The sequence below is a fragment of the Actinomadura sp. NPDC048955 genome, assembly GCF_040649435.1.
In the GTDB taxonomy this organism is placed as follows: Bacteria; Actinomycetota; Actinomycetes; order Streptosporangiales; family Streptosporangiaceae; genus Spirillospora; species Spirillospora luteofluorescens.
In genome coordinates, this window is sequence record NZ_JBEZJI010000025.1 from 1 (window position 1) to 111,528 (window position 111,528).

Annotated in this window: 111 protein-coding genes and 1 tRNA gene (1 of these 112 only partly in view); 62 read left to right on the forward strand and 50 right to left on the reverse strand. The window is 73.8% G+C overall.

Going from position 1 to position 111,528, the window contains the following annotated elements; all coding sequences use genetic code 11:
• Window positions 1-85: 85 nt before the first annotated feature.
• The 3 genes from AB0C84_RS23260 to AB0C84_RS23270 all read right to left on the reverse strand — a co-directional run bounded on the left by AB0C84_RS23260 (window position 86) and on the right by AB0C84_RS23270 (window position 4,314).
• Window positions 86-2,656, reverse strand: coding sequence for an FtsX-like permease family protein (locus AB0C84_RS23260; RefSeq protein WP_361069830.1), 2,571 nt, complete (start codon window positions 2,654-2,656; stop codon window positions 86-88).
• 5 nt (window positions 2,657-2,661) lie between these two features.
• Window positions 2,662-3,426, reverse strand: a complete 765-nt coding sequence (locus AB0C84_RS23265; protein WP_361069833.1) for an ABC transporter ATP-binding protein — start codon at window positions 3,424-3,426, stop codon at window positions 2,662-2,664.
• 102 nt (window positions 3,427-3,528) lie between these two features.
• Complete coding sequence (locus AB0C84_RS23270) at window positions 3,529-4,314, reverse strand: enoyl-CoA hydratase-related protein (RefSeq protein ID WP_361069836.1); 786 nt, start codon at window positions 4,312-4,314, stop codon at window positions 3,529-3,531.
• A 315-nt stretch (window positions 4,315-4,629) separates the two neighbouring features.
• Here AB0C84_RS23270 and AB0C84_RS23275 point away from each other — a divergent pair, with 315 nt between their 5' ends.
• Window positions 4,630-4,797 carry a DUF3117 domain-containing protein gene (locus AB0C84_RS23275; RefSeq protein WP_083980698.1) on the forward strand — a complete coding sequence of 56 codons (168 nt, stop codon included), beginning with the start codon at window positions 4,630-4,632 and terminating at the stop codon, window positions 4,795-4,797.
• A gap of 99 nt (window positions 4,798-4,896) precedes the next feature.
• A complete protein-coding gene (locus AB0C84_RS23280) occupies window positions 4,897-6,366 on the forward strand; it encodes a leucyl aminopeptidase (RefSeq protein WP_361069839.1) in 1,470 nt (489 codons plus the stop codon).
• A gap of 15 nt (window positions 6,367-6,381) precedes the next feature.
• On the opposite strand, the gene AB0C84_RS23285 is transcribed toward AB0C84_RS23280, so the two are convergent.
• Window positions 6,382-7,002 (reverse strand): hypothetical protein, encoded by a 621-nt coding sequence (locus tag AB0C84_RS23285; RefSeq protein ID WP_361069842.1) that lies wholly within the window; start codon window positions 7,000-7,002, stop codon window positions 6,382-6,384.
• The gene (locus AB0C84_RS23290; RefSeq protein WP_179849325.1) at window positions 6,995-7,597 is read right to left on the reverse strand and encodes an O-methyltransferase; all 603 of its coding nucleotides are present in this window, start codon (window positions 7,595-7,597) and stop codon (window positions 6,995-6,997) included. Before AB0C84_RS23290 ends, AB0C84_RS23285 begins: the two co-directional genes overlap by 8 nt.
• Before the next feature lie 226 nt (window positions 7,598-7,823).
• Here AB0C84_RS23290 and sigE point away from each other — a divergent pair, with 226 nt between their 5' ends.
• From sigE to AB0C84_RS23315, 5 genes are all read left to right on the forward strand, one after another.
• Window positions 7,824-8,558 (forward strand): RNA polymerase sigma factor SigE, encoded by a 735-nt coding sequence (sigE, locus tag AB0C84_RS23295; protein ID WP_361069846.1) that lies wholly within the window; start codon window positions 7,824-7,826, stop codon window positions 8,556-8,558.
• A gap of 62 nt (window positions 8,559-8,620) precedes the next feature.
• Window positions 8,621-9,268: a zf-HC2 domain-containing protein gene (locus AB0C84_RS23300; RefSeq protein WP_361069849.1), complete on the forward strand. Its 648-nt coding sequence runs from the start codon at window positions 8,621-8,623 to the stop codon at window positions 9,266-9,268.
• Window positions 9,265-10,383, forward strand: coding sequence for a sigma-E factor regulatory protein RseB domain-containing protein (locus tag AB0C84_RS23305; protein ID WP_361069852.1), 1,119 nt, complete (start codon window positions 9,265-9,267; stop codon window positions 10,381-10,383). Before AB0C84_RS23300 ends, AB0C84_RS23305 begins: the two co-directional genes overlap by 4 nt.
• A gap of 102 nt (window positions 10,384-10,485) precedes the next feature.
• Window positions 10,486-12,294 carry a trypsin-like peptidase domain-containing protein gene (locus tag AB0C84_RS23310; protein WP_361069855.1) on the forward strand — a complete coding sequence of 603 codons (1,809 nt, stop codon included), beginning with the start codon at window positions 10,486-10,488 and terminating at the stop codon, window positions 12,292-12,294.
• Between the two features lie 131 nt (window positions 12,295-12,425).
• Window positions 12,426-12,776 (forward strand): sec-independent translocase, encoded by a 351-nt coding sequence (locus AB0C84_RS23315; protein WP_258941387.1) that lies wholly within the window; start codon window positions 12,426-12,428, stop codon window positions 12,774-12,776.
• A 98-nt stretch (window positions 12,777-12,874) separates the two neighbouring features.
• On the opposite strand, the gene AB0C84_RS23320 is transcribed toward AB0C84_RS23315, so the two are convergent.
• The gene (locus AB0C84_RS23320) at window positions 12,875-14,014 is read right to left on the reverse strand and encodes an Mrp/NBP35 family ATP-binding protein (protein WP_361069859.1); all 1,140 of its coding nucleotides are present in this window, start codon (window positions 14,012-14,014) and stop codon (window positions 12,875-12,877) included.
• 133 nt (window positions 14,015-14,147) lie between these two features.
• On the opposite strand from AB0C84_RS23320, the gene AB0C84_RS23325 reads away from it, so the two are divergent.
• Entirely contained in the window at window positions 14,148-14,600 is a 453-nt protein-coding gene (locus AB0C84_RS23325; RefSeq protein WP_258941389.1) for a MarR family transcriptional regulator, read from the forward strand.
• On the opposite strand, the gene AB0C84_RS23330 is transcribed toward AB0C84_RS23325, so the two are convergent.
• Window positions 14,597-15,100, reverse strand: coding sequence for a DUF1003 domain-containing protein (locus tag AB0C84_RS23330; protein WP_179843723.1), 504 nt, complete (start codon window positions 15,098-15,100; stop codon window positions 14,597-14,599). The genes AB0C84_RS23325 and AB0C84_RS23330 overlap by 4 nt on opposite strands.
• Window positions 15,097-16,395, reverse strand: a complete 1,299-nt coding sequence (locus tag AB0C84_RS23335; RefSeq protein WP_361069863.1) for a CBS domain-containing protein — start codon at window positions 16,393-16,395, stop codon at window positions 15,097-15,099. Before AB0C84_RS23335 ends, AB0C84_RS23330 begins: the two co-directional genes overlap by 4 nt.
• A 106-nt stretch (window positions 16,396-16,501) precedes the next feature.
• On the opposite strand from AB0C84_RS23335, the gene AB0C84_RS23340 reads away from it, so the two are divergent.
• Entirely contained in the window at window positions 16,502-17,401 is a 900-nt protein-coding gene (locus AB0C84_RS23340; RefSeq protein WP_258941391.1) for an RNA polymerase sigma-70 factor, read from the forward strand.
• Between the two features lie 19 nt (window positions 17,402-17,420).
• Here AB0C84_RS23340 and AB0C84_RS23345 read toward each other — a convergent pair whose 3' ends face one another.
• On the reverse strand, window positions 17,421-17,921 hold the full coding sequence (locus AB0C84_RS23345; protein ID WP_179843720.1) for a hypothetical protein: 501 nt from the start codon (window positions 17,919-17,921) through the stop codon (window positions 17,421-17,423).
• Window positions 17,922-17,960: 39 nt separating this feature from the next.
• Between AB0C84_RS23345 and AB0C84_RS23350 the strand changes: the two genes are divergently transcribed.
• Together AB0C84_RS23350 and AB0C84_RS23355 are read left to right on the forward strand one after the other, a co-directional pair.
• On the forward strand, window positions 17,961-18,899 hold the full coding sequence (locus AB0C84_RS23350) for a CoA ester lyase (protein ID WP_361069868.1): 939 nt from the start codon (window positions 17,961-17,963) through the stop codon (window positions 18,897-18,899).
• 359 nt (window positions 18,900-19,258) lie between these two features.
• A complete protein-coding gene (locus AB0C84_RS23355) occupies window positions 19,259-20,368 on the forward strand; it encodes a CPBP family intramembrane glutamic endopeptidase (RefSeq protein ID WP_361069871.1) in 1,110 nt (369 codons plus the stop codon).
• Here the strand turns inward: AB0C84_RS23355 and AB0C84_RS23360 are convergent.
• The gene (locus AB0C84_RS23360) at window positions 20,363-20,749 is read right to left on the reverse strand and encodes an NUDIX domain-containing protein (RefSeq protein ID WP_361069874.1); all 387 of its coding nucleotides are present in this window, start codon (window positions 20,747-20,749) and stop codon (window positions 20,363-20,365) included. The two genes, AB0C84_RS23355 and AB0C84_RS23360, sit on opposite strands and share 6 nt — an antisense overlap.
• A gap of 85 nt (window positions 20,750-20,834) precedes the next feature.
• Here AB0C84_RS23360 and AB0C84_RS23365 point away from each other — a divergent pair, with 85 nt between their 5' ends.
• The 4 genes from AB0C84_RS23365 (at window position 20,835) to AB0C84_RS23380 (ending at window position 24,073) form a co-directional block, all read left to right on the forward strand.
• Window positions 20,835-21,482 (forward strand): DUF6758 family protein, encoded by a 648-nt coding sequence (locus tag AB0C84_RS23365; protein ID WP_258941395.1) that lies wholly within the window; start codon window positions 20,835-20,837, stop codon window positions 21,480-21,482.
• A 27-nt stretch (window positions 21,483-21,509) separates the two neighbouring features.
• Entirely contained in the window at window positions 21,510-22,376 is an 867-nt protein-coding gene (locus tag AB0C84_RS23370; protein ID WP_361069877.1) for a PHP domain-containing protein, read from the forward strand.
• A 10-nt stretch (window positions 22,377-22,386) separates the two neighbouring features.
• Window positions 22,387-23,094, forward strand: coding sequence for an MBL fold metallo-hydrolase (locus tag AB0C84_RS23375; protein WP_179843713.1), 708 nt, complete (start codon window positions 22,387-22,389; stop codon window positions 23,092-23,094).
• Window positions 23,095-23,179: 85 nt separating this feature from the next.
• The gene (locus tag AB0C84_RS23380; protein WP_361069881.1) at window positions 23,180-24,073 is read left to right on the forward strand and encodes a PD-(D/E)XK nuclease family protein; all 894 of its coding nucleotides are present in this window, start codon (window positions 23,180-23,182) and stop codon (window positions 24,071-24,073) included.
• 58 nt (window positions 24,074-24,131) lie between these two features.
• Here AB0C84_RS23380 and AB0C84_RS23385 read toward each other — a convergent pair whose 3' ends face one another.
• From AB0C84_RS23385 to AB0C84_RS23395, 3 genes are all read right to left on the reverse strand, one after another.
• Window positions 24,132-25,040, reverse strand: coding sequence for an oxygenase MpaB family protein (locus AB0C84_RS23385; RefSeq protein ID WP_361069884.1), 909 nt, complete (start codon window positions 25,038-25,040; stop codon window positions 24,132-24,134).
• A 118-nt stretch (window positions 25,041-25,158) separates the two neighbouring features.
• A complete protein-coding gene (locus AB0C84_RS23390) occupies window positions 25,159-25,455 on the reverse strand; it encodes a hypothetical protein (protein WP_179843710.1) in 297 nt (98 codons plus the stop codon).
• A 5-nt stretch (window positions 25,456-25,460) separates the two neighbouring features.
• The gene (locus AB0C84_RS23395) at window positions 25,461-25,655 is read right to left on the reverse strand and encodes a DUF1059 domain-containing protein (RefSeq protein WP_179843709.1); all 195 of its coding nucleotides are present in this window, start codon (window positions 25,653-25,655) and stop codon (window positions 25,461-25,463) included.
• A 184-nt stretch (window positions 25,656-25,839) separates the two neighbouring features.
• Here AB0C84_RS23395 and AB0C84_RS23400 point away from each other — a divergent pair, with 184 nt between their 5' ends.
• Window positions 25,840-26,343 carry an Imm21 family immunity protein gene (locus AB0C84_RS23400; protein WP_361069888.1) on the forward strand — a complete coding sequence of 168 codons (504 nt, stop codon included), beginning with the start codon at window positions 25,840-25,842 and terminating at the stop codon, window positions 26,341-26,343.
• A gap of 173 nt (window positions 26,344-26,516) precedes the next feature.
• Here AB0C84_RS23400 and AB0C84_RS23405 read toward each other — a convergent pair whose 3' ends face one another.
• Window positions 26,517-27,470: a YafY family protein gene (locus AB0C84_RS23405; RefSeq protein WP_361069891.1), complete on the reverse strand. Its 954-nt coding sequence runs from the start codon at window positions 27,468-27,470 to the stop codon at window positions 26,517-26,519.
• 61 nt (window positions 27,471-27,531) lie between these two features.
• Here AB0C84_RS23405 and AB0C84_RS23410 point away from each other — a divergent pair, with 61 nt between their 5' ends.
• Both AB0C84_RS23410 and AB0C84_RS23415 read left to right on the forward strand, forming a co-directional pair.
• Entirely contained in the window at window positions 27,532-28,080 is a 549-nt protein-coding gene (locus AB0C84_RS23410; RefSeq protein WP_361069894.1) for a DinB family protein, read from the forward strand.
• A gap of 1 nt (window position 28,081) precedes the next feature.
• Window positions 28,082-28,519 (forward strand): VOC family protein, encoded by a 438-nt coding sequence (locus AB0C84_RS23415; RefSeq protein WP_179843705.1) that lies wholly within the window; start codon window positions 28,082-28,084, stop codon window positions 28,517-28,519.
• Between the two features lie 9 nt (window positions 28,520-28,528).
• Here the strand turns inward: AB0C84_RS23415 and AB0C84_RS23420 are convergent, their stop codons facing one another.
• Window positions 28,529-29,092, reverse strand: a complete 564-nt coding sequence (locus AB0C84_RS23420; RefSeq protein WP_361069899.1) for a helix-turn-helix domain-containing protein — start codon at window positions 29,090-29,092, stop codon at window positions 28,529-28,531.
• A gap of 119 nt (window positions 29,093-29,211) precedes the next feature.
• Between AB0C84_RS23420 and AB0C84_RS23425 the strand changes: the two genes are divergently transcribed.
• Window positions 29,212-30,132 carry an SDR family oxidoreductase gene (locus AB0C84_RS23425; RefSeq protein WP_361069902.1) on the forward strand — a complete coding sequence of 307 codons (921 nt, stop codon included), beginning with the start codon at window positions 29,212-29,214 and terminating at the stop codon, window positions 30,130-30,132.
• Between the two features lie 28 nt (window positions 30,133-30,160).
• On the opposite strand, the gene AB0C84_RS23430 is transcribed toward AB0C84_RS23425, so the two are convergent.
• Entirely contained in the window at window positions 30,161-31,036 is an 876-nt protein-coding gene (locus AB0C84_RS23430) for an alpha/beta hydrolase (protein WP_361069905.1), read from the reverse strand.
• Between the two features lie 68 nt (window positions 31,037-31,104).
• Here AB0C84_RS23430 and AB0C84_RS23435 point away from each other — a divergent pair, with 68 nt between their 5' ends.
• Window positions 31,105-31,815: a glycerophosphodiester phosphodiesterase family protein gene (locus AB0C84_RS23435; protein WP_361069908.1), complete on the forward strand. Its 711-nt coding sequence runs from the start codon at window positions 31,105-31,107 to the stop codon at window positions 31,813-31,815.
• A gap of 33 nt (window positions 31,816-31,848) precedes the next feature.
• Here the strand turns inward: AB0C84_RS23435 and AB0C84_RS23440 are convergent, their stop codons facing one another.
• The 8 genes from AB0C84_RS23440 to ligD (AB0C84_RS23475) form a co-directional block, all read right to left on the reverse strand.
• Window positions 31,849-33,303, reverse strand: coding sequence for a DEAD/DEAH box helicase (locus AB0C84_RS23440; protein ID WP_361069911.1), 1,455 nt, complete (start codon window positions 33,301-33,303; stop codon window positions 31,849-31,851).
• 498 nt (window positions 33,304-33,801) lie between these two features.
• Complete coding sequence (locus AB0C84_RS23445; protein ID WP_179843700.1) at window positions 33,802-34,089, reverse strand: GlsB/YeaQ/YmgE family stress response membrane protein; 288 nt, start codon at window positions 34,087-34,089, stop codon at window positions 33,802-33,804.
• Between the two features lie 169 nt (window positions 34,090-34,258).
• Window positions 34,259-34,492, reverse strand: a complete 234-nt coding sequence (locus AB0C84_RS23450) for a DUF3107 domain-containing protein (protein ID WP_361069914.1) — start codon at window positions 34,490-34,492, stop codon at window positions 34,259-34,261.
• Window positions 34,493-34,685: 193 nt separating this feature from the next.
• Entirely contained in the window at window positions 34,686-35,315 is a 630-nt protein-coding gene (locus AB0C84_RS23455; RefSeq protein ID WP_179843698.1) for a TetR/AcrR family transcriptional regulator, read from the reverse strand.
• 212 nt (window positions 35,316-35,527) lie between these two features.
• Window positions 35,528-35,716, reverse strand: coding sequence for a hypothetical protein (locus AB0C84_RS23460; RefSeq protein WP_179843697.1), 189 nt, complete (start codon window positions 35,714-35,716; stop codon window positions 35,528-35,530).
• 54 nt (window positions 35,717-35,770) lie between these two features.
• On the reverse strand, window positions 35,771-37,096 hold the full coding sequence (locus tag AB0C84_RS23465; protein ID WP_246395884.1) for an NAD(P)/FAD-dependent oxidoreductase: 1,326 nt from the start codon (window positions 37,094-37,096) through the stop codon (window positions 35,771-35,773).
• A gap of 107 nt (window positions 37,097-37,203) precedes the next feature.
• The gene (gene ligD / locus AB0C84_RS23470) at window positions 37,204-38,112 is read right to left on the reverse strand and encodes a non-homologous end-joining DNA ligase (RefSeq protein ID WP_361069918.1); all 909 of its coding nucleotides are present in this window, start codon (window positions 38,110-38,112) and stop codon (window positions 37,204-37,206) included.
• Window positions 38,102-39,076 (reverse strand): non-homologous end-joining DNA ligase, encoded by a 975-nt coding sequence (ligD, locus tag AB0C84_RS23475; RefSeq protein ID WP_361069921.1) that lies wholly within the window; start codon window positions 39,074-39,076, stop codon window positions 38,102-38,104. Before ligD (AB0C84_RS23475) ends, ligD (AB0C84_RS23470) begins: the two co-directional genes overlap by 11 nt.
• Window positions 39,077-39,189: 113 nt before the next feature.
• Here ligD (AB0C84_RS23475) and AB0C84_RS23480 point away from each other — a divergent pair, with 113 nt between their 5' ends.
• Window positions 39,190-40,095 carry a Ku protein gene (locus tag AB0C84_RS23480; protein WP_179843694.1) on the forward strand — a complete coding sequence of 302 codons (906 nt, stop codon included), beginning with the start codon at window positions 39,190-39,192 and terminating at the stop codon, window positions 40,093-40,095.
• A gap of 69 nt (window positions 40,096-40,164) precedes the next feature.
• On the opposite strand, the gene AB0C84_RS23485 is transcribed toward AB0C84_RS23480, so the two are convergent.
• From AB0C84_RS23485 to AB0C84_RS23495, 3 genes are all read right to left on the reverse strand, one after another.
• Window positions 40,165-40,698 carry a hypothetical protein gene (locus tag AB0C84_RS23485; protein ID WP_361069925.1) on the reverse strand — a complete coding sequence of 178 codons (534 nt, stop codon included), beginning with the start codon at window positions 40,696-40,698 and terminating at the stop codon, window positions 40,165-40,167.
• Window positions 40,699-40,841: 143 nt separating this feature from the next.
• Window positions 40,842-41,144: a hypothetical protein gene (locus AB0C84_RS23490; protein WP_179843692.1), complete on the reverse strand. Its 303-nt coding sequence runs from the start codon at window positions 41,142-41,144 to the stop codon at window positions 40,842-40,844.
• Between the two features lie 191 nt (window positions 41,145-41,335).
• Window positions 41,336-43,495: an MMPL family transporter gene (locus tag AB0C84_RS23495; protein ID WP_361069928.1), complete on the reverse strand. Its 2,160-nt coding sequence runs from the start codon at window positions 43,493-43,495 to the stop codon at window positions 41,336-41,338.
• 167 nt (window positions 43,496-43,662) lie between these two features.
• Between AB0C84_RS23495 and AB0C84_RS23500 the strand changes: the two genes are divergently transcribed.
• Window positions 43,663-44,379: a TetR/AcrR family transcriptional regulator gene (locus tag AB0C84_RS23500; protein WP_258941415.1), complete on the forward strand. Its 717-nt coding sequence runs from the start codon at window positions 43,663-43,665 to the stop codon at window positions 44,377-44,379.
• Between the two features lie 7 nt (window positions 44,380-44,386).
• Here AB0C84_RS23500 and AB0C84_RS23505 read toward each other — a convergent pair whose 3' ends face one another.
• The 3 genes from AB0C84_RS23505 to moeZ all read right to left on the reverse strand — a co-directional run bounded on the left by AB0C84_RS23505 (window position 44,387) and on the right by moeZ (window position 50,057).
• A complete protein-coding gene (locus AB0C84_RS23505; RefSeq protein WP_361069932.1) occupies window positions 44,387-45,556 on the reverse strand; it encodes an ROK family transcriptional regulator in 1,170 nt (389 codons plus the stop codon).
• Window positions 45,557-45,680: 124 nt separating this feature from the next.
• Entirely contained in the window at window positions 45,681-48,662 is a 2,982-nt protein-coding gene (locus AB0C84_RS23510; protein ID WP_361070092.1) for an alpha-N-acetylglucosaminidase TIM-barrel domain-containing protein, read from the reverse strand.
• A gap of 213 nt (window positions 48,663-48,875) precedes the next feature.
• Entirely contained in the window at window positions 48,876-50,057 is a 1,182-nt protein-coding gene (gene moeZ / locus AB0C84_RS23515) for an adenylyltransferase/sulfurtransferase MoeZ (protein WP_179843687.1), read from the reverse strand.
• Between the two features lie 219 nt (window positions 50,058-50,276).
• Between moeZ and AB0C84_RS23520 the strand changes: the two genes are divergently transcribed.
• The 7 genes from AB0C84_RS23520 to AB0C84_RS23550 all read left to right on the forward strand — a co-directional run bounded on the left by AB0C84_RS23520 (window position 50,277) and on the right by AB0C84_RS23550 (window position 55,368).
• Window positions 50,277-50,468: a hypothetical protein gene (locus tag AB0C84_RS23520; RefSeq protein ID WP_179843686.1), complete on the forward strand. Its 192-nt coding sequence runs from the start codon at window positions 50,277-50,279 to the stop codon at window positions 50,466-50,468.
• A 56-nt stretch (window positions 50,469-50,524) separates the two neighbouring features.
• On the forward strand, window positions 50,525-50,716 hold the full coding sequence (locus AB0C84_RS23525) for a CsbD family protein (protein WP_179843685.1): 192 nt from the start codon (window positions 50,525-50,527) through the stop codon (window positions 50,714-50,716).
• Between the two features lie 147 nt (window positions 50,717-50,863).
• Window positions 50,864-51,760: a hypothetical protein gene (locus AB0C84_RS23530; protein ID WP_361069937.1), complete on the forward strand. Its 897-nt coding sequence runs from the start codon at window positions 50,864-50,866 to the stop codon at window positions 51,758-51,760.
• A gap of 65 nt (window positions 51,761-51,825) precedes the next feature.
• Complete coding sequence (locus AB0C84_RS23535) at window positions 51,826-53,007, forward strand: S8 family serine peptidase (RefSeq protein WP_361069940.1); 1,182 nt, start codon at window positions 51,826-51,828, stop codon at window positions 53,005-53,007.
• A gap of 24 nt (window positions 53,008-53,031) precedes the next feature.
• Window positions 53,032-53,781, forward strand: coding sequence for a hypothetical protein (locus tag AB0C84_RS23540; RefSeq protein WP_361069943.1), 750 nt, complete (start codon window positions 53,032-53,034; stop codon window positions 53,779-53,781).
• Complete coding sequence (locus AB0C84_RS23545) at window positions 53,775-55,058, forward strand: S8 family serine peptidase (protein ID WP_361069946.1); 1,284 nt, start codon at window positions 53,775-53,777, stop codon at window positions 55,056-55,058. The genes AB0C84_RS23540 and AB0C84_RS23545 overlap by 7 nt, the downstream gene beginning before the upstream one ends.
• Window positions 55,059-55,062: 4 nt before the next feature.
• Complete coding sequence (locus AB0C84_RS23550) at window positions 55,063-55,368, forward strand: MGMT family protein (RefSeq protein ID WP_361069949.1); 306 nt, start codon at window positions 55,063-55,065, stop codon at window positions 55,366-55,368.
• 174 nt (window positions 55,369-55,542) lie between these two features.
• On the opposite strand, the gene AB0C84_RS23555 is transcribed toward AB0C84_RS23550, so the two are convergent.
• Both AB0C84_RS23555 and AB0C84_RS23560 read right to left on the reverse strand, forming a co-directional pair.
• Complete coding sequence (locus AB0C84_RS23555) at window positions 55,543-56,289, reverse strand: YoaK family protein (RefSeq protein WP_361069952.1); 747 nt, start codon at window positions 56,287-56,289, stop codon at window positions 55,543-55,545.
• A 5-nt stretch (window positions 56,290-56,294) separates the two neighbouring features.
• Window positions 56,295-57,941, reverse strand: coding sequence for a hypothetical protein (locus tag AB0C84_RS23560; protein ID WP_361069955.1), 1,647 nt, complete (start codon window positions 57,939-57,941; stop codon window positions 56,295-56,297).
• A 255-nt stretch (window positions 57,942-58,196) separates the two neighbouring features.
• Here AB0C84_RS23560 and AB0C84_RS23565 point away from each other — a divergent pair, with 255 nt between their 5' ends.
• The 8 genes from AB0C84_RS23565 to AB0C84_RS23600 all read left to right on the forward strand — a co-directional run bounded on the left by AB0C84_RS23565 (window position 58,197) and on the right by AB0C84_RS23600 (window position 65,788).
• Window positions 58,197-59,813 (forward strand): gamma-glutamyltransferase, encoded by a 1,617-nt coding sequence (locus tag AB0C84_RS23565; protein WP_361069958.1) that lies wholly within the window; start codon window positions 58,197-58,199, stop codon window positions 59,811-59,813.
• Window positions 59,806-60,273 carry a RidA family protein gene (locus AB0C84_RS23570; protein ID WP_361069961.1) on the forward strand — a complete coding sequence of 156 codons (468 nt, stop codon included), beginning with the start codon at window positions 59,806-59,808 and terminating at the stop codon, window positions 60,271-60,273. The genes AB0C84_RS23565 and AB0C84_RS23570 overlap by 8 nt, the downstream gene beginning before the upstream one ends.
• The gene (locus AB0C84_RS23575; protein WP_361069964.1) at window positions 60,266-61,702 is read left to right on the forward strand and encodes an aldehyde dehydrogenase family protein; all 1,437 of its coding nucleotides are present in this window, start codon (window positions 60,266-60,268) and stop codon (window positions 61,700-61,702) included. Before AB0C84_RS23570 ends, AB0C84_RS23575 begins: the two co-directional genes overlap by 8 nt.
• A 23-nt stretch (window positions 61,703-61,725) precedes the next feature.
• Window positions 61,726-62,439: an iron-containing redox enzyme family protein gene (locus tag AB0C84_RS23580; protein WP_361069967.1), complete on the forward strand. Its 714-nt coding sequence runs from the start codon at window positions 61,726-61,728 to the stop codon at window positions 62,437-62,439.
• 70 nt (window positions 62,440-62,509) lie between these two features.
• The gene (locus AB0C84_RS23585) at window positions 62,510-62,857 is read left to right on the forward strand and encodes a Rieske 2Fe-2S domain-containing protein (protein WP_361069969.1); all 348 of its coding nucleotides are present in this window, start codon (window positions 62,510-62,512) and stop codon (window positions 62,855-62,857) included.
• Window positions 62,854-64,071, forward strand: a complete 1,218-nt coding sequence (locus AB0C84_RS23590) for an FAD-dependent oxidoreductase (protein ID WP_361069972.1) — start codon at window positions 62,854-62,856, stop codon at window positions 64,069-64,071. Before AB0C84_RS23585 ends, AB0C84_RS23590 begins: the two co-directional genes overlap by 4 nt.
• 9 nt (window positions 64,072-64,080) lie before the next feature.
• Window positions 64,081-64,443: a non-heme iron oxygenase ferredoxin subunit gene (locus AB0C84_RS23595; RefSeq protein WP_361069975.1), complete on the forward strand. Its 363-nt coding sequence runs from the start codon at window positions 64,081-64,083 to the stop codon at window positions 64,441-64,443.
• The gene (locus tag AB0C84_RS23600; RefSeq protein WP_361069978.1) at window positions 64,430-65,788 is read left to right on the forward strand and encodes an MFS transporter; all 1,359 of its coding nucleotides are present in this window, start codon (window positions 64,430-64,432) and stop codon (window positions 65,786-65,788) included. Before AB0C84_RS23595 ends, AB0C84_RS23600 begins: the two co-directional genes overlap by 14 nt.
• On the opposite strand, the gene AB0C84_RS23605 is transcribed toward AB0C84_RS23600, so the two are convergent.
• On the reverse strand, window positions 65,789-67,519 hold the full coding sequence (locus tag AB0C84_RS23605; RefSeq protein ID WP_361069981.1) for a helix-turn-helix domain-containing protein: 1,731 nt from the start codon (window positions 67,517-67,519) through the stop codon (window positions 65,789-65,791).
• 173 nt (window positions 67,520-67,692) lie between these two features.
• Here AB0C84_RS23605 and AB0C84_RS23610 point away from each other — a divergent pair, with 173 nt between their 5' ends.
• The 5 genes from AB0C84_RS23610 to AB0C84_RS23630 all read left to right on the forward strand — a co-directional run bounded on the left by AB0C84_RS23610 (window position 67,693) and on the right by AB0C84_RS23630 (window position 76,095).
• Window positions 67,693-68,133, forward strand: coding sequence for a heme-binding protein (locus tag AB0C84_RS23610; RefSeq protein ID WP_361069984.1), 441 nt, complete (start codon window positions 67,693-67,695; stop codon window positions 68,131-68,133).
• Between the two features lie 156 nt (window positions 68,134-68,289).
• Window positions 68,290-71,415: an ATP-dependent DNA helicase gene (locus tag AB0C84_RS23615; protein WP_179843681.1), complete on the forward strand. Its 3,126-nt coding sequence runs from the start codon at window positions 68,290-68,292 to the stop codon at window positions 71,413-71,415.
• A gap of 19 nt (window positions 71,416-71,434) precedes the next feature.
• Window positions 71,435-74,878, forward strand: coding sequence for an ATP-dependent DNA helicase (locus AB0C84_RS23620; protein WP_361069988.1), 3,444 nt, complete (start codon window positions 71,435-71,437; stop codon window positions 74,876-74,878).
• 74 nt (window positions 74,879-74,952) lie between these two features.
• Entirely contained in the window at window positions 74,953-75,732 is a 780-nt protein-coding gene (locus tag AB0C84_RS23625; RefSeq protein WP_361069991.1) for a methyltransferase domain-containing protein, read from the forward strand.
• Window positions 75,733-75,786: 54 nt separating this feature from the next.
• Complete coding sequence (locus AB0C84_RS23630) at window positions 75,787-76,095, forward strand: hypothetical protein (RefSeq protein WP_179843679.1); 309 nt, start codon at window positions 75,787-75,789, stop codon at window positions 76,093-76,095.
• Between the two features lie 53 nt (window positions 76,096-76,148).
• Here the strand turns inward: AB0C84_RS23630 and AB0C84_RS23635 are convergent, their stop codons facing one another.
• The 4 genes from AB0C84_RS23635 to AB0C84_RS23650 form a co-directional block, all read right to left on the reverse strand.
• Window positions 76,149-77,741 carry an AMP-binding protein gene (locus AB0C84_RS23635; protein ID WP_361070095.1) on the reverse strand — a complete coding sequence of 531 codons (1,593 nt, stop codon included), beginning with the start codon at window positions 77,739-77,741 and terminating at the stop codon, window positions 76,149-76,151.
• A gap of 135 nt (window positions 77,742-77,876) precedes the next feature.
• Entirely contained in the window at window positions 77,877-78,803 is a 927-nt protein-coding gene (locus AB0C84_RS23640; RefSeq protein ID WP_361069995.1) for a MerR family transcriptional regulator, read from the reverse strand.
• A 33-nt stretch (window positions 78,804-78,836) separates the two neighbouring features.
• Window positions 78,837-79,745 (reverse strand): pyridoxamine 5'-phosphate oxidase family protein, encoded by a 909-nt coding sequence (locus AB0C84_RS23645; protein ID WP_361069998.1) that lies wholly within the window; start codon window positions 79,743-79,745, stop codon window positions 78,837-78,839.
• Window positions 79,746-79,774: 29 nt separating this feature from the next.
• A complete protein-coding gene (locus AB0C84_RS23650; RefSeq protein ID WP_361070001.1) occupies window positions 79,775-80,236 on the reverse strand; it encodes a VOC family protein in 462 nt (153 codons plus the stop codon).
• Between the two features lie 121 nt (window positions 80,237-80,357).
• Here AB0C84_RS23650 and AB0C84_RS23655 point away from each other — a divergent pair, with 121 nt between their 5' ends.
• Complete coding sequence (locus AB0C84_RS23655) at window positions 80,358-80,930, forward strand: CGNR zinc finger domain-containing protein (protein WP_361070004.1); 573 nt, start codon at window positions 80,358-80,360, stop codon at window positions 80,928-80,930.
• Here AB0C84_RS23655 and AB0C84_RS23660 read toward each other — a convergent pair.
• A complete protein-coding gene (locus tag AB0C84_RS23660; RefSeq protein WP_361070007.1) occupies window positions 80,927-81,853 on the reverse strand; it encodes a LysR family transcriptional regulator in 927 nt (308 codons plus the stop codon). The two genes, AB0C84_RS23655 and AB0C84_RS23660, sit on opposite strands and share 4 nt — an antisense overlap.
• Before the next feature lie 71 nt (window positions 81,854-81,924).
• Here AB0C84_RS23660 and AB0C84_RS23665 point away from each other — a divergent pair, with 71 nt between their 5' ends.
• Both AB0C84_RS23665 and AB0C84_RS23670 read left to right on the forward strand, forming a co-directional pair.
• On the forward strand, window positions 81,925-82,776 hold the full coding sequence (locus tag AB0C84_RS23665; RefSeq protein WP_361070010.1) for a PhzF family phenazine biosynthesis isomerase: 852 nt from the start codon (window positions 81,925-81,927) through the stop codon (window positions 82,774-82,776).
• A 34-nt stretch (window positions 82,777-82,810) separates the two neighbouring features.
• Window positions 82,811-83,449: a maleylpyruvate isomerase N-terminal domain-containing protein gene (locus AB0C84_RS23670; protein WP_361070013.1), complete on the forward strand. Its 639-nt coding sequence runs from the start codon at window positions 82,811-82,813 to the stop codon at window positions 83,447-83,449.
• Between the two features lie 14 nt (window positions 83,450-83,463).
• On the opposite strand, the gene AB0C84_RS23675 is transcribed toward AB0C84_RS23670, so the two are convergent.
• The 4 genes from AB0C84_RS23675 to AB0C84_RS23690 are packed head-to-tail and all read right to left on the reverse strand — an operon-like array spanning window position 83,464 to window position 88,875.
• Entirely contained in the window at window positions 83,464-84,546 is a 1,083-nt protein-coding gene (locus tag AB0C84_RS23675; protein ID WP_361070016.1) for an alanine racemase, read from the reverse strand.
• Window positions 84,543-86,144, reverse strand: a complete 1,602-nt coding sequence (locus AB0C84_RS23680; RefSeq protein WP_361070019.1) for an IucA/IucC family protein — start codon at window positions 86,142-86,144, stop codon at window positions 84,543-84,545. The genes AB0C84_RS23675 and AB0C84_RS23680 overlap by 4 nt, the downstream gene beginning before the upstream one ends.
• On the reverse strand, window positions 86,135-87,718 hold the full coding sequence (locus AB0C84_RS23685) for an IucA/IucC family protein (RefSeq protein ID WP_361070022.1): 1,584 nt from the start codon (window positions 87,716-87,718) through the stop codon (window positions 86,135-86,137). The genes AB0C84_RS23680 and AB0C84_RS23685 overlap by 10 nt, the downstream gene beginning before the upstream one ends.
• Window positions 87,715-88,875 (reverse strand): ATP-grasp domain-containing protein, encoded by a 1,161-nt coding sequence (locus AB0C84_RS23690; RefSeq protein WP_361070024.1) that lies wholly within the window; start codon window positions 88,873-88,875, stop codon window positions 87,715-87,717. Before AB0C84_RS23690 ends, AB0C84_RS23685 begins: the two co-directional genes overlap by 4 nt.
• Before the next feature lie 137 nt (window positions 88,876-89,012).
• Here AB0C84_RS23690 and AB0C84_RS23695 point away from each other — a divergent pair, with 137 nt between their 5' ends.
• Window positions 89,013-89,621 (forward strand): metal-dependent phosphohydrolase, encoded by a 609-nt coding sequence (locus tag AB0C84_RS23695; protein ID WP_361070027.1) that lies wholly within the window; start codon window positions 89,013-89,015, stop codon window positions 89,619-89,621.
• Here AB0C84_RS23695 and AB0C84_RS23700 read toward each other — a convergent pair.
• A complete protein-coding gene (locus tag AB0C84_RS23700) occupies window positions 89,618-89,902 on the reverse strand; it encodes a DUF4031 domain-containing protein (protein ID WP_361070030.1) in 285 nt (94 codons plus the stop codon). The genes AB0C84_RS23695 and AB0C84_RS23700 overlap by 4 nt on opposite strands.
• A gap of 136 nt (window positions 89,903-90,038) precedes the next feature.
• Between AB0C84_RS23700 and AB0C84_RS23705 the strand changes: the two genes are divergently transcribed.
• Both AB0C84_RS23705 and nudC read left to right on the forward strand, forming a co-directional pair.
• On the forward strand, window positions 90,039-91,424 hold the full coding sequence (locus AB0C84_RS23705) for a dipeptidase (RefSeq protein ID WP_258941436.1): 1,386 nt from the start codon (window positions 90,039-90,041) through the stop codon (window positions 91,422-91,424).
• A 20-nt stretch (window positions 91,425-91,444) separates the two neighbouring features.
• Complete coding sequence (nudC, locus tag AB0C84_RS23710; RefSeq protein ID WP_361070034.1) at window positions 91,445-92,374, forward strand: NAD(+) diphosphatase; 930 nt, start codon at window positions 91,445-91,447, stop codon at window positions 92,372-92,374.
• A gap of 61 nt (window positions 92,375-92,435) precedes the next feature.
• On the opposite strand, the gene AB0C84_RS23715 is transcribed toward nudC, so the two are convergent.
• Window positions 92,436-92,726: a mycoredoxin gene (locus tag AB0C84_RS23715; RefSeq protein WP_179843664.1), complete on the reverse strand. Its 291-nt coding sequence runs from the start codon at window positions 92,724-92,726 to the stop codon at window positions 92,436-92,438.
• A gap of 128 nt (window positions 92,727-92,854) precedes the next feature.
• Here AB0C84_RS23715 and AB0C84_RS23720 point away from each other — a divergent pair, with 128 nt between their 5' ends.
• From AB0C84_RS23720 to AB0C84_RS23740, 5 genes are all read left to right on the forward strand, one after another.
• Window positions 92,855-94,921, forward strand: coding sequence for an ATP-dependent DNA helicase UvrD2 (locus AB0C84_RS23720; RefSeq protein WP_361070038.1), 2,067 nt, complete (start codon window positions 92,855-92,857; stop codon window positions 94,919-94,921).
• Between the two features lie 53 nt (window positions 94,922-94,974).
• A complete protein-coding gene (tesB, locus tag AB0C84_RS23725) occupies window positions 94,975-95,865 on the forward strand; it encodes an acyl-CoA thioesterase II (RefSeq protein ID WP_179843662.1) in 891 nt (296 codons plus the stop codon).
• Window positions 95,866-96,089: 224 nt separating this feature from the next.
• Window positions 96,090-96,476: a hypothetical protein gene (locus AB0C84_RS23730; RefSeq protein WP_361070041.1), complete on the forward strand. Its 387-nt coding sequence runs from the start codon at window positions 96,090-96,092 to the stop codon at window positions 96,474-96,476.
• 119 nt (window positions 96,477-96,595) lie between these two features.
• Window positions 96,596-96,874 (forward strand): WhiB family transcriptional regulator, encoded by a 279-nt coding sequence (locus AB0C84_RS23735; RefSeq protein ID WP_131877072.1) that lies wholly within the window; start codon window positions 96,596-96,598, stop codon window positions 96,872-96,874.
• On the forward strand, window positions 96,871-97,191 hold the full coding sequence (locus AB0C84_RS23740) for a hypothetical protein (RefSeq protein ID WP_361070044.1): 321 nt from the start codon (window positions 96,871-96,873) through the stop codon (window positions 97,189-97,191). The genes AB0C84_RS23735 and AB0C84_RS23740 overlap by 4 nt, the downstream gene beginning before the upstream one ends.
• A gap of 212 nt (window positions 97,192-97,403) precedes the next feature.
• Here the strand turns inward: AB0C84_RS23740 and AB0C84_RS23745 are convergent, their stop codons facing one another.
• Complete coding sequence (locus tag AB0C84_RS23745; RefSeq protein ID WP_361070047.1) at window positions 97,404-98,735, reverse strand: AarF/ABC1/UbiB kinase family protein; 1,332 nt, start codon at window positions 98,733-98,735, stop codon at window positions 97,404-97,406.
• 173 nt (window positions 98,736-98,908) lie between these two features.
• On the opposite strand from AB0C84_RS23745, the gene AB0C84_RS23750 reads away from it, so the two are divergent.
• The 3 genes from AB0C84_RS23750 to AB0C84_RS23760 all read left to right on the forward strand — a co-directional run bounded on the left by AB0C84_RS23750 (window position 98,909) and on the right by AB0C84_RS23760 (window position 101,105).
• Window positions 98,909-99,709, forward strand: coding sequence for an enoyl-CoA hydratase/isomerase family protein (locus AB0C84_RS23750; RefSeq protein ID WP_361070051.1), 801 nt, complete (start codon window positions 98,909-98,911; stop codon window positions 99,707-99,709).
• 137 nt (window positions 99,710-99,846) lie between these two features.
• Complete coding sequence (locus AB0C84_RS23755; RefSeq protein ID WP_258941441.1) at window positions 99,847-100,437, forward strand: M48 family metallopeptidase; 591 nt, start codon at window positions 99,847-99,849, stop codon at window positions 100,435-100,437.
• Window positions 100,434-101,105 (forward strand): hypothetical protein, encoded by a 672-nt coding sequence (locus AB0C84_RS23760; RefSeq protein ID WP_361070055.1) that lies wholly within the window; start codon window positions 100,434-100,436, stop codon window positions 101,103-101,105. The genes AB0C84_RS23755 and AB0C84_RS23760 overlap by 4 nt, the downstream gene beginning before the upstream one ends.
• A 28-nt stretch (window positions 101,106-101,133) precedes the next feature.
• Here the strand turns inward: AB0C84_RS23760 and AB0C84_RS23765 are convergent, their stop codons facing one another.
• From AB0C84_RS23765 to AB0C84_RS23775, 3 genes are read right to left on the reverse strand one after another with little or no spacing between them, the layout of a single operon-like run.
• Complete coding sequence (locus tag AB0C84_RS23765) at window positions 101,134-101,655, reverse strand: NUDIX hydrolase (protein WP_361070058.1); 522 nt, start codon at window positions 101,653-101,655, stop codon at window positions 101,134-101,136.
• 52 nt (window positions 101,656-101,707) lie between these two features.
• On the reverse strand, window positions 101,708-101,884 hold the full coding sequence (locus tag AB0C84_RS23770; protein WP_179843656.1) for a hypothetical protein: 177 nt from the start codon (window positions 101,882-101,884) through the stop codon (window positions 101,708-101,710).
• Window positions 101,881-103,299: a zinc-dependent metalloprotease gene (locus AB0C84_RS23775; RefSeq protein ID WP_179843655.1), complete on the reverse strand. Its 1,419-nt coding sequence runs from the start codon at window positions 103,297-103,299 to the stop codon at window positions 101,881-101,883. The genes AB0C84_RS23770 and AB0C84_RS23775 overlap by 4 nt, the downstream gene beginning before the upstream one ends.
• Window positions 103,300-103,388: 89 nt before the next feature.
• Here AB0C84_RS23775 and AB0C84_RS23780 point away from each other — a divergent pair, with 89 nt between their 5' ends.
• Entirely contained in the window at window positions 103,389-104,471 is a 1,083-nt protein-coding gene (locus tag AB0C84_RS23780; RefSeq protein ID WP_361070063.1) for an NAD-dependent epimerase/dehydratase family protein, read from the forward strand.
• 46 nt (window positions 104,472-104,517) lie between these two features.
• Here AB0C84_RS23780 and AB0C84_RS23785 read toward each other — a convergent pair whose 3' ends face one another.
• Window positions 104,518-107,439 (reverse strand): UPF0182 family protein, encoded by a 2,922-nt coding sequence (locus tag AB0C84_RS23785; RefSeq protein ID WP_361070066.1) that lies wholly within the window; start codon window positions 107,437-107,439, stop codon window positions 104,518-104,520.
• Window positions 107,440-107,558: 119 nt separating this feature from the next.
• Between AB0C84_RS23785 and AB0C84_RS23790 the strand changes: the two genes are divergently transcribed.
• From AB0C84_RS23790 to AB0C84_RS23805, 4 genes are all read left to right on the forward strand, one after another.
• Window positions 107,559-108,089, forward strand: a complete 531-nt coding sequence (locus AB0C84_RS23790; RefSeq protein ID WP_179843652.1) for a PPA1309 family protein — start codon at window positions 107,559-107,561, stop codon at window positions 108,087-108,089.
• Between the two features lie 33 nt (window positions 108,090-108,122).
• Entirely contained in the window at window positions 108,123-108,566 is a 444-nt protein-coding gene (locus AB0C84_RS23795) for a molybdenum cofactor biosynthesis protein MoaE (RefSeq protein ID WP_361070069.1), read from the forward strand.
• A gap of 27 nt (window positions 108,567-108,593) precedes the next feature.
• Window positions 108,594-109,643 carry a PDZ domain-containing protein gene (locus tag AB0C84_RS23800; RefSeq protein WP_361070072.1) on the forward strand — a complete coding sequence of 350 codons (1,050 nt, stop codon included), beginning with the start codon at window positions 108,594-108,596 and terminating at the stop codon, window positions 109,641-109,643.
• 50 nt (window positions 109,644-109,693) lie between these two features.
• Window positions 109,694-109,767: transfer RNA gene (locus AB0C84_RS23805), tRNA-Met, on the forward strand.
• 226 nt (window positions 109,768-109,993) lie between these two features.
• Here AB0C84_RS23805 and AB0C84_RS23810 read toward each other — a convergent pair.
• Entirely contained in the window at window positions 109,994-110,950 is a 957-nt protein-coding gene (locus AB0C84_RS23810) for an aldo/keto reductase (RefSeq protein WP_361070075.1), read from the reverse strand.
• 144 nt (window positions 110,951-111,094) lie between these two features.
• Between AB0C84_RS23810 and AB0C84_RS23815 the strand changes: the two genes are divergently transcribed.
• On the forward strand, window positions 111,095-111,528 hold the 5' portion of the coding sequence (locus AB0C84_RS23815) for a TetR/AcrR family transcriptional regulator (RefSeq protein ID WP_361070078.1). 169 nt of this gene lie beyond the right edge of the window; 434 of the gene's 603 nt are visible here — the first part of the coding sequence; the start codon lies at window positions 111,095-111,097; its stop codon lies beyond the right edge, outside the window.

Below are 111,528 nucleotides of genomic sequence, written 5' to 3' on the forward strand. Positions count from 1 at the left end.
AACTGATCGCGCAGCGAGCCGCAAGGCGAGCCGGAGCGATGCCAGCGATCGCAGCGTCTCCTGCGGGGTGAGGGCCCCCGGGCCCTCACCCCGCAGGAGACGCAATAGACACAGCCCTTCGGGCGGGGAGGGCCGAGACGGCGAAGGTGACGGCGGCGGCGCCGGTGATCACTGCGGGGAACAGCCACCAGGGGGCGTTGGGGGCGAGGTACGAGCTGCCTGTGGCGACGTGCAGGAGGAACGCGGTGCCCAGGGCCGTGCCGAGGCCGAGGAGGGTGCCGAGCAGGACGACCGTCGCGGCCTCCCAGCGGACGATCGAGCGGATCTGGGCGGTCGTGGCGCCGACGGCGCCGAGCAGGCCGAACTCGCGGGTCCGTTCGGCGACGCTCATCGACACGGTGGTCGCCATGCCGAAGAGGGCGAGGACGAGCGCCATGCCGATGAACCCGTAGATGACGCTCATGCCCTTGGTCATCGCGTCGGCGGCCGCCTTGACGTAGCCGGCCCTGTCGAGGACCTTCAGGCCCGGCGCGTCCGCGAACGCGCGGGACAGGGCCTGCTCGGTGCCGCCGCGGACGAGCACCACCTGGGCGGCCGCGGTGGGGTCGAGCCGGTCCATCGTCGCGTCCGAGACCAGGGCCTGGTCGGCGAACAGGTGGGACGGGTCATGGTAGGCGGCGGCGACGGTGAGCGCGATCCTGCCGCGGGCGCCGCGCACCACGATCCGCTGCCCCTTCTTGATCCGCTGGCCTTTCATGACCGTGGACGTGAGGGCGATCTGGCCGTCACCGAGGCGCGGGAGGCGGCCGCCGAGCTTCAGCACCGACGGCAGCGCGTTCTGGTCGGCGCCCGTGACGGCGAGGTAGAAGGGCTCGGGGGCCTCCTCGGGCGAGGGCCGCCTGGGCGGGGGAGAGACGAGCTTGACCTCCGACATCGTGAGCGCCGCCGCGGCGGACACGCCGGGCACGGCGGCGGCCTTCCGCGCCGCGTCGCGGGGGAGGGGCGCCTGCCCGTCCGAGGTCATCCCGGTCGCCGTGACCGCGTGGTCGGCCCGCATCACCTCACGGCCGGCCTCGTTGAACCGCGCGCCCACCGACAGGACGATCAGCGCCGTGGAGGCGACCAGCGCGACGCCGAGCATGAGGGACGAGGCCGCCGACGACACGCGGCGGGGGCTGCGGGTGATGGTGGCGCGGGCGAGGCGTCCGGCCTCGCCGCTGACGGCCATGCCGGCGCGGCCGACGAGGCCGCCGAGGGGGCCGACGAAGAACGGGGCGAGGACGTCGAGCGCCGCCACGGTGGTCATGCAGCCCATGAGGGTCATCACGCTGGTGCCGGCGGTGCGTTCGGGGCCGGGCGGCTCCTCGTAGCGGATCCCGAAGACGCCCCCGAAGAAGATCCAGGCGCAGGCGAACACCGCCAGGGCGCCGAGGAGGCGCGGCCAGCGGCGGCCCGCCGTCTCGGTGCTCGCGTCCCGCAGCGCCTGCATCGGGGAGATCTTCGCGGCGCGCTTGGCGGCGCGCCGGGCCGCGAGCTGGGTGACGAGCACGCCGGCCGCGGCGGGCACCGCGAGCGCGATCCAGCCGTACTGCGCGTCGGCGGCGGAGATGTCGAAGCCGTCGTTGGCGAACAGGTGGGTGAGCAGGGCCGACACCGGGTAGCCGAGCGCCACGCCGCCGGCGGAGGCGACGGCGCCGAGGGCGAGGGCCTCGAACCGGATCAGCCGCCTGATCTGCCGGGGGGTCGCGCCGATGGCGCTGAGCAGCGCCAGCCGCCGGGTCCGCTGCCGCACGAGGGTGCCGAAGGTGTTGGCGACGACGAACAGCCCCACGAACACCGCGACGGACGAGAGCATGCCGATGGCGCCGCCAATCGACGCCCCGGCGCCCTGGAGGTCGGCGGACTGCGCGCGGCGCACCTGCGCCGCCGTCCGGACGGTGACGTCCTTCCCGAGGTCGCGCGCCAGTGCGGCGCGGAGCGCCGACGCCGATCCGCCCGACGCCTTGACCCAGACGCTCTGCCACGTCCCCGCCGGGAGGCCCGCCGCCTGCGCGACGGTGCCGGGGGGCGCCAGCAGCAGGTCGCCGCTCGCGACGGCGCTGTGCCCCTGCACGGTGACGACGCCGACGATCCTCATGTCGCGGCTCTGCCGTGGCAGCAGCACCTTCAGCGTGTCGCCGACGCCGAGCCCGCCCGCGCGGGCGACGTGCCGGGTGACGGCGACCTCGCCGTCGGCGGCGGGCGCGCGGCCCGACTCCAGGCGGTAGGGGTTGAGGCGGCCGTCGGACGTCCACGGCCGCAGGGACGTGCCCGCCCCGGCGGGCGGCAGGATCGGCTTGCCGTCGGCGCCGCTCGCGGTCACCGGGACCGTCGCGTCGCCCGCGACCGCCGCGACGCCGGGACGTCCGGCCACGGCGGCCGCCGCGACCCGGCCGTCCGGCGGCGAGTACGGGTCGTCGGGGTCGGCCGAGCCGCCCTGGACGAGCACGTCGGCGCGGGAGTACTCGCTGGCGTCGCTGCCCGACACCGCCTCCTGCGCCCGCAGCGTGAACTGCAGGGCGCCCGCGATCAGTCCGATGGAGAACACCGCCGCCAGCAGCGTGGCGGCCAGCCGCGTCCAGCTTTCGGCGAAGGAGCGGCGCGCGATCAGCCACATGCCGGTCAGCCCTCCATCCGGCGCATCACGGCGTGGACGCCGTCGATCGTCGGCGCGGGCAGCTCGTGCACGATCATCCCGTCGGCGAGGAAGAGCACCCGGTCGGAGTGCGCGGCGGCCGCCGGATCGTGCGTCACCATGATCACCGTCTGCCGGTAGGCGTCCACCGCGGTGCGCAGGAAGCCCAGCACCTCGGCGCCCGACCGGGAGTCGAGGTTGCCGGTGGGCTCGTCGGCGAACAGCACCTCCGGCCGGGTCAGCAGCGCCCGCGCCACCGCGACCCGCTGCTGCTGCCCGCCCGACAGCTCGCCCGGCCGGTGCGTCAGCCGCTCCCGCAGCCCGAGCGCGTCCACGATCGTGTCGAACCACTCCCGGTCGGCGCGCCGGTTCCCGAGGCGCCCGGTCAGCCGGATGTTCTCCTCCGCCGTCAGCATCGGCAGGAGGTTGAACGACTGGAACACGAACCCGAGCCGGTCGCGGCGCAGCTTCGTCAGCCGGGTCCGCGAGAGCCGGGTGATGTCCACGTCCCCGATCGTGATCGAGCCGGACGTCACGGTGTCGAGCCCCGCCATGCAGTGCAGGAACGTCGACTTGCCCGAGCCGGACGGCCCCATGATCGCGGTGAACCGGCCCCGGGGGAAGGCCGCCGAGACGCCGCGCAGGGCGGTCACCTCGTTCTCACCCGCCCCGTAGGACCTGACGACGTCGCGGGCGACGGCGACATGGTCGTGGACCTGCCCGGCGAAGAATGCGGCGGCTGTCTGCGTCATGCCGTCCAGCAAACCGCCGGGCGCCCACCTCCCGCATTGGCGCGGCCTCCCCGGTTCATGCGGGGGAAGCCCCCACCCCCACCCCAGGGAGAGCCCGAGGGACTACCGGCCTTCGAACGTCGGCTGCTGCTTCTTGAGGAACGCCTCGGTCGCGTTGCGGTGGTCGCTCGTCTTCTCGCACTCGTCCTGGAGTTCCGCCTCGCGTTCGAGCGCGGACGCCAGGTCGTGCGTCGACGCGTGGTCGAGCGCCGCCTTGACCGCGCCGTAGGAGACCGTGGGGCCGGACGCGAGGCGGCGTGCCAGCTCCACCGACGCCGGGGCCAGCTCGTCGGCCGGGACGACCCGCGTCACCAGCCCCATCTCCAGGGCCTCCGGGGCCTTCACCGGCTCGCCCAGCAGCAGCAGTTCGGCGGCCTTGGCGCGGCCGACGAGGCGCTGCAGCGTCCACGACATGCCGCTGTCGGGGGCGAGGCCGATCCCGGTGAACGCGGTCGCGAACCGGGCCTTGTCGGACGCGACGATCAGGTCGCACGCGAACGCCAGGGACGCGCCCGCGCCCGCCGCCACGCCGTTCACGGCCGCCACGACCGGCTTCCGCATGCCCGCGATCGCCAGGACGATCGGGTTGTAGTGCTTGCGGACGGTGTCGTCCAGGCCGCGGCCCGCGGCGAGGTTGTCGCCGTGCTCGCGCAGGTCCTGGCCCGCGCAGAACGCCCGTCCCGCGCCCGTCAGGATCACCGCGCGGACGGCCGGGTCGGCGGCGGCCCGCACCACCGTCGCGCGCAGCGCCTCCTTCATCTCGACGGTCAGCGAGTTCATCCCGTCGGGACGGTTGAGTGTGATCGTGGCCACTGCGTCGGTCACGTCGTAAAGCACGGTTTCCGGCATCGTCGTCCTCTCGGTCCTGGGTAGATCTTCCCAGGCCACCTTCGACGAACACCCGCGCCCCGGCAAGGGCGGTCCCGCCCGCCGCGGCGGTCCGCGGCCGTGCGGAGCGGGCGGCGCGCCCCCGCCGATCGGGACGCCCGGCACGGCCCGCGACCTGCGTCCCGGGGCCCCGGCTGCCGATCTGGAGGCTGATCGTTACCACTTCGCGCCCGGAAGACGAGATAATGGACCACTACAGATGACGCGGATGCGACACGCGGCCACGCGGCCAGAGGTGTGCGAGGCCGCGGCCCTACTTAGGAAGGGGATGCACGCATGGCGGCGATGAAGCCGCGGACGGGAGACGGTCCGCTCGAAGTGACCAAGGAGGGACGCGGAATCGTCATGCGGGTCCCCCTCGAAGGCGGCGGCCGCCTCGTGGTCGAGCTCTCCGCCGACGAGGCCAAGGAGCTCGGCGAGGCCCTCAAGGACGTCGTGGGCTGACGGCCCCGGCGAACTCGGCCTACTGGTGACGGTCCCGGCGACGACGCCGGGGCCCTTGCCATTTCCGTGACCATCCAGCGATCAGGGGGAACCACCGCCATGCCCATCGAGACCCGCATCCACGGCGCCGGCGGCACCGTGTCGCAGACCGCGGTCGACCTCGGGGCCGAGGTGGTGGCCGTGCCCGTCCGGTCGGGGCCCGCCGCCCCGGCGGCGGAGGTGGCGGCCTCCCTCCCCTTCACGCTGGACGAGCTGCTCGCGCTTCACCAGGCCAAGGGCGAGCCCGGCGAGATCGTTGCCACGCAGGTCCGCGTCGGCGACCGGGTGCGGGAACTCCTGCTCTACGGCGTGGGCGAGGCGGCCCCCGGCGACCTGCGCAGGGCCGGCGCCGCGCTGGCCCGCCGCGGCAGGGGGCGCACGGCGCTCGTCGCGGGCGTCCCGGGCGGCGACCTCGCCGCCTTCGTCGAGGGCGCGCTGCTGGCCTCCTACGAGTTCAGGATCGGCGCCGCCCCGCCGAAGAAGGCGCTCGGCACCCTCGCCGTGCTGACCGAGGCCGGCCCCGAGTCCGACGCCCCCGCGATCGAGCTCGGCACCGCGCGGGCCCGGGCCACCGCCCTCGCCCGCGACCTCGCCAACACCCCGTCCGGCGAGAAGGACCCGTCCTGGCTCGCCGCGCAGGCCGAGCGCGTCGCCGGCGAGTCCGGCCTCGGCGTCCGCGTGTGGGGCGAGAAGGAGCTGGTGGAGGAGGGGTTCGGCGGCCTGCTCGCCGTCGGCGGCGGTTCGGCCCGCCCGCCCCGGCTGATCGAGCTCTCCTATGACCCGGGGGACGCCGGGGGGTCCTCCCCGCGCCATGTCGTCCTGGTCGGCAAGGGCATCACGTTCGACAGCGGCGGCCTGTCGCTGAAGCCCAACGAGGGCATGAAGGCGATGAAGACCGACATGGCGGGCGGCGGCGTCGTCATCGCCGTGATGAGCGCGCTGCGGGCCCTCGGCGTCCGCGCCCGCGTCACCGGCCTGGTCGCCGCGGCGGAGAACATGCCGTCCGGGTCGTCGATGCGTCCCGGCGACGTGATCACCCACTACGGCGGGACGACGTCGGAGGTGCTGAACACCGACGCCGAGGGGCGGCTCGTCCTCGCCGACGCGCTCGCCTACGCCGACGCCCGGCTCGACCCCGACGCGGTGGTCGACGTCGCCACGCTGACCGGCGCCGCCAAGGTCGCGCTCGGCCTGAAGCACGCGGCCCTGTTCGCGAGCGACGACGCCCTCGCCGGGGAGCTCACCCGGGCCGGGACGGCCGCCGGCGAGCCCGTGTGGCGGCTCCCGCTCGTGGAGGACTACCGCGCCGCGATCGACTCCGACGTCGCCGACATCAACAACATCGGGCGCGGCGGCTACGGCGGCGGCTCGATCACGGCGGCGCTGTTCCTGCGCGAGTTCACGGGCGACCGGCCCTGGGCGCACCTCGACATCGCCGGGCCCGGCCGCTCCACCTCCGAGGACGGCGAGATCACCCGCGGCGCCACCGGTTACGGCGCCCGCCTCCTGCTGGACTGGCTGACGGCCTGACCGGGCCCCGGCCGGTCACTTGTTCCGGCGGTCGATCACCGGGACGCGGCGGCGGCGCCTGGCCTGCTTGACGATCTCCGGGAGCGTCGCGTCCCAGCCCGGCTCGACCGCGAAGCACCACGGGACGGCCGCCGCCGTGGCGGGCACGTCCCGCATCGTGAGCGCCACCAGCGGCGCCCGCTCGGAGGTGCGGGCCATCTCCGCCAGCTCCGGGGTCGGCAGGAAGACCAGGTAGTCCTGCTCGCCGCGGCGGGTGCCGCCGACGCCGCGCCGCAGCGCCGTGATCGCGGCGACCTCGTCCCAGGGCAGCGTCCGCCCGGAGCGGCGCGGCAGCGGCCAGCGCGCGGGGCGCCGCACGCCGCCGCCGTCGAACTCCAGGACGGGGCGCCGCGACAGCATCGGCCCGGCCGACACCAGCAGGCCCGCCCCGAAGAGGCCGAGCCCGGCGACCCCGAGCACCATGACCGCGACGCTGCCGGCGCCCGCGCCGCGCATCACCCCGCCCGCGACGAACGCCGTCGACGCCAGGAAGAGGATCACGAACGCGGCCAGCCGCCACACCCCGCGCCACGTGACCCGCACCCGGACCGCGAAGGCCTCCCCGGCGGCCCGGTCGCGGAGGGCGTCCTCAGTCACGCCTGACGGCGCAGAGCAGGCCGTCGCCCACCGGGATCAGCAGCGGGACGAGCCGGTCGTCCTCGCGGATCATGCGGTGCACCTCGCGGATCGCCTCGGTGTCGGGGTCGCGCCGGTCGGGGTCGGCGACCCGGTCGTGCCAGAGGGCGTTGTCGAACGCGACGACGCCGCCCGGCCGCAGCAGGCGCAGCGCGTCCACCAGGTACTCGGGGTACTCCCGCTTCGCCGCGTCGCAGAACACCATGTCGTAGGCGCCGTCGGTGAGGCGCGGCAGCACCTCCAGCGCCGGGCCGATGATCATCCGGGTGCGGAAGCCGGACAGGCCCGCCTCCCGGTAGGCCTGCTTGGCCAGCCGCTGGTGCTCCGGCTCGATGTCGACGCTGGTCAGCACCGCGTCCTTCGGCATGCCGCGCATCAGGTAGACGCCGGACACGCCGCAGCCCGAGCCGACCTCCACGACCGTCCGCGCGCCGATCAGGGTGGCGACGAAGCGCAGCGCCGCGCCCCCGGCGGGGCCGATCGGCACCGCGCCGACCTCCTGGCCGCGGCGCCGGGCGTTCTGGAGCGGCTCGTCCTCGGGGAGGAAATCCTCCACATAGGCCCGGGTGGCCTCAATGGCGTCGATGGCTGCCTCCTCTTGGGACCCCCGCACGGCTCATGCTGGAAAGACCATATCGCTGCAGGGGAACCAACTGGCGTTTCAGTGCGTTGTTACCAACACAGGCAAGCACCGAGTCGGTATCAGAACCGCCCCAGCCCAGGCGAGACCGTGCCGTTCCAAGGCGAGACCTTGGCTCACGAGAGAGGAACAGCCCGGCACCATGGGAGTAGCAGCACTCAGTTTCAGAAGCGCTGTTGGGGTCGGCGCCAGGCAGGGTCTGGGAAACGCCGCTCGAACCCGGGAGAACGCACCCGAGGCAGAATGGGCGCCGCCGTCCTGGGACGAGGTCGTCCGCGAGCACTCCGCCCGCGTCTACCGGCTGGCCTACCGCCTGACCGGCAACCAGCACGACGCCGAGGACCTCACGCAGGAGGTCTTCGTCCGCGTGTTCCGTTCGCTGTCGAACTACACGCCCGGCACGTTCGAGGGCTGGCTGCACCGGATCACCACGAACCTGTTCCTCGACATGGCCCGGCGCCGTCAGCGCATCCGCTTCGAGGGACTCGCCGACGACGCCGCGGAACGCCTCCAGGGCCGCGAGCCGACCCCGGCGCAGGCGTTCGACGACAACAACTTCGACGCCGACGTCCAGGCCGCGCTCGACGCGCTGGCCCCCGACTACCGCGCCGCCGTCGTGCTGTGCGACATCGAGGGGCTGTCCTACGAGGAGATCTCCGCGACCCTCGGCGTCAAGCTCGGCACCGTCCGCAGCCGCATCCACCGGGGGCGGGCACAGCTGCGTTCGGCGCTGGAGCACCGTGCGCCCACCCGGCGCCGGCCGGGGACGCGAAACGACTACCAGGTCGCCGTCGCCGGCGGTGAGGCCGCCTTCGAGGGCGAGCCCGGAGGCGCGCACGCGGCGGGCGGTATCCGGCCGCTGCCGGAGGGCGTGTAAAGCTGTGCACCGCGCGCGGGGCGGGACCGCGCGCCTGACCGAACGGAATCGACGGAGGCGGCGTGAGTTGTCTGGGGGAGCGTCTGACCGCGCTGGTCGACGGTGAGCTGGGGGACGAGGAGCGCGAGCGCGCCCTCGCCCATCTCGCGGGATGCGCCGGCTGCCGGGAAGAGGCCGACCAGCTGCGCAAGCTCAAGGGACGGCTGCGGGGCCTGTCGGAGCTGCCGGCGACCGACGGCACCGACGACCTTCCGTCCCCCGACTTCCTGAGCCGGCTGCGCACCCTGCCCGACCTGTCCGGCCGTCCCGACGCGGCCGAGGCCCCCGGCGCGCCCGTTCCCGGCGCCTCGCCGAAGACGGTGGTTCCGCACGCGGGTCACCGCTCACACCGGCCGCACCGGCCGCTTCGATCATCGGCCCGTCCCGTCAGGCCGCCGCACGCCGTCCGCCCGCGCGACAACCGCCCGGCCGGGCACGCCGCCGCGATGCGCGTCCAGCCCCGGCGCCGCTACCTCGTGGTCGGCGCCGCCACCCTGTTCCTCAGCCTCGGCACCGCCTCCTACGTGGCGGGCGGACGCCAGGACACCCCCGCCGTGACGCCCGCCTTCGACCGGTTCGCCGTCGAGCACGCGCTCACGTCCGGCGACGCGCCGATGACCGATCCGCTCACCGACCCGGTCAACCAGGTCCAGGTCTCTCCAGGGCCGTGAGGCGGCCGGCCCCGGCGGGGCGGTGCCGGCGCAGCGCCGTCCTGGCCGGCGGGCTCGCGGGCGCCCTCGCGCTCGCCGGGACGCTCACCGGCGACCCCGCCCCCGTGCGCCGCGCCCGCACCGACCCGGGCGCCCTCGGCCTGCTGCGCGCCGCCGCCGACGCCGCCCGCCGCGTCCCCTACGAGGGCCGCCGGTTCCTCACCACCGGGGGCGGCGGCCGTGCCGCCACCGCGCGCGTCCTCGTGTCGCACACGCCGGGCGCGGGCGTCCGGTACCGGTCCGGGCTCACCGGTGAGGGGTACCGGCCCGAGTCGTCCGCCGGGGACACCACCGGCTTCACGCCCGCGACGCTGGCGCTGCTGACCCGCAACTACGCGGTGGTGCGCGCCGCGGACGCGTCGATCTGCGGCCGCGCCGCACGCGTCGTCGAGGCGCGCCGCGCCGACGGCAGCCCCGCCGGGCGCTTCTGGATCGACCGGGACACCGGGCTGATGCTGCACCGCGAGCTGATCGACGCCACCGGCCGTCCCGTGATCACCACCGGTTTCACCGAGATCAGCTTCACCGTCTCGCCGGTCGAGCCGTCCCCCCTCGCCCGCCCGCTCGGCGGGCCGTCCCGCTTCCCCGGGGCGAGCGCGGGCAGCCCCGTCGAGAACAGCGGGGCCCGTGCCGCCGCGAGCGCGTGGGGCGAGAAGCTGGACCGCGCCGCCCTCGCCGGGCTGCGCGGCGGCGGCTGGCCCGTCCCGAAGGACCTGCCGGGCCGGCTCACCCTCTACGAGGCCCGCCGCGAGAACGGCGGCGGCGCCCTGCATCTCAGCTACTCCGACGGCCTCGCCGCCGTCTCGGTGTTCGTGCAGCGCGGCGACCTCGACGCGCGCGGCATGGCGGGCTGGCAGAAGACCGCCCGCCGGGGCAGGACGGTGTACCGCCGCGAGTCCCTGAGGCGCTGGGCGGTGTCCGGGGGGAACGGCTACGTCTACACCGTCGTGACGGACGCCCCGCAGAGCACGGCCACGGCGGTGGCGCTGAACATGCCGCGCGACTCCGCGCCGTTCTGGGCGCGGCTCTCCCGCGGTGCCCGCCGCCTGGTCTCGGCGGTGAATCCGTTCGATTAACCCGAGATATGGGTATTGGCGGCGAGTCTTATGCTCGCCACATGCCCCGCGGGGCAGCATGAGCACCGATAACGAGGACCATGCTCGGTAGGAGAGATGGGGATGACGGAAGACAACCGCGGCCCGGTGAGGGCGCCGTCGGAGGACGACGACGTCGTCCCCGGGCAGGAGCCTGAGCGGCAGGAGGCGGCGGCTCCTCCCGAGACGGTGACCGACCAGGGGATCCCCGTGGAGCAGCCGGCGGACGAGGCCGACGACCCCGAGCCCGGATCCGCCCGCGCCGAGGACGGCGCCGGGACCGGCCCCGCGAGCGGCGACGGGCGCGACGCCGGCGAGGAGGGCGACCGCCTGGTCGCCGGGGGGTTCGCGCCGCCGGACTCGCTCGGCGGACCGCCCGACACCAGCGAGGACGTGCTCTCCCAGGCCGCCGCGGACATGCCGCAGGAGGTGCCGCTGCAGGACGTGCCGCCGCGCGACATGCCGCAGCCGCCGCCGCCCGTCCCGCTCGACAAGGCGCCCGTGGAGGCGCCCGACGACCGGATGCGGCCCGGGTTCGTCCCGCACAACCAGGACCCGAGGGCAGCGCAGGGCGGCCCGTACGGAGGCTGGCCGCAGCAGTCCCACCAGGGGCCGCCGCCGCCCGCCCACGGCCGCCCGCCGATGGGCCCGCCGCCCGCGCCGCCCGGCCCGCCGCCGCCCGGCGGCCCGGGCCCCCGCCCGATGGCGGGCTACGGGATGCCGCCCGGCGGCACCGGGCCGAACTGGGCGCCGGTGCCGGCGCCCCCGTCCTCCTCGCGCGGCGGGCCGGGCCTCGGGCTCCTCGCCGTCGTCGCGCTGATCGTCGCGCTGGTGGCCGGTGCCGTCGGCGCCGGGATCGGTGTGATCGCGACGGGCGGGGACGACGACAACGGCCCGGTGAGCCTCGGCGGCAGCAACAGCAACGACACCAAGGTGCAGAGCCGTCCCCCGGACTCGGTCGCGGGCGTCGCGCAGCGGGTGCTCCCGAGCGTCGTGATGATCCGGGTGCAGTCGTCGCAGGGCGAGATCGGCGGCACCGGTTTCATCGTCAACGGCGGCTACGTCATCACCAACAACCACGTCGCCTCCGGCGGCGGCGGTGGCGGCGGCCAGATCCAGATCGTCTTCAACGACAAGAAGACGCTGCCCGCCACGATCAAGGGCGCCGACCCGAGCTCGGACGTCGCCGTGCTGAAGCCCGAGGGCCAGCACTCGCTGCCCCCGCTGCCGGTCGGCGACTCCAGCGCCATCGCCGTCGGCGACCCGGTGATCGCGATCGGCTCGCCGCTCGGCCTGCAGGGCTCGGTCACCACCGGCATCGTCAGCTCGCTGAACCGGGCCGTGCCCACGCGGGGCGAGGGCGGCGGCGGCGACGCGTCCTACCTCAACGCCATCCAGACCGACGCCGCGATCAACCCGGGCAACTCGGGCGGACCGCTGGTGGACGCGAAGGGCCGCGTGATCGGCATCAACACCGCGATCGCGACGCTCGGCGGCCAGTCGCTCGGCGGGGAGCAGCAGAGCGGCAGCATCGGCCTCGGCTTCGCGATCCCGATCAACCAGGGCAAGCGGATCGCCGAGGAGATCATCCGGACCGGCACCGTCAAGCAGGCCAAGCTCGGCGTGCTGCCCGACCCCCGCTACCAGGAGGGCGGCGCCCGGATCATGCCGCAGCCGGTCAACGGGCAGGACCCGGTGACCAAGGGCGGCCCGGCCGACAAGGCTGGCCTCAAGCCCGGCGACGTGATCACCAAAGTCGACGACAAGCCGATCGAGGACGCCACCGACCTGATCGCCCAGATCCGCAGCCGGGCGCCGGGCGACCGCGTCACCCTCACCTACCAGCGCGGCGGCAAGGAGGCCACCGCCCAGGTGACCCTGAGCTCCGACTAGGGCGCTGATGTTCAAGTCCGGTTCATCCGGGCTGGGGATACGCTGGGGGGACCGGCCCGTCTCTGGGCCGGTCCCCTTCGGGATGTGTGGGGTCGGCCGCGCGAGCGGCCGGCCGTGTGTTGGAGGACGGGTTGTTCGACGTCGGACTCGGTGAGATGGCGGTGCTCGTCGTCCTCGCCCTGGTCATCTTCGGCGACAAGCTGCCGCAGGTCGCCGGGCAGGCCGGCCGGATGCTGCGGCAGTTCCGCGAGATGGCCAACAGCGCCAAGGCCGACCTCCAGGAAGGTCTCGGCCCCGAGTTCAAGGACTTCGACCTCAACGACCTCAACCCGAAGACGTTCGTCCGCAAGCACCTGTTCGAGGACGACGAGACCTACCTGAAGAACGACTCGGGCATCTTCGACGACGAGCCCTCGTACGCGACGTCGTCCGCGGGTCTCGACCCGAGCGAGAAGCCGCCCTTCGACAACGAGGCGACCTGACCCCTCGCCCTGTGCCGCGGCGCCCGTCAAAGCCGCGGCGCGCCCACGGGCCCGAGCCGGCGTGACACCCGCCCGGGGAGGCCCCGGGCGGGCGGTGGTCAGCGGCCCTTGGGGCTGATGCCGAGGGACATCCCGGCGAGGCCGCGGCTGCGGCCGGCGAGCTTGTCGGCGATCGTGCGCAGTTCCTTGGCGGCCCCGGCGTCGGGGTCGGAGAGCACCAGCGGGACGCCGTTGTCGCCGCCCTCGCGCAGGCGCGGGTCGATCTGCACCTGGCCGAGCATCGGGACACGCGTCCCGAGCGTCTTCGTCAGCGCGTCCGCGACCGTCTGGCCGCCGCCCTCGCCGAAGATGTGCTGCTGCTCACCGCAGTGCGCGCAGGCCAGGTAGGACATGTTCTCGATCACGCCGACGACCTGCTGGTGGGTCTGCGCGGCGATCGCGCCCGCCCGCTCGGCCACCTCGGCGGCGGCCTGCTGCGGGGTGGTGACGACGAGGATCTCCGCGGACGGCAGCAGCTGCGCGACGGAGATCGCGATGTCGCCGGTGCCGGGCGGCAGGTCCATCAGCAGGATGTCGAGGTCGCCCCAGTACACGTCCGCGAGGAACTGCTGGAGCGCGCGGTGCAGCATCGGCCCCCGCCACACGACCGGCTGGTTCCCGGCGGTGAACATGCCGACCGAGATCACCTTCACGTCGTGCGCGGTCGGCGGCATGATCATGTCTTCGACCTTGGTGGGCGGGGTGTCCACGCCCAGCATCCGCGGCACCGAGTGGCCGTAGATGTCGGCGTCCACGACCCCGACCTTGCGGCCCTGGGCGGCCAGCGCGGCGGCGAGGTTCACCGTCACCGACGACTTGCCGACGCCGCCCTTGCCGCTCGCCACCGCGTACACCTTGGTCAGCGAGTTCGGCTGGGCGAACGGGATCTCCTTGGCGGGCTGCCCGCCGCGCAGCTTGGTCTGCAGGTCCTTGCGCTGCTCCTCGCTCATCACGTCGAGGTCGACGCGCACCGAGGACACGCCGTCAAGCTCGGACACGGCCTCCGTGACGTTCCTGGTGATGGTGTCCTTCATCGGACACCCGGCCACGGTCAGGTAGACGCCGACGCGGACGGCGCCGTCCGCGTCGATGTCGATGCTCTTGACCATGTCGAGCTCGGTGATGGGCTTGCGGATCTCGGGATCGAGCACCGTGGCGAGAGCCGCGTTCACCCGCTCGGTCGTCAGAAGGGAGGCCATGCGTCCATGGTATGAACCCGACGCGCCAACCTGCTAATCAGGGTGTCCGTCCTCACACGCGGCGTACACGCGGACGTGCACGCGAACGCGCGCGTCCATCGCACGGGCGGCCCGCCCGGCCTACCATCGGTCCGTGACCACCGACCTCGCCTCGGCCTCCGCCGAGCTGATCGTGTGGCGGACGATGCTGCGCGCCCAGGCGCAGATCTCCCGCCGGCTGCAGGCCGACCTGCTGGCCCGCCACGACCTCGCGCTCGGCTCCTACGAGGTGCTCGTGCACCTCGGCGAGGCGCCGCACGGGCGGCTGCGGATGAACGACCTGGCCGACCGCGTGCTGCTGTCGCGCAGCGGCCTGACGCGGCTGGTCGACCGGCTGGAGCGCGACGGGCTGGTGGCCAGGCAGTCCTGCCCGAGCGACGCGCGCGGGCTGTTCGCCGTCCTGACCGCGCGGGGCCGGGCCCGGCTCACCGAGGCCGCCCCCACCTACCGGCAGGGCGTCCGCGACCACATCCTCAGCCGGCTGGACGAGCCCGACCTGCGCGCCCTCGGCCACATCCTGGACAAGCTCGCCGACGAGGGGGCCTAAGGGACGGGCTTCTTGGCGTCCATCTCCCTGAGCATCTGCTGGAGCTCCGAGCGCACGAAGTCGCGGGTGGCGACCTCGCTCAGCGCGACCCGCAGCCCCGCGATCTCGCGGGTGAGGTACTCGGTGTCGGCCATGCTGCGCTCGTTGCGCGACCGGTCCTGCTCGTACTGGACGCGGTCCCGGTCGTCCTGCCGGTTCTGGGCCAGCAGGATCAGCGGCGCCGCGTACGACGCCTGCAGCGACAGCATCAGCGTCAGGAAGATGAACGGGTACGGGTCGAACCGGAGCGACACCGGAGCCGTCACGTTCCACACGAGCCACACCGAGACGAACACGGTCATGTAGACGATGAAGCGGGCCGTCCCCAGGAAGCGCGCGATCTGCTCCGACACCCGCCCGAACGACTCTGGGTCGTAGTAGAGGCGGCGCGGCAGAAGCGTCCGGCGCAGCTCCCTCGGCTGGTCCAGGCGCGCGGTGATCTCGCGTGTCGTGGTCGTCATGTCGTCCCCCGCAGAGCCTCTTCCTCGGGATCGGCGGGTTCCTCGGCGACCGCGTCCATCGCGGCCTCCCGCCAGTCCTCGGGCAGCAGATGGTCGAGGACGTCGTCGATCGTCACCGAGCCCAGCAAGTGCCCGTTCTCGTCCACGACCGCGCCCGCGACCAGGTTGTAGGTGGCCAGGAACATCGCGACCGCCTCCAGCGACATGGTGGGGCGCAGCGGGTCCAGTTCGGCGTCGACGATCCCGCTGACCAGTGTGGGCGGCGGTTCGCGCAGCAGCTTCTGGAAGTGCACCGTGCCGAGGTAGCGGCCGGTCGGCGTCATCGCCGGCGGCCGGCACACGTAGACCTGCGCGGCCAGCGCCGGGTTCAGGTCGGGGCGGCGGATCAGCGCGAGCGCCTCGGCCACCGTCGCGTCCGGCGGGACGATCACCGGGTCGGTCGTCATCAGCCCGCCCGCCGAGTGGTCGGGGTAGGTGAGCAGCCGCCGGACGGGGGCCGCGTCGCGCGGCTCCATCAGCGTCAGCAGCTGCTCGCGCTGCTCGGTCGGCAGCTCGCCGAGCAGGTCCGCGGCGTCGTCGGGGCCCATCGCCTCCAGGACGTCGGCGGCGCGGTCCACGCCGAGCTTGCCGAGGATCTCGATCTGGTCGTCCTCGGGCAGCTCCTCCAGGACGTCGGCGAGGCGCTCGTCGTCCAGCGCGACCGCGACCTCGGTGCGCCGCTTCTCCGGCAGCTCGTGCACGATGTTGGCGAGGTCGGCGGGCTTCATCCGCTCGAACGCGGCGATCAGCCCGGCCGCACCCTGCCCGAGCTCGACGGCGGAGAACCCCTCCACGGCGTCCCAGTCCACGATCCGGCTCTCGCCGCGCTTGCGCAGGCCCCGGCCCGTGGTGCGGCGGACGGCGACCTTGGTGACGAGCCAGTCGCGGGTGCGGGTCGGCTCCATCGCCACGTCCACGACGGAGACGGCGTCGCCGGTGTCGCGGAACCGGACGGTCCGGTCCAGCAGCTCGGCGATCACCAGCGTCTCGGACTCGCGCTTCTGGAAGCGGCGCACGTTCAGCCGCCCGTCGAAGACGACCGCGTCCGCCTCGATCACCGTGACGCGGGTGATCGGCAGGAACACCGTGTGGCGCGAGGCGACCTCCACGACCAGCCCGAGCACCCGCGGGGCGCGCGGCGCGAGGCGCAGCGCGACCACGACGTCGCGGACCCGGCCGACCTGGTCTCCGACCGGGTCGAACACCGCGACGCCCGCGAGCCGGGCCAGGAACACCCGTGACGGAGCACCGCTCATGGCCTGGACACTACCCGTGATCTCCCGGCTGATCCGGACGGGTATGTCACATCCGGCCGTCACCCGGAGTCTGGGGGGCGAAAGGGACGTGAAAGGGTGAGGGACCGTGAGCGACGCCTTCGCAGAGCCTTTCGAGCAGCACCGCAACCTGCTGTTCGCGGTGGCCTACCGGATGCTCGGCACGGCGGCCGACGCCGAGGACGCCGTCCAGGACGCCTGGCTGCGCTGGTCGGCCGGAGACCGGTCCGGCGTGGCCGACCCCAAGGCCTACCTCGTCCGGATCACTACCAACGTCGCGCTCGACCGGCTGCGCTCGGCGCAGGCCCGGCGCGAGACCTACGTCGGGCCGTGGCTGCCCGAACCGATGCTGACCTCCCCGGACGTCGCCGAGGACGCCGAGATGTCGGAGTCGGTGTCGATGGCGATGCTCGTCGTCCTGGAGACGCTGAGCCCCCTCGAACGGGCCGTGTTCGTGCTGAAGGAGGTCTTCGGCTACCCCTTCGCCGAGATCGCCGACGCGCTGGACCGCTCCGAGGCGTCGGTCCGCCAGCTCGGCACCCGCGCCCGCAAGCACGTGCAGGCGCGGCGGCCACGCTTCGAGGCGGGCGGCGCCGAGCGGCGCGCCGCCACCGAGCGGTTCTTCGAGGCGGTTCTCGGCGGCGACCTCAACCGGCTCCTGGAGGTCCTCGCGCCCGACGTCGCGCTGTGGTCCGACGGCGGCGGCAAGGTCCGGGCGCCGCGCCGGGCGGTCTTCGGCGCGGAGAAGATCGCGCGCTTCCTCGCCGCCATCGAGGGCCAGCCCTACGAGGGCGTCGATCCGGCCGACATGCGCTTCCGGCGCGTCGACCTCAACGGCGTTCCGGCCCTGGTCGTGGACGGCCCGAACGGGCCGATCAGCACGGTCAGCGCCGACGTGGACGCGGACGGCCGGGTCACGGCCATCCACCTGGTGGCCAACCCGGACAAGCTGCGCGCCCTCGCGGAGGGGCGCCGCCTGACGCCGTGAGGCCCCGCCGGAAGGCGGGCTAGCGGTCGGCGTGGCGGCGCTTGCCGCCGTACAGGCGCGGGGGCGCGCCGGCGGTCGTCGCGGGCGTCGGCACCGGCCGGACGGTCGCGTACTCCCCGCTCGCCTCGACGACCTCGTCGGCCGGGGTGAGCCGGACGATCCACGACTCCTCGGCCCACGTCTCCACCTGGCCCTCGTGGGTCCGGGCGTTCAGGCGCTCCTTGGCGAGGACGGGCGCCACCTCGTCCCACAGCGGCGAGCCCGGCTCGACCCGCTCGACCTCGGCGCCGAAGGTCAGGAGCCGCCCGCCCTTGTCCTTGCTGCGCAGGATCACCGTCACCCGCGCGGCCTCCGGCAGGCCCGGGAGCGGCTGCTCGCCCTCCCCGCCGGTCAGCACGTACGCCGACCCGTCGTGCCACACGTGCCAGGCGGCGCGCGGCTGGGGCAGGCCGGGCAGGTCCAGCCACAGCAGCCCCGACTTCTTGGCCGCCTCCTCCAGCAGTGCCCTGTTCAGACCCATGCCACGAGGGTCTCACACCGCTGGATAGCATCCGGGGCCATGCGCTCACGACGTACCACCCTCGCGGTTCCGGGCAGCAATCCCCGCTTCATCGAGAAGGCGCAGGGGCTGCCCGCCGACGAGATCTTCCTCGACCTGGAGGACGCCGTCGCGCCGTCGGCGAAGGAGGGCGCCCGCGCGACCGTGGTCGCCGCGCTCAACGACGGCGACTGGACCGGCAGGACGCGGGTGGTGCGCGTCAACGACCTGGACACCCACTGGGCCTACCGGGACGTGATCGAGGTCGTCGAGGGCGCGGGCGCCAACCTCGACGCGGTCATGCTGCCGAAGGTGTCGGACGCCTCCCACGTCCAGTGGCTCGACCGGCTGCTCACCCAGATCGAGCGGGCGACGGGCCTGCCCGCCGGCCGCATCGGCATCGAGGCGCAGATCGAGGACGCCCGCGGCATGGTCAACGTCGACGCGATCGCCGCGTCCTCGCCCCGGCTGGAGGCCCTCGTCCTCGGGCCCGGCGACCTCATGGCGTCGATCAACATGAAGACCCTCGTCGTCGGCGAGCAGCCGCCCGGCTACACCGAGGGCGACGCCTACCACTACATCCTCATGCGGATCCTGATGGCCGCCCGCGCCCACGACCTCCAGGCGATCGACGGTCCCTACTTCAACGTCCGCGACGTGGAGGCCTTCACCCGGGTCGCCGAGCGCTCCGCCGCCCTCGGCTTCGACGGCAAGTGGGTGCTGCACCCGTCCCAGATCGAGGCGGGCAACGCCGTGTTCTCGCCGTCCCAGGACGACTACGACCACGCCGAGCTGATCCTGGACGCCTACGAGCACTCGCTCGGCGAGGGCCGCGGCGCCGCCCGCCTGGGCGACGAGATGATCGACGAGGCGTCCCGCAAGATGGCGCTCGTGATCGCCGCCAAGGGCCGCGCCGCGGGGATGGCCCGGACGAAGCGCTTCGATCCGTCCGGGAACTGAACGCCCCGTACGATTCGTCCCACGTAAACGAGATCGACCAGGAGGGCCCACACGTGGCAGGACCAGGGGACGGCGACGGCTGGGCGCCCCTAGACCCCGAGCTGGGACGCGAGCCGCAGCGCGAGTCGCAGCCGTCCGGTCCTCGGCCGATGCCGGAGGGCGAGCCTCCGGCGCCCGCCGCCTGGCCCCCGGAACCGGCCCGGCCGCCCCATGACACCGGGCGGCCTCACGGCGCCCAGCAGCCCTTTGGCGCCCAGCAGCCTTACGGGCCTCAACAGCCTTACGGCGCTCAACTCCCTTACGGTCCGGGTCAGCCGTACGGTCCCGGCCAGCCGTACGGGCAGGGGTACACGCCCGGGATGCCGTACTGGGACGGGGCGCCGGCGCAGCCGCCGGGCGCGCACCACCCGGGCCCCTACGGCCCCGGGTACGGGATCCAGGCGGTGAAGCGGCCCTGGACCGTGGCGACGCCCAAGGCGGCCCCGTTCCACCGGCTGGCGCGCAACGAGGTGCACCGGTGGTGGCGCCCGCTGGCGGGGACCTTCGGGATCGCCGCCGTCGGGTTGGGGCTGGCCATCGGGCTGATGATCGTGGGCGTCATCGTCCGGGTGGTGGTCACGGGCGAGGCCCCCGACACCTCCGGGACGGACACCGACGCGATCTTCGGCGACCAGACGGCCGACCTGGCGTACAACCTCGGGGCCCTGGCGCTGTTCCTGCCGGTCGTGCTGGCCGCGGCGTGGGTCGTCCAGCGGCGGCGGCCGGGCACGCTGTCCTCGGTCGCGGGGCGGCTGCGCTGGCGCTGGCTCCTCGCCTGCTCGGGCCTGGCGATCCTGTTCTGCGCCGTGTCCTTCGGGACGTCGCTGGCCGCCTCGGCCGCGATCGACGACCAGTCGGGCGGCGACGAGCACTGGGTCGGGTGGGGACGGTTCATCGCCCCGGCCATCGTCATCATCCTGCTGGTGCCGCTCCAGTCGGCGGCGGAGGAGTACGCGTTCCGCGGCTGGATGCTCCAGGCCGTGGGCGCGTGCACCCTGGAGAACGTCAGGAACCGCGTCGGGCGCGTCCTCAGCGCCGTGTTCCGCACGCCGTGGCCGGGGATCGTCGTGGGCTCGGCGCTGTTCACCGCCGGGCACGGCTACACGGGCTGGGGGATCCTCGACATCTTCGCGTTCGGCGCGATCGCGGCATGGCTCGCGGTGCGGACGGGCGGGCTGGAGTCCGGCATCGCCCTGCACGTGTTCAACAACCTGACGGCGTTCCTCGGGCCCGCGGCGATCGGCGAGCTCGACATCGAGCAGGGGAGCGTCCCCTGGCAGGTCGTCGCGGCGGACGTCGTCCCGATGCTGCTGTACGCGGCCGCCGTCGTGTGGCTGGCCCGGCGGATGCGGGTCCGGACCGTCACGGCGGGCCCCGGCGACGGCGACACGCCGGTCACGGCGGCCACGGAGCCGGTGCACGCCTCATAGGAGGCCCCAGTCGGTGAGAGCGTCGAGGAGGCCGGGCGTGATCGGGAGGGCGCCGAGATCGCCGGGGGCCGCCCAGCGGACGTCGGAGGCGTCGTCGCCCGCGCGGAGCGTCCCGCCGGCCACGGTCGCCGTGTAGTCGTGGATCTCGTAGACGACGCCGGGGCCGGGGCGCTCCACCGTCCCGGCCAGGGCGCCGACGAGGACGTCCAGACCGGTCTCCTCCCTCAGTTCCCGGGCGACCGCCGCCCGGTCGTCCTCGCCGGGCTCGACCCGTCCGCCCGGGATCGACCACAGGCCCTCGCCCGGCGGGTGTCCGCGCCTGACCAGCAGGAACCGCCCCTCGCCGTCCCGCACGATCCCGCCCACGCAGCGCACTCGCATGACCCCATTGTGTCGCCACTTTCCTGGGCGGCGACCCCCGCGGCCCCTTGACGGGGCGGGACGTCGCCGCGCAGGGTGGTTAAGCATGAGGGCGGAGCCCACATGCCCGCGCTGCGCGGGCCCTCTGAGCGCGCCGAGCCTCTGGTCGAGCGACTGGAGCTGCGGCGTGCACGGCGCCGTACTGCCGAGGCAGCCGTCGAACCGTCCCGGTCCCGAGGGCCTGGCCGTCGCTCTGCGGGACGCGAGGGTCCCCCTCTGGACGCCCTGGCCGCTTCCGGCGGCCTGGCTCCTCACGGGCTTCGCCACCGTCGGGGACGAGCGCTCGGGCGCCCGCGCGACCGCCGCCGCGGTGTCCGGGCCGGGGCTGCTGCACGGCCCCGCCGACATGGTCCTGATCGCCGAGGAGCCGGGCATCGGCTTCGGCGCCCACTTCGCGGGGCTCGCGGGCCCCGACCCCGGCACCGCCTTCAACGGCGGCCCGCCGCACGTGCGGCTGGACGTCGGAGGCCCCGCCGCGACCTGCGGGCAGACGGTCCCGATGTGGGCGGTCGGCGACCGCCCCGACCGTGCCGCCTACGTCGGCGAGGCGATGGGGAACTGGCTGTGGGCGGTGCTGTGGCCCGCCGACGCCGGGGTGCTCATGGTGGAGCGCCTCACCCTGCTCGACCTCCGCGAGCCGGGCATGGACCTCGACCTCCCCTACGGCGCCCACAGCCCCCGTCTCGACGACTGAGCGGCGTCCCGCTGGTATGAAGGGCCCATGCGGATCGATCTGCACTGCCACAGCGACGCCTCCGACGGGACCCGGCCGCCGGCGGAGGTCGTCCGGCGGGCGCGCGAGAACGGCGTGGACGTCGTCGCGCTGACCGACCACGACACCGTCGCCGGCTGGGACGAGGCCGCCGCGTCCCTCCCGGACGGCCTGGCGCTCGTCCCCGGCATCGAGCTGTCGTGCAAGGAGGACGGCCGGAGCCTGCACATGCTCGGCTACCTGTTCGACCCGGCGGAGCCGGTGCTGGCCGCCGAGCTGGCCAGGATCCGCGACGACCGGGTGGTCCGGGCGCGCGGCATGGTGGAGCGGCTCCGCGAGCTCGGCGCCGGCGTCACCTGGGACATGGTCGGCGCGCTGGCCAGGGGAGAGGCGGTCGGGCGGCCGCACATCGCGCGCGCGATGGTGGAGGCGGGCGTGATCGAGACGGCGGACGAGGCGTTCACGTCGCGGTGGATCGCGCAGGGCGGCCGCGCCTACGTCGAGCGGTACGCGCTCGACCCGGAGCGGGCGATCGCGCTCGTCCGCGCGGCCGGGGGAGTGTGCGTCCTGGCGCACCCGCGGGCGCGCCGCCGCGGCTACGTGTTCGGCGACGAGGTGATCGAGAGGCTCGCCGCCGCCGGGCTCGCCGGGGTCGAGACCGACCACCCCGACCACGCCGCCGAGGACCGCGCCCGCCTGCGCGGCCTGGCCGCCTCGCTGGGCCTCGCCGTGACCGGTTCCAGCGACGACCACGGGGCGTTCACCGGCGACCGGATCGGCGTCGAGACCACCGCGCCGGACGCCCTCGAGGCGCTCCGCGCGGCCGCCACCGGCGGCGATCTCCGTCTGCCCGACCGGCGCGGCGAATCGCGGTAGGGTGCGAAGCGTGGACGCGCGCATCGAACAGGTGGTGACGTCAGGGAAGCTCACCCTGGACGACACCGAGTACGACGTCGAGAACAACACCTACATCGTCGGCGACGACGACGAGGTCATCGTGATCGACCCGGCCAACGACGCCGAGGCCATCCTCAAGGAGGTCGGTGACCGCGAGGTCATGGCCGTCCTGCTGACCGACGGCAACGAGCACCGCCTCAGCGTGGTCCTCGAAGTGGCCGCGGCCGGCGAGGAGGACGAGGACGACTGGGCGCCGATCGCGCTCCACCGCGCCGACCGGCTGCTGTGGCGCGACTACTTCGGCCGCCTCGCCAAGGAGGAGGACGACGAGGACGACGCCAAGGCGCTGCGCTCCCTCGAACCCGACATCTGGCTGGAGGACGGCGGCGTCTTCGAGATCGGCGAGGCGCAGCTGGAGGTCGTGCACACCCCGGGCCACACGCCCGGCAGCGTCTGCGTGATCAGCGAGCAGCTCGGCCTGCTGTTCTCCGGCGACACCCTGCACCGCGGCCGTCCCGGCTCGGTCGGCGGCGTCTACGAGGACCTGCGCAAGCAGCTCAACTCGATCGGCGCGCTGCTGACCCCGCTGCCGAAGGACCTGCGGGTCCTGCCCGCGCAGGGCGAGGAGACCACCGTCGGCGACGAGGACGCCCGCTGGGAGAGCTGGGGCTCCATGGCGCGGGAGTCTGACGACTGACCGATGCCCGGAGCGAAGCGGAGGGCAGCGGTCAGTCCCGCTTTCGGGGGGTCTGGGGGGTCGTCCCCCCAGAGAGGACGGAGTGGTGGCTGAGCAGCTGGGCTTTGAGGGGATGCCTCAGCGGCTTTACACGTGCACGCCTTCGCGGCTGAACACGTGGCTGGACTGCCCGCGCCGGTACCGGATGACGTACCTCGACCGTCCGATGCCGCCCAAGGGGCCGCCGTGGGCGCACAACAGCGTCGGGGCGAGCGTGCACAACGCGCTGGCCGGCTGGTGGCGGCTGCCCGTCCGCGAGCGCAGCCCCGAGGCGGCCGGGAGGCTGCTGCTCCGCGGCTGGCTGACCGACGGGTTCCGGGACGAGGCGCAGTCCGCGCAGTGGCGCGAGCGGGCCCGGGAGATGACGGAGCGGTACGTCGCCGGGCTGGATCCGTCCGACGAGCCGCTCGGCGTCGAGCGCACTGTGGCGACCCGCACCGACCGGATAGCGGTGTCCGGCCGCATCGACCGGCTGGACGCGCGCGGCTCCGAGCTGGTCGTCGTGGACTACAAGACCGGGCGGCACGTGCTGACCGCCGACGACGCCCGCGGCTCGCTGGCGATGGCGATCTACGCGGTGGCGGCGTCGCGCGTCCTGCGGCGCCCGTGCCGCCGGGTCGAGCTGCACCATCTGCCGTCGGGCGAGGTCGCGGTGTGGGAGCACACCGAGGAGTCGCTGGCCCGGCACATCCGGCGCGCCGAGCAGATCGCCGCCGAGGCCGCGGCCGCCGACCAGGCCTACCGTGCGGGCGCGGGGAAGCGCGCCGGGGTGCCGAAGCCCCGTGAGGGGGAGGTCGAGCACGCCCCGTACGACGAGATGTTCCCGCCGCGTCCGGGGAACCTGTGCTCGTGGTGCGACTTCGCCCGCCATTGCCCGGAGGGCCGGGAGGCCGCACCGCGCAAGGAGCCGTGGGCGGCGCTCCCCGTCGACGCCGTCTAGGAGCCCTTGGCCGGCTCGCTTTCGAGCCTCGCCCCGCGAGCCCGACGCCGAAGCCTCCTCAAGCGGGGGTGAGAGCGCGGCGGTCGGGCCAGCGGCGCGGGTCGCGCAGGCCGTACAGGCCCTTGCTCAGGTCGTAGCCGTCGTCCGCGAGCCGCTGCCGGGAGCGGTCCAGCATGTCGCGGGTGTTCTTCGCGAACGCGTAGTCGTGGACGCGCTCGGGCACCGAGTTCATCGCGAGCCGGAACGACTTCAGCGCCGCCGTCACCGCGGGCTGCGGCACCTCCGGCAGGGCCCCGTACATCTGGCGGGCCCAGTCAGGCAGCGAGTAGTAGCAGAGCGCCCCGAACGGGAAGTAGCCGGGCTTGCCGGGGGAGAGGAACTTCAGGTTGTCCGGCAGCGTCGGCCACATGAGGAACCGGACGGTCTCCGCCGCCTCCTCGGTGACCCGCAACCGCGGCCGCATCTCGGCGAAGAACGCCTCCATCTCGGCCACGCCGCCGGGGACGTCGTCGGCGTGCAGCCCGACGAGCGTCGCCGACTTGCGCTGCTCGTACAGGTACCTGTCGGCCATCGCGTCCGTGAGCGGCAGCCCGGCCCGCCGCGCCACCTCCAGGTAGGAGTACACCTCGGCGCAGTGCACCCACAGCAGCAGTTCGGGCTGGTCGAGCCGCTCCTTCCTGCCGGTGTCGTGGTTGAGGATGCGCAGGCTCCGATGGATCTCCCGCACCCGGTAGGCGGCCTCCTCGACCTCCTCCGGGCTGCCGAAGGTGCCGAGCCCGACGAAGTCGGACGTGCGCTGGAGCCGCCCGAACGGGTCCTCGCGGAAGTTGGAGTTCTGCCAGACGCCCCACATCGCCATGGGGTGCAGCGCCTGGAGCATCAGGCTGCGCACCCCGCCGATCCACATGGACCGGTCGATGTGGACGCGCCAGGTGACGCTCTCGGGTGGCTGGACGGTCGCCGGCATGTACACCTCCATGAGACAAACTGAGGTAAGTGTGTCATTACCTCAGCCCGCCTACGACACCGCCCCCTCCCTGAAAGGTGAGAAGTCCTCGTCGGCCGCGGTCCGGTGGGCTACCGGGTCACAGCTGGTCGTCGCGCACGACCTCCAGGTTCAGGAAGCGCGGGCCGTCGGTGCACAGCGCCTCCATCTCCCCGGCGATGCGCCGGGTCTCGGGCAGGTCGCTGTTGCGCATCGCCTCCTCGTAGGAGGGGAACTCGACGATGTCGACGTAGTGGGACGCGTCCTGGCGGTCCTTGGTGTGCAGCTCGTGGGTCGCCGTGCGCTTGCCCTCGCTGGCCTTCGCCCACTCGTCGAACAGGCCCTCCAGCTCGTTCTGGCGGTCGGTGCGGTAGTCGATGATCTGTACGAAGCCCATCCGGCTCAGCCTCCGACCGTCGCGTGCTCGTCCTTCAGGTGGGTGCGGATCTCCTCCCGCAGCTCCGGGGTGTCCTCGTGCCCGTGCACCGAGGCCGCGTGCTCGGCGGCGGCGCGGACGACCTCGTCCGGCTCACCGCTGATGGTGAGCGTGCAGTTCATCTCGCTCGGCATGTCCCTGCAGTCGGCCACCTTGCGCATGATGCCCCCTCGCCGGCCCGGCGCCCGCGCGCGAGGTTCGGCGGCGGCGCCCCGTCCGGCCGTTCTTCCCGCCACACCGTCACATCGTGACAATTCACTTCAATCGTCGCATATGCCCACGTCAGAGGGAAGGTGTCCGACGCGCGATGTAAGGTGACGCCTCCACCGACGAGAGGGTGTGCCGATGGACTGGGTCGAGTCCGGTGGGGGCCCGCTGCTGGCCGCGCCCGCGTCCCAGCTGGCCCGTTGGGAGGGCGCCACCGACGGCGAGGACGACGAGGCCCCCGTGGAGGCCTGGGGCGACTACGGGCGCGCCTGCGCGGTCGAGGGCTACATCGGGCTGGTCGGCATCGGCGGCGGGCAGGGCCTCGTCCTCGGCGACGAACCCGCCACGACGACCTACCTGCCGGACGAGCGCCTCTTCCTGCGCTGGGCGGCGGCCGACTCCGAGGCCGAACTCCTCCAGGCGGCCCGCAGCGCCGTCCGCGGCGTCGAGTGGGAGGAGGAGCTCAGCTGGGACGTGGACGGCGCCGTCGTCCTCTTCGACTCCGCCTGGCCCGGCGCGACCCCCGAACCCGGCAACCACCTGAACATCGACCTGGCCCCCGGCCGCTACCGCGTGCGCGCCGCCTACACGCGCGACGACCGCACCTGGATGATCCTCGTCCATCTCCAACCGGTGCCTTAGCCGGCAAGGGCCGCCAGGCTGTGTTCCCAGGGCCCGGCCCACTTCGCTCGCCTGGCGGCTCGCTACGTGACCGGGCCCTGGCGAAAGCGGCATCGCTTCGTGATCTGGCCGGTTCCGCTCGCCTCCGGCTTCGCTCCACCGGCCAGGTCACCCGTTCGCGCGCTGGGCCGACCTCACTTCGAGATACGCCCCAGGCGGCGGGCGAGGCTGGCGGCGGCCTCTCGTAGTTCGGCGGGCTCCAGTACCTCCACGTCGAAGCCCAGCCGGGCCGTGTGCAGGGCGAGCACGTCCAGGTCGGCCCCGCCGACGACGAGCACGCACCAGCCGTCGCGATCGTCCTCGACCCGTCCCACCTGGGGCGGGATCAGCTCGCGCACCTCGTCGGGCGTGGCGTGCACCCGGATGCGCGCGAGATGCCGGTACGGCGCCCCGGTCACGGCGTGCTGCACGTAGGCGACCGGGTCCGGGTGCTCCCTCGGCCGGAACCGCCAGGTCGTCGCCACCGCCCCGCGCATCCGGTCCAGCCGGAACGTGCGCCAGCCGTCGCGGTCGGCGTCCCACGCCATCAGGTACCAGCGGCGTCCCGTGGCGACCATCCGCACCGGCTCGACCGTGCGCTCGCGCTCCGCGCCGTCCCGCCCGGGGTAGCGGAACCGGACGCGCACCGCGTCGCGGCAGGCCCGCGCGAGCGTCACCAGCAGCTCCGCGTCGATCTGGACGCCCGGGCCGACGAGGGTCTCGGTGGCGCCGTGCACCGCCCGGACCTCGGCGCGCAGCCGGGGCGGCATCACCTGGTCGAGCTTCGCCAGCGCCCGCAGCGCCGCCTCGCCCGCCCCGGCGACCGTCCCGCCGGACGCCATCCGCAGGGACACCGCCGTCGCGATCGCCTCCTCGTCGTCCAGGAGCAGCGGCGGCAGCCGGGTGCCCGCGCCCAGCCGGTAGCCGCCGCCCACGCCCGCAGTCGCGTGCACCGGGTACCCGAGCGCGCGCAGCCGTTCCACGTCGCGCCGCACCGAGCGGTCGGTGACGCCCAGTTCGGCGGCGAGGGCGGAGGCCGTCCAGGACGGCCGCCGTTGCAGCAGCCCCAGAAGCCGCAGCACCCGCTCGGTCGTCGCCTCGACACTCACGCGTCCATCGTCGCACGAAACGCGGACCGTACCTGTCCGCTATTGCGGCGACAGTGGGTTCATGACCGAGACCTGGAATCCGCTGCTCCGGGACCAGATCGCCTGGCACTGGGACAACCAGCTGCGTCCTCGCATCAGCGGACTCACCGACGACGAGTACTTCTGGGAGCCGGTGCCCGGCTCCTGGAGCGTGCGCCCGCCCGGGCGAGCCGGCTCTGCGATGACCATCGACTTCGCGATGCCGGCCCCGGACCCGGCCCCCTTCACGACGATCGCGTGGCGGCTCGCGCACGTGATCGTCGGCGTGCTGGCGGTGCGCAGCGCCGCGCACTTCGGGCGCCCGCCCACCGACTACCAGGCGTTCGGGTACGCCGCGACGGCGGGCGAGGCGCTGGCCCAGCTCGACGCCGAGTACGCGACGTGGCTGGCCGGGGTCGAATCGCTCGGCGAGACCGGCCTCGCCCGCCCGTGCGGGGAGGCCGAGGGACCGTACGCCGAGCGTCCCCTGGCAGCGTTGGTCCTGCACATCAACCGGGAGCTGGTCCACCACCTGTCCGAGGTGTGCCTGCTCCGCGATCTCCATAAGCACACTCACCGGGAGGCGAGCTGACATGGCCCGCGACGTCCAGATCACTTTCGACTGCGCCGACCCCGCCGCGCTGGCGGCCTTCTGGGCCGAGGCCCTCGGCTACCGGCTGCAGGACCCGCCCGGCGGCTTCGCGTCATGGGACGAGGCCCTGGAGGCGATGGGGGTGCCGCAGGAGAACCGCAACGACGCCTCGGCGGTGGTCGACCCCGGCGGCTCCGGCCCCCGGCTGTTCTTCCAGCGCGTCCCGGAGGGCAAGCAGGCCAAGAACCGCGTGCACCTCGACGTGCGGGCCGCGCCGGGCCTCGGCGGCGACGAGCGGATGGCGGCCCTGGAGGCCGAGGCCGACCGCCTCGCCTCCCACGGCGCCGCCCGCCTCCGGCGCCACGACCCGAAGCCGCCGCTCGAAGCGGGCCACATCGTGATGGCCGACCCCGAGGGCAACGAGTTCTGCCTCGACTGACCGGGCCGGTCACCCGGCGGCGGTGAGGGACCTCAGCTCGTCGAGCGACTCGCGGATGTGGTGGGGGAGGTCGCGGCCGCCGTCGCCGAGCCAGCGTTCGAAGGCGACCTTGAAGACGGCGATCCCGGCCTCGGCGGCGAGGGCCGCGGCCGGGTCGGGGACGCCGCGGCGGCGCAGCGCCGCGGCGAGCGCCCCGGCCAGGGTGGCGAGTTTGATCAGCTCGCGTTCGCGCAGTTCCGCGTTGGCGTCGATGACGGCCTGGCGGCGGCGGGAGTGGTCGTGGCGTCCCGCGAAGACGGCGCCGGCGGCCTCCAGCGCCGCGGCCGTCGCCTCCAGCGGCGCCGCGGTCGCCGGGGCTTCGGCGACGGCGGTGGTCAGCAGGTCGTGGAGCATCGCCGAGCCCGCGAACAGGACCTCGCGCTTGTCGGCGAAGTGCCGGAAGAACGTGCGCTCGGTGAGGCCGGCCCGGCCGGCGATCTCCGCGACGGTGGTGCCGTCGAAGCCGCGCTCGCCGTAGAGCTCCAGTGCCGCCTGCTCGAGCCGGCCGCACGCGTTCGGCTCCCATCGCCCCATGGCCGGAATCCTAGTCGATGACAGCCACTGACATCGCGCGTGTATGGTGATGACAGTGACTGACATCGGTCGCGTTCTCCGGGCACGACCGTGCCCGGCGGATCAACGGGAGGTCTCCCATGCACGTCTTCGTCACCGGGGCGTCCGGCTGGATCGGCTCGGCGCTCGTTCCCGAACTCCTCGCGGCGGGGCACCGCGTCACCGGGCTCGCCCGCTCGGACGCCTCCGCCGCCGTCCTCACCGCGGCCGGCGCCGGGGTGCGCCGCGGCACCCTGGACGACCTCGACGTCCTGCGCGACGCCGCCGCGGCCTCGGACGGCGTCGTTCACCTGGCGTTCAAGCACGACATCGCGTTCTCGGGCGGGTTCCAGGACGCCGCCGACGCGGACCGGCGCGCCGTCGAGGCGTTCGGCGACGCGCTCGCGGGCTCCGACCGGCCGTTCGTCCTCGCCTCCGGACTGCTCGGCCTCGCGCCGGGGCGGGTGGCGACCGAACGGGACGGGGCCGGCGGCGACCCGTCCGAGCCGGGGCCCGGGGCGGAGACGCGGCACGGCACCGCCCGGCTGGCACTCTCGCTCGCCTCGCGCGGGGTGCGGTCGTCCGTCGTCCGGCTGCCCCCGACCGTGCACGGCGAAGGGGACAGGGGCTTCATCGCGAGCGTGGTCGGCATCGCCCGGGACAAGGGCGTCTCCGGCTACATCGGGGACGGGGCCAACCGCTGGCCCGCCGGGCACGTGCTCGACGCCGCGCACCTTTTCCGGCTCGCGCTGGAGAAGGCGCCGGCGGGATCGGTGCTGCACGCGAACGCCGACGAGGGCGTGCCGCTGCGCGCCGTCGCCGAGGCGGTCGGGCGCGGTCTCGGCGTCCCGGCGGAGTCCGTCGCCGCCGGGGACGCGGCCGGGCACTTCGGCTGGCTGGCGGGCCCGCTCGGCGCCGACGCACCGGCGTCGAGCGCGCTGACCCGGGAGCTGCTGGGATGGCGCCCGACCCGCCCCGGGCTCATCGAGGACCTGGAGGCGGGCCACTACTTCAAGGCCTGACCGCGGGCCGGGCGCCCGCGGGCCGCGGCTACTTGAGGGTGCGTTCGGTGTCGGACCAGAGGGCGAGGAGGGCGGCGGCGGTGGTCTCGGGGGCGTCCCACGCGGGGGAGTGGGCGGCGCCGGGGATGACGACCTTGGGCGCGTTGAGGCGTTCGGCCATGGCGGCCTGGGCGCGGGGATCCCAGGCGTCGTCGTCCTCGCCGTAGATGACCAGGACGCGCAGGGTGGTGTCGGCGCAGTGCTTGGCCAGCTCGTCGACGCGGTCGGGGGCGGTGAGGATCTCGTCGGCCATGCGGGTCAGCCCCTTCTCGGAGTTGCCGAGCGTGCGGGCCTTGAGGAAGGCGACGATCTCGCGCTGGACGCCCCGGCCGAGGTAGTCGGGTTCGAGGCTGAGCTCCCAGATCTGCGCCATGCCGAGTTCGGGGATGGCGTCGCGCAGGGCGCGGGCCCTCGCGGCGGCCTGGCCGCCGATGGCGGCCGGACCCGAGCTCATCAGCGTGAAGGACGCGGGACGGGCCCCGCCGAGGACGGCCTCGCGGCACACCAGGCCGCCGAACGAGTGGCCGACCAGGTGGACGGGGTCCGGGCCCAGCGCCGACAGCAGGGCCGCGACGTCGGCGCCCAGGGCCGCGCGGGTGTAGGCGCTCTCGTCGTCGGGGCCGAGCGACTCGTACTGGCCGCGCATGTCGATCGCGACGACGCGGCGCCCGGACGCGGCCAGGGTCTCCAGGACGGCGAGGAAGTCCTCCTTGCTGCCGGTGAGGCCGGGGACGAGGAGGGCGGGACAGCGGTCGGGCACGCCCGATCCGGGGAGGGCCTCCAGCGCGGCGAACGGGCCGCGGGAGGTCTCGACGGTCGTCCGGCGAACACCGGGGGGCAGACTCACGAACCGGGGCGTACTCACGGTGGAAACCTTAGTCAATGGGGGCCTGCGGGCTTCGGTAAGAAATCTTCGGTGGTAGCGTCGCCAGCGTGGTCGCGCTGCCTGCCATCTCCGCCCACCGCCGTGACGAAGCGGGCCTCACGGGCCTCGGCGACGCCGTCGCGTCCGGCGCCGAGTACGTGGAGATCGACGTCAGGCGGACCGGTGACGGCCGGCTCGTCGTCCACCACGACCCCGAGATCGCCGGACTCCGGCTGAACCGGCTCCCCTACGAGCGGATCCAGGAGCTCGCGGTGCGGACCGTCCCGCTCGCCGGCGACGCCATGAAGATCATCGCGGGCCGGGCGCAGGGGCATCTGGACCTCAAGGAGCGCGGCTGCGAGCACGAGACCGTGGCGCTGGCGGTGGAGGCGTTCGGCACCGGGAACTTCGTGGTGACGACCCGCGAGATCACGTCCCTCGTGGAGATCAAGAAGAGCTTCCCCGGGGTGCGGACGGCCCTGTCGGTCGGCCGCAACCTGTGGGAGCGGGGCGCCGCGCACGACTTCGCGCCGCTGCGGCTGATCCGGCGGGCGGGCGCCGACATGGTCGCCCTCAACCACCGGCTCGCCCGCGTCGGCGTGCTGCGCCAGTGCGGGCGCGCCGGGATCCCCGCCATGATCTGGACGGTCAACGCCGAGCCCGTGATGCGCCGCTTCCTGCGCGACCCGCGCGTCGCCGTCCTCGTCACCGACCATCCGGGCCTCGCCCTCAGGCTGCGCGAGGGGAGAGGCCCGGACGGAACGCGACCGCGGGACTGACACGAGTCTCGCGGTCGGGTGTTCCGCCGCCGATCAGGCGGTCTGCGACGCCTCCGCGGTGCCGCCCGCGGTCGCGGCCGGCTTGCCGGCGCGGGTGCGGCGGCGGTTCCGGCTGCGCTTGCGCTCGGTGGCGACCGCGTCCACGACGTTGTCGTCCGCCGTGGTCTCGGCCTCCCCCGCCGCGGCCTCGACCGGCTTGCCCGCACGCGTGCGGGCACGGTCGCGCTTGCGGCGGCGCGGCCGGGGACGCTCCCGCTCCCGGTCCTGGTCGCGGCCGCGGTCCTGGCCGCGGTCGTGGCTGCGGACCTTGCCCGTCTCGCCGATGTCCTCCAGCTTCTCGGCGTCCAGCCCGGCGCGGCCGTTGCGCTGGTCGGTGGGCAGCGTCCCCTTCGTGCCCGCGGGGATGCCGAGGGTCTCGAAGAAGTGCGGGGACGTGGAGTAGGTCTCCTCCGGGGCGGCGAACGGCAGGTCGAGCGTGCCGTTGATCAGCTTCCACCGGCTGAGGTCGGACCAGTCGACGAGCGTGACGGCGACGCCCTCCTTGCCCGCGCGGCCGGTCCGGCCGATGCGGTGCACGTAGGTGTCGGCGCTGTCGGGGCACTCGTAGTTCACGACGTGGGTGACGTCGTCGACGTCGAGGCCGCGGGCCGCCACGTCGGTGGCCACCAGCACGCCGATCTTGCCGTTGCGGAACGCGCGCAGCGCCCGCTCGCGCTGGCTCTGCCCGAGGTCGCCGTGCACGGCGGCGGCGTCGAAGCCGCGCTGCGCGAGGTCGGCGGCCACCCGGTCGCACGCCCGCTTCGTCTGGCAGAAGACCATGGTCAGCCCACGGCCCTCGGCCTGCAGCAGGCGGGCCAGCATCTCCGGCTTGTCCATCTGGTGGGCCTGGAAGACGTGCTGGACGACCTGCGGAGTCGCGTCGGACTCGGTGTGCGACTCGGCCCGGACGTTGGTCGGGCGGGTCAGGTACCGGCGCGACAGCGCGGCGATCTCGCCCGGCATCGTCGCCGAGAACAGCATGGTCTGCCGCCGCGCCGGGATCCGGTCGATGATCCGCTCGATGTCGGGCAGGAAGCCGAGGTCGAGCATGCGGTCGGCCTCGTCCAGCACCAGCACGCCGACCTTGGACAGGTCGAGGTACTTCTGCTTGACCAGGTCGAGGAGCCTGCCCGGGGTGCCGACGACGACGTCGACGCCCTCGCGCAGCGCCTCGATCTGGGGCTCGTAGGCGCGCCCGCCGTACACCGACAGGACGCGGGTGCCGAGCTTGCCGCCGGCGACCAGCAGGTCGTCGGTGACCTGAAGGGCCAGTTCGCGGGTCGGCGCGACGACGAGCGCGCGCGGCTCACGGCCGCCGTGCTCGATGCGCTGCAGCAGCGCGGCGCCGAACGCGAGGGTCTTGCCGGTGCCCGTGCGGGCCTGGCCGATGATGTCATGGCCGCCCAGCGCGATCGGCAGGGCGAGCTCCTGGATGGGGAACGCCTCCACGATGCCTTCGGCTTCGAGGGCGTCTGCTATCTCGGGTACGACCCCGAGTTCACGAAAGGTAGTCAGGGCTTTCAGCCTCCAATATGCGGGGTCTCCGACTCCCGGGTGCGGCGCGGCTCGTCGGCGTGAACCGCCGAACCGGCGTCTCCGCCGTTCCTGTGGCCGCGCGCTCGCGCGGGAGGGACCAGCCGTTGCTCAAAATCTTCCGGCGACCGCAGTCAGGGGTTGAAAGCAGTCACTCACTGTGGCTGCGTGCGGTCACACTCCGCGACGCAGTGTACCGACCGTTGATTGCCTACACCAATAGCCGGTCACTCGACCCAACGTTTCCATGGTTTCATCTATTCCGTCCCCGGCCCGCCAGGCGTTACGCACCCGGCGCGGCGGGGCCTCCGGACCGGTCGGAGCCGGGGCGAGGACGGCCACATCCGGACATCTCACGACGGCGCAGGCCCCCGCCGTGGAGGGCGGGGGCCTGCGCCGGGGTGGTGCCGGGGGTCAGTAGCTCCGGCGGCGGGTCCGCCAGCCGTGGCCGCGGCCGCGGCCGCGGGTGTTCATCGTGGTGAGCGCCGCCACGCCCAGCGCGGCGATCACCACCGCGAAGACGAAGGCGACGAGCATCCCCGCCCCCAGCGCGTCCGCGACGACGCCGCCGAGGATCGCGCCGGCGATGCCGACGAGGATCGTGAGCAGGATGCCGATCGGGTTGCGGCCCGGCACGACCAGCCGCGCGAGTGCACCGATGACGGCACCGACGACGATGAACCAGAGGATCGTCGTGAGCATGTCGATCAACCATCCTTTCCGTGGGCCGGTCGCCCGAGGTCGGTGATCGGTATGCCCCTCCTGCAAGGTTGAAACAAAAATCACGTCAAGACGCGCGGGGAGCGAGGTAAAGCCGCAGGTGGACGGCCTGTCCCAGGCGTGCGGGGGCGCGTGGCGCGCCGCGCGCGGCTCAGGTGTACTGCGTGCCGAAGCCCACGCTGCGCTGCTCGTCCTCGGCGATCTCCAGGTAACCGACGCGGGCCCCGGGGACGACGACCCGGCCGGCGCGGCGGTCCTTCAGCACCAGCACGCCGTGCGGGTCGGCGAGCGCCGCCCCGAGCGCGTTCTGGACCTCGTCGGCCGTCTGGTCGGTGTCGACCACCAGTTCCTTGGCCACGTTCTGGACCCCGATGCGAACCTGCACGCGATGCCTCCCGTCGTCGGTCCCGCCGACCGCCGGCGGGCCCGCCTCCGATGGTCGCACGGAGATCACCGCGCGGTGCCGCCGCACGGTTGTGCCGAGGGTGAACGTGCCCCTGCCGCGGGGGGACGGCGCAGATTCGGGCCCGCGGCGCCGGTCCGGGCCCTCAGACGCCGGTCGCGCCGCGCCCGCGGCGTCAGCTCTGGTCGGTGGTGCGAGGGAAGCCGGAGATGCCGCGCCACGCCAGCCGGGCGATGATCTTCTCCGCGGTGTCCTTGGGGATCGCCCGGTGCTGGGAGAGCCAGAAGCGGGCGCTGACCTCGGCCATGCCGACCAGGCCCATGCCGAGCAGGTGCGCCTCCTCGGCGGGGGCGTTGGTGTCCTCGGCGATGACCTGGGCGATCATCTCGGCGCACTGCTGGTTGGCGCGGTCGACGCGGGCCCGGACGGGCGCGACGTTGCGCAGGTCGGACTCGAAGACGAGCCGGTAGGCCTCGCCGTCGCCCGCCACGAAGTCGTAGAAGGCCTGCATGCTCGCCTGCACGCGCAGCTTGTTGTCCGTGGTGGACTCCAGCGCCTCACGGACGATCTTCACCAGGGCCTCGGCGTGCTCGTCCAGCAGCGCCAGGTACAGCTCCAGCTTGCCCGGGAAGTGCTGGTACAGCACGGGCTTGCTGACGCCCGCGCGCTCGGCGATCTCGTCCATCGCCGCGGCGTGGTACCCCTGCGCGACGAACACCTCCTGGGCCGCGCCGAGCAGCTGCTTGCGGCGCGCCAGTCGCGGCAGCCTCGTGCCACGGGGGCGGGCGTCCGGGGTCGCGGTCACCACACTCTCCGATCACCGAATCGTGGGGACGGATGGGGGTCGTCCGTCACCGGGAAACAATCTCATCATCCTACGCGCGAGTAACTCCGTTGGTCACGGGCACCGCCCGCCGTCGTCGCATCGCGCAGGTCAGTGTATTCCCGCCGGAACCGGGAGCGGTCCCGCCCCGATCTTCTGGCAACCTTCCTTCCTGTGCCGGGGGCCAAGGCGGGTCACCGGTAGTCGTCCTCGTCCAGCCGGACCTCCCGCCGCTGCTCGGCGGCGTCGGCCTCGTTCGCGTCGTCCGGGATGGGACCGCGCTCCACGCGCTCCTCGTCGCCGAGGGCGGTGCGCTGCTCGGCCGCGTCGGCCTCGTTGGCGTCGTCGGGCGCGGGCTGTTCCAGGTCGTCGGTCTCGCTCATCCGGGGTCCTCCTCCAGGTTCACGGCCGCCTCAGGGATGCGGCCGTCTCGGGGTTCACAGCCGTCCGGCCAGTTCCCGCAGCGGCGCCTCGACGGACTCGCCGTGGGTCGGGAACGCGTGGACGACGTCGGCCAGCAGGCTCAGCGGCGTCTCCGCGCGGATGGCCAGGGCGATCTCGCTCATCCACTCCTCGGCGTGGAGTCCGGCGGCGGCGGCGCCGACCAGCAGTCCGCGGGTGGGGTCGGCGTACAGCTCCACCCGGCCGCGCTCGTCGGCCTCGACCGCCGCCCGGGCCGTCGCGGCGAGGTCGTACCCGGCGGTGAGGATGTCTATGCCGAGTTCCTCCGCCTGCCTGGGGGAGATACCCACCGAGTAGACGGTGGGCGTCGTGTAGACGACCCGGGGGATGGCGCGGTAGTCGGCCTCGCGCCGGTGCCCGAGCAGGTTCGACAGCGCCACCTGCGCCTGGTAGCGGGCGGCGTGCGTGGTGCGGGCGACGCCGGTGACGTCGCCGGCCGCCCACACGCCGCCCGCGCCGGCCGGCACCCGGCACGTCTCGTCCACGGGTATCCCCTGGCCGGGGGTGACATCGATGCCGAGGTTCTCCAGCCCGAGGCCCTCCACGCGGGGGCGGCGCCCGGCGGCGACGAGGACGCGGTCGGCGTCGAGGGTCCCGCCGTCGGTCAGCCAGAGCCGCAGCCCGACGTCCTTGCGCTCGGCGTCGGCGACGGCGGCGCCGAGCCGCAGGTCGACGCCCATCCGGCGCAGGGCGTCCGCGAGCACCTCCCCGGCGAAGGGCGCCTCGGCGGTCAGCAGCCGCCCGGACGCCTCGACGACCGCGACCTGCGAGCCGAACGCCGCGTACACCTGCGCCAGCTCGCAGCCGACCGGGCCGCCGCCGAGGATCACCAGCCGGCGCGGCAGGTCGGGGACCGACAGCGCCTCGGCGCTCGTCCACAGCGGCACGTCGGCCAGCCCCTCGACGGGCGGGATGACCGGCTCGCTGCCGGTGCACACGACGAGGTCGCCGAAGCCGTGGACGGCGCCGTCAACCTCGATCCGGCCGCGGTCGAGGACCTGCCCCCTGCCGCGCAGGACGGTCACGCCGTCCTCGGCCATCCGCGCGACGGCGGGGTCGTCGCCCCGGTTGCCGGCCAGGCCGTCCCGGCGGGCGAGGGCCATCTCCCAGGTCTCGCCGCGGCGCGCCGACAGCAGCAGCGACTTGGACGGGACGCACGCGAAGTACGGCGACTCCCCGCCGACGAGGCGGTTCTCGACGAGCGCCACGTCCCTTCCCGCGCGGGCGAGGCCGGTCGCGACCAGCTCCCCCGCGGTCCCCCCGCCCAGCACCACGGCATCGTAGTGATGGTTGTGCGACAACGGTTTCTTCCTTCCACCCGTGGTGTCCCCACGCACCATGGTGACGGAACGCGGTCCCGGAGAGTGCCGATTCGAACACATAGGGCACGCGAGATCGCCGAAGTCGCTCAGGGCAGCGGCCGGTGGTCCTTCAGAAGCGGTTCCAGGAGGTCGCCGTGCTCGTCCACCCGGGCGAGGACGTCCTCCGGGCCGAAGACGAGATCGGCGGGGTCCCCGCACGACTCCAGTTCGTCCCAGGTGATGGGCGTCGAGACCGAGGGGCGGTCCCCGGCGCGCAGCGAGTAGGGCGCGACGGTCGTCTTGGCCGGGTTGTTCTGGCTCCAGTCGACGAAGACCTTGCCCTTGCGCAGCCGCCGCTCCATCTTCGCGACGACCAGCTTCGGGTTCTCGTCGGCCAGGCGCTGCGCGGCGGTCTTGGCGTACTCGGACGTCCGCTCGGCCTCTTTCGGCTCCTCGATGGGGACGTAGAGGTGCAGGCCCTTCTTGCCGCTCGTCTTCGGGTAGGACTCCAGGCCGTCCTCGGCGAGGACGTCGCGGAGCAGGGCGGCGACCTCGCACGCTTCCACGATCGTGGCGGGCGGCCCCGGGTCGAGGTCGAAGACCACCAGGTCTGGGGTGTGCACCTTGCCGCGCGGCCCGACCTTCCACTGCGGGACGTGCAGTTCCAGCGCGGCGAGGTTCGCGCACCACACGAGCGTGGGCAGGTCGTCGACGACGACGAAGTCGAGGGTGTCGCGGCCCTTGGAGCTGCCGGGGGTGGGGATCGTCGCCGTGCGGACCCAGCCGGGGGTGTGGGAGGGCGCGTTCTTCTCGAAGAACTTGCCGCCGTCGACGCCGTCCGGCCAGCGGATGCGGGTCGCGGCGCGGTCCCGCAGGTGGGGGAGCATGACCGGGGCGACGCGGGCGTAGTAGTCGATGACCTCGCCCTTGGTGAACTCCGGGTACATGTTCTTGTCGAGGTTGGAGAGGGAGAGCTGACGGCCGTCCACGTCGACGGCGGTCTTCTTACTGCTCACTCGTGACCTCCAGGGGGTCCTTGTCGTCACGCAGGCCCCGCCAGGACGGGAAGCGGAGGCGGCCGTCCCTGGTCCGGGCGCTGTAGGCGACCTCCCCGACGAGCCGGGGCTCAACCCATTGGGCGTCGCGGGCGAACTCGCGCGGAACGGGCTCGTCGTAGGGGCTCGTCGGACGGCGCAGCGGCCACAGCGTCTCGTACAGCTCGTCCAGTACGCGGTCGCTGAAACCGGTGCCGACGTGCCCGACGAAACCCAGCAGCCCCTTCACGTCGTACTCGCCTAGCAGTAGCGAACCCACGCCGCCTTCGCGCCGGCCCTTTCCGGGCTTCCATCCGCAGATGACGACCTCGCGCGTCATGAAGTTCTTCACCTTGCGCCAGAAGTCGACGCGTCGCCCGGGGCGGTACGGCGAGTCGAGGCGTTTGGCGAGCAGTCCCTCCATCTGCTGCTCTCGGGTGAAGGCGAGCAGTTCCTCCACTTGGAGCCGGTCACCGCCGTGCAGGTACGGGGGCACCTCCACGGGGCCGGTGCCGGCGAGGTCCAGCTCCGCCAGCAGCGAGCGCCGGTCGGCGTAGGGGACGTCGTACAGCACGTGCCCGTCCAGGAAGAGGACGTCGAAGACCACGTAGCGGACGGGCACCTCGCGGATCAGTCGGGGGTCGGGGCGCTGGACGTGCATCCGGCGCTGGAGGCGTTCGAAGCTGGGGCGTCCCTCCTGGAAGGCGACGACCTCGCCGTCCAGGACGACGTCGTGGTCGGGGAGTAGGTCGGCGAGTGCGGACAGCTCGGGGTAGCGGCTCGTCACCTCGCCGCCCCGCCGCCCGGCGGCGCGGACGCCGTCGGCGGAGACGTGCGACAGGACGCGCACGCCGTCCCATTTCAGCTCCAGGCCCCACTTCCCGCCGTCGGTGGGGAGGTCTCCGGTGGAGGCCATCATCGGCTCGACGGGCCACGGCATGGTCATACCGCCGTCTTACCCCGTCCCGCCGCACGGGGAAAGGATCACGACGCCCTTCTGGCGCAAATCGAACGACGTTGCGACGCTAGGGGCAGGAACGTGCTGGGTAAGGACGGATCATGCGCAGTATCTGGAAGGGCGCGATCTCCTTCGGGCTGGTGACCATACCGGTGAAGCTCTACTCGGCGACCGAGCAGCGGGACGTCGCCTTCCACCAGGTGCACCGGGAGGACGGGGGGCGCATCAAGTACAAGCGGGTGTGCACGGTCGACGGCGAGGAGGTGCCCTACTCCGACATCGCCAAGGGCTACGAGCTGCCGAGCGGCGAGATGGTCATCCTCACCGACGAGGACTTCGCCGACCTGCCGCTGTCGTCCAGCCGCCGGATCGACGTCCTGCAGTTCGTGGAGCGCGAGGAGGTCGACCCGATCTTCTTCGCGAAGTCCTACTACCTTGAGCCCGACGCGCAGGGCGCCAAGCCGTACGTGCTGCTGCGGGACGCGCTGGAGACCTCCGGCCAGGTCGCGATCGTCAAGGTGGCGCTGCGGCAGCGCGAGTCGCTCGCGACGCTGCGGGTCCGCGAGGGCGTGTTCGTCCTGGAGACCATGCTGTGGCCGGACGAGGTCCGCGCGCCCGAGTTCCCCTTCCTGGAGGAGGACATCGAGGTCCGCAAGCAGGAGCTGTCGATGGCGACGTCGCTGATCGAGTCGATGGAGGGCGACTTCGACCCGGGCGAGTACAAGGACGCCTACCGGGAGGCGCTCCAGGCGGTGATCGACGCCAAGGTCGAGGGGCGGGAGGTGGCGCGGCCCGCCGAGGAGGGCGAGGAGGAGCCCGCCGCGGACCTGCTCAGCGCGCTGCGCGCCAGCGTCGAGGCGGCGAAGAAGGGCCGCGGAGAGAAGGCGGGGAAGGCGGCGTCCGGCAAGGGGGCGCCGGCGAAGAAGCCCGCCGCGCGCAAGTCCGCGCCGTCGAAGTCGGGCGCGAAGAAGGAGCCGGCCAAGAGCCGCGGCCGCAAGTCGGCGTGACCCTGCCGCCGGACCGGCCGGCGGCAGGGTCGGGACGGCTCGCGGACGGGACGGCTGAGAACGGACGGCTCAGAACGGGACGGTGGTGCAGATCAGCCGTGCGCCCGCGTCGCCGGTCTTCGGGTCGGTGGGCTTGGCGTGCACGACGAGCGATCCCGCGGCCTTCTCCGCGACCCGCCACGGCACGGAGGCGCGGGAGTGGCCGCGCCCGTCGGGCCGGACGGTGACGTCGAGCCAGACCTCCATCTCGGGCATCGGCGTCCCGGGCGCCGCGTCGGGTTTGTGGTGGTGCGGACCGGCGTCCCCGGGCTTCGGCCCGCACCTGTTCACGTGGACGTGGGCGCCGAACGTCCGTCCGGCCGCCTCGCGCGGCATTCCCCACACCCGCAGTGAGACCCAGGTCCGGTGGCGGTCACGGACGACGGCGACCTTGGTCTTCGCGTTCCGGAAGGCCTGGTCGTGGACGGCGTCCGGCCCGCGCACGACGATCGCGTGCGGCCTCGGGCGGGCGAGGGCCGGGGTGGCGAGCGGTACCAGTGCGGCACCGGACGCCGCGAGCGCGGACGCGGCGAACAGGACGGGGGCGCGGACGGGCGTTCGCATGGCGCTTCCTCTCCGTGGTGCGGGGCGCCGGACGCCGCGTGCGTGGCGGCGGCGTCCGGGCTCGGTGGCTCATGAGCATGCCCCCGGAGCGGAGAACGGCATCCCCCCGATCGGTGGGAGGACGGCCGCGTGCGCCGGGCGGTTCAGTTGTCGCGACGGGCGGCGAGGACCCGGCCGACGGCGGCGGCAGCGGCGGACGGGTCGGCGCACGGCGCGATCCGCTCGCCCCAGCCGTAGCAGTAGGACCAGCCGTCGCCGGAACGTTCCCGCACCGCGATGACGCTCTCGTTCACCCGCGGGAGGCGGGGGTCGGCGATGTGCGCGGTCGGGCGGCGGTCGGCGGGCGCGGAGACCTCGACGGCCCAGCCGGCGGAGCGCAGGGCGTCGGTGAGCCGCTCCAGGTGCGCGAGCGCGGTGTCGGCCTCGGTGGCCATCAGCACGGACATGGTGCCTCCAAAGGAACATCCCGGCACGGGAAGGGTTCGGGGATCCGCCGGGCGTGGCCGTCGCGGAATGCGTCACGCGAGGGTGCGGCCGGTGGAATGGCGTTCAGTCTTGCGCCGGGTGAAGGAGACCACAAGCGGTTCGGGACGATTGGTGGCCGGCACTTCGGGGTGCCGGCCACCGGGGCGGGTCGTCAGCCCACGGGCTCCAGCCGCGAGGGGGGCGCGGCCGGGGCGTCGCCCTCCCGGATCCCGTACCGGCCGTAGAGCCTGGCGAGCGGGCCGGGCGCCCACCAGTTCGCGCGGCCGAGCAGCCGCATCGTGGCGGGCACGAGCAGCGCCCGGACGACCGTCGCGTCCAGCAGGATCGCCACGGCCATCCCGACGCCGGTCATCTTGATGAACGTGATGCCGGACGTCGCGAACGCGCCGATCACGACGATGAACAGCACCGCCGCGCTGGTGATGATGGCGCCGGTGCGCTGCACCCCGGCGGCGACGGCCGCGGTGTTGGAGCCGGTCAGGTCGTACTGCTCGCGGACCCGCGACAGCAGGAACACCTCGTAGTCCATCGAGATCCCGAACAGCATCGCCAGCATGAGGATCGGCATCGCGGGGGAGATGGCGCCGGTCGCGGTGAAGCCGAGCGGCCCGGACAGGTGGCCGTCCTGGAAGACCAGCACGACCGCGCCGAAGGTGGCCGACAGCGACAGCATGTTCATGACGATCGCCTTCAGCGGCAGCAGCACCGACCCGAACGCCAGGAACAGCAGGAGGAACGTGGCGCCGCCGACGAGCACGGCAAGCCAGGGCAGGGTCGAGCCGATGCTGTCGACCTGGTCGACCACGTCGGCCGTCTCGCCGCCGACGTAGGCGCGCGCGCCGGGCGGGGGCGGGACGTCGCGGACCCGCTGGACGAGGTCGCGGGCGGCGCCGGAGTTCGGGTCGGCGTCGTAGCGCAGCGCGATCCGGGTCGTCGTCCCGCCGGCGCCGGTCACGGTCGCGTCCGTGACGCCGGGCAGCGCGTCCAGGCGGGCCCCGTACGCCTGGACGGCGGCCCGGTCGGACGTCCCGGTCACGACGGCCTCGATCGGGCTGGTGGCGTTGCGGGGGAAGCGGGACTCCAGCGTCTCGGAGACGACCCGCGCGTCCGCGCCGTCCGGCAGCACCTTGGCGTCCACCCCGCCCCAGTTGATGCGCAGGAACGGCGCGCCGAGCGCGAGGAGCAGCGCCACGGTCGCGACCATGTAGACGACCGGGCGGCGCATCACGCTGCGCGCGACCCGTCCCCACCAGCCGTCGGACCGGGCGGCGGGCGCCCGGCGCCGCCGGATCGGCAGCGCGTTCACCTTCGGGCCGAGGACGGCCATCAGCGCGGGCAGCACGGTCAGCGCCCCGGCCATGCACACCAGCACGGTCGCGATGCCGCCGTAGCCCATCGAGACGAGGAAGTTCTGGTCGAACAGCAGCAGCCCGGACAGCGACACGGCGACCGTGACGCCGGAGACCGCCACGGTGCGCCCGGCCGTGGCCATCGTGGCGGCCAGCGCGTCCTCGGCGGAGGCGCCGTCCCGGCCGATCTCCTCGCGGAACCGGCTGACCATGAACAGGCCGTAGTCGATCGCGAGGCCGAGCCCGAGGAAGGTGGTGATGTTGACCGCGAAGATCGACACGTCGGTGACGTAGGCCAGCGCGTGCAGGGCGGTGAACGAGCCGAGGATGGCCAGGCCGCCGACCAGCAGCGGCAGGCTCGCCGAGACCAGCCCGCCGAAGATCAGCACCAGCAGCACCAGCAGCACCGGCATCGCCATGCCCTCGGCCCGGCCGATGTCGGACGAGACGCGCTCGTTGATCGCGACCTCGGTGCCGACCGCCCCGCCGACCTTCGCGGTGAGCCCGCCGCCGACCTCGGTGAGGTCGTCCCGGATCGCCTTGTAGGCGTCCTCCCTGGCGGCCTCGTCGGAGCCGGCGAGCTGCAGGACGGCGTAGGTCGCCTTGCGGTCGCCGCTGACGAACTGCGGCGCGTGGGTCGTCCAGTACGTGCTGGTCTTGGCGACCTTGCCCGGCGGCAGCGCGGCCAGCGCGCGTTCCACCGACGCCCGGTAGGACGGGTCGTCGACCGTCGTCCCGCCCTGGTAGAGGACCACGACGTCGGCCGCGCCCCGGCCGAGGTCGCGTTCGGCGATCCGCTCCGCCGTCGCGCTCTGGCTGCCCGGCGTGTCGAAGCCGCCGGCGGAGGTCAGCGCGCCGAAGACGCCCGTGCCCCACACCGCGGCGAACACCAGGAACGCGCCGGCGGCGGCGAGGACCCACCTCCTGCGCCGGTGGACCCACCTGCCCCATCGATCGAACATGACGCTTCTCCCCCAACTCCGTAACCTTGAGTAATTTCAGTGAACGCCGTAAACTGAGAACAGCGTTAACTTCGCATACGGTGTTAGCTGTCGTCAAGGGTGTTTTTGCGGAATCATGCGAGGGCGGCCGGAGAGGCGGCCGGGCACCCGGCAGAGAGGGGGGCGAGGTGGCATCGCGTCGCGACCGTCAGCGGGCGGCGACGGTCAAAGAGATCACCGAAACCGCCCGGCGGATCCTCGTGGAGGAGGGCCCCGACGCGGTGACGCTGCGCGCCATCGCCCGCGAGATGGGCATGACCGCCCCCGCGCTCTACCGCTACTTCGGCAGCCACGGCGAGCTGCTGCGGCACCTGGTCGGCGACCTGTTCACCGAGCTGACCGGCGACCTGCACGCGGCCATGGAGGACGTGCCGAGCGGCGACATGAGCGGCAAGTTCATGACGGTGGCCCGCCAGTTCCGCCTCTGGGCGCTGGCGCATCCCCGCGAGTACTCGCTGCTGTTCGGCACGCCCGTGCGCGGCGCCGCGCACCAGGAGGAGGTCGACTTCGCCGAGGAGTGCGCCCGCCAGTTCGGCTGGACGTTCATGTCCCTGTTCCTGGAGCTGTGGAGGAAGCAGCCGTTCCCGGTGATGGCCGAGGAGGAGATCGACCCCGGCCTGCGCGAGGAGCTGCGCCGCTACCGCGACGACGTGCTCGGCATCGGCCTGCCGCTCGGGGTGATCCAGCAGTTCCTCAAGTGCTGGATCAGGCTCCAGGGCGGCGTCAGCCTGGAGGTCTTCGGCCACCTGGAGTTCGCGCTGAGCGACGCCGCGCCGATGTTCGAGCTGATGCTGCGCGAGGTGACCGTCGAGCTCGGCCTGACCTACGCGCCGGTCAGGGGATGACCCCGGTTCAGGCGCTGTGCCAGATGACGCCGAGCCGGTGGTGCATGGCGGTCGCGGCGGCGCCGTGCATGATGCTGTGCTCCGCCATCGTGGAGAAGCGCGGACGGCGGACGTCGCTCGGCGGCAGCCGCACGGCCAGTTCCCGCTCGATGGCGTCGAGCAGGCGCTCGCCCGCCCGGCGGATCGGTCCGTCGATCACGACGTCCCCGATGTCGAGGATCGCGGCCTGGACGCAGAGCAGGGCGGCGAGGCTCTTCCCCGCGTAGTCGACCCGTGCCGCGAGCGCGTCGAGCTCCGGTGTCGCGGGCGCGTCACCCGGCGAGGAGACGGCGTCCAACTGCTCGACGCGGGCTCCGTCGAGGACGGCCGGCAGGCTCGCCACCGTCTCCAGGCACCCTCGCCTGCCGCACTCGCACCGGCGGTCGCTGACGCCGACGTCGATGTGGCCGACCTCGCCCGCGCGCTGCCGCTCGCCGAGGTGGACGCGGCCGTCGAGCAGGACCGCCGACCCGATGCCGCCGGCGACGTGCAGCACGATCACGCTGTCACCGGCCCGGCTCTGCACCGACAGTTCGGACATCCCCACGGCGGTCGCGTCGTTGACGAGCACGACCTCGTGCCCGAGCGCGCCGGCCAGCGGACCGGCCAGGTCGACGTCCTTCCAGCGCAGCTGCAGCGCCTCGATGACGCGCTGCCCGGGGGAGACGATGCCGGGGACGGCGACCCCGGCGGACAGCACCGCGCGCCCGTCGTCGCGGGCCAGGGTCATGAGCATCGGGACGAGGGCGGCCACCACGTCCGCGCCGCCCGGCCGGGCGGGCAGTGCCGTGCGCGCCGTCGCGCCGATCGCGCCGTCCAGCCCGACGACGCCGCCCAGCACCTCGGTGGGGCGGACGTCGGCCATGAGCAGGCAGTGCCGGCCGGTGTCGATCCGCAGCAGCGTGGCCGGCTTGCCGCGCCCGTTCGGCCTGGCGGCCTCCTCGACCACCAGCCGCCGCGAGACCAGGCTCTCCATGATCTGCGAAACGACCGCGCGGGCCAGGCCCGTGGACCGGGCGATGTCGGCGCGGGACACGGTGCCGCCGCCCGCCAGCACGCTCTGCAGGACGAGCTCGGTGTTGCGCTCGCGCAGGACGGCGGGAGTCGCCTTCTCGGTGATCCGGACGGGCCTGCTCATCCTCGCCTTCCCCGCGCGCCGCGGCGCCGCCGCGCCGTGCCGCCCCCTGTTGGTTGGAGGGTATAGGGATCGGCGAAGTCCCCGGGCCCGCCCGTCCGCCTGCGGACACGGGCCCGGGGACGGCTCACCGGGCCGGCGGCGGCGAGGTGCAGGCGAGGGTCGGCACGCCGAACGAGACGGCGTCGAACCAGCGGTTCGCGTCGTACTGGTCGACCTGGAGACGCAGCTGCTGGACGCCCGTCACGTCGACGTCGAGCCGGACCGCCTCCGCTCCGGAGGTCGCGAGCCCGCTGCGCAGCACGCCGGACTCGTGCAGCAGCCGGCCGTCGCCGAAGACCCGGACGACCACGTCGCCGTCGGCCGCGTGGTTCATCGCGTCGTCGATCCCGACGACGGTCGTGAACCTCTGGCAGCCGCGGTTCAGTTCCACGCGCACGTCGGCGTTCGCGTTCGTCCCGAGGCCCTTGCTGTAGGCGGTCCCGTCCAGGCGGATGGGCTTGCCGTCGCCCTCGGGGGTGGCGGGCGTCACGGTGTCGCGGGCCACCGGGTAGATGCCGTCGTGGTTGCGCGCGTAGGAGAACGGCAGGTCGCTGAGCTGGACGCGGCCGTCCGCGGCCACCGGCAGCACGGCGGCCGCCTTGCGGACCACGTGCCGGCCGGCCTGGTCGAACCCGACCGTGACCTGCACCGTGACCTGCGTCGTCCCGTCCGGGAGGTCGCCGGTGCGGTGCAGCGTCCACGACCGCTCCAGCGTGGCGCCGGGATCGATCTCCCCCTGCTCGGGACCGGCGGGACGGGCTTGCACGCCCGCGGGCGCGGCGACGTCGAAGGTCAGCCCGCTCATCGGCGCGAAGAGGTTGGTGTTGGTCACCGAGGCGGCTACCACGGCGGAGCCGGAGACGGACCCCTGCGGGCGCAGCGACAGCCGCAGGTCGTAGACGTCGCCGCTGAGCCGCTGGAGCATCCGGGACGCCTCGGTGTGGGTGTCGCCGACCGGCCTCGTCCGGTACTCGCCGCGGTCCTTCGCCCACGCGTCGGCCATGGCGTACCAGTCGACCGGCGGCGCGGTCGTGCCGGTGCGCAGCTCGGTCTTCAGCCCGTCGAACAGCCGCTCCCATCGCGGCGCGTAGTAGTCGCGCAGCACGCCGGACCACTCGCGGTAGGCGTAGTCGTGCAGGTCGGAGTCGCGGTCGCCCCACGACGTGATCAGCTTGCGCGCCTCGTACTCCAGCTGCGCGGCCTCCCGGGGGTTCGCGGCCGCCTGCCGCGCACGCTGGAGCCACGGCCCGACCATGTGGAACCGGTCGGTGCCGGTGAGGTCGTCGAGGGCCCTGACGTAACCGGTCCAGACGCCGGCCAGCCGGGAGAACTCGGCGAGGTCGCGGGCCTGGTAGGCGGCGTTGATCTGCGGCAGCAGGGTCCGGGACCGGTCGTCGGCCGCCGCGCGGGCCACCTCCACCAGGTCGTAGCGGTAGGCGTCGCCGCGCCGCAGCGACGGGCGGACGGCCAGCAGCGCGGGCAGGGCCCGGGCGAACGCGGCGGGGTCGTAGGCGAACGCGGCCTGCGCCCACCGGTGCGGCCTGGTCGTCGCCAGGTTCGGTTCCGCGGCGAAGAGCCCGCCGTGCCCGGACGAGCGGCCGCCGGTCGGGGGGATCGCGTACGCGGTGCCGGCCAGCACCCGCCAGGCGGCGCGGGCCTGCGGGTCGACGCCCCCGTAGCGGGCGTCGGCGTACTCGTCGAACCACCGGTGGAGGTCGACGGGGCCGTCATGCCAGGGCAGCTCGGCGAGGAACTCGACCGCGACCGGGTTGTTGTAGCTCGCCTCCGGCATGATCGCGATGCCGTCCAGGGCGCCTCCCGGCCGTGCCCGCCAGTCCCAGAACCGCTCGTTCCATGCCTTGATCGGCGCGCCGACGGTGGAGTTGCCGCCGAAGTTCCAGATCGATCCGAAGGCGTACGGCGCGCCCTTCCAGTCGGCGTCGCGGTCGACCTTGAGCGCCCGGTCGGACAGGCCGTCCACCACGAGCATCCTGCTCCGGTCGACGGCGGCCATGGTCTCGGGGCGCGGGTTGCTCTGCCAGCCGAGGATCACCCAGGTCGCTCCCGGGTGCGCCTTCTCCAGCGCGGCCTGGACGGCGACCGAAGCCTGGCCCACGGGGATGGAGCCGGCCTTCCCGCCCTCGTGCAGCAGGTCCATCTTGTACATCGTCGATCGGCCGAGCAGCCGGTCCTGGACCCCGTAGAACCGCTCGGCGACCTGGGCGAACACCGGGTTCGTCGGCGCCAGCCAGTCGGGCCGGGCGATGCCCTCCCAGGTGCCCTGCGGCACGGTCACCGCGCCGGGGTTGCGGGTGGCGAAACCGGCCGGGACGGTGCCGAAGTAGCCCGGGAGCACCGGCGTGATGCCCAGCCGCCGCATCCGGTCGGCGATCCTGCGGCCGAGCTCCGCGCGGGCGCGGATCTGGTCCTCGCTGACCGGCGAGGTGAAGTTGGACATGTTCTGGAGCAGCCACCACGGCTGGTAGCCGGCGCCCGGGATCCACCCGCGCAGCTCGTCCGCCGAGTAGCCGTACGACTTCAGCGTCTCGTAGTACACGGCCTCGGTGCCGACTGGCATGAACATCTCGTTGACGCCGTGAAGGGCGTAGACGTCGATGAGCCGTTCCCAGTCCTCGAACGTCCGGTACGGCCCGGAGTACCCGTCCTCGGTGTCGTTCCCGGCGAACCGGTGCTTGACGGCGGACGACCTCTCGATCGGCTGCGCCGGCAGGGGGAGCCGCCTCGGAAGGTCGAGCTGGTCGCCGGTCCACGAGATGTCGGCCTTGGCCGTGTGCTTGAGGTACCAGTTGAAGCCCATCAGCAGCGCCGGCGTGCTGCTGCCCGCGATGACCAGCCGGCGCTGCCGGGCGGAGACCCGGAAGGTGTCCTTGCCGCCGGTGCCGGGCATGGTCGCCAGGCTCACCTGGGCCGCGTACCGCGCCCCCACCAGCCGGCCGATCGCGTCGCGGGCCGGCCGGACGTCGAAGGCCGGACGGCCGAGGGGCGCCGCCTCCGCCGACGCGATGCCCCCCGGCAGCACGCCGAGGGTGAGCAGTACGCCCACCACCCCGGCCAACGCGGCCCGCCGTCTCCGTTGGTTCCTGCGCCGTCGTATCACGGTCGCGTCCCTTCGCCGGGTTTTGATCGTGATCCAAACTAAATACCGGCGATCACGCGGTCAAGATCTGGACCGCGGCTTTTCCGGCGGCGGTGCCGGACGGGGCCCGGACAGCGGAAGGCCCCCGGACCCGGGACGGGTTCGGGGGCCTTCCGGCGGGCGTCAGTAGGACGGGAGGCTGGGGTCGATCTGGTTGACCCAGGCCAGGACGCCGCCGCCGACGTGGACGGCGTCGCCGAAGCCGGCGTTCTTCACGACGGCGAGGGCCTCGGCGGAGCGGACGCCCGACTTGCAGTGCAGGACGATCTTCTTGTCCTGCGGCAGGCGCTCCAGGGCGGAGCCGTTCAGGAACTCGCCCTTGGGGATGAGCGTGGCGCCCGGGATCGCGACGATCTCGTACTCGTTGGGCTCGCGGACGTCCACCAGGAAGATGTCATCGGCGCGGTCCTGCATGGCCTTGAGGTCGTGCACGGAGATCGTGGAGTCCCGGACCGCCTCGGCGGCCTCGTCGGAGACCGCGCCGCAGAACGCCTCGTAGTCCTCCAGCAGCTCGGTCTGCGTCGGGTTCTTGCCGCACAGCGGGCACTCGGGGTCCTTGCGGACCTTGACCGAGCGGTAGGTCATCTCCAGGGCGTCGTAGACCATCAGCCGGCCGACGAGCGGCTCGCCGATGCCGGTCAGCAGCTTGATGGCCTCGTTCACCTGGATGGAGCCGATCGACGCGCACAGCACGCCGAGCACCCCGCCCTCGGCGCAGGAGGGCACCATGCCGGGCGGCGGCGGCTCGGGGTAGAGGCAGCGGTAGCAGGGGCCGTGCTCGGCCCAGAACACCGACGCCTGGCCGTCGAACCGGTAGATCGAGCCCCACACGTACGGCTTGCCCAGCAGAACGGCGGCGTCGTTCACCATGTAGCGGGTGGCGAAGTTGTCGGTGCCGTCCACGATCAGGTCGTAGCCGGAGAAGATGTCCATGATGTTGTCGCGGTCGAGCGCGGTGTCGTGCACCACCACGTCGATCAGCGGGTTGATCTCACGGACGGTCTCGGCGGCCGACTCGACCTTGGGCTTGCCGAGCGAGGACTGCCGGTGGATGATCTGCCGCTGCAGGTTGGACTCGTCCACGACGTCGAAGTCGATGACGCCGAGGGTGCCCACCCCGGCGGCGGCCAGGTAGAGCAGGGCGGGGGAGCCGAGGCCGCCCGCGCCGACGACCAGGACCTTGGCGTTCTTGAGGCGCTTCTGCCCGGCCATGCCCACGTCGGGAATGATCAGGTGCCGCGAGTAGCGGTTGACCTCGTCGCGGGTGAGCTCCGGGGCGGGCTCGACCAGAGGTGGCAACGACACGGTGAATGCTCCTGTGCTGGCGCTCGACGTTGAAGGACGGCGGGACGTCATCGTCCTCCCAGGGCACAACCTTGCCATGTGCTGCGGCATTCCCGGCAGGCGCCCGCCGGACGGTTGCCCGTGTCTCACCCGGTACCGGAATGGATCGCCATAAAAGGGGCACCGTACGGGCGCGAGGCCGGCGACCGGACCGGCCGCGGGTGAGGAGAGGTGACGGGCATGGGTTTCATGAAGAGGCTCAAGGGGGAGCGGGCCGGGCGCCGGACGGCGGGGAGGCGGCGCAAGCCGAGCCCGCGCGAGCAGCGGGCGGCGATGCGCACGGAGCAGGCCGAGGCGAAGCTCCTGGAGACCGAGGCCCTCATCCACGAGGAGGCGGAGCGGCTGCGCCGCGGCACCCGGACGACCGCATAATCCGGGCTATCGGGGGCATAGCCGGTTGTACGACTCTCCGTACAGGAGGAGGAACCATGGGTTTCCTCGACAAGTTGAAGAACAAGGCGCAGCAGGCCAAGGGCCGGGGCAAGGAGGAGGCCGGGCGGCAGTCCGGCGACCCCTACCTGGAGGCCGAGGGCAAGAGCGACCGCGCGTCCGGCGGCGCCAAGCAGGCCGGCGAGAAGGTCAAGGACGCCGCCAAGGAGGCGAAGCGCTCCGTCGAGTGAGCCGCGGACCCGACCTCTGACCGCGGTACCGTGCGGACCGGGGCCCCTCCGAGGAGGGGCCTCCTCCGTTGCTCCGGCGGAGGAGTGCAGGCCGCCTTCGCGGGATGACAGGCGGAATGTCGTGAAGCGCCGTTAATCTTGGCTGTTGTGGCATTCCTGCCCCCCTCCCAGCAGCCGCCCCCGCCGCGGTCCCCGCACCCGCCCGGCATGCCCGGCGGCCTCCGCCCGCCCGGACCACCCGGTCCGCCCGCGCGCCCGTTCGGCGCGCCGCCGCGACCGGCGGGCACGGGCGGGCCGCCGACGGTCCTCGGGCTGACCGGCCGGCAGTGGATGGTCGCGGCGCTGGTCGTCGGCTGCTGCTACCTCGTCGCCACGGGGATCTCCTTCCTCGGGACGTGGACGACCCTCAAACGTGAGCCCACGAACGCCGAACTCCAGATCGCCGCCAACAAGGAGGTCGCGCGGCGCTGGGAGGCGTGGCCCGCGAGGCGCGTGTTCCCCGACCGGCTCAGCTACCGTCCGACGGGCAACCACACCGAGTACGCGTCCCGGACGGGGATCGTCCCGGACGCCGGCTGCGTCCAGGGCGTGGACGAGGAGATCGCGACGACGATCACCAGGCACGGCTGCCTGGCCGTCCTGCGCGCGACCTACGTCGACCAGTTGCAGGGCGTCGCCGTCACCGTCGGCGTGGTGGCGTTCCCCGACCCGTGGAAGGCCGACCGGGCCTTCAAGGAGCTCCCCGGATCGAAGGGCCCGGACGGGACGGGCTCCGTCCGCCCCGCCCTGCGCGCCGCCGCGTTCCCGGGCACGGCGTCCGCCCGCTTCACCGACGAGGCCCGGCAGGACCGGACGATCGACCGCGGCGGCCCCTACGTCGTGCTGACCGCCTCCGGCCAGGCCGACGGGCGCCCCGCCTCCGTGATCAAGAAGGAGCGTCCGGGCGAGCCGTTCGCGGTGTCCCCGCAGATCGCCCACACGATCGCGCGGGCGCTGTCGGCCAAGGCGCTGCCCGACTGCGACCTGCCCGAGTGGCGATGCTGAGGCGGGCCCGGGGGAGGGGAGAGCGGACGAGGCGACGGAGCCTGCCCGCGGCGGTGGGAGCGGCGGTGCTGGCCGGGAGCTGGCTGATGCCCGTCCACGCGCACGCGGACGTGGTCAGGGACGCCCAGCGTCCCATCCTCGCGCTGCTCGGCATGGAGACCGCCTGGAAGGTGACCAGGGGCGCCGGGGTGACGGTCGGGGTCGTCGACTCGGGCGTCGACCCCACGCAGCCGGACCTGCGCGGCAAGGTCACCGTCGGCCCCAACATGCTCGCCGCGATCGACGCCGGGACGACGCCCGCGCGGCTCCACGGCACCGGGATGTCGACGCTGATCGCCGGGCGGGGGCACGGCCCCGGCGGCCGCTCCGGGGTCATCGGCATGGCCCCGCAGGCGCGCATCCTCGCCGTCCGGACCATCGGCGAGCCGGAGGACGCCAGCTACCGCCGCTTCCGGGCTGCGGGCAGCGCGAACGGCGCGGTGGCGCGCGGCATCCGCTACGCCGCCGACCACGGCGCCGACGTCATCAACCTGTCGCTCGGCAGCGGGGACGACGACCCCGCCGAGCGCGAGGCCGTCTCCTACGCCATCGGCAAGGGCGTCGTGGTGGTCTCGGCCGTCGGCAACGACGGCGACGAGGACCGGCTGCTGGACGGCGACGGGTTCGCGCCGTACTTCTACCCGGCGTCCTTCCCGGGCGTGATCGCGGTCGCGGCGACCGAGCCCGGCCACACCCGCGCGCCGTTCTCCAACCGCAACTACTCGGTGCTGCTGTCGGCGCCGGGCACGGGCCTGCCCGTCGGGGCGCCGGGCGGCCGGTACCTCGCGAGCTCCGGCACCAGCGACGCCAGCGCGATCGTCGCCGGGATCGCGGCGCTGATCCGCGCGAAGCACCCCCGGATGGCGCCCGCGCTGGTCGCCCAGGCGCTGATCCAGAGCACCCGGCACGGCCCGTCGGGCGGCTACGACCCGAACGTCGGGTTCGGGGAGGTGCACGCGGCCCGCGCCCTGTCCGCGGCGGACTCGCTGGCCACGGCGTCGCCCGGCCCGGCGCAGGCCAAGCCCGCCGGGCAGCGGTTCGGGAAGGAGGACCCCGGCCCGGTGGAGGTCATCGAGCGGCCCTTCTGGGTCCGCCCGCTGATCATCGTGATCGTGCTCATCGGGCTCGGCGGGACGGCCGGGGGGATCGCGCTCGCGGTCGCGTTCCGGCGGCGCCACCCCGGGCGGCCGCCCGCCGCCCCGTCCTGACCCGCCTTGGGCTACGCTCCGCTGGTGTCGCGCGCCGAGATCTCCGCCCCGGACGGCGAGCCGGAACCGGGCGGACGGAGCGTCTCCCGCAGAACGGCCGCGCTGGTCGCGGCCCTGGCGTGCGCGACGGTCCTCGCCGTCGCCGGGGTGCGGCTGACCGCCGAGCTGACCCGCGCCCCGACCCCGGCCGAGCGCGCGGCGGCCGCGGCGGCGGAGCCGTCCGGCCGCTACCGGACCTGGACCGCCGGGCGGATCTTCCCCGCGGGCCTGCCCTACCGGCTCGGCCAGGCGTCCGCCGAGACGGCCCGCCGGGTGGGGATCGGCCCCGACACCCGCTGCGAGACGGCCGTGGACGACGCGTTCGCGCGGACCCTCACCGCCCGCGGCTGCCGCGCCGCGCTCCGCGCCACCTACCTCGACCAGGCGCAGGGGCTGGCGGTCACGGTCGGCGTGATCGTGTTCCCGGACGAGCGGGCCGCGCGCGAGGCCGTCGCCTGGTTCCCGTCTAGGAGGCAAGGGCCGGGGCTCCGTGCGCTGCCGTTCCCGGGCTCGGTGGCCGCCCGGTTCGGCGACACCGCCCGGCAGGCGTCCAGCGCCGCGCAGCGCGGCCCGTACGTGGTCGCGGCGACCGCCGGTTACGCCGACGGACGTCCCGCGATGCGCGGCTCCCCGGCCGACGCGGCCGAGCTGGCGCCGCAGCTCGTCCAGGGCGTCCTGCGGCCGCTGACCGCGCCCGCCCCGGTCCGCTGCGGGGCCCGGGAGTGGCGGTGCTGAGGCGCTGGGCGGTGCTGAGGAGCGTGACCGCCGGGGCCGCCGCGCTGGCGGTGGCCGCGGCCCCCGCCGCCCCGCCGGCCCGCGCCGCCGGACCCCGAAGCGCCGCGCTCGCCTCCGACCCGGTGCGGGACGGGGTCACGCCCGTCCTGGAGTCCCTGAACGTGCCGCGCGCCTGGGCGGCGTCCAGGGGCGGCGGCGCGACCGTCGCCGTCCTCGACTCGGGCGTGGACGCGGGGCAGGCCGACCTCGCGGGCTCCGTCACCACCGGGCCCGACTACACGCGCGGCGCGAACCCGCCCGGCGTCGCGCCCAAGCGGCTGCACGGCACCAACATGGCGTCGATCATCGCCGGGCACGGGCACGGCCCCGGCGGCGCCGAGGGGGTCGTCGGCGTCGCGCCCGAGGCGCGGCTGCTGTCGCTGCGGGTGATCCTGGAGCGCGACGAGCCGGGCTTCGCGGAGTTCACCGGTGGCGGGCGCTACACGGGCACGATCGCCCAGGGCATCCGGTACGCCGTCGACCACGGCGCCGACGTGGTCAACCTGTCGCTCGGCCGCTCCTACCCCACGCCGCGCGAGCGCGACGCCGTCGCCTACGCGATCAGCCGGAACGTCGTCGTGGTCGCCGCCGCGGGCAACAGCGGAGCCGAGGACGACCCCCGCGGGGTGGGAGGCCGGTCCGCCCCGCCGCGCGGGACGCGGCGCCCCGGGGGCGGCGGGTCCGCCGAGTACTTCTACCCGGCGTCGTTCCCCGGCGTGATCTCCGTGGCCGCCGTGGACGCGCGGGGCCGGCGCGCCGGGTTCTCCAACCGCAACTCCGGCGTCGTCGTGTCCGCGCCCGGCGTTCAGATCATCGGCGCGGGCCCGGACGGCCGGTACTGGATCGGGGACGGCACGAGCCCGGCGACCGCGTTCGTGTCCGGCGTCGCCGCGCTCATCCGGTCGCGCCACCGCGGCCTCGCCCCCGCGCTGGTCACGCAGGCCATCGTGGCGAGCACCGGGAACCGCCCGGCGCGCGGCTACGACCGGGGCGTCGGGTTCGGGCGGGTCGACGCCGCCGCCGCGCTCGCCGCGTCCGACACCCTGGCGGCGGCGCGGACGGGCGGCGCGGGACTGCCGGCCGGGAAGCGGTTCGCGACCGGTCCGGTCCGTCCCGTCCAGGTCGTGCACCGCTCGGGCGTGCTCGTCCTCACCTACCTGCTGATCTGCGCGCTGGCCCTGCTCGGCCTGGCGGGCGCCGCCGTCCTGCTGCGCGCCGAGCGCGAACCTGGAGAATGAGCGGATGTGGTCGGAACCTGACGAGTACGCCGAGGCGGTGCTGGACGCGGTGGAGCGCATCCCGCCGGGCCGCGTCCTGTCCTACGGCGACGTGGCCGAGCTGGTCGGGCGGGGCGGGCCGCGGCAGGTCGGGCGCGTGATGTCGCTGTACGGGGGCGCCGTCCCGTGGTGGCGGGTGATCCGCGCGGACGGGAACCCGCCGAGCGGCCACGAGCTCCAGGCTCACGAGAACTACCGCGCCGAGGGGACGCCGCTGCGCCCGGACGGCCGCCGCGTCGACATGGCCCGCGCCCGCTGGGACGGCCCCTAGGCTGTGTTTTCACAGTCCCGGCCCACTTCGCTCGCCTGGCGGCTCGCTACGTGACCGGTACTGGGCGAACGCGGCATCGCTTCGCGATCCGCCCGGCTCCGCTCGCCTCCGGCTTCGCTCCACCGGCCAGGTCACGCGTTCGCGCGCTTGACCGGAGCCACTTCGAGACAGGCCCTAGGACGTCCGGGCGGGGTGCAGCCGGAACGCGCCGGCGATCACCACGGCCAGCACGGCGGGACTGACGGCCGCGGCCGCGACGGGGGCGCGCGTCATCAGCGCGCCCGCCACCGCCGCCCCGGCGGCGAGGCTGAGGATCACCGCGGTCCGCAGCCCGGCCGCCGCGCCCCGCCCCACCGCGAGACCGCCCATCATCGAGGTCAGCGTCCCGGTGACGAACGTGGTCGTGATCCCGTCGGCGGACATGCTGCGCGCCGCGGCCGTCTGCGCGCCCATCGCCACCGACGACAGGGCGATGAGGGCGAGCAGCCCGGCGCCGTGCGGCTCGGCGCCCGCCGCGGCCCAGCCCGCGAGGAACGCGGTCTGCAGCGCCAGCACGAACGCCAGGACGGCGGTGACGCGGGGCGGCCACACCCGCCCGGCCGCGGCGCGTCCCGCGATGAGGAACCCGGCGAGCAGGCCGAGCGCGAACGCGAGCGTCGCGGCGCCGCACCGGGCCAGGTCGGCGCCGTTCCCCTCGCCGGCGGCGAGGCCGAACAGCACGATGTTGCCGGTCATGTTCGCGGTGAAGACCTTCTCCATGCCGAGGAACCCGACGACGTCGGTCGTCCCGGCGCCGAAGGTGAGCAGCACCAGCAGCACGGCGCGCCGCCGGAGGGCGGCGCCGGGCGGCGGGCCCCCCGCCGCCGCGGCGGGCGCGGCGGCGGGGGCGGGATCGGACAGGCCGGAGGACGCGGTCACCATGCTCCCTAGTAGATGATCAGACCGGCGACCGTGGCGACGACCAGTCCGGCGATCACGGGCAGGAACGAGCGGCGGACGAGGTCGAGCACCGGGACGCGGGCGAACCCGGCCACCGCGATCAGCGACGACCAGGCGATCAGCACGCCGCCGCCGGCCCAGATGCAGCCCATCTGCCCGATCGCGGCGAGCAGCGCCGGGTCCACGCCCGAGGCGGGGCCGAGCGAGCCGGCCAGCGATCCTGTGAGCGGCAGCCCGGAGAACCCGGACCCGTCCAGCCCGGTGACCATCCCGATGACCAGCACGCCGAAGCCGACGACGTACTGGCTGTCGGGGATCGCGTCCTGCATCCGGACGACGGCGTCGAACAGGAAGCCGGGCGCCTGCGCGCCCTCCTCCATGCCCATGATCTTCCCGGCGAAGTCGGCGTTGCCGATGAAGAAGAACCCGGCGATCGGGATCACGACCCCCATCGCCTTCATCGCGAAGACCAGACCGTCCACGATGTGGTCGGCGCACCGCTCCAGGCTGCCCCGCCCGTCCTTGGCGATCGCGGCGGCCAGCAGCAGCGCCGTGGCGACCCCGCCGACGAGCGCGGCGGCGTCCCCGCCCACCACCTCGGGGACGAGCCCGGTGAACTTGCCCAGCATCATGTAGCCGACGAGCCCGATCAGGGCCAGCGGCACGATCGCGGCGAACGCCTTGGACCGCCTGGGGCAGTCGGCGCCCGGCTCGTCGCCGCCGTCCATCGACGACAGCGCCCGCCGCGTCATCTCGTCAGACGCCTCGCCCGCGTCGCCGGGCCCGCCGGAACGGGGGCCGGGCACGGTGGGCGAGCCACCGCCCGGCCCGGACCCGGGCCCGTGGTCGAGAACGGCCACGCCGCCGTCCCCGCCGCCCGCCGCGGCCGGCTCCGGCTGCAGGACGCGCCGCCGCGGCAGCACGCGGATGAGCGAGCGGCGCGGCGCCGGCGCCTCCAGCTCCGACTCCCCGGCCTCCCAGCGTTCGAGCAGCGCCGCGTCGGGCCCGCGGAACTCCGAGCGCGTCATCAGGTAGCCGATGCCGAGCGCGACCAGGCCGGTGATGAGGGACAGCACCATGGCGCGGTCGGCGACCGCGCCGGTCTCCACCCCGGCGGCCTTCGCCGACAGGCCGGGCGCGACCTGGATGACGTAGTCGCTGGACAGCGCCATGCCCTGCCCGGCGATCGCGATCGCGACGCCCGCGCCGATCGGCGGCAGCCCCGCGGCGATCGCGGCGGGCAGCAGGATGGCGCCCATCAGCGGCACCGCCGGCGTCGGCCAGAAGAACAGGCTGATCGCGTAGGTGACGGCGGCGAGCACCCAGAAGGCGGAGTGGCCGGACCGCATGACGACGCGGAACGGCTCCACCATGCGGCGGTCGGCGCCGAGCGCGCGCAGCGACCCGAGCAGCGCGGTGACCAGCGCGATGATGAGGAAGATGCTGAACAGCTCGGACGCCGCGGTGAGGCTGGCGTTGAAGATGGACTCCAGTCCCGTGACGAGGCTTCCGGTGAACACCCAGGCGGTGAGGAACGTCGCGGCCACCGCGGGGATGACGACGTTCTTGCGGGCGATCATGACGGCGATGATGACGACGATTCCGGACAGATAGATCCAGTGAGCGGCTTCCAAAGGACGCCTCCTCCCTGTACGCGCCCTCTGCGAGGCCGACGGGCGCAACGATTGCAGAGAATCTGCTCGATCGGTCCGAGGTGAACAATGAGGAACGTGCACACTACGCGCTTGGTCATTTTGTGCACCATGCCGGTCGTCCGGCGAGCGAAGCAGCGGTGTGCGGGACCGGTGTGCACGGTGCCCAAGGAATCTGCCGGATCTTCGGCGATCGATCCGTATCGGCGCTGATCGGGGGCCGCCGACACTGGCGGCATGTCAGAGCGCAGCCCCTTCGGCCTCCCGGATCGCGGCCCGGCCGTCGCGTCCGGCGGCATGGTCGCCTCCAGCCATCCGGCGGTGAGCCTGCTCGGCGCGCGGATCCTCGCCGGCGGCGGGAACGCCGTGGACGCCGCGCTGGCGATGGCCGCCCTGTCCTGGCTCGCGCTGCCCGGCCAGTGCGGGGCCGGCGGCGACGCGTTCGCCCTGCTGCGCCGCCCGGACGGCAGCGTCGCCGCGTTCGGCGGCAGCGGCTTCGGCCCGGACGGCGGCGAGCCCGCCTTCTACCGCGACCGCGGCCTGGCCGCCGTCCCGCTGGAGGGCGCGCTCGCCGTCGCGACCCCCGGCGCGGTCGCCGCGCTCGCCGCCCTGCACGCCGACTCGGCCTCCCGCGGGCTGCCCGACCTGTGGGCGCCCGCGATCGCCGCCGCCGAGGACGGCCTGCCCTGCACCCGCAAGACGTGCGCCGACATCGTCGAGCGCCGCGACGCGCTGGCCCGCGACCCCGGCACGGCCGAGGTGTTCCTTCCCGGCGGCCGCGTGCCCGCCGTCGGCGAGCCGATCGTCCAGCGCGACCTCGGCGCCTCGCTCCGCAGGCTGGCGGACGACCCCGCCGACCTGTACTCCGGCGCCCTCGCCGAACGCTCCGTGGACGCCCTCGTCGACGCGGGGGCGCCGTTCTCCGGCTACGAATGGATGGCGGGCGGCCGGTCGGTCCCCGAAGCGGCGCTGACCTGCGACTACCGGGGGACGACCGTCCACCTGACCCCGCCGCCCACGCCCGGCTGGATGGTGGCGCAGCAGGCGGGCCTCTGCGACGGCGCCCTGTCCGGCCTGCCGTGGCTGTCGGCTGAGGCGGTCCACCGGCTGGCGTCCGCCGCCCGCGTCGCCTTCGCCGACCGGTTCGCGGGGTGCGGCGACGGCAGCGACCACTGGCGCGGGCTGCTCGCGCCGTCCGCGCTGGAGGCCGCCCGCGCCCGCCTCGACGCCGGCGACCTCCCGGCGGGCCTCCCGTCGCCGGTCCCCGCGGGCGGCGACACCACCTCCATGGTCGCCGTGGACGCGGAGGGCCGCGCGGTCAGCCTCATCCACTCGCTCGCCTTCACCTTCGGCGCCCGCGTCACCGTCCCGGGGACGGGCATCGTCCTCAACAACCGGCTCGGCCGCGGCGCCTACCTCATCGACGGGCATCCCAACGAGGTCCGTCCTCGCCGCCGCCCGCTGCACACACTGAACGCCTGGCTCGTCACCGGCTCCTCCGGGGGTCTCCTGCACGTCGGCAACACCCCCGGCGGGGACGGCCAGGTCCAGTGGAACGCCCAGTTGCTGTCCCACCTGCTCGACCACGGCCATGACCCCGCGACCGCCGTCGCCGCGCCGCGCTTCACCGTCCATCCGGGCAGCGACGCCGACGTCCTCGAAAGCCCGCCCGAACTGCGCGTCGAGTCCCGGCTCGGGGCGGAACGCATCGAGGCGCTCCGCGCGTCCGGGCACGACGTCGCCGTCCAGGGCGCGTGGGACGCGGGCGGCAGCGCCCAGATCGTCTCCGTCGCGGACGGCGCCCTCCTCGGCGCGTCCGACCCTCGCCAGGACGGGGTGGCCCTCGGTGTCTGAGCTTCCCGCCATGCCCCGCCCCCAGGGCGCCTACGTCCCGGCGGTGGCGGTACCGATCCGCCCGGGCGACGTCCTGGTCGCCGGCGCGGGGATGACACCGCGCCGGGACGGCCGCCTGACCGTGACGGGCCTCGTGGGCCGCGACCTGGACGTTCCCGCCGCGCGCGAGGCCGCCGCTCTCGCCGCCCGCAACGCCGTGGCAGCGGTCGCGGACGGAGACCTCGGCCGCGTCCGGCGGTGGGTCCGGATGACGGTCTACGTCGCCTGCGCCGGCGGGTTCACCGACCTGTCGGCCGTCGCGGACGGCGCCTCGGCCGCCCTGGACGCGCTGGCGCCGAGGCTCGGCCGCCCCGCCCGCAGCGCCGTCGGCGTCCGCGCCCTCCCCGGCGGCGCACCCGTGGAAGTCGAGCTCACGGCGATCGCCGGTGACCCGGAGAAGGAGTCGAGCGACCATGCATGAGGGGCTGAATCTCGTCGGAGGCGAATGGCGCCCGGCGAAGGACGGCATGACGTTCCGGCGAAGCAATCCGGCGGAACTCGGCGAGATCGTCGGGGAGTTCCCCGAGTCGTCGGCCGCCGATGTCGAAGCCGCCGTCGGCGGAGCGGTCGAGGGCGCCGCCGAATGGGCCGAGGCCTCCGCGGACAAGCGCTCGGACGTCCTGGAGGCGGCGGCGCGGTGGCTGGAGGAGCGCGCGGGCGAACTCGTCTCCGAACTGGTGCGGGAAGAGGGCAAGACGCGCGCAGAGGCGGCCATGGAGGTGTCCCGCACCTCGCGGAACCTGCGCTTCTACGCGGGGGAGGCCCACCGCATCACCGGCCAGAGCCACCCGGCGGGCGACGGCGGGATCGTCTACACGCGGCGCGAGCCCGTCGGGGTCGTGGGCGCGATCACGCCCTGGAACTTCCCGCTGAACATCCCGTCCCGCAAGATCGGGCCCGCCCTCGCGGCCGGCAACGCGGTGGTGTTCAAACCGAGCCCGGTGACGCCCCTGCTGGCGCAGCGGCTCGTGGAGGCGCTGCTGGCGGGCGGGCTGCCGTCGCGCGCGATCGCGCTGGTGCACGGCGGCGCCGAGGCGGGGGCCGCGCTGGCGGCGGACGGGCGCGTCAAAGCCGTGACGTTCACCGGCTCCACCCGGGCCGGCCGCGCCGTCCACGCGGCGGTCGGGCCGTCGCGCCGCGCGCAGCTGGAGATGGGCGGCAAGAACCCGGTGGTCGTCCTGGACGACGCCGACCTGGAACGCGCCACGCAGATCATCGTCAAGGGCGCGTTCGGGCTGTCCGGGCAGGCGTGCACCGGGACGAGCCGGGTCATCGCGCACGACGCCGTCCACGACGAGCTGCTCGAACGCGTGGCGCGCGCCGCCGAGGCGCTGACCGTCGGGAACGGCCTGGACGACGGCGTCGACCTCGGGCCGCTCGCCGCGGACTTCCAGCTGGAGAAGTTCCTCGACTACGTGCGGATCGGCGAGGAGGAGGGCGCCGAGCTCGTCACCGGCGGGCGGCGCCTCCCCGGCGACGGGTACTTCGTGCGGCCGGCCGTCTTCGGCGCGGTGGCGCCGGCCATGCGGATCGCCCGCGAGGAGATCTTCGGGCCGGTGCTGGCCTTCCAGCGGGCGTCCGGCCTCGACGAGGCCGTCGCGCTGGCCAACGGCACCGACTACGGGCTGTCGGCCGGGATCGTCACCCGCGACACCGGCCGGGCGCTGGAATTCGCGCGGCGCTCCGAAAGCGGCCTGGTGAAGGTGAACCAGCCGACCTCCGGAATGGCGATGACGGTGCCGTTCGGCGGGCTCAAGGAATCCAGTACGCAGACGTTCAAAGAGCAGGCCGGACCTTCGATGATGCTCTTCTACACGCAAGAGAAAAGCGTCTACATCTCACCCCGGTAAGAAACCCGAGAAGGGATCAGGAAATGGCAGAGCTGCTGTCGAAGGACGCGTTCCGCGCCGAGCTGCAGAACGCGATCAAGGGCCGTGAGGCCAAGAACGCCTCGTTCAGCAAGGCGTGGGCGGACGGCGAGCTGAAGCGCGAGCACTTCGCCCGCTGGGCGGAGAACCACTACCACTACGTGGGGCCGTTCGCCGACTACCTCGCCTACGTCTACGCCAACACGCCCGACGAGTTCACCGGCGCCAAGGACTTCACGCTCCAGAACATGTACGAGGAGGAGCTCGCCGACATCCGGCACACCGACCTCCTCATCCGGTTCGCCGAGGCGTGCGGCACCACCCGCGAGCGCGTCGAGGACCCGTCCAACATGAACGCCATCACCCGCGGCCTCCAGGCGTGGTGCTACGCGGTCGCGATGCGCGAGCACTTCGTGGTCGCGACCGCCGCCCTCGTGGTCGGCCTGGAGTCGCAGGTGCCGAGCATCTACAAGAAGCAGATCGTGCCGCTGCGCGAGGTGTACGGGTTCACCGAGGACGAGATCGAGTTCTTCGACCTGCACATCACCTCCGACGTGGTGCACGGGGAGCGCGGCTACCAGATCGTCCTCGACCACGCCGACACGCCGGAGCTCCAGGAGCGCTGCCTCCGGCTGTGCCGGTGGGGCGCGGAGATGCGGTTCTCCTACACGCAGGGCCTTTACGACACCTACGTCAAGCCCGACCTGGTCAGCGCCTGATCCGAGTCCGGCCCGGCGGCGGGGCGGGCGCCCCCGCCCCGCCGCCGGCCATCCAGCAGGGAGGACGACCGTGGAGCAGCAGACGGGCGAGTGGGTGCGGGCCGCCGCGCTCGCCGAGGTGCGCAGGCGCAGGCGCCTCGCGGTGACCGTCGGGGGACGGCGGATCGCGCTCTTCCTGGTCGGCGACGACGTCTACGCGCTGGACGACGTGTGCGTCCACAAGCAGCGGTCGCTGTCCAAGGGGGCCGTCCTGAACGGGCGGGTCATCTGCCCCGGGCACCAGTGGGTGGTCGACCCGGAGACCGGCGAGATCGAGGGCCGGGACGAGTGCCAGCCGAGCCATGCCGTGCGCGTCGACGGCGACGACGTCTACGTCGACCCGCGGCCGAGGATCCCTTCCGAGGAGCACCCCTCATGAGAGATGTCATCGTGGCGGGGGCGGGGCAGACCGCCGCGGTCGCCGCCCGCACGCTGCGGCGCCGCGGCTTCGACGGCCGCGTCACGCTCGTCGGCGCCGAGCACGAGGCCCCCTACCAGCGACCGCCGCTGTCCAAGGAGTACCTGGCGGGGGAGCAGGACCGCGACGAGCTGTGCCTGCTCACCCCGCAGTGGTGCGAGGCCAACGACGTGGAGCTGCGGCTCGGCGTCGCGGCCGCCGCGATCCGTCCCGCCGAGCGGGCCCTGGAACTGGCGGACGGCACCGCGCTCCGGGGCGACGCCCTGCTCATCGCCACCGGCGGGCGCCCCCGGCGGCTTCCCCGCGTCGAGGGCGAGCGCGTCCGCCACCTGCGCACCGTCGCCGACGCCGACCGGCTCCGCGCCGACCTGCGGCCGGGCGCGCGGGTCGTGGTGATCGGCGCCGGGTTCATCGGCTGCGAGGTCGCCTCCACCGCGCTCGACCGCGGCGCGCACGTCACGATCGTCGAGCAGGCCGGGCGGCCGCTCGGGCACGTCGTCGGCGAGTTCATGGGCGACGTGATGGCCGCGATGCTCCGCACGAACGGCGTCGACCTGCGCACCGGCGAGAAGGTCGAGCGGTACGAGGAGACCGCGTCCGGCGCCGTCGTCACCACCAGCGGCGGGACGGCCCTGGAGGCGGACGTGGTCGTCGTCGGCGCCGGGATGGTCCCGAACGTCGAGCCCGTCACCGGCGCCGGGATCGAGACGTCCGGCGGCATCGCGGTCGACGAGTACTGCCGCACCCGCGTGGCCGGCGTCTACGCCGCCGGCGACGTGGCCTGCCAGTGGCGGCCGACCCTCGGGCGGCACGTCCGCGCCGAGCACTTCGACAACGCCAACGCGCAGGGCATGGCGGCGGCCAAGAACATCCTCGGCGGCGCGTCGGCGCACACGGCTCCGCCGTGGTTCTGGTCCGACCAGTTCGGTCACGCCGTCCAACACGCGGGGCACGGCGAGGGCACCGACCGGCTCGTCGTCCGGGGGCGCGTCGAGGACTACGACTTCATCGCGTTCTACCTCGCCGGCGGTGTGCTGCGCGCCGCGTTCACGGTGGACCGCGGCGGCGACCTCGCGATCGCCCGGCAGTTGATCGCCTGTGAGGCCGCCGTGGACGCCGACGCCCTGCGCGACGAGGACGCCGACCTGACCGACCTGCTCGACACACTCAGCTAGGAGCGACCGATGGAATACCAGCGCGTGGCCCGCTCGGGGCAGGTGCCCGAGGGCGTCGTCCGCCGCTTCTTCGTGGGCGAGGCGGAGGTCGCCGTCGCCCGCTGGGACGGCGAGGTGCACGCCATGTCGAACTACTGCACCCACCTGGACTGCCTGCTGTCGTCCGGGCGGGTCACCGAGGACGGGCTGCTGTGCTCGTGCCACGGCAGCGTCTTCGACTTCGGGTCCGGTGAGCCGATCACCCCGCCCGCGACCAGGCCGATCAGGGTGTACCCGGTGAAGGAGGAGGACGGGGAGATCCTCGTGCACCTCCCCCCGGAGGACGCCGCGGGCGGCGGGCCCCGACGGCGGCGGCCCGTTGGCCGAGCCTGACCCGGGGGACGGGCGCGGCGCGGGACGCGGGCCGTGGACGGCGCTCGTCCCGCTGCTGCTCGGCACGTTCACCGGCACCGTCGCCAACACGATCGTCAACGTCCCGCTGACGCTGATCCTGCGCGACCTGGACGCGTCGATCTCCTCCGGCACCCTGGTCGTCGTCGGGTTCACGCTCCCGTTCGCCGTGCTGCTGCCGCTGTCGGGGTGGCTCGGCGACCGCTGCGGCCCCCGCCGGGTGTTCCTCGCCGCGATGCTGCTGCTCGGGATCGGCTCGGCGGGCGCGGGGCTCGCCGGCGACCTGGCCTCCCTGGTCGCGATGCGCGCCGTGCAGGGCGTCGCGACCGCCGCGATGCTGCCCGCCGTCATGGCGCTGATCGCGTCGCTGTTCGGCGGCGGGCGGCGCGGCCGCGCCCTCGGGCTGTGGGCGGCGGCCAACGGCGTCGGCCAGGCGGCCGGGCCCACGCTCGGCGGCGGCCTGGCCACCTGGTTCGGCTGGCACGCCGTGTTCTGGCCGGTCGTGCCGCTGTGCGCCGCCGCCGCGGCGCTGGCCGTCCGGTTCGTCCCGGCGGGGCGGGCGCGGCGCGTCCCGCTGGACTGGCGCGGCGCGGCCCTGCTGACCCTCGCCGCCGGGCTCGGTCTCGGCGCCACCTCCGCCGCCGCGACCCTCGGCGCGACCTCGCCGCTCGTCTGGGGCGGCGTGCTCGCCGGCCTCCTCACCTCCGCCGCCTACGCCGCGTCCTCGCGCGGGCGGCCCGACGCGTTCCTGCCGCCCCGGCTGCTGCTGGAGGCCCGCTACCTGCGCTCGTGCCTCAGCGTCCTCGCGCAGATGTTCTGCCTGGGCGCCACGCTGCTCGCCGTCCCCGTCTACCTGACCACGCAGCGCCACACCGGCACCCTGTACGCGGGGGCCGTCCTGCTGAGCCTGCCGGTCGTGATGTCGGTGCTGGGGCCGGTCACGGGCGTCCTCATGGAACGGCTGTCGCCGCGCGCCGTGCTGCGCGGCGGCCTGCTCGTCCTCATCGCGGGGCAGGGGCTCGTCGCCGCCGTCCTCGCCGCGTCCTGGACGGTCCCGTGGCTGCTCGCCGCGCTCGCCCTGACCGGCGCCGGCGTCGCGTTCGTCCAGACGCCCGCCGCGACCGGCGCCACCCGCTCGGACGCCGGCCGCCGCGGCGCCGGACTCGGCCTGTTCAACCTGCTGCGCTTCGGCGGCTCCGCCCTCGGCGCCGCGTGGGTCGGCGCCGTCCTGGACCAGGCCCCCGCCTTCGGCGTCATGTTCGCGGTGTGCGCCGCGACCGCCGCGCTCGGCCTGCTGGCGTCCTTCGCCGGCCCCGACCCCGCCTGATCAGCCGGGCGCGGCGGCCGGCGGGGCCATCTCGTCGTCGAGGGTGCCGGTGACGGTCGTCAGCGTGTCGATGTGGTGCGCCAGCCAGAACATGAACTGCGCGTCGGCCGAACGGATGTCCATGCGCAGCGCGCGGGACGCCCGGTCGAGCTTGTAGAGCATCGTGTTGCGGTGCAGGCCGAGGTCGCGCGCCGCCGCGTTCAGGTTCCCCGACGTCCTGATGTAGGCGAGCACGATCTTCTCCAGGTCGCCGCCGTTGGCGCGGCGCAGCGGCGCCAGGGTCTCGCGGGCGAACGACTTGGCCTCCGCGCTGCGCGCCACGTCCTTCAGCGCCGCGAACACCCGCAGGTCGTCGTAGCCGCAGACGGATTCGGCGGCGGTGTGCCACGCGAGGCCCATCGTCAGCCGCGCCTCGTGGTACGAGGACGCGACCCCCGCGGCGCCCTGCCCCGGGCGGCCGTGCGCGACCCGCAGGTCGTCGCCGAGGTGCGGGCGCAGCGCCCGGTGCAGCCGCTCGGCGAACCGGGCGGCGTCCGCGCGCTGCCCGATCGGGTCCCGCCGCTCCGGGACCTGCTGGATCACCACGATCGTCGAGCTGATCGCGGCGGTCAGCGCGCACCCGCCCGGTTCGAGGTTCTGCGCGGTGCGCGTCGCCGCCACCGTCCGGCGCAGGTAGTCGCGGCCGACCGGCAGCAGCGACGCCGCCGCCACCACGTGCACGGCGAAGTGCCCGTCCACGTCGAAGCCGTGGTGGCGGGCCCGCGCGCCCAGTTCGTGGGAGTCGGCGAACCGGCCGTGGACGAGCGCCTCCACGAAGTCGCCGCGCGCCCGCTCCTCGGCCGCCCGCACCGACCGCTGCCGCAGCATCTCCGACCCGATCAGCGTCGCGCCGTGCTCGGCCACCACGCGGTGCTGCGCCAGGTCGTGCGGGTCGGGCGGGCACGCCGGCTCCACCATCACCATCCGGCCGAACACCTGCCCGCCCACCAGGACCGGCGTGACGATCACGTGCACGGGCGAGCCGTCCGGGTCGGGACGCGGCCGCGCCTCGATCGCCCGAGCGCTCTCCTCGTCGTCCCCGAGGCTCTCGGGGAGGGCGGCCAGCAGCGCGTCCGGATCCGTCGGCGCGGCGCCCGGCGCCTCCTCCCAGGCGAGGCGCTCGCCGTCGGCGTCGCAGATGAGGACGCCGCAGTGCGACAGCCCGACCACCGCGCGGGCCATGGCGGGCACCCCCGGGCCGCGCGCGAGGACCTCCGCGAGCGTGCGGTGCACCCGCGACCCGTACTCCAGGATGTGCGCGGACTGCGCGAGCGCCTTCTGCCCGATGAGCCGGCTCACCGCCCGGTAGTCGGCCTCCGCGGGCAGCGCCAGCAGCGGAACGCCCGCGGCCTCGGCGGCCCGCGCCGCCGCGTCGAGGTCGGAGTCGACCCCGGGCGGCCGCCACGCCAGCAGCGCCGCGGCGTCCCGCCGGACGAGGTCCCCCACCACGGCCGCGGCCTCCTCCGGCGTGGCCACCGCCGTCACCGGCAGATGGACGGCGACCCCGGCGAGGTCGCGGTCGGGGTCGCCGGCGCAGCGGCGGGTCTCCGAGAGCGGGAGGCACCAGCCGACGCCGCGCTCCAGGCCCTCCCGGCCGGCGACGAGCGTGCCGCGCAGCAGCGGCTCGGCCAGGAGCGTCCCGACGGGCAGATGCCCGTCGGCGGTCGTGACGATCGCAGGGTGATGTGCCATGTGCCCACATCCCGTCGGGTTCGTTCGGCGAAGTGTACATAGCCCCGATGGACGCGGTCCTTCGAGACTGACGGGGTGGGAAGAGGTACGTGGCGGACGGCGTGACCTGGAGAAACCGTCCCTCACATCCTGCTTTACCGACCTGAATAGGGCAATACCCCTCTGGAGGCCCCGTGCACACCGTCCACCGGCTCACCCTGGAAGACGCCCTCGTCATGCTCACCGCCGCCGAGGAGGAGGCGCGCCGCATCGGCGTCAAGCAGACGATCTGCATCGCCGACGACGGCGCCCACCCGATCGCGGTCCACCGCATGACGGGCGCCCGCCTCACCGGCGTGGACATCGCCATCGCCAAGGCGTTCACGGCCGCCGGCCACCAGCGCGACACCCACAAGTTCAACGAGCCGCCCCACGGCCCCGCCCTCCCCGGCAACGAGGCGTTCGGCATCGACCGGATGCACCCCGGCAAGTTCGCGATCTTCGTGGGCGGCTTCCCCATCGTCCACGAGGGCGAGGTCGTCGGCGCCGTGGGCGTCAGCGGCGGCAACGGCGACCAGGACAAGGCCGTGGGCGCCGCCGCCCTCCGCGCCTTCAAGGAGAAGGTCGCGGTGTAGCCCGGCCCGCCGACGGCGGAGCGGTGGCCGGTCTCTCACGACACTCTGGTGCGTTGTGGTCGGAGGAGGCCCGCCGATCTGTTCCAATGAACTGTTGTGCCTTCTGCGTCCTACCGTCTCGTGCGACGCGCGGGTCCCGCGCGGAGCGTCCCGCCTGTGCTCGACGAGCAGCAGCGGCGGGTGGTCGAGCATGCCGGCGGGCCGATGCTGGTGCTGGCGGGGCCGGGCACCGGGAAGACGACGACGATCGTGGAGGCGGTCGTCGACCGTATCGAGAACCGCGGCGTCGACCCCGAGCGGGTGCTCGTCCTGACGTTCAGCCGCAAGGCGGCGGGGGAGCTGCGCGAGCGCATCACCGGCCGCCTGCACCGGACGACGCGGACGCCGCTGGCGCTCACCTTCCACGGCTACGCGTACGCGCTGATCCGGCGGGACGCCGTGCTGAACGAGGAACCGGCCCCGCGGCTGCTGTCCGGCCCGGAGCAGCTGCTGGAGGTGCGGCGGCTGCTGGAGGGCGAGCTCGCGGACGGCGCCCGCGACTGGCCCGAGCGGCTGAGGGCCGCCCTGGCGACGCGCGGGTTCGCCGAGGAGCTGCGCGACTTCGCCCTGCGCGCGGTCGAGCGGCAGTACGCCGCCGAAGACCTCGCCGCTCTCGGACGCGTGCGGGGCCGCGACGACTGGGCCGCCATCGGCGGGTTCATGGAGCGGTACGTGGACCGGTTCCTGCTCGACCCCGTCCCCACCTACGACTACGGCGAGCTGATCCACCTGGCCGCGGGCATGCTCGCGGACGAGGAGGTGCGGATCCGGGAGCGCGACGCCTACGACGCGGTGTTCGTGGACGAGTACCAGGACACCGACCCCGCGCAGGAGGCCCTCCTGCACCACCTCGCGGGCGAGGGGCGCGACCTGGTCGTGGTCGGCGACCCGGACCAGTCGATCTACGGGTTCCGGGGCGCCGACGTGCGCGGCATCCAGGAGTTCCCGGCCCGCTTCCCGACCTTGGGCGGCGACCCGGCGCCCGTGGTGGCGCTGCGGACGTGCCGCCGGATGGGGCCCGAGATCCTCACCGCGTCGCGCCGCGTCGCGCGGCGGCTGCCCGCCGGGTCGGCGGGCGCCGCCGAGCACCGCGCGCTGCGGCCGGTGGAGGAGCTGGACGAGGGCGAGGTGCGCGCGGTCATCGCCGACTCCGAGAGCCAGGAGTCCGCGCTGGTGGCCGACGAGCTGCGCCGCGCGCACCTGCTCGACGGCGTGCCCTGGTCGCGGATGGCGGTCCTGGTGCGCAGCGCCGTGCGGCAGGTCCCGGTGCTGCGGCGGGCGCTGGCCCAGGCCGGAGTGCCGGTGGTCGTCGCCGGTGACGAGGTGCCGCTGGTGGGGGAGCCCGCCGTCCGGCCGTTCCTCGTCCTGCTGCGGGCGGCGCTGAAGAAGGGCTTCCTGGACGAGGTCGTGGCCGAGGACCTCCTGACCGGGCCGCTGGGCGGCGCCGACGCGCTCGCGATGCGCCGCCTCAAGCGCGCTCTGCGCGACCTCGAGGAGCTGTCGGGCGGGCCGCGAGAAGAGGCTCGCCCGCTGGGCGATCTCCTGGTCGCGGCGGTGAACGACCCCCGCGAGCTGGTGCTGGTCAACGAGAGGGTCCGCGCGCCCGCCGAGCGGATCGCGAACCTGATCGAGGTGGCGCGGCGCAGCGTGCACGACGGCGGCACCGCCGAGGACGTGCTGTGGGCCGTGTGGCAGGAGAGCGGCCAGGCCGACGTGCTGCTGGAGCAGAGCGTCAAGGGCGGGACGCGCGGCGCGGCGGCCGACCGCGACCTCGACGCCGTGGTGGCGCTGTTCGACCACGCCGCGCGGTTCGTGGACCGGCTTCCCCAGGCGGGGCCCGAGCTGTTCGTCGACAACATCGCCTCCCAGGAGATCGCCGGTGACACGCTGGCCGAGCAGGCGCCCGAGGGCGAGGCGGTCCGGATCCTCACCGCGCACCGCTCCAAGGGCCTGGAGTGGGACGTGGTCGTCGTCGCGGGCGTCCAGGAGGGCGTCTGGCCCGACGTCCGGCTGCGCGGGTCGCTGCTCGGCGTCGAGGAGCTGATCGAGCACGCGGCCGGCGCCGAGCCCGACGGGGACGCCGCCGCCGGGGCCTCGATGGCCGCCAAGATGCTCGACGAGGAGCGGCGCCTGTTCTACGTGGCGGTCACGCGCGCCCGCAGGCGGCTCGTGGTGACGGCCGTCGGCGGCGACGACACCGAGGAGAGGCCGTCCCGCTTCCTGAACGAGCTGCTCCCCGGCGCGATCGAGCAGTCCCAGCTGGACGAGAAGACCCGCTGGCTGTCGCTGTCGGCGCTGGTGGCCGACCTGCGCTCGGTCGTCGGCGACCCGGCCCGCCCGGAGCCGCTGCGGCGGGCGGCGGCCGGGCACCTGGCCCGCCTGGCGCGCGCGGGCGTGCGCGGCGCGAGGCCGGAGAACTGGTACGCCATCACCGCCCTGTCGGACGGCGGGCCCGCGTTCGCCGAGGACGAGCCCATCGCGATCTCGCCGTCCCAGGTCGAGGCGTTCACCACGTGCGGGCTGCGCTGGCTGCTCGCCTCGGCGGTCGGCGCCCAGGAGGGCGGGCCCAACGAGTACAGCACGATGGGCAAGGTGGTCCACGCCGTCGCCGAGATGGCGGGCGCGGACGACGGCGTCGACGAGGTGCACGTCGCGCGGCGCCTCGACGAGATCTGGAAGGACCTGGAGTTCCGCAGCTCGTGGTACTCGGAGAAGCAGCGCGAGCAGGCCGCGACGATGGTCGACAAGTTCCTCGCCTGGCACCGCGACAACCCCAACGAGGTCGTCGCGCTGGAGGAGTCGTTCAAGGTCGACCTCGGCCGCGTCGTCATCAAGGGCCGCATCGACCGCGCCGAACGCGACGAGCAGGGCCGCGCCGTCATCATCGACATCAAGACCTCCACGACCGCCGTCCCGAAGGACGACCTCGCCCGGCATCCGCAGCTCGGCGTGTACCAGTACGCGGTGATGCTCGGCGCGTTCGAGCGGCACGGGCTGATCGAGCCGGGCGGCGCGAAGCTGATCCAGGTCGGCAAGGCCGCGTTCACGGCGAAGGCGCGCGAGCAGGAGCAGCCCCCGCCCGCCGAGGACGCCGACCCCGAGTGGCCGAAGAAGCTCGTCGAGATCGTCGCCACGGGGATGGCCGGCGACGTCTTCCAGGCCAGGGCGAACGACAAGTGTCGCACCTGTCCCGTACGCTCCTGCTGCCCCGTCCATGACGAGGGCGGGCAGGTGGGTGACTGACTAGCTCGGGGGGAGCGAGGTGATCACGCCGGGAGAACTGGCCCGGCTGCTGGAGATCCCGGCGCCGACGGAGGAGCAGGCCCGGGTGATCGAGGCGCCGATGGCGCCGATGGCGGTGATCGCCGGCGCCGGGTCGGGCAAGAGCGAGACGATGGCCGCGCGGGTGGTGTGGCTGGTCGCGAACGGCTTCGTCCGGCCGGAGCGCGTCCTCGGGCTCACCTTCACCCGCAAGGCCGCCGCCGAGCTCGGCGCGCGCGTGCGCAAGCGGCTCGACAGGCTCCGCGAGGTCCTGCCGGGCGACGAGCTCGAACGGCTGGGCGGCGAGGCCCTGTTCGACGGCGAGCCGATGGTGTCCACGTACCACTCGTACGCGGCGCGGCTCTTCGGCGACCACGCCCTGCGCGAGGCGCTCGAACCGACGATGCGGCTGATCTCGCCGGCCGTCGCCTGGCAGATCTGCTCGCGGGTGGTCGACGCCTACCACGGCCCCATGGACCGGATCGAATGGCAGCCCGACACCGTCACCAAGGCCGTCATGGAGCTGTCCGGCGACCTGTCGGAGCATCTGCGCACGGCCGAGGACGTCCGCAAGGTCGGCGCGTGGCTCGACGAGCGGCTCGCCGTGGTGAAGAAGCCGCTCAAGGCGCAGCGCGACATCCTGGCCAAGCACGCCGTCCGCGAGCAGCTGATGCCGCTCATCGATGCGTACGGGCGCGCCAAGGCCGACCGCGAGGTCATCGACCACGGCGACCAGATGGCCCTGGCGGCCCGCATCGCCTACAAGCACCCCGAGGTCGGGATGATCGAGCGGTCCCGGTTCTCGGTCGTCCTGCTGGACGAGTACCAGGACACCAGCCAGGCGCAGCTCGTCCTGCTCAAGTCGCTGTTCGCGGGCGGGCATCCCGTGACGGCCGTCGGCGACCCGTGCCAGTCCATCTACGGGTGGCGCGGCGCGAGCGCCGGGAACCTGCTGCGGTTCGCCTACGACTTCCCCTCGCAGCCGGCGGCGGCCCCCGGGGGGCGCCCCGTGGCGGCGCCGGTCGTCCAGCTCAGCCGGTCGTTCCGCAACGGCGAGCAGATCCTGGAGGCGGCGGCCAGGGTGCAGGAGGAGCTGCGCGCCGAGACGCAGGCCGTTCCCCGCCTCGTCCCGGGCGCCGGGCGCGAGGGGCGCGGGCGCGTCGAGTGCGCCCTGTTCCCCACCGTCGAGGACGAGGCCGACCGCATCGCCGCGCGCATCGCCGGGCTCATGGCCTCCGACCCCGGCACCGCCCCGGACGGCGGCCCCCAGACCGAGCCGCTCCACTACTCCGACGTGGCCGTCCTCGCCCGGAAGCGGTCGCAGTTCCCGCTGATCAGGCGGGCCCTGGAGGCGCGCGGCATCCCGGTCGAGGTGGTCGGGCTCGGCGGCCTCCTCACCGTCCCCGAGGTGCAGGACGTCGTCGCCACGCTGCGCGTCATGCACGACCCGACCGCCGGCGCGTCCCTCGCCCGGCTGCTCACCGGCCCGCGCTGGCGCCTCGGCCCCCGCGACCTCGTCGCCCTCGGCCGCCGCGCCCGTGCCCTGGCCCAGGAGTCGGCCCGCGACATCACCCGCCCCGACCCCGACGCCGCACCGCAGGAGGGCCCCGGCCCCGAGCCCGGCGGAGGGCTCGCCCCCGCGTCCGGCAGCGTGCCGACCGCCGCGTCCGAGCCCGCGTCCGACGTCGCCCCCGGCGAGGGGGAGGCCGGGGACGATCCGCTGCGGCAGCTCGTCAGCGAGCTGAACCAGGAGACCGGCAGCCTCGTCGACGCGCTCGACGACCTCGGCGCCCCCGACGCGTTCTCGCCCGAGGGGTACGGGCGCCTGCGCCGCCTCCGCGACGAGCTGCGCGTCCTGCGCGGCCAGGTCGGGCTGCCGCTGCCCGACCTCGTCAACGAGGCCGAGCGCGCGCTCGGCCTCGACATCGAGGTCGCGGCGCGGTCCGGGCTCGACCCCGTCACCGCCCGCGCCGACCTCGACGCGTTCATCGACGCGGCCGCCACGTTCGCGGGCGACGCCGAGGACCCGACGCTCGGCGCGTTCCTCGCCTACCTCAAGGCCGCCGAGACCGAGGAGTTCGGGCTGGAGGCCGGGCGGGTCGGGGAGACCGACAGCGTCAAGCTCCTCACCGTGCACGCCTCCAAGGGGCTGGAATGGCCGGTCGTCGTCGTCCCCGGCCTGGCGTTCACGCCGCAGAAGAACGGCTCCCCCGCCAAGGGGTCGATCTTCCCTTCGCCGCCGCAGAACGCCACCCGCTGGACGGCGACCCCGCGCGTCCTGCCGTTCATGCTGCGCGGCGACCGCGCCGACCTGCCCGCGCTCACCGGGCTGGAGAAGGACGACCTCTCCGCGTTCGACCAGGCGTGCTCCGAGCGCGACCTGCGGGAGGAGCGGCGGCTCGCCTACGTCGCGGTCACCCGCGCGTCCAGCCTGCTGATCACCACCGGCTACTGGTGGGGGTCCTCGGGGCGCCCGCTCGGCCCGTCGCCGTTCCTGGAGGAGGTGCGGGCGGTCTGCCTCGCGGGGGCCGGGTCCGTCGCCGCGTGGGCCGACCCGCCGGAGGAGGGCGCCGCCAACCCGCTGCTCGCCGATCCGGAGGAGGCGCAGTGGCCCGCCGCGCCGGGCGAGCGCGGCCGCTCCGACGTGTCGGCGCGGGCGCGCTACGAGGCGGTCGTCGAGGGGGCCCGCATGGTCGAGGACGAGATGGCCGGGCGCACCCGCCACTGGGCCGGGAACAGCGGCCTGTCCGACGCCGACCGGGGACGCATGACGGCGTGGGCGCGCGACGTCGAGCTGCTGCTCGCCGAGCGCGACCGGGGCCGCGGGGGCGACGGCCTGCTCGTCGAGCTGCCCGCGCACCTGTCGGTGTCGTCGCTGGTGTCGCTGGCGCGCGACCCGGCGGCGCTCGCGCGGCAGATCCGCCGCCCCATGCCGCGCCCGCCCGCCCCCTACGCGCGGCGCGGCACCGCGTTCCACGCCTGGCTGGAGGGCCGCTGGGGGCAGCAGCGCCTCCTCGACCCCGACGAGCTGCCCGGCGCCGCCGACGAGGGCGCCGCCGACGACGCGCACCTGGCGACGCTGCGCGAGCGCTTCGAGCGGTCGGAGTGGGCGGCGCGCGAGCCGCTCGACGTCGAGGTGCCGTTCGAGACCATCATCGGCGACCGGCTGGTCCGGGGCCGGATGGACGCCGTGTTCCGGTCCCGGGACGGCGGATACGAGGTCGTCGACTGGAAGACCGGCTCCCCGCCGCGCGGCGAGGAGGCCCGGTTCGCCGCCGTGCAGCTCGCCGCGTACCGGCTGGCATGGGCCCAGCTCGCCGGGGTGGCGGTCGAGCAGGTCAGCGCCGCGTTCCACTACGTCTCCGCCGAGGTCACCGTCCGTCCCGCCGACCTGCTCGACGCGGCCGGGCTCGCCGCGCTGCTGGACGGCGTCCCCGCCGCCTGAGCGTTTCGCCGCCGCCCCCCTGTTCACCGTGCGTGGTTTCGGGGATGATCCGGGCAACCATCCGAGGAGGCGGCGTGTCGGTGACCCATGACGAGAAGGTGGTACGGGAGTTCTCCAAGCAGGCGGCCGGGTTCTCCGACCCGAGGCTGAACACGGCGTTCACCCGCCACCTGGACCGGCTCGTCCGGTTCATGGACCCCGAGCTCGATCTGGAGGACGTCGTCCTGGAGGTCGCCGCCGGGACAGGCATCGTGTCCCGCGCGATCGCCCGCCGCGTCCGGCACGTGACGGCGCTCGACATCACGCCCGCGATGCTCGCCGAAGGCAAGCGCGACGCCGACCACGCCGGCCTCACCAACGTCACCTTCGCGCACGGCGACGCCACCGCCCTGCCCTACCTCGACCGTTCGTTCACGCTCGTCGTCACCCGCTTCTCGCTGCACCAGGTCGCCGACCCCGGGGCCGTCGTGAAGGAGATGGCCCGGGTCAGCCGGCCCGGCGCCGCGCTGATCATCGCCGACCTGGTCCGGCCCGAGGGCCTGGACGGCGACCCCGACCGGATCGAGCGCCTCCGCGACCCCTCGCACGGCGAGGCCCTCACCGAGGCGCGGATCACCGAACTCGTCACGGCGGCGGGCGCGACGGTGAAGCGCGCCGATCGGTTCGACCTCGGCCGCCCGCTGGACCCGTGGCTGGAGTTCTCGCACACCCCCTCGGAGGCCGCGGCGCGGATCAGGCGGGAGCTGGAGGACGAGCTGGCGGGGGGACCGGCCACCGGCATGCGCCCGAGCATGGTCGACGGCGCCCTGCACTTCACGCACTCCTACCTCTTCCAGCAGGCCATCGTCGGATAACGTTTTCGAGCAAACTTTCGACGCGTGTGACGCGTGTGGTCTATGTTGTCGAACATGGGTTCTAGCACCGTGCGCTCCCTCGATCGCGAGCCCGCCGCGCTGGCGATGCGCATCGGCGTGGTCGCGGCCGAGGCCGCCCTCGCCACCTTCGCCCGCAACCTCGACCTGGACGACCTGGCCGACGGCGTCGACTTCCAGGGCGCCATCGGGCCCGCCGAATGGCCGGTGTTCTCCCTGGTCATCGACACCCTCGCCGAGGCCGGGCCGGGCGACCGCCGGACGCTGGACGAGCGCCGCGCCGACGCCCTCAACGACCTCGCCCGCATCTGCATGGCGGCCAAGCGGCGCGCCGGCGCCGCCTGACCCTCGGGACGGGGTGCGCCCGGGACCTCGCGGCCCTGGGCCCGGGCGTTCCCTCAACGGTCGCCGGGAGCCCGCCGCCTGACCTTGCCGGTGCTGGTGCGGGGCAGTTCGCGGACGAACCGGATGTCCCGCGGGACCTTGTACCGGGCCAGGTGCGCGCGCACGTACTCCTTGAGGTCGTCCTCGGTGACGGCCGCCCCCTCGTGCCTGACGACGTGCGCGGCGAGCCGCTGCCCGAACCTCTCGTCGTCCACCCCGGTCACCGACGCCTCCGCGACGTCCGGGTGGCCGCCGAGCAGGTTCTCCACCTCCCCGGGGAACACGTTCTCCCCACCCGAGACGATCATGTCGTCGGCGCGGCGGTCGATGAACAGCCGTCCCGCCGCGTCGAAGTGCCCGAGGTCGCCGGTGCCGGTCAGCCCGCCGCGCACCCGCCTGCCGCCGCCCCCGGTGTAGCCGGCGAACCGCAGGCCGCCGCCGGTGTGGACCTCCCCGGTCTCGCCCGCGGGCAGCTCGCGCCCGTCCCGCCCGAGCACCTTAATCGTGAGCCGGAAGGACGGCCGGCCGACCGTCCCGGGCGCGGCCCGCAGGTCCTCGGGCGTGGCGATCGTGGCCCACCCGGTCTCGGTCGCGCCGTACACGTTGACGAGCACGTCGCCGAACGCGTCCATGAACGCCTCGGACAGGTGCGGGTGCAGGGCGGCCCCGCCGCACACGACCGCCCGCAGCGCCGGCGTCGGCGGCGCGTCCTGCACGTCCAGGATGCGCTGGAGCATCACCGGCACCGCCACGAGCGCCTCCGCCCCGGTGTCCGCGATCGTCTCCAGCGTCCGCCGCGGGTCGAAGCGGCGGGACAGCACGAGCGGCGCCCCCATGGCGAGCCCGACCGTCGTGTACGCGAAGCCGAGCAGGTGGAAGAGCGGTGGCCCGACGACCATCGGCGCGCCCGACCGGACGGGAACGCGCATCAGATGACTCAGGGCCGCGGGCAGCAGCGAGGACGCGGACAGATCGTGCCGCGCCCCCTTGGGCGTGCCGGTCGTCCCGGACGTCATGAGGACCACCCGGCCGGCCCGCCCGGGCTTGACGGGTTCGGCGGCGGTCTCCGCGATCAGCGAGTCGATCGTCGCGCCTCCCTCCTCGGCCCAGGCGAGCACCCGTTGCCCGTCGAACCCCGACTCCTCGACGGCCGGGGCGAACTCCTCGTCGTGAACGAGCAGCTCGATCCCTTCGCGTTCGAGGACCTGCCCCAGCTGCCTGCCGGAGAAGTCGGTGTTCAGCAGCACGACGTCATTGCCGAGCCGCGACGCCCCGAGGACCGTTTCGACGAACCCGCGGTGGTTGCGGCACAGGACTCCGACCTTCCCGTCCCCCAACCGGCCGCCGAGCGCCGTGGCCAGCGACGCCGCCCGCCGTTCGAGTTCCGCGTAGGACAGCTCCCCGCGCTCGTCGATCAGGGCCGTCCGCTCGGGGAACCGCAGCGCAGCCATGGCGCCGAGCGTCGCGGGCACGGGCCCGAACCGCACGTACGGGAACAGCAGCCGAACCGCCCGATCAGGCCGGACGGGCCGCACCACTCCGGAGTCCCGCACCGCCCGGGCCGCCCTGACCCCCGCCTCCGCAGCACCCCGCACCCGCTCAAGCACCAGCAAGCCACTCCTCCGATGACCCGACGCCGTCCGCCCCCGGCATACCCGCCTTTCCTCCAGGCAAAGGCACCATCTGCCAACGGCCAACGTGCTCCCTCGGACGCGCCGCCGTCCAACCGCGGCGGGGCCCGGTCAGGAGGCGGTGAGGGCGGTGAGGAACCAGTCGATCTCGTCGCGGGGGTGGTCGGGCGGGGCCCAGCCGTTGACGGTCGACAGCAGGGTCAGGTAGCGCTCGCGGCGCGGGTCGTTGGCGCCGGTCAGGTAGGCGGCCAGGCGGGCGCGCAGGGCGGGGGTGTCGGGGCGGTCCTGGAACTCCGCGTAGGCGGCGACGACCGCGGTGACGGCCTCGGCCGCCTCCGGCGAGTCGGGGGCGACACCTGCGGCGAGCAGCGGGCGGGCCGTCTCGGTGACGCGCGCGACGGCGTGTTTGCGCGGCGGGCCCTTGGGGCGGCGGGCGGCCTCGGCGGTGTGGTCGTTGAACAGGTCCCGCATCAGGGTGCGGAAATCGGGGTCGCGGGTGAGTTCGGCCAGTTCCACCCAGGCCGCCAGCTGCTCCGAGGTGGGGTCCTCGGGCAGTTCGGGGGCCAGGGACCGGTGCAGGACGCGGGGCATCGGGCCGGTCTCGGGGGCGCCGAAGGAGCTGGTGAGGAAGTCGCCGACGAGGTCGCCGCGCTCGGCGGCGGACAGACGGGCGAGCCGGTGCATCAGTTCCATCTCCTCGGGGTCGCTGCCGCGCCGGGCGGCGATGGTCAGGACCGCGTGCCGGAGCCGCAGCATCCGCATCTGGACGGCCACGGCCTCGGCGTGGGCGGCGGCCGCCTCGGCGGCCGGCACCTCGCGGTCAACGATCTTCTGGACGGTGGCCAGGTCGATCCCCAGCTCGCGCAGCGTCCGCACCAGGCCCAGCCGGGCCACGGCGTCGGACCCGTAGCGCCGGTGCCCCGACGCGGTCCTGCGCGCCGGGACGATCCCGCGTTCGGTGTAGAACCGCACGGCCTTCACGCTGATCCCGGCGCTCCGGGCGAGTTCGCCGATGGAGTAGGTCGCTTCACCGTCCATGGCCTCAGCGTGGCATCTCCCCTCAGGGGAGATTCAAGTGAGGTCCACGGGCGGGTTGAAGCGGGACGGGACGGGGTCGCTCCAGCGCAGCGGGACGGCTCCGGCGATCTCGACGACGCCGGTGACGGTGAACTCGACCAGCCGTTCGGCGCCCGGCACCGCGGCGGCGTGCGCGGGGTCCCAGTCGGTGCGCGCGGTGCCGGTGAGGTGGAGCACGCCGCCGGTGCGCCAGTCGCAGAAGAGCAGTCCGGCCCGGGGCTGGACCTCCAGGTTGCCCAGCGTGTTGAACATGGCGTTGCCGATGTAGTCGGGCCACCGCAGCACGGTCGGCGACACCACGTCCACGAATCCGGGCGCGCCGCCGCGGTGGGAGGCGTCGGCGTCGCCGTCCAGGTCGGCGGTGGCGATGAAGAAGGTGTCGGCGCCGCCGATCCACCGCTGCTGGTCGCCGGTCAGAACGCTGGACGGGCGCGGCGGGGACGGTGCGGCCGGTTCCCACCGCGGCTGCCGCTTCTGGATGTACTTGGGGCAGTTGGCGTACACCTGGTCGAGATCGACGCGCAGGCCGTGCCCGGCCGGGACGGCGCGGCCGTTCATCCGCATCCGGCGGTGCCGGGCGGGTTCGATGGCCAGCATGCCGACCGGTGCCGGGCGCGTGAGCCGGTCGTGCAGCGGATCGCCGGGTCCGGGTCGGGCGCCGATCGCGAGGGTGCGGTCGTCCTCGGCGTGCAGGAAGCCGGGCCGCCCGGTGACGAGGGTGGCCCACAGGCGTCCCCGGTCGTCGGCGGCGCCCAGCACCAGCATCGGCTGCTGGAGCAGGAACCTGCGCGCCACCTCGGGGATCTCCGCGCGGACGGCGCGGGAGGAGAACGCGCCCTGGTCCAGCAGGCCGGCGCGCCGCTGGGCGGCTCGTTCGCCTTGGTGGTAGACGTCGGCCGCCACAGCGGCCTCCTTTCGACGTGCCGGTGGGGTCAGAAGAATCCGCAGGTGGGGGCAGCCCCGCTGGGTGCGGGGGCGGTGTCGGCGCCGGCCGGCGCGTAGATCTCCAGGCGGGTCCCGTCCGGGTCGGTGAAGAAGATGCCGCCGGAGGAGACGCCCTCGCCGTGCGGGACGACGCCGTCGTGGGCGAACGTGGCGTCCAGTTCACGCAGCACCTGTTCGGCGGCCTTCACCTCCTCGATCGACTCGACCTGGAAGGACAGGTGGTGCAGGCCCGCCGAGCGGGTCGCGAACACGGTGTCGCTCTGCTCCCACAGGGTCAGCACCAGCCGCCCGTCCCGGCCGAGGAAGGCCCAGCGGCGGCCGGGCTCGTGGCCCTCGGCCTGCACCTCGAACCCGAACACCCGCAGGTAGAAGGGCAGGGAACGATCCAAGTCGTTCACGTTCAGCCCCACGTGCCCCGTCTGCAGGGCCTTGATCGCGACCGTCTCCATGGCACTCCTCACGAACCCGGGGCTCTCGCGCCCGGCGTCAATCTAACTGGCTAACTGAAGATAAGAGGTTAGATCGTCAACGTCAACCGGCTAAGTCGCGATAGGTGGGTAGAATCGCGGTGTGCAGCCGGAAGACGGACTCCCGCAGCGGGACGCCGCGGACCCCCGTCCGCTGGTGGGGGAGCCGCTGTGCCTGGACCTGCTCAACACCCGGTGGGCCGAGGACGGCGTTCCCCGCGATCTGCTCGACTCCGCCGACGGCCTGGCCGTCTGGCTCCGGTCGGCCGGCCTGGACGGGCGCGCCGCGGCCGACCGGGCGACGCTCGACGCCGCGCTGCGGACCCGCGATGTCCTTCTGGCGCTCGTGGACGGGGGCCCGTCCCCCGAGGCGGTGGACGCGCTCAACCACGTCCTGGAACGCGGTGCCCTGCACTACCGATTCGGGTCGGGCGGCCCGGAGAACCATCCGCGAACCGACGATCCCGCGTGGCTGCCGTCATGGCTGGCCGCCGCCGACTACCTGCGCCTCGTCGCCGAAAGTCCCGACCGGGTCAAGGCCTGCGCGCACCCGAACTGCGTGCTGCACTTCCACGACACGACCAAGAACGGCACCCGGCGCTGGTGCTCCATGGCCGTCTGCGGGAACCGGGCCAAGGCAGCCCGGCACTACGAGCGCGCGAAAACCGAACGCTAGGGACGCGGTGGCGAACCGGGCGCGGCCGCCTCGCCCGGCCGGCTGATCGAGTCGATCAGGGCGGTGCGGACGGCGTGGACGGCGGGGGAGCGCCAGCGGGAGGACGGCTCGGCCAGCCAGAGGTGGTGCCGGGACAGGCCCGCGGGCGGAACCAGTTCGGCGAGCGCGCCGGCGGCGAGTTCGTCGGCGACCGTGACCGCCGGCAGGAGCGCCACGCCGAGGCCGGCCGCCGCACAGCGCTTCGCCGTTTCGATGCCGCCGAAGCGGGGCGGGTTCGCCGTGGGATCGGCGGCCGCCACCAGCGCGGCGATCTCGTCGCTGTAGGAGCAGCCTTCCTCAAGGAGCAGGACTCCGGTCGCGGCCAGTTCCGCAGGGGTCAGGGGGCGGTCCCCGGGAAGCGGCGTGGACGCCGCGGCGACGAGTGACAGGGGCTGGGGGCCGAGATCGACCAGGTCCACGCCGGACGGGTCGGGCGAGGGGTCGAGGACGAGGGCCAGGTCGGCGCGTCGGTCGGCGAGCGCGGTGAGCGCGGTCCGCGTGTCGGCGGGGAACAGCGACAGGGACACGTCCGGGAGCCGCGCCCGCAGCCGGGGCATGAGGGGCGCGAGCCAGTAGGCGCAGACGGACTCCGGCGCCCGGAGCCGCACCGGGCCGGACGGCTCGGTGGCGGCGGCGGTGACCTCGGCGAGCATCCGCTCCTGGAGGTCGAGGACGCCCCGGGCGTGCTCGGCGAGCAGCGACCCGGCGCGGGTGGGGGAGACGCCGCCGGGCCGGCGGTCGAGCAGCGGCGTCCCGGCGAGGCGCTCCAGTGCCTGGACGTGCGCGGTGACCGTGGACTGCACGAAGCCGAGCTCCGCCGCGGCGGTGGTCATGCCGCCGGTGCGCAGGACCGCCAGGAAGGTGGTGAGGAGGCGCGTGTCCATCGAATATCCCGATGCCTTCGATCAACAATCATCGTTGGACGCGATGGTAGTCGCTGGAGCAGACTTCCCGCATGAGCGACATCGCACGAGCACTCCGCTACACCGCGTTCGACGTGGACGGCGAGGGCGGCAACCCGGCCGGGGTCGTCCTGGACGCCCGGGGCCTGGACGCCGCGAGGATGCAGGAGATCGCGGCGGAGATCGGGTTCTCCGAGACGGCCTTCCTCGTGGACGAGGGAGGGGCGCCCGAGCGGTTCGCGATCCGCTACTTCAGCCCGCTGGCCGAGGTCGCCTTCTGCGGGCACGCCACGATCGCGACCGCCGTCGCGCTGGCCGAGCGCCGGGGGACGGGGCGCCTGCGGCTGGGCACCCCGGCCGGGGAGGTCGGGGTCGAGACCCGGGAGGCGGACGGCCGCGTCCTCGCCACCCTCACGAGCGTCCCGCCCACCGTCCGGGCCGTCGAGGAGACCGACCTCGCCGAGGCCCTGGACGCGCTGCGCTGGGAGGCCGGGGAACTCGACCCCGGGCTGCCGCCGCGCATCGCCAACGCCGGCAACGACCACCTGGTCCTGGCGGCGTCCACCCGCGCCCGGCTCGCCGGCCTCGACTACGACTCGGACGCGCTCGGCGGGCTCATGGCGCGCCGCGGCTGGACGACCGTCCACCTCGTCTGGCGGGAGAGCGGGACCGTCTTCCACGCGCGCGACCCGTTCCCGCCGGGCGGGGTCGTGGAGGACCCGGCGACCGGCGCCGCCGCGGCGGCCTTCGGCGGGTACCTGCGCTCGCTGGGCCTCGTCGCCCCTCCGGCCCGGATCATCGTCCGCCAGGGAGAGGACATGGGCCGTCCCAGCCGGCTGCTCGTGGACGTCCCTCCGGGGGACGCGGGCATCAGCGTGAGCGGGACCGCCGCGCCGATGAGGTGACCGGCGGTCCGGGAGCGTCCAGTAGCGTCGGGGCATGCCGCACTCGACCGCCGCCGTGACCGCAGACGATCTCGACCTCGCCGTTCGACTGGCCGTCGCCGCCTTGCGGGAGGCGCCCCCGGAGGCGTGGAGCGGGAAGGCCGGGTCGCTCGAATGGGACTGCTGGGAGACCGTCGAGCATCTCAGCGACGACCTGTTCGCCTACGCCGCCCAGATCGCGCCGAGGACGCCGCCGATGGACGGCGAGGTGCCGTTCGTCTGGGAGAGCCGGCGGCCCGGCGGGCCGGCCAACGCCGTCCACGCTGACAGGAGCGCGGGGCCCGCGGGGCTCCTGCAGGTTCTCGACGCGTGCGGCGGGATGCTGTCCGCGGTGGTCCGCCACACGCCCCCCGACGTCCGCGCGCACCACACTTTCGGCGCCTCGGACGCCGAGGGGTTCGCCGCCATGGGGATCGTCGAGACCCTCGTCCACATGCACGACCTGGCGGAGGGGCTGGGGCTGCCGTGGGAGCCGCCCGCAGACCTCTGCGCCCGCGTGCTGGGCCGTCTGTTCCCCGGCGCACCGCACGACACCGACCCTTGGCCGACCCTGCTTTGGGCCACTGGTCGCGGGGACCTGCCCGGACACCCGCGCGTCACGTCATGGCGCTGGTACGGGAGCCCTCGCGGCTGACTGCGCGGGCCCGGTCAGCGCCGGTAGTGGAAGGCCGGTTTCGGGTGCATCAGGAAATCGTGGTGGGAGATGTTCCAGGCGTAGGCGCCGGCCATGGTGAAGGCGATGACGTCCCCTGGCACGAGCGAGGGGACGAGGACGTCGCGCGCGAAGACGTCCTTCGGGGTGCAGAGCTGGCCCACCAAAGTGACCCGACGTTCCGGGCCGTTCGCGGTGAGGGCTTTGAAAGGCTGGTCGTGGCCCTTCGTCACGGGGGTTCTCAGATGGTGGGTGCCGCCTCGGAGAATGGCGTAGGTCTCGCCTCGTGTGGTTTTCACGTCCAGGACGTCGGTGACGTACCAGCCGTGGTAGGCGGTCATAGCCCGTCCCGGCTCTATGCGAATTTTCGCGGGGATGCGGCTTAGACCCGCCCCGTAGGTCTGCCAGTCGAAGCGGGATTCCGGGGCGGTGTAGTCGACCGCCATGCCGCCGCCCACATTCAGCTCGGGGTCGTCCACTCTCTGGGAGCGCAGCCAGGGGATCGCCCATTCCGCTATCTGGTGGGCCAAGCCGAGCATGACCGGTGCGTCCAGGCCGGATGCCAGATGTGCGTGGACGCCTCGGAGCGTGAGGTTCGGATATCCGGCCAAGAGGCGGACGCAATGGTCGAGGGTGTCTTCGTCCATGCCGAAGGGGCCTCCCATGGTGAGGGCGGCGTTCGGTGCGTGCACCGGGAGATTCGCGCGGAGCAGGATGTCGGCCGGGCCGAGGGCGGCTAGGCGGGCCAGTTCGTTCGGACTTTCCACGTGGATCCGGTCGGCCTTGAGCGTGCGAGACAGGGCCAGTTCGTCGGCCGTTTTCCCGGGCCCGCCGAAAGCCACGGGCATGCTGGGGAGGGTCTCGCGGACGTGGGCGAGTTCGCCGCCGGACGACACCTCCACGCCATCGACGTGAGGCGCGAGGGTCCGGAGGATCTCGGGGTCCGGATTGGCTTTGGCGGCGTAGTAGACCTCCGTTCCCGGCAGCGCTGTGCGTATGGCGCGGACGTGGGATTCGAGGCCGGGCAGGTCGTAGACGTAAGCCGGGTACCGGTCGAGGTTCAGCGCGAACTCGTTCACAACGGTCGGGGCGCCGCGAGCGGGTTGGGGACGGGGACGTAGGCCGCGCCGCGGTCGGCCGTCCGTGACCAGCGGGTGCGGAGATTCGCCTTGGCCGGCAGCGGCACACCGGCTAGGAGAGCCCTCACCTGGGGGTGACGGTCATAGGCGGCGAAGTGTTTGCGCGCCGCGTGCCAGAGGGCCTCGTCCAAGGACGGATGGAGGTCGGCCACGGCGGCGGCTATCTCGGTGAAGTGGTTGACGAGGAGGCAGTAGACGACGCGGTTCCAGCCTCTGTCGGGGGCGTAGGTGAGGCTCTCGGCCACGCGGGAGGGGAGATGCGAAAGGTCCCAATGGCCGGCGGTCAGTTTGGTGCCCTCCATGTCACGGAACACGGCGTGGACGGGCATGCCGTCAGCGTCGACACACATCAGAACGTTCTGCAGATGAGGTTCCAGGACGACGCCGTGGTCCAGATAGGCGCCCAGCACGGGCGGTGCCACATGGGCTACGTATGCGTCCCACCAGGCTTGGGCGCCGTCCGGGGACGAGAGGGCGGGCAGCCCGGCGAGGAGCTCGTTGTAGGGGTCGGCGAGAGCACCCGCAAGGAGAGGCGTTCCGGGAAGGGATCTGACGCCCTGACGCAGTATCACCCCGAGCCCCTCGTACAGGCGGCGGTCCGGGAGGGCGACGCTGCGGTAGGCGGGTTCTCTGAGGAAAGTGGCGTTCAGCTTCTCCAGGATGGGCGGCAGCAGCTCATCGAGCGTCATCGCGCCGGTCAGTTCGTACCAGGCGTTCTTGCGGACGCAGTTGGTGATGCGCACATCCAGGCTGAACTTGCAGAACACGTCGGCGTCCGGCAGGTACGCGGTCCGGACGGACGAGGTGGGCACCGCCTCCATGCCGGACGGGCCGAGATTGACCAGAGAGCCGTTCGCAAGTGCCCTCTGCAAGACCGGGTTGTCCGCAAGCAGGGAGAACTGCCACGGATGGACAGGAAGCAAACGACGTCCCGTGGGCGCCGAGGGGCCATGCGCCTCCAGAGCTGTGAACGCCTCCGCAGCCCCTTCCTCAGCTACGAACTCCGCAGGAACGGCAAGCCACAGAGGACGGAACCGAACCCTCGTCTCGGGCGCGTACGGTAGCCACTCCTCCGGCGAACCCTGGCGGGCCTTGGGAGACGGGTGGAACCGGTGCCCAGCGACAAGAGACTGCTCCGAGTCGATGTAGCGGTCTTCAACGGACTCGCCCCTGGCGGCGAGGATCGCGGTGAGCGCGGCGTGGCTGTCGCCCACCTGGACGAGGAATTCCGCGTTCGGGGAGCCGGTCGCCAACTCCAGTTCGCCCGCGACCAGGTTCGCCAGCCTGTCCCAGGGAGCCCGTATCCACTCGTCCTCGCGGCGCTCCTCGTAGGGCGGTGCCAGGCGGTGGCTCGCCCCGACGGGGGGACGGGCCAGGCCCGCGCGCAGCACGACCCCCGCGCGGGGCAGCCGGAACACGAGGCGGCCACCGTCCGGCCAGACCTGCTGCTCGGGCACGCACACCTCCCGGATCAGGCAGTTGAGCAGCGCGGTCGCGGTGGCGTCGTCGGCCGTGACGGCCGGTTCTGTCAGCAGCACGTCGTGTCCAGTAGGTAGTTGGGCCCCGGTGGGCCGTAGTGCTTGTTGATGTCGGCCGCGCCGGTCCTCGCCTTGTCGACGAGGGTCCCGGCGGTGACCATGGCCTTGCCGGGCAGCGTGCCGGCGTCGAGCGTGCGGGCGCGCAGGAACGCGTCCTGCGGCCCGAGCGCCTGGTCGAGCCGTTCGCGGATCATCCGGAGCCCGGTCCGCCAGGGGAGCAGGCCCCGCTCGGTCAGGCCCAAGGCGGGCGCCGCGGCGCAGAGGTGCAGGGTGATGGTGACGAAGACGCGGGCGAGGGCCTCGGGATCGGAGGTCGTCATCCGGCGGTCGATGAGGTCGCGAGGGTCCGTACCGGGGGAGGGCGGGACGCGGTCCCGGAGGCGGGACGGGTCTATCAGCGCGCCGTCGTTGTCCTTGATGAGGAGGCGGAGCGGAGAGTCGTCCAAGACGAGCGCGACGTTCTGCTGATGCGCCTCCAGAGCGATGCCGTACCGGAACAGCGTGACGTTCCAGGAGAGCAGCGCCGACAGGTAGGCGCCGAAGAGCGCTTCGACGTCCCAGCGTTCGATGACGTGACCCTGGTCCGGTGCCTCGGCGAGTAGGGCCGCCACAGGGACGATGTGCGCGTGCGCGGTCTCAGCAGGGAAGCGCCGGACGAGATAGCCGAGAAGCGGGTCGTCGGCATGGCCGTAGGTCTGTTCGTCGGCGAGGAGGACGGGAAGCGAGGGCTCCTCTGAGAGGACCTGGCGCAGGATTCGTTCGACGAGCGCGCCGTCCGGGAGGGTGCCGGGCATGATGGTGCGCCGGTTGCGGAGGCCGAGGGTGCTCGTCGGGAGCGGCATCTTCACGTGGTCGAGTGGTGCGGCCGCGACGGTCCGCATCGACAGAGTGGGCGTGACCTGCAAGTAGGGATCGGGCGCGAGCGAGACGCCGGGCAGAGAGTCGACCTGCCGAGCCGCCAGCGGGTGGACGGGAAACAGCGCCCCGTCGACGTCGTCCAAGCGCAGGCCCACGTCGGACGACGTAGGCCACCACCCGGGGAGCGTTCCGGTCCGCGTCGCGTTCCGCACGGCCGCCCAGCGCAGCGGGAAGGACGGCGCGAACTCGGGCGCGTAGCGGCTCAGCTCGGCCAGGGACAGCCCGGAGCGGCTCCGGCCGGCCGGATGCACGGGGTGGTCGTTGTAGGCCGCCAGCGTCTCGTAGAACGTGCCGGGGCCCGTCCGCAGCTCGGCCGGGAGGCGCCCCAGCCGCCGGTGGACGGCCGGGCGCGCGTCGTCGTGCAGCTTGATGGTCGCCAGGGCCTCACGGCACTCGCGCTCGAACGACGCCGTGTCGTCACGCGGGTCGGCCACCAGACGGACGGCATGGAAGACGTCCCTCAGCCTTAGGCCCTGCCCAGGGTCCACGACGAGCGTTGAAAGGAAGGCGGGCCGGGCTTCCACAAGACGCACGGAACGGCCCGGAAGCTCCAACGTGTTGCCCCGGACGAAGCGCCGTAGGCCCGCGTAGTCCTCCCTCAGCAACGCGTCCAGGACGCGGGCCGCCAAGGGCCCTTCGGCGTCGTCGCCGGTCACGCGATCGTCCAGTCGTGGGTCGCGCGGAACCGCGCCAGGGCGGCGTTCACTTCGTCCTGCCCTGGACCTATGGCGCGCACGGTGCCCAGGTAGTCGCGGTTGGTCCGGGTGAGGGAGACCGTGTCGCCCACCGCGCGCTGAGGGCGGTACGCCAGCCGCACCGGGCCGTCGTCCATCTGCAGGGGACCGGGCGCGGCGACGAGCGTGCCGCAGCGGTCGGCTATGACCGGCTCGGCGACGGCATGGCGCGGACGGGGGACCGGCCGCCCCGGAAGGGCCTCCCCGAGATGCACCCGCAGGATCTGCTCGAAGAGGGGCACGCCCAGCAGATCGGCCAGCAGGAAGTCGCAGTGGTCGCCGATCAGCCGGTAGTTCACCTCGATGATGCGGGCGCGCCCCTCGTGGACGACGAACTCGGTGTGGCACGCGCCGAAGCCGACGCCCAGCGCCTCCAACTGCCGCAGGACCTGCGCCGTCTCCGGGGGAGGGGGAGCCCACTCAAGGCGCTCCTCCACGAAGAACGGCGGCGGCGAGAGCGTCGTGCGGAACGACCCCAGCACCCGCAGTTCCCGCCCGTCGCCGAGCGTCTCCAGCGTGTGCAGGCGGCCCGGCAGGTACTCCTCGGCCACGAGCGGGTCGCCGCGGCGGGCCCTGATCTCCTCCACCCGGCCGGCGAGTTCCGTGGCGTCGCGGACGAGGAAAACGTCCTCGCTCGCGACCCCCTCGCGCGGCTTGAGGACGAGCGGATACGGCGCGTCCGCCGGGACCCGCGCGGCGTTCGCCGAGAAGACTGGGTCGAGGGACGCCAGATGCCGCCGCATGAGCGCCTTGTTCTTCGCGCGGGCCGCCGCCCGCCAGTCCTTGGCGGGCAGGCCGAAGTACGCGGCGGCCAAGGCGGCGGGCGCCTGGAGGAAGTCGCTGTTGGAGAAGACGGCCGCGGGGTCGCCCCCGCCGCACGCGGCGGCGTCCCCGACGCGCGCGATGATGTCGCGGAAGTCGGAGACGTCGCACTCGACCACCGGCACGCCGGCGTCGTGGGCGGCGGGGCGGTCGGTGAGGAGCGTGACGTCGAGGCCCAGGCGCGCGGCGGCGGGCAGGAACCCGTGCGTCACCGAGTCGGTCGCCTTGCCGGCGACCAGGTAGAGAGAGGCGGCCACGACCGGCCCTTCCAGTGAGTGAGGTAAGCCTTGCCTAACTCGCAGTGATCAACAATAGTGGCCGGGGCGCCCTCCGCACGCAAGAACGATGGCACCGCGTGTCCCGGCCCGTCCCGCGATCGGCCAGGATGGGCCCCATGGATCTTGTCGACCGGTGGGCGGCGCTGGCGGGGCCCCACACCCGGCACATCGGGACCGAGCTCGACCGGCGCTACGGGGAGCCGCACCGCCGCTACCACACCCGCGCGCACCTGACCGCGGTGCTCGACCTCGTGGACGAGCTGGCCGGGCACGCCGAGGACGCCGACGCCGTCCGGATGGCCGCCTGGTTCCACGACGCCGTCTACGACCCCGAGCGCGCCGACAACGAGGAGCGCAGCGCCCGCCTGGCCGCGCGCATGCTCGCCGACACCGACCTCCCGGAGGCGGCCGTCGCGCGGGTCGTCCGGCTCGTCGAGCTGACCGCCACGCACGCGCCGGAGGAGGGCGACCGCGACGGGCAGGTCCTCTGCGACGCCGACCTCGCCGTCCTCGGCGCGGAGCCCGAGGACTACGCCGCCTACGCGGCCGCCGTCCGCGAGGAGTACGCGTTCGTCCCCGACGAGCTCTTCCGCGCCGGACGGGCCGAGGTCCTGAGCGGCCTCCTGGCCCTGCCCCGCCTCTTCCACACGCCCGCCGCACGCGAACGCTTCGAGGAGCGCGCCCGCGCCAACATGCGGACGGAGCTCCTCCTTCTCAACGCCTAACCGCCGAGCCGGACCGTCCGGGGCCGGTACGCCTTGCGGCGCCGCAGGCCCGCCTCGGTCAGCCGCGAGAGCAACTCCTGGCAGCCCACCGCCTCGGCGCCCTGGAGCAGCGCCGCCCGGTAGAGCTCGGACGGGACGTCGTAATGGTCGCGCTCGAACGCCCTGGGCGGCATGCCCAGTTCCGCGGCGAAGACGTGCAGTTCCTCGTAGGACACGTCACTGACCATGTGCGACCACACGCGGCCCCGCGCGGGCCACAGCGGCGGGTCGATGAGGATCAAGGCCACTCCCGCGATCGAGGCAAGGGGATCCCTTACTGTGAGTGTCCGTCTCGGGGAACCCGAGGGGTCGGGACGTCTGGAGATCCCAGACAGAGGTCACTCAGCCCGACATTACGACATGCGAAGGGGCATGCAGGTGAACGACGTAGTCGCCTACATCCAGGCGGACCGCGACCGGTTCGTCGCCGACCTCAAGGAGTGGCTGGCGATCCCGTCCATCTCCGGGGACCCGGCGCACGCCGAGGATGTGCGCACCTCCGCCCGATGGCTCGCCGAGTACCTGCGCGGGCAGGGATTCCCCACCGTCGAGGTCTGGGAGACCCCCGGCCTGCCGGCGGTGTTCGCCGAATGGCCCGCCGAGGACCCGCAGGCCCCGACGGTCGTCGTCTACGGCCACCACGACGTCCAGCCGGTCGAGCCGCTGGAGGAGTGGGAGACCGACCCGTTCAAGCCCGTCGAGAAGGGCGACCGGCTCGTCGGGCGCGGCGCGTCCGACGACAAGGGCCAGGTCTTCTTCCACACCCTCGGCATCCGCGCGGCGCTCGCCGCGTCCGGGCGGCAGGCCCCGCCCGTCACCGTCAAGCTGCTGGTCGAGGGCGAGGAGGAGTCCGGCTCGGTGCACTTCGCCGAGCTGCTGCGCACCCACCGCGACCGCCTCGCCTGCGACGCCGTCGTCATCAGCGACACCACCATGTGGGCGGCGGACGTGCCGTCGATGTGCACCGGCATGCGCGGCCTCGCCGAGGCCGAGGTCACCCTGCGCGGCCCGGACGGCGACCTGCACTCCGGCTCGTTCGGCGGCGCCGTCCCCAACCCGCTCCACGCGATGGCCTCGCTGCTCGCCGCCCTGCATGACGAAGACGGCCGCGTCGCCGTCCCCGGCTTCTACGACGACGTCGTCCCGCTGAGCGACGAGGAGCGGGAGCTGTTCGCCCGGCTGCCGTTCGACGAGGCCGAGTGGCTGCGCACCGCGGGGAACAGCCGCGCCGCCCACGGCGAGAAGGGCTACACGACCCTCGAACGCGTCTGGGCCCGGCCGACCGCCGAGATCAACGGCATGTGGGGCGGGCACACCGGCCCGGGCGGCAAGACGATCGTCCCCCGCGAGGCGCACGCCAAGATCTCGTTCCGGCTCGTCGCCGGGCAGGACCCCCGCACGGTCCAGGAGCAGTTCAGGGCGTGGGTCGCCGAGCGGACGCCGGCCGGCGTGCAGGCCGAGGTCCGCGTCCCGGGCAACGGCGTCCGGCCGTGCTTCTCGCCGATCGACTCGCCCGGCGTGAAGGCCGCGCGGCGCGCCATGGAGCGCGCGTTCGACACCGAGGTGCTGTTCACCCGCGAGGGAGGCAGCGGCCCCGAGGCCGACCTCGCCGACATCCTGGACGCGCCGCTGATCTTCGTCGCGGTCGGGCTGGACGGCGACCGCATCCACGCCCCCAACGAGAAGGTCGAGATCCCGCTGCTGCTCAAGGGCGCCGAGACCGCCGCGTACCTGTGGGAAGAACTCGCGGCCGCGCTGCGCTGAACACGCCGGAGAGGAGCACGATGACCGACGCCCAGGAGATGCCGCACGCCCCGCTGGAGTGGCTCGCGCTCGCGCGGGGCACGCTCGACCGCGTCGCGCTGAACCGCCGCGACGAGGCCTGGCTGGACGAGGCGTGGGCGGATCCCGGAACGCGCGTGCTGGTCATCCAGGAGGGGCGGTCGCTCGTCACCTTCGAGCCCGCCCCGGCACTCGTCCTCGTCCGGCCGGACCAGGCGCCGGACGGCGACCGGTGGCTCCTCGGCGTCGACGGCGGCGGCGTCGCCCACTTCGGGGTGAGCGGCCCCCTTCCGGTCATCGAGGGGGCGGAGCCGGCCGGGCTCCGCCGGGTCGGCGCCCTCCTCGGCGACCAGGACTCCGGCCTGCTCACCCACGCCGTCGCCCTGGAGCACTGGCACGCCACGCACCGGTTCTGCCCGCGGTGCGGCGCCGGGACGCGGGTGGCGTCCGCCGGGCACGTGCGCGTCTGCCCCGAGGACGGCTCGCAGCACTTCCCGCGCGTCGACCCCGCCGTGATCATGCTGGTGACGGACGAGTCGGACCGCGTGCTGCTGGCCCGCGGCCCGCAGTGGCCCGCCGACCGCCGCTCGATCCTCGCCGGGTTCGTCGAACCGGGCGAGTCCCTCGAACAGGCCGTCGCGCGGGAGGTGCAGGAGGAGGTCGGGCTGCCCGTCCGGGACGTGCGCTACCTCGGCAGCCAGCCGTGGCCGCTGCCGCAGAGCCTCATGCTCGGGTTCACCGCGCGGACCGACGGGGACCTCCCGCTGCGTCCCGACCCCGAGGAGATCCTGGACGCCGCCTGGTACACGCGCGACGAGCTGGGCGCCGCCATCGACGCGGGCGAGATCGTCGCGCCGGGCCCGCTGTCCATCGCCGCCCAGCTCATCATGCGCTGGTACGGCGGCGAACTCCCCAACATGCCGCCGTTCTAAGGGACCGTACACGCGAAGAGGCCCGCCGACCGGACGGTCGGCGGGCCCTTCTCGTCGGGGCTCAGCCCGCGTCGGCGATCTGGGCGAGGCGGCGCTTGACCTCCTTGGCGCTGGGGTTGGTCGCGGCCGTGCCGTCGGGGAACACCAGGGTCGGGACCGTCTGGTTCCCGCCGTTCACGCTCATCACGAACTCGGCTGCCGCGGGGTCGCGCTCGATGTCGACCTCCACCATCTGGATGCCGTCCCGGGCCAGCTGGCTCTTCAGCCGCCGGCAGAACCCGCACCAGGTCGTGGTGTACATGGTGAGCTGGCCGGCCGCGCCCTTGGCCCGGTCGGTCGTCGGCGTCGCCATCGCTTCCGCGTCTCCTTGCGCTCGGGGGTGTGCCTCCGCAAGAACAGTAGACAGCCGTTTCCCATTCCGCGCTGTCCACAGGCGGCGGGATGGCTGATACAGGTGGGGCGGGCTGCGAGTATGGGGGAATGTCAGCTGAGTCGGTGCTGGAGGGACTCGACCCCGAGCAGCGGGCGGTCGCCGAGGCGGTGAAGGGCCCGGTGTGCGTCCTCGCGGGCGCCGGGACGGGCAAGACCAGGGCCATCACCCACCGGATCGCCTACGCCACCCTCACCGGCGTCGTCACGCCGCAGCGGGTGCTCGCCGTGACGTTCACCACACGGGCGGCGGGGGAGCTGCGCAGCCGGCTGCGCCAGCTCGGCGCGCCCGGCGTGCAGGCCCGCACGTTCCACGCGGCCGCCCTGCGGCAGCTCCACTACTTCTGGCCGCGCGTCGTCGGCGGCGAGCCGCCGAAGATCGTCGACTCGAAGATCGGGCTGGTCGCGGACGCGGCGCGGGCGTGCCGGCTCACGCTCGGCCGCACGGAGCTGCGCGACGTCGCGGGCGAGATCGAGTGGGCGAAGGTCACCCAGAACCGCCCCGAGGACTACCCGGCCGCCGTCGTGAAGGCGGGCCGCCGCCCGCCCGCCGAGGTCGTCGACGTGGCCCGCGTCTACGCGATGTACGAGCAGCTCAGGCGCGAGCGCAACCTGCTCGACTTCGAGGGCATGCTGGAGCTGACCGCCGCCGTCCTCACCGAGCACCGCGAGGTCGCCAACCAGGTCCGCGAGCAGTACCGGTACTTCGTCGTCGACGAGTTCCAGGACGTCAACCCGCTGCAGAAGATGCTGCTCGACACCTGGCTCGGCGACCGCGACGACCTGTGCGTCGTCGGCGACCCCAACCAGACGATCTACTCCTTCACCGGCGCGTCCCCCTCCCACCTGCTCGACTTCACCCGCGAGCACCCGGACGCCAAGATCGTCAGGCTCGTCCGCGACTACCGCTCGACGCCGCAGGTCGTCCGGCTGGCGAACGGGGTGATCGGGCAGGCGCGGGGCGCGCGGTACAGACTGGAGCTGGTCGCGCAGCGCGAGAACGGGCCCGAGCCCGTGTTCAACGAGTACGACGACGAGGTCGCCGAGGCCGACGACGCCGCCCGGCGGGCCCGCAAGCTCATCGAGGAGGGCGTTCCCGCGCGGGAGATCGCGATCCTGTACCGCATCAACGCGCAGTCCGAGACGTACGAGTCGGCGCTCGCGGCCGTCGGCGTCCCGTACGTGCTGCGCGGCGCGGAGCGCTTCTTCGAGCGGCCCGAGGTGCGCGAGGCGGTGGTCCGGCTGCGCGGAGCGGCCAGGGCGGGCGCCGACGCCGAGACCGACGGCATGGGGCTGATCCAGACCGTCCGGCACGTCCTGAGCGGGGCGGGGTTCTCCGACCGGCCGCCCGAGGGCGCGGGCGCGGCCCGCGCGCGCTGGGAGTCGCTCGCCGCGCTGGCGCAACTCGCCGAGGACATGGCCGCCGACAACCCCGGGGCCGGGCTCCCCGACTTCGTCTCCGAGCTGGAGGAGCGCGCCGCCGCGCAGCACGCGCCGCCGCTGGAGGGCGTCACGCTCGCGTCGCTGCACGCCGCCAAGGGCCTGGAGTGGGACGCGGTGTTCCTCGTCGGGCTGGCCGAGGGCACGCTGCCCATCGTCTACGCCAAGACGCCCGAGCAGATCGAGGAGGAGCGCCGCCTCCTGTACGTCGGCGTGACGAGGGCCCGCGTGCACCTGAACCTGTCGTGGGCGCTGGCGCGCTCGCCCGGCGGGACGCAGGCGCGCCGCCCGTCCCGCTTCCTCGACGGCCTGACCGGCAAGACCACCACGCACACGCCCGCGCGAGTCGACCGGTCGAAGCGGCGTCCCGCCAAGGGGCCGCAGCCGTGCCGCGTCTGCGGGCGCCCGCTGACCGCCGCCGTCGAGCGCAAGCTCGGCCGCTGCGAGGACTGCCCCTCCGAGCTGAACGAGGAGCTCCTCCTCGCGCTCAGGGAGTGGCGCGCCGGGGTGTCGGCCGAGCAGAAGGTGCCCACGTACGTGGTGTTCACCGACGCGACGCTTCAGGCGATCGCCGAGCACGCCCCCGAGTCCCTGGAGGACCTGGCCCGCATCCCCGGCGTCGGCAGGGTCAAGCTCGACCGCTACGGCGAGGCCGTCCTCGGCCTCTGCGGGCACTGACACCACCGGGGTGAGACGCGGCTCACTCGTGCCGATAGGGAAGACTGGCCGCCGTGAAGGAATCGCTGAAGGCACTGCTGGACCTGCTCGACCTGGAGCAGATCGAGAACGACATCTTCCGCGGCCGCAGCCCCGAGGAGCGGCGGCAGCGCGTGTTCGGGGGGCAGGTCGCCGGGCAGGCGCTCGTCGCCGCCGGGCGCACCGTCCCCGCCAACCGGCCCGTCCACTCGCTGCACGCCTACTTCATCCGGCCCGGCGACCCGCTGGTCCCGCTCGTCTACACCGTCGACCGGGTCCGGGACGGGCGGTCCTTCACCACCCGCCGCGTCACCGCCGTCCAGCACGGCAAGGCGATCTTCACGCTGTCGGCGTCGTTCCAGATCCACGAGGACGGCCCGTCCCACCAGGCCCCGATGCCGGACGCACCGGCGCCGGAGACGCTGCCGGACGGCCTGACCCGCCTCACGCCGCTGTTCGGCGAGGTCGGCGCGCGCGAGTTCGTCACCCGCCGCCCGTTCGACATCCGGCACGCGACGCCGCTGACGTGGGAGGCGGCCAAGGACCCCGCCCTCGCCACCCCCGAGTCGAAGGTGTGGCTGAAGGTGGACGGCGAGCTGCCGCACGACCCGCTGCTGCACGTGTGCCTGATGACCTACGCCTCGGACATGACGCTGCTCGACACCGTCCTGCTCAACCACGGGCTGGCCTGGGGCGACAAGCGGACGATGGGCGCCAGCCTCGACCACGCGATGTGGTTCCACCGGCCGTTCCGCGCCGACGACTGGCTGCTGTACTACCAGGACACGCCGTTCGCCGGCGGCGCCCGCGGGCTCGCCCGCGGCCAGGTGTTCACCCGCTCGGGGGAACTGGTCGTGTCGGTCATGCAGGAGGGCCTCGTCCGGGTCTCCGACACCGAGCGCGAGCGTCCGCGGACCCGTCCGTGAGATGATCGTTCCGTACGAGGCTCCCGGGAGCTTCGACGCTCGCGAGGCGTCCCGGGTTCGGCGGAACGAGGGTGAACTCCCCCACGAAACCGCAGGTCAAAAATATCTTGCTTGATTCGGCGGAGTCGCCGTACGCTCGACGCGAGCAATCAACCGGCCGCCCGGTGTGGATCTTGAATCCGCCGGTCCCGGCCCGAGGAGCCAGAGAGGTGGTGTGCAGTCCGGTGAGCAACACGTTGATCAAATCCGCGTCGTCCTGGACCGCGGCCTGCCCCGGCACCTCGATGCTCGGCATCTCCGTGTCCCGCGCCCCGATGACCCGTCTCTCGAAGCCCGGCGAGTCCGTCGCGTATCTCGAGGCGTCCGTCGTCGAGACGTCCGCGCCGCGACAGCGCGAGCGCGGCATGTGGCTGCGCGACGAGCGCGGGCTGCGCGGGACGAATCTGCGTGATCTGCGCTTCGAGCAGCGAATCCAGGACGACCAGGGGTGCAGTGTCTTCGAACACCTCGTCGAGGACATGAGCGCTCCGGCTCCGGCCACGGCCCACACGGGCGTCACCTTCACGGGTGGCGTGTCGGGTCCGTATCCCTGGAGGCGACGACCGGTCTAGAACGAAGACCGGCAAGCCCCCAGGCCGCGGATCCAGACACCGGATCCGCGGCCTTCTTCTTTGTCCAGACCCACCGACACGCCCGTTGAGATCCAACGAGAGGAACAAGGGTGACTGTGATGCAGGGGGCTCTCGCAGTAAGCGAGGAGGACCTCACGCTTCCGTGCCGGACCGATCCGGAGCTGTTCTTCGCCGAGGCTCCCGCCGACGTCGAGCTCGCCAAGGCCCTGTGCCTGGAGTGCCCGCTCCGCAAGGAGTGCCTCGCCGGGGCGCTGGAGCGCAAGGAGCCCTGGGGCGTCTGGGGCGGCGAACTGTTCGTCCGCGGTGTGATCGTGCCGCGCAAGCGGCCGCGCGGCCGCCCGCGCAAGCACCCGCGGCCCGACGAAGTGACGGTGTGAGGGCGACGATGCCCGCCACGCCGGTGATCGGCCGGACCGACCCCGGAGGCGCGGCCCCCGCGCGGGGACCGCGCCTCCGGGCGGCCGAGGAGAACGAGATGACGATGCTCAGCGAGATGACGTTGCTCAGCCAGGACCTGTCCCGGGAGCGAATACCGGCGTCCGCGCCCGAGGAGCTCGCCGCCCGTGTGGTCGCGCTCAGGCGCGCCCGCCGGGAGGCGCGGACGAGGGCGTCGCGGGTGCGGCGCGTGCTGCTCGCCCCCACCGCGGGCGGCGACGCGTACGCGCACCCGCAGCGGCCGCGGCACCGGGACTGACGCACGAACGGGGAGACGACGCAGGACTGACAGGCGTGGAGCCCGCGGGTCGCAGGCCGCCGTCCGTTCTTTCTTGGATGGTTTGGCGGACGGTACGCCTCCCGGCGGGCGCGTGGAGCGCGTCCGGTGGCCCACTCACCGGACCGCGCGAAGAGCGGGGCCCCGCACACCTCATCAGTGCGCGGGGCCCCCGGGCCTTTCCGGGCGGAGGGTCAGCCGCCGACCAGCTCGCCGTCGGCGTCGTCGGCGAAGCCGGGCACCCACTTCAGCGACTCGGCGCGGGCCGGGATCTCGCATTCCAGCTGGCACAGCACGCCGGTGCCCGCCGACAGCACCCGGTGGATGATCACGTATTCGGGCGGCAGGTTCAGCTGCCGGACGACGTTGGACGGCCGCAGGTCGGTGACCCGGGCGGCCATGTCGCGCAGCCACTCGCGGTTGAACTTGAACGTCTCGGTGACGAACGGCTCGGTGATCGGCGCGAGGAACGCCTGCAGCGACTCGGCGTCGATCTCCACGCCCTCGCGGATGAAGTCCTCCCGGCGCAGTGCCTCCTCGACCTCGTCGATGTCGGCCATCGTGCCGATCCGCAGCAGCAGCCCGAGCCGCTTCTGGAACCCGCCGGGGATGCGGTCGACGGCGCCGAAGTCCAGGACGCCGAGCCGGCCGTCCTCCAGCAGCCGGAAGTTGCCGGGGTGCGGGTCGCCGTGCAGCATGCCCGACCGCTTCGGCCCCGACAGCAGGAACCTGCAGTACAGCAGGGCCGCGTGGTCGCGGGTCTCCTGGTCCCCATCACTGATGATCTTCGAGAGGGCGGTGCCGTCCATCCACTCGGTGATCAGGATGTTGCCGGACTGCGCGATGACCTCGGGGATGGCGAAGTCGGGGTCGTCCAGGTAGGCCTCGCGGAACCGGGTCTGCGACTCGGCCTCGATCGTGTAGTCGAGCTCCTCGACCACCCGCTCCTTGAGCTCGGCCAGCATCGACTTGACGTCCAGGCCCGGCATCAGCACCCCGAACAGCCGGCCCAGCCGGGCGAGCTGGTTGAAGTCGCTGATCAGCGCCTTGCCCGCGCCCGGGTACTGCACCTTCACCGCGACGGCCCGGCCGTCGTGCCAGACGGCCCGGTGCACCTGGCCGATCGACGCGGCGGCGGCCGGCCGGTCGTCGAACGACTCGAAGTAGTCCCGCCAGTCCTCCCCGAGGAACTCCTCCAGCACCTTGTGGACGGTCGACACCGGCAGCGGCGGAGCGGCCTCCTGCAGCTTGGTCAGCGTGGCCCGGTACGGCCCGGCGATCTCCGGCGGAAGCGCCGCCTCGAAGATCGACAGCATCTGGCCGAGCTTCATCGCGCCGCCCTTGAGCTCGCCGAGCACCTTGAACAGCTGCTCGGCGGTCCGGGTCTGGATCTCCAGCGCGACCGTCTCCGCCGGGCGGCCGAGCGTCCGCTTTCCCATGCCGAGGGCGGTGCGTCCCGCGAAGCCGATGGGGAGGGACGCCAGCTTTGCTGACCGCGTCACCGCGCGGCGGGGAAGATCGCTCACGCCGACCATTGTCGATGATCCACTGTCGTTCACGCCACAACCATCCCGAACTCTCCCCGGAGCCGGAACCGGCCCACCCGTCTGACCTGGTCAAACGCGGTAAGTGTGCGCTTTCTCACGCGGGGGAGGGGCCGCCCGGCCCGCGGCGCGGCGGGCGCGGTACGGTGCCGGCCATGTTCGCGGAGCCTGCCGATGTGCTGCTGATCGAACGCCGTCCCGACGGGGTCGCCGTCCTCACCCTGAACGACCCCGGCCGCCGCAACGCGATGGCGGACGACCTCACCGCCGCGTGGAAGCGGGCCGTCGAGGACCTGCGCGCCGACGCCGGGCTGCGCTGCGTCGTCGTCACCGGCGCGGGCACCGCCTTCAGTTCCGGCGGCGAACTTTCCTGGCTGGCCGGCACCGGCGACGTCGCCGTCCCGCCGCTGCGCGACCGGATGCTGGAGTTCTACCGGACGTGGCTCGCGATCCGCGGCCTGGAGGTGCCGACGATCGCCGCCGTCAACGGGCACGCCGTCGGCGCCGGCCTCTGCCTCGCGCTGGCCTGCGACCTGCGGTACGCGGCCCGCGACGCCAAGCTGCTCGCCCCGTTCACCGCGCTCGGCCTGCATCCCGGCATGGCCGCGACCTGGCTGTTCCCCGAGGTCGCCGGGCTGCCGCTGGCCCGGGAGATGCTGCTGGCCGGCCGGGTCCTCACCGGCGCCGAGGCCGCCGGGCACGGCCTGGTCAACCAGGCCTTCCCGCGCGAGGACGTGCTCGCGGAGTCCCTCGCCGTCGCCGCGCGGATCGCCGCGCAGGCGCCGATCGCGACCCGGCTCACCAAGGTCGCCCTGGCGAACGGCGGCCACCCCGACATGGAGTCGGCGCTGCGCTGGGAGTCCCTCGCCCAGCCGGTGACGATGGCGTCCCGGGACATGCGCGAAGGGCTCGCGGCGCAGCGGGAGAAGCGCAGCCCGCAATTCTCAGGTGAGTAAAGTGCGCGGGCACACTGCCGCGGCCCTCCGCGAGATTGGTGGAAGCGTTGGAGAACTGTCCAAAACGTAGGGGTTGACCTGCGGTAACGTCAAACACCCCCTGTGGATTCGGCAAAAATTCGAGTACGGTTCTGACCGTGCCCCCTAACGTTGAGGTCCGCCGGAGCCCGAGGCGCAGGCGCACCGTGTCCGCCTACCGTGAGGGCGACAAGGTGGTGGTGATGGTTCCGTCCAGGCTGAGCAAGGCCGAAGAGGAACAATGGATCGCGACCATCCTCGAACGCCTCGCGGAGAGGGAGCGCCGGCGGCGGCCCACCGACGCCGACCTCCAGTCCCGTGCCCGCGAGCTGTCCCGCCGCTACCTGGCCGGCCGCGCCGACCCGGTCAGCGTCCGCTGGGTCGCCAACCAGCGCGCCCGCTGGGGATCGTGCACCCCCGACGACGGCACCATCCGGCTGTCCACGCGGCTGCGCGGCATGCCCGGCTGGGTCGTCGACTACGTCCTGGTCCACGAGCTGGCGCACCTGCTCATCCCCGGGCACGGCGCCGACTTCTGGCAGCTGGTCGGCAACTATCCGAAGGCCGACCGCGCCCGCGGCTACCTGGAGGGCGTCGCCGCCGCCGCCCACCTGCCGCTCGAAGCGGACGTCCCCGACGACGTGGCGGACATCCACCACCGCGACGGGCTGCACCCCGGCGAGGAGTACCCGCACGAGGCCGCCGGGTGACCGACCAGGTCACCGCGGGCCGGACGCACGAAGGCCCCGCGCGCTGCGCCGCCGTGCTCTCCTGGCCGTCGCGCCGCTCCGCCGTGCCGCCCGGCCTCGACCCGGAGGACTTCCGGCTCGCGCTGCTCGAAGACACCTACGAGGTCGTCGCCGGACTCCAACTGGTGACGCCCGCGCTCGTCCTCGACCCCCCCGACCAGCCGGACGCCGAGGCCGTCACCTGGCCGGGCACGCCGATCGTCCGCGAGGCCACCCTCGCCGGCGCGTTCGCCGCCCTGCACGCCCTCGGCGCCGGGACCGCCGCGCTGGTCGCCCCCGACGCCCCCGACCTGCCGCCGCTGCTGCTCGGTAAGCTCTTCCGCGCCCTCGGCACCGCCCCGGCCGCCGCCTGCCGGGCCGAAGGAGGCGCCGGCGGGAACGGCCTGGTCGCCCTAGCCGCCCGCCTGCCGCTGCCCGGCTGGCTCGCCGGCGCCCTGCGCGAGGTCGACCTCGACACCCCCGACGCCCTCGCCCGGCTCCGCGCCGCCGCGCCGCGCCCCGGCCTCGTGCCGCAGGGCCCCGGCTGGCACCGCCTCCGCACCCCCGACGACCTGCGGTTCCTGGACCCCGGCCTGGAAGGCTGGGAGAGCACCCGCGCCCTCCTGGAAGGCCACCCGCTCGGCCGCTGACCGGCGCCCGCCGCCGGACCCGCGGGCGTCAGACGCCCGCGGCCACCGCCCGGGCCACCAGCCGCCGGACCGCCGCGTCGGCCGAATCCGGTAGATCGTCCACCGGGAACCAGCGGAGATCGTCGGACTCGTCCGAGATCGCGTGCCGCGCACCCGGCGGAGCGACCGCGACGTACTGCACGTCCAGATGCCAGGTGCCCTGCGGATGGCAGTGGACCTCGTGGCGGTCGAGCTGCACGGGCCCCGGCACCAGCCGCAGGCCCGCGATGCCCGACTCCTCCGTCGCCTCCCGGAGCGCCGCGCCCGCGAGCGCGAGATCGCCCCGCTCGCAATGCCCGCCGAGCTGGAGCCACGCCTTGACCTTCGAATGCAGCGTCAGCAGCACCCGGGTACCGGACGCGTCGAGCACCGCGGTGCTGGCGGTGATGTGCCCGTCCGCGCACTCGCGCCACAGGCCGTCAGCCGGATGCTCCTCCAGATGCCGCAGGAACTCCAGCCGCAGCCCGTCCTGCCCGGGATCGGGCGCCTGCCAGGACGAGAGGACGCGCACGGCGTCGCCGTGAAGGGCCCCGGACGTCACGGCCGCGTGCCCGGCGATCGCCTCACGTGCGGCCGACGCGCGGGTAGCGGGAGTTGGCCGGGTGGCGGCGGCGCCGCTCCTGGTCGAGCGGGCGCTGCCAGCACAGGCTCGCCCGCGCGACCCGCCGCCGGATCGCGTTCGTGGACGAGCCGGGCTCGTACCGGCAGCCGTTCACCCGCGATGGGCGCGACGGGCTCATGCGCGCGGCCCCTCGTCGCCGGGCCCCCGCTCGCCGCCGGGACCGCCGCCGTCCGGCTCCTCACCGGCGTCGCCGGACTCCTTCTCGTCGGGCTTCTCGTCGGGCTTCTCGTCCTCGTCGAGACCCCTGGTGAGCTTGGACAGGTCGATGTCGGACAGGCCCTCGATCTCGTCGCGGCCGTGGACGAAGCCCTCCGGATCGTCGAGGTCGTCGGACGTCGGCAGCAGGTCGGGGTGCTCCCAGACCGCGTCCCGGCCCTCCGTGCCGCGCGCCTCGGTCAGCGACCGCCACAGCGCCGCCGCCTCCCGCAGCCGGCGCGGCCGCAGCTCCAGGCCGACGAGCGTCGCGAACGTCCGCTCCGCCGGGCCGCCCGTCGCGCGGCGCCGCCGCACCGCCTCCGCCAGCTTCACCGAGCCGGGCAGGCGGCCCTGCGCGGCCTCGTTCACGACCGTGTCGACCCAGCCCTCGACCAGCGCCAGCGTCGTCTCCAGCCGGGCCAGCGCCGCCTTCTGCCGCGGCGTCTCCTCCGGCTGGAGCTGGATCTCCCCGCCGAGCGCCTCCTGGATCGCCTCCGGGTTGCTCATGTCGAGCCCCTGCACGGCCTGCTCGATGCCCGACAGGTCGACGGTGATCCCGCGCGCGTACTCCTCGACCGCGCCCAGCAGGTGCGAGCGCAGCCACGGCACGTGCGCGAACAGCCGCTGGTGCGCGGCCTCGCGCAGCGCCAGGTAGAGCCGCACCTCGTCGAGCGAGACCTCCAGGCCCTCCCCGAACGCCTCGACGCCCGCGGGCAGCAGCGCCCCGACGCCGTCGGGCGCCAGCGGCAGCCCCACGTCCGCGGAGCCGGTCACCTCGCGGGCCAGCCCGCCGAGCGCCTGCCCGGCCTGCCCGCCGACCATCGCCCCGGCCATCTGCTTGACCATCCCGATCAGGGGGCCCGCCATCGCCTGCATCTCGGCGGGCATCTCGCCGCCGCCGAGCGCCCCGCCCATCGAGTCGACCATGCGGGACGCGATCGGGTCGCACACCTTCGCCCACACCGGGAGCGTCTGCTCGATCCACTCCGACCGGCTCCACGCCTGCGGCGCGCGGATCCCGGCGGGCAGCGTCGTCCGCTCGTCCAGCCACAGCTCCGCCAGGCGCAGCGCCTCCTCGACCTGGCGGCGCTCGGTGTCGACCACCGACGGGTCGCCCTGCTCCACCACGGTGTGCCGGGCGATGTTCTTGGCCAGGTCCCAGTTCAGGGGGCCGCCGCCCTCGCCGCCCGCACCCTGCGCGCCGATCATGTCCGCGAACCGGTGCAGCATGTCGGCGAACTGGGCCATGTCGCCGCCCATGCCCTTGAACGGATCCTGGGGCCGGTCGTCGTCGTCGCCGTCCCCGGGACGGTTGAAGCCGAACGGAGTGTCACTCATCGGTTTGCCCCTGGGATGCATGATGGGCTCATATCCGCAACGTTAGCCGGTCCCGGCAAGGTCGCGTACTCAAGGAAGGGGGCACCTCCGTGGCAACGGGCAAGGTTCGCCCTCGGCGTAGCAAGGGCCCGGTCGTCGCCGTCACCGGCGCGGCCACCGGCGCGGGGCGGCTGCTGGCCGCCCGGCTCGCCGAACGGGAAGAGATCCGCAAGGTCGTCGCCATCGACGGGCACCGCGGCGACGTGCCCGGCGTCACGTGGCGTGTCGTCGACATCAGGGATCCGCTGCTCCCCGGACGGCTCTCCGACGTCGACGTGATCGTCAACCTGGACCTGGAACGGTCCCCGGACGTGGACCCGCGCGAGCGCCGCACCCACAACGTCCGCGGCGCCCAGACCGTGGTCACCGCCGCCGCGGCGGCCCGCGTCCGGCGCGTGGTCCTCGTCACGTCGGCGATGGTCTACGGGGCGGGGCCCGGCAACGACGTGCCGCTCGGCGAGGACGCGCCGCTGCTCGCCGAGGCCAGCACCTCCATCGCCGGCGACTACCTGGAGATCGAGGAGCTGGCCGCCACCGCGCACCTCACCCACCCCGGGGTGGAGGTCACCGTCGTCCGCCCGGCGGCGCTCGCCGGGCCCGGCGTGGACACCGTCGTCACCCGGCACTTCGAGGCGCCCCGGCTGCTGTCGGTCAAGGGCAGCACGCCCGGCTGGCAGTTCTGCCACATCGAGGACCTCGCGTCCGCCCTGGACGTCGTCGTCACCGAGAACGTGGCCGGCCCCCTCGCCGTCGGCTCCGAGGGCTGGCTCGGCCCCGAGGAGGTGGCCGAGATCACCGGCAAGCGCACCATCGAGCTGCCCGCCGCCCTCACCTTCGGGATGGCGCAGCGCCTGCACCGGCTCGGCATGACGCCCGCGCCCGCCACCGACCTGCACTACGTCGCCTACCCGTGGGTCGTGGACTGCGCGCGGCTGCGCGCCGCCGGCTGGAAACCCCTCCACGACAACGCCGCCGCCCTGCGCGCCGTCATGGAGGAGACCGCCGGACGGCACGCCGTCGTCGGCCGCCGCGTGGGCGGCAAGGAGGCCACCATGGCCACCGCCGCGGGAGCCACCGTCGCCGCGATCGGCGCGGCGGCCGCCATCCGGCGCGCCCGCAAGCGCCGCCGCTGAACCCCGGCGCGACCGTCCGGCCCGGCTGGGCCGGGCGGTCGCGCCGTCAGCTCGCGGACGGGGTGGCGCTGGGCGAGGCCGACGGCGATCCCGACGGGCTCGGCGACGGGCTGGGGGAGGTCTTCGGCGGCTCCTTGCCCGCGGCCGACAGCGCGGCCTGCGCGTCCTTGATCCGCTTCCAGGCCTCGCCCATGCCCGGGTAGTCGCCCTTCTTCTGGGCGCTCTCGTAGTCGGCCACGGCGGCCTTCAGATCCTCGATCGCCTTCTGGGCCGACGCGCTCAGCTGCTGGCCCGGCGGCACCGGTGACCCCGGCTGCGGCGGGGCGGCGCTACTGCCGCTGCCGCCGAGCACCTGCTTCAACGCCTCGTCGAGCGTGTCGGCCGCGGCGATGCCCTCCCCGTACCGCACGAGAATCTTGCCGCGGATCGGGTAGGGCTGCTGCTCCGAGCCGCCCGCCGCCTTCGTGTACATCGGCTCCACGTACAGCAGGCCGCCGCCGAACGGGATCGTCAGCAGGTTGCCCGGGACGGTCTTCGTCCCGCCCTGCCGCAACGCGAACAGATCGGCCTTCACCTTCGGATCGGTCTCGAAGGAGTTCTGCACCTGACCCGGCCCCGACGGCTGCGCGTTGCGCGGCATCTGCAGGATCTGGATCTGCCCGTAGTCGCGCCCCGGCGTCGACCCCACCGACATGAACGCGGCGAGCTGCGGGTTGCCGCGCGGGTTGAACACCGTGGTCAGCGAGAAGGACTGGGCGTCCTGGCCCGGCATCCGCAGGCTCTGGTAGTAGGGAGGCTGCTGCCTGCCCTTTGCGGACGGGTCCTCGGGCACCTCCCAGAAGCCCTCCCCGTTGTAGAACGCCGACGGGTCCGTCACGTGGTACTTCGTGAGGACCTTCCGCTGGACCTTGAACTGGTCCTGCGGGTAGCGGAAGTGCGACTCCAGCTCCGGCGGGATCGACGACCGGGGCTGCACCGTGCCGTCGAACACCTTCATCCACGTCTTGGTGATCGGGTCGTTCTCGTCCCACTGGTACAGGTGGACGGTGCCGTCGTAGGCGTCCACCGTCGCCTTCACCGAGTTGCGCAGGTAGTTGATGTGGTCGTTGGCCTGCCGCGCCACCGCCGACCGCGTGTCGGTGATCGTGTCGCGGGTGGCCTCCCCGAGGCTCATCTCCTCCGAGTACGGGTAGCTCCCCGACGTCGTGTAGCCGTCCACCACCCACAGGATGCGGCCGTTGACCACCGTCGGGTACGGGTCGCCGTCCAGCGTCAGCCACGGCGCCGCCTTCTGCACCATCTGCCGCGGCGACCGGTCGTAGAGGATCTTCGCGTTCTTGTCGATCGCGCCCGACAGCAGCAGGTTCTTGTCCTGGAACTTCGCCGAGTACAGCAGCCGGTGCGCGAACGAGTCGACGGGGACGCCGCCCTGCCCGTCGTAGGTGCTGCTCTGCTGCCCCGAAGGGCTGTTGTCCGGGTAGTTCAGCTCCTGCTGGCCGCGCCCGCCGACCACCGAGTACCGCGGCGAGCGCTCCCCGAAGTAGATCTCCGGCTGCGCCACCTTGATCGGCTGGTTCGGGGACGCCGGCATGTCCGGGGTGATGAAGGCCGGCTCCGTCGAGTCGAAACGGTCGCCGTAGGCGGAGACGAACCCGTAGCCGTGCGTGTAGACCATGTGGTCCTTCACCCAGCTGCGCTGCCCCACCGGCGCCCCGGACAGCTCGCGCAGCGCCACCACGGTGTCGACGAGCTTGCCGTCCACCTGGTAGCGGTCGACGTCCAGCGTGTCGGGGAACCGGTAGAACGGCCGGATCCGCTGCAACTGCTGGAACGTCTCGCCCACCACGTTCGGGTCGAGGACGCGCACCCCGCTCTGCCCGAGCTTGGCGGCCTCGTCCTGCAGGGCCTTCTTGTCGGTCACCGGCTGCGACCCGTACGGGACGACCCGCGCCCCGTCCACCCCGTAGGCCTTGCGCGTGAACTCGATGTTGCGCTGGATGTACTGGCGCTCCCTGGCCAGCTCGTCGGGCTTCACCTGGAACTGCTGGATCAGCAGCGGATACACCCCGCCCAGCAGGATCGCCGACAGCACCAGCAGCGTGAACCCGACACCCGGCAGCATCATGCCGCGCCGCAGCAGGTTGCTGAAGAACATGGCGGCGCACAGCAGGGCGATCACGGCCAGGATCGTCTTCGCCGGAAGCAGCGCGTTCACGTCCGTGTAGGACGCTCCCGTCGCCACCCCGCGCTCCGAATGCACCAGCCCGTACCGGTCGAACCAGTACGCGACCGCCTTCAGCAGGATGAACAACCCGAACAGCACCGACAGGTGCGCCCGCGCGGGCGGGCTCGCCTTGTCGCCCGGCCCCTGCAGCCGCAGCCCCCCGTACAGGTAGTGCACCATCACCGCGGCCAGGATCGACAGGATCACGGTCGCGAAGACCACCCCGATGACGAGGCGCAGGAACGGATACGTGAAGACGTAGAACGAGACGTCCTTGTGGAACTGCGGATCCTTCACGCCGAACGGCGTCCGGTTCAGGAACGCCAGCCACACGGGCCACTGGCCCGCCACCGACGACCCCGTCAGCATCCCCAGCACCCCGAGCAGCCCCCACGCGATCAGCCGCCGCCGCGGGTCGATCACCGCCCGGTAGCGCTCCAGGCCCTGCTGCTCCACCGACAGCGGGCGGTACGCCGGGCGCAGCCGGTACGCCACCACCACGTTCGCGCCCACCACCAGCGCCATCAGCAGCCCCGCCCCGAAGAACAGCACCGCCTTCGCCCGCAGCTGCGTCGTGTAGACCGACGAGAAGCCGATCGAGCGGTACCAGAGCAGGTCCGTGTACACGGCCGTGAAGACCAGGAACGCCATCAGCAGCGCGGCCAGCGCCACCAGCGCCGGCAGCAGCGGCCGCGTCCGTCCGGTACCGAGCCGGCGCCCGAAACCGGGAGTCCGGAAGGTCAAGTGGCCCCTCCGATCGAGGATCTCTCCCACCGGCCGCCCGGCGGTGCTGTAGATGCAACTTACCGACTGGGACGGGGGTTCCCGCACTTCCCCGTGCTGAATGGGGGAAAGATGGGCCTGTGAGTCTTCTGGAAGAAGTCGTGCTGGACCTCGAACGTCACTCGGCCCAGGAGGGCTGGGACAGCGCGCCGCGCATCTACGCCCTCGTCCGCAGCTCCGAACTGCGCCGCGCCGAACCCGAGCTCGCCGAACAGCTCGGCCTGCAGGAGGGCGCCGACACCCTCGCCGCCCTCGAACAGCCCGCCCTGCCCGACCAGGCCGGCGTCGAGGACGCCCTCGCGACCATCGCCTGGCCCGACACCGTCGAAGGCTGCGCCCTCGTCCTGGAACGGATCGTCCTGCCCCCCGAGGTCGAGGAGGAGATCCCCGAGGACGAGGCCCAGGCCGCCGAGTTCGCCGCCTCCCACCCCCGGCGCGAGGACGTGCGCATGATCGTCGGCGTGCTGCGCGGCGGCGCCCGCCACTCCGCCCTCCGGCTCCGCCGCCACGACACCGACGACGAGCTCCTCACCGGGCCCGACCTCGTCCCCGCCCTCGCCGAGGCCCTCGCCGCCACCCTCGAACCCGACGAGCCCGGCGCACCCGCGTGAAGCCGGCCGCGGCCGGGAGGTAGCCTGCGGGACGTGAGCCAAAGCGCTACCGGCGGGGACGCCATCCGGCTGATCGGCGTCCGCGACACGCCCCTGTCCATCGACGAGGTGTACGCCGCCGTCGGCGCCCCCGGCGCCGGCGGCACCGCCGTCTTCGCCGGCACCGTCCGCGACATCGACCACGCCCGCGCCGTCACCGCGCTCTCCTACAGCGCCCACCCCACCGCCGAACGCGAACTCCGCGCCGTCATGGAGAAGGTCGCCGCCGACTACCCCGTCCTCGGCCTCGCCGCCCTCCACCGAGTCGGAGACCTCCGCATCGGCGACATCGCCGTCGTCGTCGCCGCGTCCTGCCCCCACCGCGAAGAAGCCTTCGCCGCCTGCCGCCGCCTCATCGACGACCTCAAGGCCCACGTCCCCATCTGGAAGCACCAGACCTTCGCCGACGGGGGAGACGAGTGGGTCGGAGCCTGCTGAGGGCGCGAACCGCATAGAGTTTCCGGCATGTCTCGTCGTGCCGCCACGCTCACCCTCGCGAGCGTGCTCGTCCTCGTGCTCGCCGTCATCGGCTCCGTCATGCGCGTCCCCTACGTCGCCCTGATGCCCGGCCCCACGAGCAACACCCTCGGCACGAACGACAAAGGCCAGCCCCTCATCAGGATCGAAGGCCGCCAGACCTACCCCGACCAGGGCCACCTCAACTTCACCACCGTCACCTACCGCGGTGGCCCCGGCGGACGCATCGACCTGTTCACCGCCCTGCGCGGCTGGATCGCCGGCGACACCGCCATCGTCCCCGAAGAGACGATCTTCCCGAAGAACGAGTCGCCCAAGCAGGTCGACCAGGAGAACACCCGGGCGATGCAGGACTCCCAGCAGAACGCCGAAGCCGCCGCCCTCCACGAACTCGGCGTCCCCGTCACCACCCGCGTCGTCGTCGACGGCGTCCAGAAGGGCCGCCCCGCCGACGGCGCCCTCGAACCCGGCGACGAGATCACCGCCCTCGACGGCGCCGCCGTCACCAGCGTCTCCCAGGTCACCGGCACCATGGCCAAACGCCCCATCGGCGCCCCCGTCACTCTCGACTACACCCGCGACGGCAAGAAGGCCAAGGCCACCCTCAAGACCGTCGCCGACCCCAGCGGCAAACGCGCCGTCGTCGGCATCGTCCTGTCCGACCAGTACAAGTTCCCCTTCAAGATCGACATCAGCATCGGCGACATCGGCGGCCCCTCCGCCGGCCTCATGTTCTCCCTCGCCATCGTCGACAAACTCACCCCCGGCCCCCTCACCCAGGGCAAGTTCATCGCCGGCACCGGCACCATCACCCCCGACGGCAAGGTCGGCCCCATCGGCGGCATCCAGCAGAAGATGATCGCCGCCCGCAGGGCCGGCGCCACCGTCTTCCTCACCCCCAAGGACAACTGCGCCGACGCCGCCGGCTCCCGCCCCGACGGCCTCCGCCTCGTCCGCGCCGACACCCTCCACGACGCCGTCCAATCCCTCAACGCCCTCACAAGCGGCAAAGGCACCGTCCCCGCCTGCACCCGCTGACGCCGCCCGTACCAACCACCCCCACCCATGCCCTAGACTTGAATCAACACCGCGGGGTGGAGCAGTTCGGTAGCTCGCTGGGCTCATAACCCAGAGGTCGCAGGTTCAAATCCTGCCCCCGCTACTGGTCCTAGGGTCCTCCTGGTCGCCGCTTTTGCGGCTTCCCCAGGGGGACCCTTCGCGTTGCCCGGGGGACGATCCCCCGGAGCCCCCTGTGCCTCCGCCATCCCCCACCCGCCCGCCCCTGGGGCTTCGCCCCTAGACCCCCCTCGGGCTTCGCCCTTCGAATCCTCGGGGTCGGTCCTTGTTTCTCGCCCCCGTCCTCGACCCCCCCTCGGGAGCCCTGGGGTCTACCAGGCGTAGGCCTCGGGGGCGGGGTTCGGGCCGTTGGGGGCGGGGGGCGGGAAGATCTCGTTCAGCCGGGCCAGGGTGCGGGGGGCCAGATCGATCTCCAGGGCGCGCAGCGTGCCGTCCAGCTGGTCCATCGTCCGCGGGCCGATGATCGGGCCGGTGACGCCCTCCTGGGCCAGCAGCCACGCCAGGCCGACGTGGGCGGGGTCCTCGCCCAGGTCGGCGCAGAGCTTCTCGTACGCCTCGACGGACTCCCGGCGCTCCTCCAGCGCGGCGGCCCACAGGCCCGTGCCGCTGCGGGCCGCGCTGCCCTCGCGCTCCTTGCGCAGGACGCCGCTGAGGACGCCGCCGTGCAGCGGCGACCACGGGATCACGCCCAGGCCGTACTCCCGCGCGGCGGGCAGCACCTCCAGTTCGGCCCAGCGCGACATCAGGTTGTAGATCGACTGCTCGCTGACCAGCCCGAGGAAATGCCGGGTCCGCGCGGCCTCCTGCGCCTGCGCGATGTGCCAGCCGGCGAAGTTGGACGACCCGAAGTACAGCACCTTGCCCTGCCCGCGCAGGACGCTGAACGCCTCCCAGATCTCCTCCCACGGAGTGCCCCTGTCGATGTGGTGCATCTGGTACAGGTCGATGTGGTCGGTCCGCAACCGCTTCAGGGACGCCTCGACCGCGCGCCGGACGTGCAGCGCGGACAGCCCCCTGTCGTTGGGGCCGTCGCCCATCGGCCCGTAGACCTTCGTGGCGAGGACGGTCCTGTCGCGGCGGCCGCCGCCGGTCGCGAACCACCGGCCGATGATCTGCTCAGTGCGGCCCGCGCCGTCCTCCCCGCCGTAGATGTCGGCGGTGTCGAAGAAGTTGATCCCGTCCTCGTGCGCCCGGTTCATGATCGCGTGGCTGTCCGTCTCGGACGTCCTCGTGCCGAAGTTCATGGTGCCGAGAACCAGCCGGGACACGGAGAGACCGCTACGGCCCAGACGGGTGTACTCCATGGGTTGCCCTCTCTTACTTGCGTCGTGTCGGATGCACTGAAGCTACAACTTGCTACATCCGTGTTGCAAATCTGCGTCGAGTCGTGACACTGCCGTATGCTTTCGCGCATGAAGACCCCTCGTCAGCCGAGGTCCGGAGGCGGGCGGCCGATGCGCGCGGACGCCGAGCGGACCGTGACGGTGATCCTGGAGGCGGCCGAACGCACCCTCGGCCGCGATCCGGCGGCCACGATGGAGCAGATCGCCGAGGCCGCCGGTGTCGCCCGCACCACGGTCCACCGGCGCTTCGCCACCCGCGAGGCGCTGATCCAGGCCCTGGCCGGGTGGGCCGCCCAGCGGTTCGCCGACGCGGTGGACGCCGCTCACCCGGACACGGCGCCGCCCCTGGTCGCCCTCTACCAGACGACCGCGAACGTCCTCGACGTCAAGGTCGGCTGGGGGTTCGCGATGAGCCGGGCGTCCTCGGCCGACCCCGAGGTGGCGAAGGTGTACGCCGACGTCCGGGAGACGTGCGAACGGCTGTTCCGCCGAGCCCGGGAGGC

Coding starts and splice junctions, on each gene's coding strand:
- AB0C84_RS23260 (WP_361069830.1), bottom strand. CDS start 2,656: ATGTGGCTGATCGCGCGCCGCTCCTTCGCCGAAAGCTGGACGCGGCTG.
- AB0C84_RS23265 (WP_361069833.1), bottom strand. CDS start 3,426: ATGACGCAGACAGCCGCCGCATTCTTCGCCGGGCAGGTCCACGACCAT.
- AB0C84_RS23270 (WP_361069836.1), bottom strand. CDS start 4,314: ATGCCGGAAACCGTGCTTTACGACGTGACCGACGCAGTGGCCACGATC.
- AB0C84_RS23275 (WP_083980698.1), top strand. CDS start 4,630: ATGGCGGCGATGAAGCCGCGGACGGGAGACGGTCCGCTCGAAGTGACC.
- AB0C84_RS23280 (WP_361069839.1), top strand. CDS start 4,897: ATGCCCATCGAGACCCGCATCCACGGCGCCGGCGGCACCGTGTCGCAG.
- sigE (WP_361069846.1), top strand. CDS start 7,824: ATGGGAGTAGCAGCACTCAGTTTCAGAAGCGCTGTTGGGGTCGGCGCC.
- AB0C84_RS23310 (WP_361069855.1), top strand. CDS start 10,486: ATGACGGAAGACAACCGCGGCCCGGTGAGGGCGCCGTCGGAGGACGAC.
- AB0C84_RS23320 (WP_361069859.1), bottom strand. CDS start 14,014: ATGGCCTCCCTTCTGACGACCGAGCGGGTGAACGCGGCTCTCGCCACG.
- AB0C84_RS23330 (WP_179843723.1), bottom strand. CDS start 15,100: ATGACGACCACGACACGCGAGATCACCGCGCGCCTGGACCAGCCGAGG.
- AB0C84_RS23335 (WP_361069863.1), bottom strand. CDS start 16,395: ATGAGCGGTGCTCCGTCACGGGTGTTCCTGGCCCGGCTCGCGGGCGTC.
- AB0C84_RS23345 (WP_179843720.1), bottom strand. CDS start 17,921: ATGGGTCTGAACAGGGCACTGCTGGAGGAGGCGGCCAAGAAGTCGGGG.
- AB0C84_RS23350 (WP_361069868.1), top strand. CDS start 17,961: ATGCGCTCACGACGTACCACCCTCGCGGTTCCGGGCAGCAATCCCCGC.
- AB0C84_RS23355 (WP_361069871.1), top strand. CDS start 19,259: ATGCCGTACTGGGACGGGGCGCCGGCGCAGCCGCCGGGCGCGCACCAC.
- AB0C84_RS23360 (WP_361069874.1), bottom strand. CDS start 20,749: ATGCGAGTGCGCTGCGTGGGCGGGATCGTGCGGGACGGCGAGGGGCGG.
- AB0C84_RS23365 (WP_258941395.1), top strand. CDS start 20,835: ATGAGGGCGGAGCCCACATGCCCGCGCTGCGCGGGCCCTCTGAGCGCG.
- AB0C84_RS23370 (WP_361069877.1), top strand. CDS start 21,510: ATGCGGATCGATCTGCACTGCCACAGCGACGCCTCCGACGGGACCCGG.
- AB0C84_RS23385 (WP_361069884.1), bottom strand. CDS start 25,040: ATGCCGGCGACCGTCCAGCCACCCGAGAGCGTCACCTGGCGCGTCCAC.
- AB0C84_RS23390 (WP_179843710.1), bottom strand. CDS start 25,455: ATGGGCTTCGTACAGATCATCGACTACCGCACCGACCGCCAGAACGAG.
- AB0C84_RS23395 (WP_179843709.1), bottom strand. CDS start 25,655: ATGCGCAAGGTGGCCGACTGCAGGGACATGCCGAGCGAGATGAACTGC.
- AB0C84_RS23400 (WP_361069888.1), top strand. CDS start 25,840: ATGGACTGGGTCGAGTCCGGTGGGGGCCCGCTGCTGGCCGCGCCCGCG.
- AB0C84_RS23410 (WP_361069894.1), top strand. CDS start 27,532: ATGACCGAGACCTGGAATCCGCTGCTCCGGGACCAGATCGCCTGGCAC.
- AB0C84_RS23415 (WP_179843705.1), top strand. CDS start 28,082: ATGGCCCGCGACGTCCAGATCACTTTCGACTGCGCCGACCCCGCCGCG.
- AB0C84_RS23420 (WP_361069899.1), bottom strand. CDS start 29,092: ATGGGGCGATGGGAGCCGAACGCGTGCGGCCGGCTCGAGCAGGCGGCA.
- AB0C84_RS23425 (WP_361069902.1), top strand. CDS start 29,212: ATGCACGTCTTCGTCACCGGGGCGTCCGGCTGGATCGGCTCGGCGCTC.
- AB0C84_RS23445 (WP_179843700.1), bottom strand. CDS start 34,089: ATGCTCACGACGATCCTCTGGTTCATCGTCGTCGGTGCCGTCATCGGT.
- AB0C84_RS23460 (WP_179843697.1), bottom strand. CDS start 35,716: ATGAGCGAGACCGACGACCTGGAACAGCCCGCGCCCGACGACGCCAAC.
- ligD (WP_361069921.1), bottom strand. CDS start 39,076: ATGACCATGCCGTGGCCCGTCGAGCCGATGATGGCCTCCACCGGAGAC.
- AB0C84_RS23480 (WP_179843694.1), top strand. CDS start 39,190: ATGCGCAGTATCTGGAAGGGCGCGATCTCCTTCGGGCTGGTGACCATA.
- AB0C84_RS23485 (WP_361069925.1), bottom strand. CDS start 40,698: ATGCGAACGCCCGTCCGCGCCCCCGTCCTGTTCGCCGCGTCCGCGCTC.
- AB0C84_RS23490 (WP_179843692.1), bottom strand. CDS start 41,144: ATGTCCGTGCTGATGGCCACCGAGGCCGACACCGCGCTCGCGCACCTG.
- AB0C84_RS23495 (WP_361069928.1), bottom strand. CDS start 43,495: ATGTTCGATCGATGGGGCAGGTGGGTCCACCGGCGCAGGAGGTGGGTC.
- AB0C84_RS23505 (WP_361069932.1), bottom strand. CDS start 45,556: ATGAGCAGGCCCGTCCGGATCACCGAGAAGGCGACTCCCGCCGTCCTG.
- AB0C84_RS23520 (WP_179843686.1), top strand. CDS start 50,277: ATGGGTTTCATGAAGAGGCTCAAGGGGGAGCGGGCCGGGCGCCGGACG.
- AB0C84_RS23525 (WP_179843685.1), top strand. CDS start 50,525: ATGGGTTTCCTCGACAAGTTGAAGAACAAGGCGCAGCAGGCCAAGGGC.
- AB0C84_RS23550 (WP_361069949.1), top strand. CDS start 55,063: ATGTGGTCGGAACCTGACGAGTACGCCGAGGCGGTGCTGGACGCGGTG.
- AB0C84_RS23555 (WP_361069952.1), bottom strand. CDS start 56,289: ATGGTGACCGCGTCCTCCGGCCTGTCCGATCCCGCCCCCGCCGCCGCG.
- AB0C84_RS23565 (WP_361069958.1), top strand. CDS start 58,197: ATGTCAGAGCGCAGCCCCTTCGGCCTCCCGGATCGCGGCCCGGCCGTC.
- AB0C84_RS23575 (WP_361069964.1), top strand. CDS start 60,266: ATGCATGAGGGGCTGAATCTCGTCGGAGGCGAATGGCGCCCGGCGAAG.
- AB0C84_RS23580 (WP_361069967.1), top strand. CDS start 61,726: ATGGCAGAGCTGCTGTCGAAGGACGCGTTCCGCGCCGAGCTGCAGAAC.
- AB0C84_RS23590 (WP_361069972.1), top strand. CDS start 62,854: ATGAGAGATGTCATCGTGGCGGGGGCGGGGCAGACCGCCGCGGTCGCC.
- AB0C84_RS23595 (WP_361069975.1), top strand. CDS start 64,081: ATGGAATACCAGCGCGTGGCCCGCTCGGGGCAGGTGCCCGAGGGCGTC.
- AB0C84_RS23605 (WP_361069981.1), bottom strand. CDS start 67,519: ATGGCACATCACCCTGCGATCGTCACGACCGCCGACGGGCATCTGCCC.
- AB0C84_RS23630 (WP_179843679.1), top strand. CDS start 75,787: ATGGGTTCTAGCACCGTGCGCTCCCTCGATCGCGAGCCCGCCGCGCTG.
- AB0C84_RS23640 (WP_361069995.1), bottom strand. CDS start 78,803: ATGGACGGTGAAGCGACCTACTCCATCGGCGAACTCGCCCGGAGCGCC.
- AB0C84_RS23650 (WP_361070001.1), bottom strand. CDS start 80,236: ATGGAGACGGTCGCGATCAAGGCCCTGCAGACGGGGCACGTGGGGCTG.
- AB0C84_RS23660 (WP_361070007.1), bottom strand. CDS start 81,853: ATGGACACGCGCCTCCTCACCACCTTCCTGGCGGTCCTGCGCACCGGC.
- AB0C84_RS23665 (WP_361070010.1), top strand. CDS start 81,925: ATGAGCGACATCGCACGAGCACTCCGCTACACCGCGTTCGACGTGGAC.
- AB0C84_RS23670 (WP_361070013.1), top strand. CDS start 82,811: ATGCCGCACTCGACCGCCGCCGTGACCGCAGACGATCTCGACCTCGCC.
- AB0C84_RS23695 (WP_361070027.1), top strand. CDS start 89,013: ATGGATCTTGTCGACCGGTGGGCGGCGCTGGCGGGGCCCCACACCCGG.
- nudC (WP_361070034.1), top strand. CDS start 91,445: ATGACCGACGCCCAGGAGATGCCGCACGCCCCGCTGGAGTGGCTCGCG.
- AB0C84_RS23715 (WP_179843664.1), bottom strand. CDS start 92,726: ATGGCGACGCCGACGACCGACCGGGCCAAGGGCGCGGCCGGCCAGCTC.
- AB0C84_RS23720 (WP_361070038.1), top strand. CDS start 92,855: ATGTCAGCTGAGTCGGTGCTGGAGGGACTCGACCCCGAGCAGCGGGCG.
- AB0C84_RS23735 (WP_131877072.1), top strand. CDS start 96,596: ATGCAGGGGGCTCTCGCAGTAAGCGAGGAGGACCTCACGCTTCCGTGC.
- AB0C84_RS23750 (WP_361070051.1), top strand. CDS start 98,909: ATGTTCGCGGAGCCTGCCGATGTGCTGCTGATCGAACGCCGTCCCGAC.
- AB0C84_RS23770 (WP_179843656.1), bottom strand. CDS start 101,884: ATGAGCCCGTCGCGCCCATCGCGGGTGAACGGCTGCCGGTACGAGCCC.
- AB0C84_RS23775 (WP_179843655.1), bottom strand. CDS start 103,299: ATGAGTGACACTCCGTTCGGCTTCAACCGTCCCGGGGACGGCGACGAC.
- AB0C84_RS23800 (WP_361070072.1), top strand. CDS start 108,594: ATGTCTCGTCGTGCCGCCACGCTCACCCTCGCGAGCGTGCTCGTCCTC.